We start from the raw sequence: 115,343 nt of genomic DNA on the forward strand, positions 1-115,343 counted from the left end.
CTCTTTATCATATTTCATCTTGTTGATGCCAGACAAAGGGAAGGTTTGGCCATCGTTCAGTGCCACACTGCCTGTAAAGCGGTACTGATCAATGGTTGGAGTTCCACTCTTCGTCACCGCAAAAGCATACATGCCCGTCAGCTCCGCTGGACTTGTAATCATGACTCCTTCAGAAATAGAACCTCCCATCGGTACTTGATCGGATCCCATCATCCAATAATCTCCGTTTACACCCGCAACAGCGCCCGTTTCCTTCGTCATTTTCGTGACGGGGTTACCAGTAGCTGTCTTGCCGTTCTTTCCAGTCATCACATCCAGCTTAATATAAGGATTGCGCAAGTCTGCTTCTATCATATTTATCCGGGTCTTATATGTCTTCGAGCCTCGCTGTAAGGTATATTGATAGGTAACCAATCTAGCGCCTGAGGTAAGAACCTCTTCACTGATTTTTTGCAAAGAATTAACTGGTGCAACATCCCCGCTAGAAGACTCAATCGGTGCATCCGCATAGACATAGCTTCCCCAACCGAGTGCAGGCTGTATGAACAGTGCGCCGGACAGTACGACTGCAGCAGCCTTAGTCCCGAATCGTCTGGTGTGCTTGTGACGAACGGAGTAATTTGATTTCCCCATGTTTTTCTCTCCCATTTCAACCTGTTATGTATGATTATCGATATGTTCGTACCAAAACTCTACTATATATAGACTACCAAAAACGACAAAAAGTTGCGATTTTGTTACGTATTTGGTCAATTTCCCGGGTCATAGTTTTACAAATTATAGATATAATTGAAGCAAAAAAAGCCCTGTCTTCGGCCTCTTCGCCGCTCAAAGACAGAGCTTTCTTGCAATTCTATTAATAATCCAATGTTATATATCCTACCTTCTTCAGCAGTCGGTTCAAGAGAATAGCTGCCTGCGCGCGGGTTGCTGATCCTTTTGGATCAAAACGATTGGCGCTGACCCCTTGAATCAATCCATCCTGAACGGCCTGTGCTACGATTGTTGCACCAGCACGAGTAAAATCCTTGTAGTCCTTGTATGGCTTCAGCACATCTGTATGTGCTGCAGACATGCGATATCCTGAAGCCTGTGCTGCACGCACCATCATAAGCGTAATTTGTTCACGCGTTATAAATTGCTTCGGCTTAAATGTCCCATCCGGGAATCCCGAAATGATACCTGCACGGATCGCCGCGCCAATATAAGCTCCGGTAATATCTCCTTGATTCACATCTCGGAAGCGCTTGGCGGCTTCATTGTCTGGAGTAAGTCCTAATGCACGAGCAATCGAAACGGCAAACTCCTCACGAGTAATTGGCTTATTCGGCTCGAACTTTGTTGTGCTGCGACTGTTCATAATCATTTTCGATACGAGGGCCATCACATCAGATTGCGCCCAATGTCCTTGTACATCGGCGTACGATTGTTTGCCCATCGTAAATAGGATAATTTTGGAACCTGACATATTCGTAGTCGCTACAGTGTCTAATCCTGCACGAGACAGCTTCGTTGGCAAATAGCCGAATTTGGAGTAACTCTTGATCCATTCGACCAATGCAGCACGACTTGCGGTTACAGACTGCGCTGTCTTCATTTTTACAGCCGAATCGATATCCAGTACAGTCCCTGACCCGTTGCCAATCAAATTGAACAGACTGAATTGATAAGCTTTCACCATCGCTGTCGCTTGGGAGCTTGAAAGCTCATTTGTAATGGTCACAGTCTCATTTACGGGCTCAATCTCAAAAAGAAGCGAAGAGTTCGTAATAGATCCTTGTGTACGCTGAATGATCTTGCTCATCGTATCTCGATTGAGTGATATCCCGTAGACAACATCTTTATACTTAACCGTGAACCAAATGACATCCGTTCGTGAATATGCCTTTTCAAAAGCTGCTAACGGCACAACAACCCGTGCGCCTGCTTCAGAGGACGGCACCTCGAATCTCAGCTGTTTATCTGAATCCATGGATTGTCCAGCAAATTCGAACGCTGTCTTCACTTTATTCGTATCAAGTGTGTAACGATTAACCGTTATTCCACTGTTTGTCCGGTCGGAAGTGATTTGAGCCGTGTTCGCCAATAGTACGTAGGCGTAGTCGCCGAAGGAGCTATCTTTATCACTTTTCACAAAATAGCTGTCCAACGATCCTGTTGTTCCACCTGTGCTAGTTCCCGTGCCGTTCACTTTCATGTTCGAGAATGTCTTGATCTCAATTCCCGATTCCGACTTCAGTGCTTTTGAACCTGTATTGTAGGTCACACTTAAATTACTTCCATCAGTTGGTGGGTACATCAGCTCAATTGTCACTTGTGTTCCACTGGCAGATACCTGTTTAATACTCATTGCCTGATTGCCGGAAGTAACCAGGAACTGTGGATAGTAAGTCGACGACATCGATTCCAGCCGCTTGTTGAACGTCAAGATGATCGATGGTGACTTCCATGTTAATGATTGAACAATCGGTGCTTCACTGTCTGTAGAATTGGAAACAGAGACAAGGTTCAGGTTGGATGCATAGTTATAATTCCAATCGCGAAGCGGCGGATTCCCTCGAACATAAGACACGGTTACAGTGTCTGTCTTGAGCACCGCTGACTGCAATGTCAGTTCAACCCGATTATCCTTAATCTCAACCTTTGTAACATAACGAGGCTTTTCATTCACGAGCACCGAGAAATGACTCTTCATCGGAATATTGTTCTTATCCATCGGTTTGTTGTACTTCAAAATCATTTTTGTTCCCAGCGCTGTTGCTTCTTTTAACTCTGGCGGTTTGTTGTCATAACTATTCCGTACGAAAAATTCATCGATCGTTCCTACTTTGCTGCCACGGGTATCCTCTAGTGGATAATTGCCTGGCGTGTAACTGACCTTGACAACATCTCCGTTCGATACCGAACGATTTAATGACAAGGTAACTGTAGACGAGCCGCTGTTATGTGATAGTTTATCAATTCCTACAGAGGAATCATTGTATGTGACCGTAAATTGACCGTCTGCATAGGAAGAGACACTTTTCAAAGAATCTGTAAAATATAGATATAACGTAGAACCTGAAATATACCCATCACGCAGCTTTGTTAATGTCGTGTCTACCTTGTTCTCTACTGCACGCGTGCTGAAGCTGGAAGCTGCATTGCCTACTGTATCGCGTACCATGCGGAAACGTGCTGCATAGCTAATCTTAACGTCCTGACCAACTGCAACACCGCTTTCTAGCGATACATAGACAAAGTTGCTAGAGGTATAAGCACTGCTGACACGCCGCCCTTCATTATTCACCGTTACCGTGAACTCGTTGGCAGGCGGATTCACATTGCTGTCGAGCGTCTTATTATAACGAATTTGGATTAGCGAGTTGTTGTACATCGTCACATCTTCAACTGTTGGCGGATTACGGTCGGTAATCGCCGTAGAAAAGGCCCATTCCGATAAACCTGCAAACTCATTGCCGGCCTCATCCTTGACCGCTCCCCTTGCAATGCTGACTGCATACACGGTATTTTCCTGCAAATTAGAGGCCGGGTAGATCCACAACTCCTTCGAATTGCGTACGTTTACGCTGGCCGATTCTGAGTAGGAACTTGATTTACGTCGTAATTCGACACCTTTTCCGGTGTACACGATTGGTTTACTAAAGGTCACGATCAACGTCTTGTTCGATGGCACAGACACACTGCCTGATGATGGATCGAAGCTGACAATCGTAGGCGCCGTTGTATCCGTTGATTGCGTGCGGAACGACCATTCTGCAGCCTCCATCAGATTTCCAGCCGCATCCCGGAAAGCCCCCTTCGGTATGGAGACGACATATGTACGATTTGCCTCTAGGGATAGTACATTGGTAGACTGGATAATCGCAGATCCTCCACCCGTTATCGCTGAGGTAACTGGAAGTACAATATCTTGGCGACCGTCTGACTTAATCACGATATTCCCTGTTACTTGATAAACAGACTTATCAAATGTTAGCTCTAAGCGCGTCTGTGGCGGCACAGCTGTTCCGTCTAGCGAGCGCTTAGTTATTTTCGGGGGATTCGTATCTACACCTGGATTTGTTGTAAAATTCCAGTATGTCTTTCCTGAAAAACCTGCCACTGGCGTTCCATCATCCAGATCCAGAAATGCGCCTGCATCCATGGTGACGTAATACGCCGTTCCCGCTTCCAAACCATCCAGTTTTGTCGTTGCTGTGAGTCCGTTAACTGTGAAATCCTTCGCAGCTAATGTCTTCACTACGCTGTTGTCGCTGAACTTATTGATCTTGATACTGCCTTGGCCTGCTTGGACAGGACGGTTAAACGTAATTTGTGCATCCGCAGGCAAAGTAATTCCTTGGCCTTGTGGCGAGAAGGACGCCGCTTCCTGCTGAGATTTGGTTGAAAATGCCCATTCTGTAGGTGTGGACAATTCCTTAGAGTCTTCTCCCAAAAAAAGCTTTCCATCTACTTTGATAACATATCTTGTGCCAGCTTCAAAAGGCTGCAGCCCTTCCAACTGGAACGTTAGATTATCGGTTGTTGCTATTTTCCCGATTCCATTCGCACTTGTTTCAGCGAAACGCTGCTGTGCTCCTGTTTTTTCGTTCGTTACCGTAATGTACCCATTTGTCATGGATACTTTCTCGTTGAACGTAAATTGTATGCTTGATGGATTGATCGATACTCCCTGTGCTCCGTTAGCTGGCATAGTGCTAACTATCACAGGAGGGGTAGCTGCGTGCACTTCAGGCACTCCTCCCCATCCGAACACTCCTAAAAAAAGGACGAAGGCCATTGTAGCCGCAATCCATTTCTTCATTCTATATGCTCCTTTCATTCCGAAGACAGTTGTACTTTATTTGTCGGTAAAAAGAAGGAAATAGTTTAGATTCATCATTACTAGTACGCAAAAAAGACCTCTTTCCGAGCCTGTAAGCTTAGAAAGAGGTCTTGTATAAGCGCTGAAATAATAAAGGTTAGGTTACAAACCTGCTTGCTCACGCAGAGCATCTGCTTTGTCTGTACGTTCCCAAGGCAAATCCAAATCTGTACGCCCAAAGTGCCCGTAAGCAGCAGTCTGCTTGTAGATTGGTTTGCGCAGATCAAGCATTTTAATAATGCCTGCAGGACGAAGATCAAAATGAGATTGAATCAGTTCAACAATTTTCTCTTCATTTACTTTGCCTGTTCCGTAAGTGTCCACGTTAATGGATACTGGAGTTGCTACACCAATGGCATAAGCCAATTGGATTTCGCATTTGTCAGCTAAGCCAGCTGCTACGATATTTTTCGCAACATAACGCGCTGCATAAGCTGCAGAACGGTCAACCTTCGTTGGATCCTTCCCGGAGAACGCTCCGCCGCCATGGCGTGCATATCCGCCGTACGTATCCACAATGATTTTACGGCCAGTCAGGCCAGCATCACCTTGTGGTCCGCCGATTACGAAGCGGCCAGTTGGGTTGATGTAGTACTTCGTCTTGTCATCGAGCCATTCGCTAGGAACGACCGGAGTAATAACCAGCTCTCTGATATCACGTTGGATTTGCTCCAATGTTGTATCTTCAGCATGCTGTGTCGACACGACAATCGTATCTACACGAACTGGCTTATCTCCATCATATTCAATCGTCACTTGTGTCTTACCGTCTGGACGAAGGTAAGGCAGTGTGCCGTCTTTTCGTACTTCGGACAAACGACGAGCAATGCGGTGAGACAATGCAATCGGAAGCGGCATGAGTTCTGGCGTTTCGTTCGTTGCAAAGCCGAACATCAAGCCTTGATCGCCTGCGCCGATATTCTCTGTTTCTTGCTTGGCATCTTCAGTACGTGTTTCAATGCCAGCGTTAACCCCCTGAGCGATGTCTGGAGATTGTTCGTTAAGCGAGGTCAATACTGCACAGGTGTTATAATCAAAACCATACTTCGCGCGCGTATACCCGATATCCTTAATCGTGTTGCGTACGATAGATGGAATGTCAACATAATCTGCCTTTGTGCTGATTTCTCCTATGACGAGAACTAATCCCGTGGCTACGGATACTTCACATGCAACCCGAGCATTCGGGTCGTTCGCCAAAAAGGCGTCCAATACCGCGTCCGAAATTTGGTCGCATATTTTATCCGGGTGTCCTTCAGTAACGGACTCGGACGTGAACAAGTGGCGTCCTTTCAATGACATAGGACTCGACCTCCTAACCTTTAATATGGCTCTCCCATGAGCAGCCTAAACAAAAAATGAACCTTTCCCGGAATGGAAAAGGTTGTTATAGCAGCCTTCGAAAAATCATATTACTGTATTTGTCCGGTCCTGTCAATGAAAGCGACGAAAGTTGGATTTCCTATTTTTTCTGTAATGCCGTCGCGATGAGACGCTTGGTAATTTCGCCACCTACCGAACCGGCATCACGTGAAGAAAGGGTACCCCAATCTGCGTGGCTTGTCGTATGTTGAACCGGAACGCTGCCGAGTTCAGAAGCGAACTCTGTATCCATTCCAATATGTGCTCCATGATGAGCAACAGGAAGCCCGAACTCAGCTGCAATCTCATATTTCATACGGTACAAGACATCTCTGCTGGCTGGCACTAACGTTTTTTTGCTCACGGTATATCCTCCCTCGTTATATATGCATCTGTGACACTTATTGTGCCTCATTCGGAAAGATACACCCACAGGAAATGTTGCCCGTCTTGCCAGCTCATGTTAATTATTCAGCTTTTTGTATCGTGTAGCCGCCACGCACCATCACAATCAATCCATTTTCCTGCTGCGGATCCGGCATAACGCCGCGTCCATCACGAGGGAACAACAACAAGTGGTTCGTAGCAACCGCTTGTCCACTCTTAATGTCTGTCCCTGATGTTACATCTGGCACACCATTTTCATCTGGGCTTGTAATGACGGCTTTCCCGTTGCGAACAATAACCTCTGTCCCAGCCTTAGCAACAAGCTTTTGACCACTTTTAATCGTAACGACTTTAAGTTCAGTGCTGCTTGCATCTGTTTCTGGCTGTTTCACATTGTCTTTATCTTTGCTAGCGTCGTTGCCTGTACTACCTTTCTTCAATTCAGCTTGAATGAGTGCTTTAACCTGTTGTTCTACATAGCTCTTCGTGACAAGAGGATCTGAAGATGTTCCTGGTGCTGTATCTGCCGCGAATGCGTTCACGCCCAAAATAGAACCTGCTACGATCCCCCCAGCTATTAATGTAGTTGATAAAATAACCTTCGTTAATTTGTTCATTTTTTCCTCCTCACTCCTATTAGTGAAAATCCCCTCATTCAGAGGGGATTTTCTTGATTTCTATTAGTCGCCAGTTTTCAGGTTTTTGATATTATATCTGCTTCCATAACTAGCAATTTTGATTCTCTCGTCTTGGAATGAATCATAAAGGGATACTTGGAAGGCTCCATTCTCAACTTGTTCAAAGAATGTATCCGAAATGGAAGTAGAAAATGACTTTCTTTTTGCTTCTTCTAAATCTTTCTTGCCAATTTCTAGAGCCTTTTCGAATTTACGCCCACTAGTATCTGTTATTTCAATAATTAACTTATGTTCGTACTCCCCGATATTGTAATCTTGCTGCCTAATTAAATCGTAAGTGAACTCGAGTGACAAATTCGAAGACTTGTTCGCAGTAGCAGTAAAATTATTAATCGACAACTTATATGGGAAGAAATCAAGATCTTTAAAGTCACGTTTGAAAGAAGGCTGAACAATATCCAAATTCATTGCAACCGCGTTGACGTAACCATCAGATTCTCCTTTTGGTGCAGTCAGTTTATTTTCGGTAATTCCTTCACCGATAACAAATTGCAACTTTTTAGGATCGATCGAACTTGGAACCTTAGCCCAAGCAGTAAGTATATTTTGTCCTTGTGGGTTAGTAGGCCCCTGAATTTGTGTAATATTTGCCTTGTAGTAACGCCCATCATCCGTACGATAATATCCAACCATTTGTGATAAGATAGATTGGCGTTCTTCCTGGCTCTTCATAATTAGGTCTGTGTAAATAACTTGATTTGCTGCACCTGGATATACCTTACTATTTGATGCTGTAATATCTGCTTTACGACCTTGTGTTTTCAAACTATGAATGGATCCATATTTAACCACTGGCAATTCACTTAATTTACCGCCATTTGTAAATTGAATCATTGGCGACAGATCTGACTCCCCTAATTTTTCCATCAATGCCACTTGAATTTGTGAAAAATCTAAATAACTAGGGAGTTTTGTAACAATGTATATATCTACTTCTTCTTTTGGTCCAATAATGAGTGCGCCATTAGAGCTTACAACTTGCGTTTTGCCTGTAATATCAGCTGTGTCTAATTTATATACACCTTCAAGAGCAGGCAATTGAATGGTTTTAAACTCTTTGTTTTTAATTTTCATTTTGGCTGACAGGATATCCCCATCTACCCACGGAAGCCGTTGCAACGATTCAATGGTTACTCCCAAATTACCTTTACTATGCTGAACATTGTATTCGATTCCTGTCTGATTTTTCATGGACTGGAGTTCAGGTAATCCATAAATACCTTCTGGATATTTAAATTTTGTATCCTTTTGTGTATCTTTTTGTGCATCCTTTTGTTCAGGATCAGAAGGTCTATTCATTTGCAGCTTAAGTTTGCTAACATCTATGTCATATTTCACATTAGCGGTTAAGGTTACTGGGCGTTTTTCCAATGGCTTAAGAACAAGACTATCAAGCGATTTCGTTTGAATCGGAACAGATAACCCATTCGGACCATTAATCTCAAATTCGTATTTAGGTATGTTGACAGGGCTATTCGTCAGGTTCTCAAACTGGAATGTCAATGTAATTTCATTTTGGTCAAAGCTTTGATTTGACCAACCAGTTACAATTTTCGTACTCACTTTTGAATCATTTATTTTGATAATTTTTTCCTTGTTTGGTGCTATGCTAGAATTACCAGCGTTCGATTGCGGCAAAGATAAGGTTGCAATCGGTAAGTTCATTTTTAATGTTTCATCTTCAGTTAATACCTGCATCTCCAATTTATTAAGGATTATGTTCTTCGGAACTGCAGTCATAAAGTTTAACGTCTTCTTCTCACTTGGCTGAAGCTTATATTCCTTGCTTATGTTATCTGGAACAAGTGGGTAATTACTGCCACTTGCCGTCTTCAACACATATTTATAAGTAGGATTCTCCAATGGTTTAAAACCAGCATTCTCAATGTTGACAGCCACATTCACGTAATTAGAATCACCTGACGGGAATACGATAACACTACCGATGCTCGTTTTGATCGGAATATCATTCATTCGAACTGTGCTTTGTTTTCCAGCTATTGTAGATGTCATCATCCAAGTTGGGATACTAAATGATCCTAATCTATTTTCAAAATTTGATTTGCTGAAATCCCATTTAATAATGTCAAAGTTCAAGTCATTAACTGTTAAGTGTTTTGCTATCTTCGTATAGTACGTGACATTCATTTGTGAAAGAGCCGGTACATTTTTCTTTTCTTTATCCTTAGTTGTTAAGTTGCTTGAGTATACTGTTCCACTTTTCGTACGAACCTTAGTCCAATAATCAATGAGCGGAATGCTCCGTTGCTCATTATTGTAATAAGTAAGCGTATAAGTCAGAATAGTTCCGTCATCCTGCTTATTGAGATTAACATCTGTTAGCTTAACAGAGCTTTTTGCTGTTAATTGAATTGGCTTCAGTTCATTCAAAGTATGTACTGGGGTTGGTTTGGTAACCTTTGTTTGCTTCTTATTTGCAGGTTGTTGTTTATTGCTGGCTGGATTATTTGCAGCGTATGCAGTCGTAAATGTTATTGAAAAAGTACCGAGTACAAGAGACAGAGATAGCATCGTCGCAATGGCCGTTGTTCTTTTCAATCTAGTTCCTCCTATTTGTTCATTCTCTTATATGTATTATAACGCGAATAGATAGGAGTTGGTTGCGGTTTTGAAATAAGTTTGAGGGTTACATTGTTGTAAGGAAACGAGATTATTGTATTCAATCATTAAAACTTAATATTTATAAAAAAAGAAAGCCCCTTATGGGGCTTTCTTTTTAAGGATTACTTACCGGAGTATGTTCCAGGAAGGTAAAAGTCTTGAATAACATTACCTTGTCTGTCTCGAACTACTGAAGTACCCTTGTCTTGAAGCTCAACACGGAATCTAGTGTCAGACTTCACTTCTTTTACGCTAGTTGGAAGGTTGAACAGAATCTTGAAGGATTTTTGCTCAGCTTTTCCATCTGTCGCAGCTTCGATTTTCACGATGTCTGCTTTTTGTGAATCAACTTCTACACCGAAGAACTTGATGAATTGAGCAGTATCAGCAAAATCAGTATATACAACCGAGTTCACACTAACTACAGCTTCATAAGTAGCACCAGTTACAGTCGCTTTATTAACTACAACAGAAGTTGCTTCCGGTCTAAGTTCACCGTTCACATCAACAGTGAATTTTTGGATACGATTTCCAAATGTATCTGTAGAATTGTCGTTTACTGCTACCAATTGAGCACCAAACAGGTCTACTGGAAGTTTGTTGCTGTCATTGAATTTCAATGTCAATGTGTTTCCATCCTGTTGATAGCTGTTTGGAACTTTTGGTCCATCTACAGTAGTAACTTTGAAGTCACTTACATCAACATTATTCAACTTACCTGTCAATTTCACTTTCAACTCATTGCGATCTTTAACAGTAGCTTTTTCAGCCCATGTCACTTTAGCATCGCCAAGCTCTTTTACTTCAACTTTGTAGTTTTCGCCATCTTTGAACCAGTCGCCATCGATGTCTTTAATCAAGGTAGCTACAACAGCTGGTGAATATGGATTTTTAACTTTGCCATCTGTAGTCAAGAAAGTACCACGTTTAGCATCGATACGGATTGTATCTGGTTGTACAAGTACTGGAGTCTCATAATCATCATTCAAAGACTTACCGAATACTGTGTACTTCGCTTTAATAGTTGCATCACCGTCTCCATCCGTTTTCACCGCTTTAGGGAATTGGATGTAGATATAGTCTTGGTTAGCGTCGTAGTTAGTCCATGCGCGAGCAGAACCACTCTTTGCATCAGCAGTGATTTTCTTAGAGAATGGAAGCATTGTGTTGCTCACATATGCGTTGTCTTTAACACCATTCACTTCTAAGATGTAGTCACCCTCATCCAAAGGTTTGATCAAGTCAATAGTAACGGTTTTCTTGTCTTTTTTGTAAGTAGGTGTTGTCAAGATTTTACCGTCATTTTTGTTGACAGCATCATGCTTGAAGAATTTACCGTCTTTGTCTTTCAAGATATAGTTGTCACGGTTAGTTGCGGAAGCCGCATCCAACTCTTTGTTGAATGTCAATATGATCTGATGATCGCTGTTTTTCAATTCAACTTTTTCTACTTCTGGACGTTCAGCATCCAAAGAAGGGTTAACTTTAACTTCACGGTTAGCTTTGTTATTGCTGTAATCCGTTGCACCTTCAATGTAAACTGTGTTTTCGCCCAAGTACAAAGCCTTAGATTTTTCGAATTTCACAGTTACGATGTTGTCTTTAATTTCTACCTCACCAGTGTTGCTGGAGTTTCCATGGTAGATTTTGCTGATCGATTTAACAGTTTCGTTAAATTCGATTTCCAATTCCATTGGATCTTTTGCTTTTGCAGATACAACTTCTGGAGCAGTAGTATCTTCAGCAATTGTGAATGTTTTTTCAACTGGAGCAATTTTCAAACCAGAGAAGTCTTCAACATTGCTGACTGTCAATTTGTGTTCGCCTACAGACAAGTCAGTGCTTACGATTGCAATGTTTGGATAAACATATTTAACGGATGCACTAACTGTTTTGCCGTCAACTTTATAGTTGCTTGTAGTGAATACGCCTGATTTCTTAACTGGCTCGGAGAATACAACTTTGAATGCTTTTGTACCCAAGCCTACAACTTCTTTAGCTTCAGGAGTTTTCACGTCCATTGGCGTGAACTTCACTTTTTCATCGAAAGTTTTGGACTTATCTTCGTTTTGAACGCCTTTAACTTTCAACTCGATTTCTTTTTGGTTCTTCATTGTAGAAGAATCTTCTTCCTTAAGGAGAACGTAAACAGTGTTTTTGTCAATCAATTTAGCACTGTCAACTTTAGCATCCTTAACTTCGTAGTTGTCAGCTTTTTCAGCGGATTTCTTATCAAGAGAACCGTCGAATTTAACAACTACTTCTTTCAAGTTTTCAGCCGTAACAGACTCGATTTTTTGAGCTGCTGTGATAGTGTAAGTCACTTTAGTAGTGATCTTGAACTCTTTGCCTTCTTTGTTCTTGTAAGTGAATGTCACTTCAGTTTCTTTGTTAGGCTCAAGAGCTTTATCCAAAGTTACCTTTTGAACTTCTTTGTCGGACATAGTGAATTCAACTGTTTTGGAGTCGATCACTTTGTAGGACGTTACTTTAGGACCTTTAGACATTTCGTCAGCTGCAAATGCTGCTTCTACCAATTGAGCGCGAGTTGCATTTGCTTTAGGGTTTGCATCTTTGGAGAACAAACCAGCGTTAACTGCTGCTTCGAAGTATCCTTTTGCCCAATCAGTAGCTTTGTTTTGAGCATCTTTAACTGGCTCAAGTTTCAAAGCAGTAACCAAAGTTTTGGATGCTTCTTCAACTGTGATTTTACCGTTGAAGTCAAAGATTTTCTTAGTCAAATCTTTACCTTGCATCAAGCCTTCAGCTGTTACAGCTTCGATGAATGGAGCTGCCCAGTTTTTAGCATCATAGTTTTTATCTTTGTAAGAATATTGTCCATGGATTTCTTTCAAACCGAACAATTTAACAAGAACTTTAGCGAACTCAGCACGAGTCATATCTTGACCAAGTTTCGCGTCAGTAGTTCCTGGATAGCCGGAGAATACACCAGCTTCTTTCAAAGCATCAAATTTCTCTTGAGTTGTTTTTGCTGCGTCAGCACCGAAAGCTACGTTTGCGAACATAGAGAACGCCATAGCAACGGAAAGCAGAAGGGCCAATCTTTTCTTCATAACCTTTTTTTCTCCTCCTCTAAATTGCTTCGTTTGTTGAGTTTGTTGCGTTTGTTGCGTAGAAGTTTGATAGTTCATTTCCCTCATTCGCCGATTCACCCCCTTCCTAGAGTGAGCGAAATGTAATCTAAAAAGAAGTCTGCAACATAAGGACATGCCACAGAAACTAGTAATCGATTAGGAACAAATGAAAATAAATAGAAATACTCATACCACTCTAGACATTATACAATGTCAATTGCCTAGCGTAAAGTATATTTTTGTGAAATACAGGGAACACTTATGAATTTAACCACTGTATTCGAGCTTCATCATATTAAACGCACAGGTTTCAAAAAAGTTGCGCTCTGCGTGAAATTATTTAAATATTTTTTCGCAGATTTCAAACATTTACTTGCTTATTACAATCATCAACTGCATATACACGGATATGCTATACATATTGCAATACTTGAATTCATTTATATGTATGCATTAACGAATACATGTCCTAGTATAGCGCCTTCATAGCGATGAGTCACTCGTCAATGTTTTCCACTGAATGACAGATCACCCATGAATATGATCATAGGTAGATTCGTTACATTATTTCCAGATCCATGATCCTGATGCTACGTATCTCTTCTATATATAAAGGAAGAGAGCCGAGCATTCGACTCTCCCCTTTATTACCCGTGAATGTACTTAATGAATCCGTGTTACATCTTAGGCAGTTTCTTCAAATCAATCATAGCGCGCGCCATGATTAGGGCAGCATCGCCACGGAGCATATTCGCAGATGGCTGGAATACATACCCTTTCTTCGGATCAGAAGGATCGATTGGAACTCCCGAAATAAAGCCTTTCTTCGCTATCGCAAGTACAGACGGCTGTGCATAGTAATCAATCTTGTCTGCATCTTGGAAGTACTTCAATAGATCCTTGCGAACCTTGTCGCGATTCGTATCCAGCTTCAAGTTCAATGCTTTCGCAAGCATGACTGCTGCATCCTGACGAACAATAGAATAGTCGCCGCCAAATTCATTCGGCGATACACCACGGACGATACCTTCACGTGCGGCAGTTTCAACATAACGGAAGTCCCACAGCTGATTCACATTGATTGTATTCATCTTATCTGCTTGTGGCACTACAACATCATTGAAATGCTTCTTGCCGTCATAGTTCAACGGAATTTCCTTCGCACGAACGATCATGCGAGTGAATTCGCCACGAGATACATACATATCTGTACCAAACATGGAGAACGGATCAAATGGATTCATGACACCTTTTGCAAAAATCGTTTCAATGAAGTCACGTGCGTAAGGATGCTGTACCACATCATGATAAGAGTAAGACATCTTACCAACTACATAGTATCCAAAGCGCGTAAATGGAACTGTAACGGTATGCTTTTTCGCATCAACGACTCCACCGATGTTTTCCCATTGCTGCAATTCCGAATCAAAGCGGAACACACTCACTGTGCGACCACCGTCATCTGTTACATTTTTATCATAGCTCAAAATCAATTTACCTGGTTTAGACAAGATCAGCTCATTGCGCAGGTCACGCTTATAGAACATCTCAATTGGTGAACCTGGATATTGATATGGCTCAGCGCCATATTTAATTGGATCATAAACAGAGTCTGTCTTGATGTCATCCGCTTGACCTGGATCCATCCAAATGACCGGACCGGCCTTAATAAAGCGCTCTGGGAAGCTCGCCTCAAAAATGTTCTTTGCTTCAATTTTCGCCAAATCATAGTTTGCAGGCTGGTACTCAAATTCGCGACGGTCTACTTCTCCATCGAACGAGTTCGCAATTGCAAACAGAAGATTATGGCCGCTAAATACTTGGTTTTTAAAGTTCTGCGGCACATTATAGTCACGTCTTACAAGATTCGCACCTTTTTCGAACGTTAAGTTTACGATGCCTTCAAAAACTTTATGTGATTTTTTCATCGGCTCCATATACTGAGCACCTGGAATCGACGTAGGTACGTACTTCACCGTAATGGTATTTTTGAATGTATCTTTGCCTCTTGAAATAGCTATTTCGATCTTATTGTCTTTATTTGCCTTAAGGCCAACGACAAATGCACGATACGCATTTTCGTACGGTTTTTGTGTCTTGTCATAGCTTGGGTAGTAAATCATTTTTTCTGCTGGAATTTTATTAATAACTACCTTTTCTGCACCTGGCGAGTCAATAATGACTTCAACAAAGTTTTGGTTAACCACTCGCTTTTCAAGCGCTGGCTTCAAAATTGTGTAAGGTACATCTACCGGTACAACTTCTAGGCGATATGTTGCACGAGGACCACCTTCGCCACTGTTAAATACAGTCATGTTCATTGCGACAGGAGTTCCATCACCAGGAAGATTTATGCCCTTAATAATAAAGCTAAAGAATTGTTTATCATTATCGTAGTAAACAGAGATTCCGTTAACCACAGCACCTGAATTGTACGTATCTCCATTTTTGTCCGTGAACATATTTTCCAATGTCCACTCAACTTTCCCTAATGGGTTTTTATCGTTTTTCAAAACAGGAGATTGGATCACTAACTTGTAATTCTGAAGCTCGTTAGCCGTACCGCTTCCTCGCAGAGTTGTAAGTTTTCCTTCGATTTCAGCTTTGTTTTTTCCGAGATCAATAAAGTCGAACGTACCGTATACATTCATTTGCGCTTCACGAGTCAAATAAACGCTGCCTTTTTTCTCAAAGCGAGGATCATTTGGCTTCGGATCCGGATACGTTGTGCTGTATGGATAAATTCCGTCTGTCTCAGGTGCTGGAATAACCGGCAAGTTCGTCGGAATAAGCGTTACCGTAATGGTGTTCTCGTAATGCGATTTTTGGGAACGGAATACAAATTTGATTTTGTTGTCTCCCATATACAACGCATCAAAAGCCTTTTGCTGGCTTACTATTTTAAACTGACTTTTTGTTGTGCCTTCAGCCAGTTCCAAAGTTGTATTATTGACACTGAAAAATACCGTTTGTTTTGTCCCTGAGTATACAATTTCATCTTCGTTCGCAATATTATAGATTTGACCCGCCAAGTCCTGTAATTCCTTCATGACTTGAGCTTGACGATTAGAATTTGTTGTATCCGTATAAATCTTTTGTCCGTCAAATGCACCATCGTATTTCACATATGGTCCATATAAAAGAGTAACCGTTGCCGTATATGTTTCATTAGAGCCATCCAAACGAAACACAATCGTCTGTTTCCCTGTGCTTGGCAGCTTGTCAATCAGGTATACAACCCGACTCATGGATGTCGGCACCCCATTGATATTTTCAACTGTAACATCCTCGGCAACAATCGTAGGATTTAAATGGTAAGTATTGGCATTTTGCTTTTTGCCTAATGCGTCGGTTACAGATTCAATCGAAATTTTAGGACTGCTTCCATTAGGCACTAAAAATTGGATTGCAGCCGGCATGGAAAATAACTGCGCACCGTCAAGCTTTCCGCCTTGCAGCGCCACAACTTCCCCAGGCGTCATTGTGTTGTTATATCCACTCAAATAATTCGCTGCGTAAATATATGGTTTGCCTGCATCCTTCAACAATACGGAAAATCCGGACATACTCTGCAATGAAGGAGTAGACAAAGCATAGTTCGTTGAAGTCAAAGTAATGTTAGTACGAACATCTTGCTTGACAGCGCCTGGTATTTCAAATGAGTACTCCACAAATTTTGGATTCGAGGAAACCTCAACCACATTCGTTGCATTTCCGTTTGTTTTATTACCGCTGCCCGTTTCAATCATTTCATATGCGACACCCACGCTAGTCGGCTTCGCTTTGGTTGAATCGTAAGGGATAAGAACACGACCATAGATTACACCATTAGTATTGGCAGTAATCGTAGGACTTTGCGATAAATCATATTTTGTTGTTCCGCCATTTTCCTTCATGTGAACATCATGGAACGTTACATCACCATTGAAAAATGCCACTTCTCTTGTTGTTTCAACCGATTGTGTACCGTTAAATACTTTAATTTTAACTAAGTTCCGGCCTTGCTCAATGGCAATTGGAGAAGCAAAGAACGTCCAGTCATTGCTCTTAGACACACCAAAGGACCAGCTTCGTCCGTTCACGTCAATTTGGACTTTATCCGCATTCGGTGCTTTACCGGAGATGCTGACGTTTACCGATTTTTTACCTTGAGAAGCATCCGAGTAAACAATTGTCGACTCATCTTCTTTCAAGTTATAGACATTCCCATCCAAAGATACGGACATGTCGTACATCGTTGGACCATTGCGGTACTCGATAAAGATGGAGTCATACACATCCGACATGCCTTGCAAGCCTTTGAATGTAATTTGGTTCAATCCAGGGTACAACTGTAAATTATACAATTGAATTTTCGAACCATTGATCATAATGTTAGCCGTTTGGCCTTCACGTTTATCGTTTTGATCCACTAAATATTTATCCGTCGCGTTTGGATCAGGATTTTTATTCAGCTTGTACACGCTATAAGATATCGAATTTCCGTTAACGCCATTCAATGTACCTTCTAACGTCACACGTTCACTGTTCGTTATACGTGCAGACGTAGGTGAATACTGTTCATTCGGAAATACGAAATGGTTGGCGCTTGCTGCGAATGCCGTTGATACTGCTGTACCGAGCGAAGCCGGGATGAGCGTAACGACGAGCGCGAGCGTCAACAGTATGGATACCAGTTTCTTCAACGCTATTAGCCTCCTTGTTTTAGAACCGTATTTGAGTTGCCCCTATCGGCTCGACACTTCCTTGTACTTCTGTTATCGGCTAATCTCGTCCTAAATTTTAGTCAATCCTCCGAAGTTTGTATCGCATATCGAACTGTAAGACAATTAAAAATAGTCTGTTATAGCAAAGAGCGGTATCAAGTGAAAGGAAAAGGTATCCATAGAAATAAAAAACGAAAAAGGGCATAACAAAAAACCTTTGCCCCAAGCAGTTCAGGCTAAATGCCTGACTCCGCTAAGAGAGCAAAGGTTATGCGTGCAACATACAATATAATAGCGAGCTTACTTCATCAAAGTCCGCATGTAATACTTGTAGTAATCGTTATTTCGAACGCGATTCGGCATGCACCTTCATGCGCAAGCGATGCAATACGTTCAGCATCGGTTTTCTCGTCTTGCTTACGATACCAATCACTTCAGCCCCAAGCTGGAGCGATACGAGCAGGACGCAGATGACGACCAAAGTTACCCAGTTCGCATCATTCGATGCGGCAACAGATTGGATTACAGCTAGCAATCCGAAGAATGCAGCGATACCGTAGATGATGAGCACTGTCTTCCGATGGCTGAAGCCCAATTCGCGCAGGCAATGGTGCAAATGCCCTTTGTCTGGTGCGAATATCGGCTTCTTTTGCAGCCAGCGGCGTACAATCGCAAAGAATGTATCCGACAGCGGCACACCAATAATAAGCAATGGTGTAATGAACGACATAATCGCAATTTGCTTAAAGCCCAGCATAGATAGAACTGCCAAGCTAAAGCCTAAGAACAAGGAACCAGAGTCACCCATAAAGATCTTCGCCGGATGGAAGTTAAAGAACAAAAATCCAATAATGCTTCCAAGCAAGACGGCGCAGAGCAAAATAATTACGGGGTTGCCCATAAAAATGGCCATGACCAGTATCGTGGCAATGGCAATGCCGGATACCCCAGCTGCCAGTCCGTCCAAGCCATCAATCAAGTTAATGGCGTTCGTTACACCAACGATCCAAAAGATCGTAAGCGGAATTGCAATCCATGTTTCAATAAATAAATATTTATCGCCAAACGGCACATTTACAAAATCTACAGTTAAATCAAATCCGAATACCACGACACACGCAGCAACAATCTGACCGAGCAGCTTTGCTTTCGCAGACAGTTCAACACGATCATCCAGCGCACCAATCAGAATAATGATGGAACCTCCGGCAAGCAGCGCCTTCACAAGATTCGCATCTCGCGATGAACCAAGCAGTGTATCAGGGATAAAAAGCATAAGTCCAAGCAGCGTAATTACAAACGCCGCAAAAATAGCCAAACCACCCATGCGGGGCATGATGCGCGTATGCACTTTCCGCGCATTCGGTACGTCAACCGCACCTACTTTGATCGCAAACTTCTTCACTAAAGGCGTTAATCCAGTGGCAAGCAGCAGTGCTGCCAAGCAGCCACCAATTGCGTATACGGTCATCATCGGTAGTTTCAACCCCCATTTATGTTACCGGATCGAATTATACTCCGTTCAAAATGGAAACACCAATGCCGGATTCATGTGAAAACTTACGAAAATGAAAGATTATACGTCATTTTACTGCACTTTTGTGGGCTTATCTTTATCCCACATCACTTTCCATGCAAATTTAGGCAGTGCCAGCATTCGCATGAAGCGCTTTGGCTCCTTGGCTAGACGATACAGCCATTCAATACGCAGCTTCTGTACCCACATTGGCGCTCGCTTAGCCTTTCCTGATATGACATCGAAGCTGCCCCCGACACCCATCATAAAAGGAACTTGAAGCTGATGACGATATTTTGCAATCCAAGGCTCCTGCGTATCAGCTCCACGAGCAACGAACAGCAAGTCAGGATTCGCCTCACGGATCTGTGCAACAACCTTTTCATCCTCATCGCTCTTAAAAAATCCATCTCGATATCCGACAATGGAGATGGACGGATACTGCTCTTGTAACCGTTCCGCAGCTGCCTGAACTACATCAGGGGCAGCACCAAGCAAATATACCTTCCACTTGCGAAGCTCTCCCATCTTCATCAGCTCATGCAGAAGATCGAAACCGGTAACTCGTTCAACTACTGGATCGCCGAATTTATTAGCTGCCCAGACAATGCCTGTTCCATCCGGAACGATCAGGTCTGCTTGCTTCATGACGGCCATATTCTTATCATTCTCCAAGGCCGCCATCACCATGATGGGATTCGCTGTAATCACTTGAACCGAGCGGCCATTGTCAATATGATCAACAAGAAGCTTTACGGTATCTTCCATATTCAGCTTGGAAAATGGAATGCCATAAATCGAAACTTTAGGTACATCCTTCATTTCTAACATATCACAAACCACCTTACGCCTTATGACGCAGCCATTTCACAATTTGTTGCGCTGGCTGTTCTGCTTCTTGCTTCAATACAGTTATTGCTTCCTTATGATCCTTGCGCCAGCCATCTACATTATTGAGCAACTCACACATATAGGATGCAGCTCGAACCGCATCCAGCTTAGCTGTCGTCCCAATCGCCTTTTCATGGAGACGATGCAGAAACTGATCAATCTTCGGATCATAAGAAATCCCTGCAAGCGGCACCTCTTGGGAGGCCGCATAAATGAGGGAATGCAATCGCATTCCAACCAGCACCCGGCATTGACTTACTTCCCGCAGCATCGTTTGAGGGTGCTCAAGCGGAGCGCATAAGCTCATCACCGAGCCAGCCTCTGTAGCATTTGCAGATTGGCCGCCGCACAATCCATCTGCCTCCGGCACCATAGTCTCCAGCTTCTTCATGACATAACGGGAAGCTTCTTGATCACTTGCGCCGTGGAAAGGCAAGAACCGAAGATGGACATTCTGCATTTGACTTAACTGAAGCAGCATATCGACAATCGAATCCATATCAGAGCGATCCTGATTCCAAAACCGGAGGGACACGCCCACATAAGGTCGTCCTGCCTCATCAAATCCTTTTCCGTCATCAAGTTCGGATTTCTCACCTTGAGATGCCGGCAACCGAAGGCCCATCACTGGATCAGGTACGACGTGGATATTATCTTGCCCTATTCCCATTCGCATTAACAGTTCTGCAGACTCACGATCACGTACCGAAACATACGCTGCACGGCTAAATACATGGCGAATGTACGGATAGAAGGACTCGCGATTGACAGGCCCAACTCCTTGCGAATAAATGAATGTCGGCTTGCGGAACCACTGTGCAAGTTTCAATACGCCCAAGTAATAAGGAATCGTCTTTGAACTGGTGGCATCCTGAAGCAGGCTGCCACCGCCGCTAATCAAGGCATCGCTGCTGCGAATCGCACCGAGCAGGGCCCCGGGCTTCATTCGATGAACAGCTTGTACCCCATATAACCGAGATGTCGTTTCTGGATCACCCGATAATACAACTGGCTCGATTGCCGTGCCGGCTTCGTTACCAGCGCGTTCCAAGGCAGTCAAAATTGACAATAGAACCGCCTCGTCACCACTATTATTGAATCCGTAATATCCGGAAAGTACTATTCTTGTAGCTTTGGACGCCATGCATCCCAACACCTTTCAATGATAGTCCACACGAAAATGCCAATGATTCCGATAACGAGCCCCAGACCAAGTCCAAGAAGCGTACGAATCAACGAAATCATGACTGGCGTATGGATATGCGCGAATGTATCTACCATAGACAATTGGCCGATAACCGCAATGATGAACGCATACAAAGCAATCCGATAACGGTAAGCTGCAAATGCTGCAACCAAGAATAAAGGATGCGCCATCAAAAATTCTTTATTTCGAGGTCGAACCCCTAACGTATTCTCAAGCAGAGAGCGGAACGATTTTTCAAAGGAAGAAACAGTTCCCGCATTCCCCGTACGGGATAGGTAGTACAACCCCACTACGCCCGCGACGCCTGCCGCAATGACCCACAACACCGTAATCGGCATTTTGAGCCAGCGATTGGCTTCCTTCACTACGGAATCTCCACGGTAGAGGAAGATATACAAAGCAGTAAGGCCAATTGGAACGAAGTGCAGCAAGCTGACTCCGCGGAATTGATTCAATACAAGACTGTACGAAATATTGTTAAGCAATGCAATCACGAATGGGATAGCCATCAACGACAATAACGTCGTACGTAAGAACAGACCAACCGATTTGCTGAATCGTACCTTAAAGTTGACGATCGAAGGGCTCATATCTACTCTCCGAACGGCAAGCACCATAGCGATCGTCGGCGCGCTTATGGCAACCATAAGTGCAAGCAATTGCTCAAACAAGGCAGGTTTCAACACATACATTCCTGCGCTTCCGATTAAGCCAAGCACGAAAGCTGGAAGCATGACATACGGTACAAAATAAGAGATCATCAGCGCGATCAACGCTACACTGCCAATAACGACAATGATTTTCGCAATTCTCTGCCAGGAAGCATCGTAAACCGTAAATGGCTCCGCAGTGCCCAATGTAAATCCATTCTTTTCAATCGATGCAACTGCATCCCCAGGTGCCTTCAAGGTGTGAATCAAATTATCTATCGAAGTCACAATTTCAGACTTCTTTACATCTTTCTTAACAGCTGAGTTCAAATAAATCATACGAATATTGCGATCCTTCGTCGCAAGTGAGAAACGATCAGCCAACACATCAATATCATTGAACGATTCCTGATCATTAATCGAATGCAAACGTACCACATTATATTTCGTCAAATAAGCCAGCTTGTTCATGCCCTGCTGCGGCTTTTTCAAGCCTTCAATGGCAGCAATCCCAATGTTGTGCTTATTCAACAGATCAGCAAATCCCGCCAAACTATTTTTCTCTGGATCATCATTAAAGCCTTTAACCGCATCCCCATCGAACAAAATGCGAGTCACACCTAAAGAATTATAATATTGCAGCAGTTCATCCATTTGCTCCTGATCATACTCCGAGCTGTCGGACAAACGCGGCATAATGGCAAATCCTTTATCCACCAGCATCTGAATCGTGATTGGATCCTGCGGCATCGATTTCATCACTGCGGATTCAACTGGAGTTTCCAAAATCAATCCATTGCGTCCCTCGAACTGCCACGCGCGAACCTCTACACCCAAACGAAGAAAAGTCTTCTCAATCATCGGAGAAAGCTTCTGTTCATTCTCAGCTGATGTGAACAAAAGATATGTATAATTCTCATTTAATGGCGGGAGCTTCTTTTGCAAAGTTGCCGCATCGTTGGAATTATAAATCAACACTTTGCGTGCTGACTTCAAGTCCGACAAATTACTCTCGAACAGCGCCATCGTGTGCACGCCAGCATCTTTTAGCCGTCCCAACTGCTCATCGATAAACTCATTTGGCTTAGCCATTAGCCCAGACATATCAACCAAATTACGATAATTGAATACAATTTCAACCTTGTTCGCCGACTGCTCTGTCTGTACCCGCTGCACGGCTACTGGAATAGCGGCTACTAATCCGACAATAGCTACGAGCCATAGCCATTTTTTCATATGTCGGTTCCATTTCTCTACCTGTTGAAACACTTGTTTCCCTCCTTAAACCATTCCGAATACGTTGTACGCGAGTCACCGCAATATTGTGGCATGCTTCGATTGTTCGATGAGTTCCGAGTCTATTCGACACGGCCGACACGCATCTGATCATCAGCTGCAGCTATCCTTAGAATAACCGAACTGCGCTTCATTCATTGCAACAAAACCCGCGTAATTTGTATTCTATTCTCGATCCGACAATGCAAACATCAATTCACCTTCAGCTACGACCTTATCTCCTACCTTTGCTGTTGCCTGTCCTTTCCCAATCGTACCCTTCAATCGTGTGATTTCTACTGTTAGTGTCAGTGTGTCACCCGGCACGACTTGACCACGAAAACGGAAATTATCAATTCCAGCAAAAAAGGCAAGCTTCCCTTGATTCTGCTCCATTTTCAACATAGCAACCGCACCTACCTGTGCAAGCGCTTCAACAATCAGAACTCCCGGCATAACCGGATAACCTGGAAAGTGGCCTGCAAAATGCGGTTCGTTCATCGTTACATTCTTAATTCCGACGGCACGTTTACCTTCTTCTACTTCAAGAATGCGATCAACGAGCAGGAATGGATAACGATGCGGAATAATTTCCTGAATTTGTTCAATGGATAACATGGTGACTTACTCCTCTCTTCCTATACGTATATTACGGCAGCTATACGTCAATAACTAAGATCATCCTTCATGACTGCAGGCTTGAAGGTTGAGATAAGGGGCTCCTCTTACAGCTATTGCTGTCAGAGGGGCTCTCTTCTTAAAATCAGAATGTACAACTTCTATCAATGTCATTCTGCTGCAACATAAGTTGCCCTCCTTACATGACCCCATAGCACATCATAACAAGCCGTAGCCAATGTAAAGATTTTCAACCCTTCACAGTCAACAAACCTATTCCCCTCACAAACGATTTGAGATCTCATTTTCGACTTCTATCTTACGATTAATTCGAATAAACAAGAGCGCGTACATAAACGATGTGATAAATGAAAATAGGATTACCGCCCATAACAGTTGGACTGCATAATTCCATTGGAAGTAGACGAATAGAATCGCGATATAATAGAAGACTGTCGTCAATTTCCCCATCCAATTAGCTGGAACTGTTTTCTTTCCTTTAAAATGAAATAAAGCTGAGCACGCAATCATTCCTGCATCCCGAATCAGCATCGCTACCGCAGCCGTCCAGGGCATATCTCCAGACCACAGCAAAGAAAACATGACGGTCAACATCATTAGCTTATCTGCCAATGGATCCAGCATCATGCCGATATTCGTTACTAAATTATACTTGCGTGCGATATACCCGTCCATAATATCAGTCAGTCCGGCCAGCAGCCAGACACCGAATGCAGCGTATCGCTCACCGATGAAGAACAAAGCCATATAAACGGGGATGAGAACGAATCGAAACATCGTTAACATATTCGGTAAATTCAACCTCAAAACCCCCAGTTCCCCCCATTTTCAATGTTCCTCCAACTCATTATACATGCCCCAAAACAAAAATGAAACTTTATAGCCTGGTACAGGAGGTCAAAAGCCCCTCAAGAAATAATCGATCACTGCCTTCTTCTTTTCCTTCGCCTTACGCACAAAAAAATCCCCACAAAGTGGGGATTCCCTTAACCGAACACAAGTTGGAACAAATGTGTCCATGTATTGACGTTCAGTGCATCTGCAACAGAACCCTTGCCTAGCACGACAAATCCGGCTACCATTCCGCCGAACGTAGCTAGCACGCATAATAGTGGGACAATGGCCAGTCGAAAAATCCACTTGCCTGCCTTAGAATGGCGAACCGGTTCCTGCTTAGGTTCCGGCTCTTGCTCAGAGGCTGTCTGAGCAGCCTCCTTGCCCTTGCGCAGACGCTGCTTGCGCCGCTCTTCGAATACAGGCTGCTGAGCAGGCTTGCCAGCTACCGGCAACTCTAAATGATCGTCGGTTTCGGTCTTCACCTTCGTCTCCCCGTCCTCGTGTTCGGAGCTGGAATGAGGACGATGCAGACGCGCTAACGATATATCCTGTTGCAGCGGCTCATACTCATAATCGAGCAGCTTCTTGTTTTTCTCTTCTTGGTCACTCATTATCTCACCCGCTTCGTTTACGCGCGAAGGTTATTCGCCAGCCCCCACATCGCGTCTCCGGAAGTCAATGCACGAGCGGACATCTGATACGCACGCTGCGCTTGAATTAAATCGTTCATCTCATCGATCAGCGATACATTCGATTGCTCAATCATACCTTGTCGAACGTGAACCGTTTGATTTTCCGTCAGATCAAGATCCTCAACGACTGCATTTCGGTTCATGTTAGGGGCCATTACGTAATAATTGTTCTCTGTCTGTGTCAGGAGCTCTGGGCTGATTGGCTTCACAACCTTCAGCGTAGCAATCGGATTTGGAATCGCCACTATGCCATTCTTCGTCACGAATACTTGCCCCTTGTCATTCACCTGTATCTCTTGATCCGGAGCAATTCGAATCTCTGCACCGTCTTTATCTAATACCTTATCGCCTTGGGCCGTTACCAGCACCTTTTCATTCGAAGCCGGATCTATCGTATAATGGAAGGCTCCTTCTCGTATCCAAGCAGACTGGCCATTCGTCAGTCCGATCTCGAATAGCGCATTGCCTTCAAGCGCAAAGTCAGTGCTCACACCCGTCTGCTTTAGTGAACCTTGTGAGAAATCACGGCCCATTGCAGTCAATCGTGCCCCGTAGCCAAGCGTGTATCCCATTGGAGTTGCTCTTCCTGGCTGACGGTAATCTTTATCATGTTGTCTTACATTTGTAAGTACATCGGCAAATGTAGCGGACTTGCGCTTATAACCATTTGTATTCAAATTCGCCATATTGTCTGCGACGATATCCAGCTTACGCTGAATGCCATTCATGGACGTAGCTGCAGAAATCATAGACTGGTTCATATCGTTCCTCCTATTCTAAGCGCTTAGACGCGCCCTACCTCATTGACCGTCTTGTCCAGCGTCTTATCATAGAATTGTACGACTTTCTGATTCGCCTCATAGGCACGGAAGGCCGTCATCATGTCCGCCATCGATTGGGTCGGATCTACATTGGAACGTTCTAGATAACCTTGCTGTACTTGCACCTGCTTCTGATCTTCCGCTGTCCATGCGATCGCGGTTGCTTGGCCAGCGCCCGCTGCATCTAGGCGGAAACGCCCATTACCTGTTCGAATCAACATATTCGGGTTCTCAATGCGAGAAACGAGCAGATCTGCTCCCACTATCGGAGTTCCTGTATGTACATTGTACATTCTCCCTGCATCATTAACCTTTACATCATCCAGAGATACATTGGCTGGCAATACAATAGGCGCCTGATTCCGGTTCAACACAAGCGCTCCGTCTGCCGTCGTCAGCTCATGACGCTCGTTTAATCGAAAATGGCCATCCCGCGTAAAACGCACCTCGTTGCCTTCCCGCACTGTAAAGAAGGCTTCTGGCTTATACACAACATTGCCTTGCCCATCTCTTCCTTTGCCTGAAGCGTCAAAAGCAACGCCCGGAACACTTAAATCTGCAAGCAGCGCAAAATCACCGGATTGGTTCGTCTGCATCAGATCCCCTTGATTGAACAGCATGCGGCTCTCTTCCGCAAAAACACCGGTATTCAAACGGCCAATGGTTCGTCCTGATCCTTGATCGCCACCCATTAAGGACAGCATCATTTCAGGAAATGAATGTACAGCTCCTGTTACCGACTTGTATCCAGGAGTATTGATATTGGTCATATTATTCGTAACCGTATCATGTCTCCGCTGCTGGGTCATCATGCCCGATGCAGCCGTATATAACCCTCTAATCATGTCGCTTCCTCCCGATCTATCAAAGCATATACTTTGTATATCGGATTACACGAATGATTTCTTAACGACCTTATCCAAATTGTCCAGCATAATTCCTGTACCCTTCACGACACAATGCATCGGATCTTCGGCTATAAGCACTGGTACCTTCAGTTCATCTGCCATTAGCTCGTCCAATCCGTCAAGAAGTGCTCCGCCGCCAGTCAAAATGACGCCGCGATCGATAATATCCGCCGACAGTTCCGGCGGTGTCCGTTCCAATACCGATTTCGCAGCCGCGATAATCGACGAGATTGGATCCCACAAGGCTTCACGAACTTCATCGGATGTGATTGTAACCGTGTATGGAAGGCCAGATACCATGTCACGCCCACGGATATCCATTTCCCGTTGTCCACCTTCGCGCACCGTTCCAATGTTGATCTTAATATCTTCAGATGTACGCTCCCCAATCAACAACTTATACTTAGACTTAATATATTTCATGATGGAGCTGTCGAACTTGTCCCCAGCAATTTTAATAGAAGAGGCGGTAACGATGTCTCCCATGGACAATACCGCCACGTCTGTCGTTCCGCCGCCGATGTCAACAACCATATTGCCGCTTGGTTGGAAAATATCCATCCCTGCGCCAATTGCCGCCGCCTTCGGTTCTTCTTCCAAGAAAACATCCTTGGCACCGCTCTTCTCAGCCGCTTCACGAATTGCCTTCTGTTCAACAGAAGTAATGTTCGTCGGCGCGCAAATTAGAATTCGTGGATGCGAGTACCATTTGCGACCGCCGACACGTGAAATAAAGTGCTTCAGCATTGCTTCCGTTACCTCGAAGTCAGCAATGACTCCGTCTCTAAGCGGGCGTATAGGGACAATATTACCCGGTGTCCGTCCAACCATTCTGTGGGCTTCTTCACCCACGGCGAGGACTCGCTTTGAATCGCTTTCGATTGCTACAACCGAAGGCTCGTTCAAGACGACCCCCTTCCCCTTGACATGGATGAGAACGTTCGCCGTTCCCAAGTCGATTCCAATATCCTTGCTAAGCATAAGTTCGAGAGCCTCCACATTCATTTTTCATGTCCAAATCGAGAAATTACGACCGTTTTCTGCAAAATATTTACTCATCGTTTACCATATCATACTTTCTCTGCTACGTTCAATGACAGATTGGAAGGCAGCTCACATTTTAAAAAGTTATTGGAATGGGGTGGGGGGTTAGGATTTACCGGCCGTCATCACCTCACGTTTTTTTGAAGTGGTTTTCTTATATTTTATCTTCGTTGCTTCCCCACCACGCAAGTGACGAACGGACTTATGATATTCGAGAATGTGCTTCACCTGATCAGCCAAATCGGGGTTGATCTCAGGCAGCCGTTCGGTCAAATCTTTGTGCACCGTGCTTTTGGACACGCCGAACTCTTTGGCGATAGTACGAACCGTATGCTTCGTTTCGACGATGCAGCGGCCGATTTTGATGGTCCGTTCTTTGATGTAGTCGTGCACGTTCCCGCCTCCCTACTCGGTTTAATTGGTACATTATATGAGGGGGTCGCACACTTATGCGTTATAACCAAGCCTGACAAGCTTGGCTTAGCCAATATTTTTGCCAAGGCTGACAGTGGACAAGATGGATAACGGAATCACCTATCCGAAGAAAAGGCAGGAAAAAAAGCTTAGTCAAAGCGGTATTTCTGATGCTTTCAAAATTGTGGACGAGATGGTTCATATCCAAATTCAAACGAGCAAAAAATTTTTTTCGAAAAGCGATCATTTCTGATGCGATTTCCTCCCCGACCAAAAATATAAAAACGGGCAAATGTCCTAAAGACATTCGCCCGTTGTTACCAGTTCAACCGTATTAGTTTTTAACCAGAACCGATGTCGGGTTGACTGGCTTGTTCTCATTGTACACTTCAAAGTGAACATGAACGCCCAGTTCCTTCTCTAGTTCGCTGCGGCCTGCAGAGGCAAGCGCGTCACCCTTCTTCACGGTATCGCCAAGCTTCACTTTCACATCAGCCAAGCTTTGATAGACCGTTTTCATGCCATTGCCATGATCCAGCTCTACGACAAATCCATTCGTTGAATGCTGCTCGGCACGTGTTACTTTACCACTCATAGCTGCCAGCACATCAAATGTCTGCTTGTCCTTGCGTGCCAAGTCGATACCTACATTCGGCGTAAACGTTTGCTTGTACTGCACCATTGCCGCGGCCTGTTCTTCCTTGGAAGCCTTCTCGTCATAGTACGGCATAACGACATCTACATCCCCAGCGTTCGCCACCGGCCAACCGAGTGTTTCGTTTGTTGCCACAACTTCGACTGCTTCTTCCTTGGCTCCTGTTGCCGTTCCTGCTGTTGTGTTGCCTTGCTTCATCGTCTGCTCTGCTTGCGTCGCATCCTTGTTTGGGTCGAGCGGTTTGTGGTTCAAGTCTTGATAGACCCAGACTAGAGTTAGGATAATTGCTGCTGCGGCCATGTACAAAGCGGGGAATACCCATTTCTTCGACAACAGCTTTCTCCATGAGGATGTGTGAACCGCTTGCGTCCCATGCATTGATTTGGAGGCTTCAGACGGATTTGCTGTGCTTGTCGTAGATGTATTCATCGTTGATTTGTTTTTTGAGTTTTGATTTTGGTTTTGTTCACTCATTTGTGATCACCTCAGTAACCATTGTTACCGAGGCTAGTACTTTTATACGTAGAAATGCTAATTTTTAAGATATGAAGCTAGCAGGGCTAGAAAGCCTAGTCTAGCTCCCTTCTGAGAATGGCTCGTATCGCCTCTGCCCAGCGGCGAATCCCTGTAATGCAGCTCAGTTTCTCAGCCGGCCTGCTGCTAACTTCGAAGCTTTGTCCAGTTTCACATCATTATAATAGTAGGTTACAATTTGCTCGGCTGTCGCGCCTTCCTTGGCCATCCCCTGCGCCCCATACTGGCTCATGCCTACGCCATGCCCGAATCCATATGTGGTAATGACCAACTTGTCATTGTCTACACTCCAATCGAATGCGCTTGATCGCAGTCCAAGCTTCTCTCGAATCTCTCGTCCTGTAAAATGTTCTGATCCAATCTGAACCTGACGCACCCGCTTGCCAACCGTTCGAGATACAATGCGAAGCTGATTCCCAATCCCTTGAATGGAAGCTGTCTTGCCAGTTGTTCCACCATCTGATTTCAGCTTCAATGCTTGTGCCGATACCCCAAGCTCTGACAGCAGGTTATTCATTTGAAAAGTAGTGCGTTCCGCATATTTCGGAGCGACCCGCTCGTCCCAAGGACTCGGCACACTTTTTAAGTATGGGATCGGGCTCCCCCAGTAATCCTCTGCATTTTCGGTATATCCATTGCTTGTCGAGAAAAAGGCAGCCATAATCGGTTTACCCTCATACGTAATAATGAGATCCTTCGTCTCTTCCACGGCGCGGCTCAGCTTCGCCGCGGCATCCTTCGGTAGCCGCTTCATCTCCGCGAGCGGTTTGTAAGCCTGATGGGCGACGGTGTTTGTCACGTCGGCCCCCTCTGGTGCGCCGCTTGCATCCTTCGCCAGCAAGCGGCGCATGATGTACGTGCGGGCGGCTATCGCTTGCGCCTTGAGCGCTTCGAGCTCAAAGCTGCTCGGCATCTCTGCCGCCAGGACGCCGCGCACGTACTGCTCCAGCGCGATGCTCTCAATTTGGCGCGTGCCGCTCAGGTACACGCGCACCATGGGCTGCGCCGCCGCTATGCCTGGCGACTCCTTTTGCGCCTGCGGCGCCGTGCGCTCGCTGCGCACGCTCGTGTCCTTCTCCTGCTGGTGCTCTTGCACCAGCAGGAGCGGCACGAGCAGCGCGAGCGCGATAAGCGCGCCAGCCCATAGGGCGGTGCGCGCTAGCAGCGGCAGGGGGCGCCTGCGCATGCCCCATCGCCCCCTGCCGCGAAAGCCCAGGCGCGGCTTCAGCCAGCGGGCGAGCCGTCGCGCCTGCGCGTTCAACATCGGCTGCATTGCCATCCGACTCTCTCCTCCTCTCCCACGGAAGAACCCTCTCTTCATTTCTAGCATTTCACAAATAGAGCAGAGTCAATCCTCTTTCTTCTACCCTATGCTTTTTTGAGAGAGGACAGAACCGGATAACCATTTATCTATCGTTTGCATTTAGAAAGGATCCCAGACTTTAGAATTATGTATCCTATATGCAAAAAAGCCTCCTCTTTATGAGGCGGCTTTTTGTCTAGTCGGTACACCATTTGTATCGATGCTATTGTCTATATATAATCCAGATGGAGGCTCCTTCTCTAGCCTTCTCGACATAGGCTTACGCCCAAGTTGGCTGAGTTTGGAAAACACCTTCTACCTTCTCTTCTTTCGTTTCTTGTGGCTTTTCCGTCATATTCACACGATAGATGTCCGCTCCAAGCGCAGACAATTTCTCCGCCAAGTGCACATAACCGCGATCAATATGATGAACGCCCCCAACTTCTGTCGTGCCTTCAGCGATCAAGCCTGCACAGATCAGCGCTGCACCAGCACGTAGGTCAGTTGCCGTTACCTTAGCGCCTTTCAGCTTCGCTGGTCCTGTTACCACAGAAGTACGTCCTTCAACCTTAATATTGGCATTCATCAGGTTGAACTCATCCACATGCATGAAGCGGTTTTCGAATACCGTTTCCGTAACAACAGATGTTCCTTCCGCTGCAAGCAGCAATGCCATCATCTGCGACTGCATGTCTGTTGGAAATCCAGGGTATGGAAGCGTCTTGACATCTACAGCCTTCAGCGGCTGTTCCGCGCGTACGCGAATGCCATTCTCATCCGGCTCGATTGTAATGCCCATCTCTTCCATCTTCGCAATAACGGGGCCAAGGTGATCCGCAATTGCACCTTCCACATACACATCTCCGCCTGTCATCGCAGCAGCAACCATATAAGTTCCCGCTTCGACACGATCAGGGATTACTGTATGCTCAGCACCTTGCAGATGATCCACACCTTCAATGCGAATAACGCCTGTTCCTGCTCCGCGAACGACTGCTCCCATCTTGTTCAGATAGTTCGCCAAGTCGACGATTTCCGGCTCACGAGCTGCATTTTCAATAATTGTCGTACCTTCGGCCAATGTAGCCGCCATCATAATATTTTCCGTCGCACCGACACTCGCAACATCCAAGTAAATCTTAGCGCCCTTCAGTCGGCCGTCCACTTTCGCTTCAATATATCCTTGTCCGAGACCAATAACCGCACCCATGGCTTCAAAGCCTTTCAAATGCTGATCGATCGGACGAGTTCCAATAGCGCATCCGCCAGGCAAAGAAATACGCGCCTGTCCTGCGCGAGCCAGCAACGGGCCCATGACGAGGAACGATGCTCGCATCTTACGCACCAACTCATATGGAGCTTCATAGGAATGAAGGTTCTCCGCATTCACATGAATAGTTTCGTTGGAATATGTAAGGCTTGCACCTAATTTTTCCAGTACATTGTGTATCGTTTTCACATCGTCAAGTGGAGGTGCATCGCAAATAACGCTAACGCCTTTTTCTCCCAGTAACGAAGCAGCGATGATCGGAAGCACAGAATTCTTCGCGCCACTAACACGCACTGTACCCATCAATCGGTTGCCTCCGCGGACGATAAATTTGCTCATCATGTTTCCCTCCGCGCTTTATTTCGCCCCATTATCCATATTTCTGTAAAAAATGGTACGTTCTTTTGATTTCCAAACTACATCATACCACTGCATCACAGCTATGGACAAGCGATATTTTTCGATAGACCCTTCCACATTTTCCTTGGGGCTATCATCCAGTGTTGACATCTTCATTCGATGTTATTCGACAAGTGCTTAAACCCTTGTCGGACGGGGCCTCATCATATAAACATAACGGTTTGAACCCCGTCGGTGTACCGCCGTCCATTTCCTCTTAACCATTCCTGAATGATTCAAAACAAAAAACGTAATGATTGTGTCCAACTCCAATAATCGACAAAAAAATGAGCCACTGCTCGGCCGACTATAATGGCTAATAGTAAATGAACCATTTTGCCTTGTGGGCTTTGCGGGTGCCGAATGAACAAATCAATTTTTACGTTTTGCAGTGCCCACCATGCAAGTGCAATGCACAGCAATGTAATTATCATTTGAACAGCACCGCTCCAACCTACAGACGAGGTGACCTGTGTCCATGTTTCATTTCCGCCCACTTTAACCCCTCCTTACGTTTTCTTGTCTATGGCAACGAGGAGCATCGCTGCAAACTCAGCCCGTGTTGCTTCGCGATTTGGCTCGAACGTATTCCCTTTATAACCGCGAACATATCCCTTGCGTTTCATCTCAGCCAGCATAGGAGCTGCCCAATGCCCTACAGAGACATCTGCAAATGGAGGAGCACTAATCACCCCTGCCTTGAGGTGCAAGGCATTCCCTATCATCACCGCCATCTCTGAGCGTTTCACCTTTTGATCCGGTGCAAAGCGCTGGCCGCCGACGCCTCCAGCAATGCCTGCACTCGTAACCCGCGAAACTGCTGAATAAGCCCAATGCTTTGAAGTCACGTCCTTAAAAGATGGCGACTGCTTCCCCTTAGAGCTGAGCTTGAACGCATTTGCCATGATCGAAGCCGCCTCCGCTCGTGTGATAGGACGATCCGGTCCAAACTCCGCTTCAGGATAGCCGTTAATCCAGCCTGCCTTGACCGCACGAACGATCGAATCCTTAGCCCAATGTTGACCAATATCACGGAAGCCAGCTACTAGCGGCTCAGCCTTTACAGACAAGGAATAGAATTGCGTATCAAACTTATCACTGGTCGTCAATCGTACGTAGTACGTACTTGGTTCTAACTGAGTGCCTATCTCAAGAGAGGTCTCACCCAATCGATTGCGTGCGGAGGCAATCACCTTCTGTTCCCTTGAAAGAACAGACATTGTCACCACACGGTTAGAAGGTACATTCACTACTCGGAAACGGCCGTACGTCTGCTCCTTCACATTCCATTGGAACCAATCAACATCAGTATCCTCATGAAAGACCCCTTTATATTCCGTTCCTTCACTCATGGTGATAGCCTCATACACCTTATCATTCGGTTCATTTGAATCCGTAAATTGCGTCACATAATCGATATGCAGCTTATATTCTCCTGCTACGGCTTCCGGTCGTGCGGTTACCGCATTCTGTACCAAAATATAATACTTGCCCGCAGGTAAATCAGGAAGAACAACCGACTCAGCCTGACCTTCTTTCTGTTCATCTACCCAGCGTGTATCCATATGCGAGCCACGAATCTCCATTGCTGGATCAATACGAACAGTGTCCGTATCCAGTTTCAACCGAAGTGTTGCCTTCGTCGGCAGTTGAATCGAGTACCAATCGAAGTCAGATGCATGACTGAATGTGCCTACAATATCCTGTGTCCGAGCAGGAAGTGCAAAGGCTTGAAACTGCTTATCATTCGGCTCGAACGGATCCTCATAAATAAGGAAACGTGACGATAATTTGTATGCGACCGCAGCACCCGCATCCTCTGCGTAAAATCGGAAGACATTCTTTCCCTTCTTCACGGGAACAGCTAGCGGCTTATTGCTAGAGTAGCTATAAGCCTTACCTGTACGGTTATTGCCAGCAAAATGTGTAATTCCGATTTTGCTTGATCCTTGAATTCGCTGCAGATTCAGCTCTAGAGTTCCATCATAGGGAGCATCAACAACGAACCAATTATCCTTCTTCTTTCCGTTTATTTCTGCCGCCAGCGAAGTGTCTATCGGGAACACTCTCGCCTTTTCGCGACTCGTATTCGTTCCGAATGGATCTTGCTCTATTGGCGTTAATAACGCTTGGTCTGCACGAAGCATTCCATAGCCGCTAAGCTCGTCCCAGCCTTTCGCCTCGATATCCTTCGCTGTTTTCCGCAAATGCTGGCGAATTTGATATGGTTTCAGCTCAGGGTATTGGCTCCACAGCAATGCCGCTACTCCTGCCACTTGAGGAGCAGCCATCGAGGTTCCTTCTTCAGCAGCATAGCCCCCGCCTAATGCGGTCGTAAACACATGCCACGGCGCAACAAGATCTACCTCCGGACCAGTGTTTGAACGCGGCTCCACCCGCTGGTGATTGTTATTGCCGCCGATGGCGAGCACCGTAGGATAAGCGGCTGGATATTTAACCGCAATTTTCTCTCCATAGCGAGTACCGTCGTTACCAGTAGCTGCAATGAGCAGAACCCCCTTCTGCTCAGCATAATTCACAATTTCCTCCATGTATTTCGAATAGCGGTAGAGTCCGACTGACATGACCACGATTTTGGCGCCATGATCAACAGCATATAAAATCCCGGCCCCTAATTTATCCTCATCGCCATATCCCCTAGCATCGAGTGCTTTGATCGGCATTATTTTAGCTGACCATACAATTCCGGTTGTACCTTTACTATTATTGCCGATAGCCGCAATAACCCCGGCAACACTGGTGCCATGACCGTTATCATCTTGAGGGATGCCCGAATCCAGCAGGTTAATCCCCTTCACTAAGTTTGGCTTCAAATCCGGGTGGTTAAAGTCGACCCCCGTGTCGACAAGCGCAATTGTCGTAGACAGATTGCTCCGTGTCCGTCCCCACGCCGCTTCGATCCCTATCTGCTGCAAATAATGCTGCTGGCTATATAAGGTATCATTCGGCTTTACAACTGACTGCAGCGTATGAACCGTGTGATTCGGTTCGATGTATTCAATATCATTCGATCGCTTCGCATCGCGCAGCCAAGCATCCGGCTGCTCTGATTCCTTAGGACGAACGACCATGATCCCTACTGATTTCTGCTCTGACTCCACAATACTACGACGCAAAATTGCGTCATCCTGTGATCCTTGCTTCCACTTCATAATCCATGAGACGGCTTTCTCGTCACGCTGTTCATTGATGACAAGATTCGCAGTTGGTACAAGTGCCGCAGCTTCCCAACTGTGCTGTGCTGCCTCATTCAATCCACTTACCTCGTACATCGGCGAGATCGCTTGACGCATGCCTGACGATTCTAGCAGCAGCATGCTGGAAAGTACTATGATGGTGCCGGTCACGACGACGCGAGGCAATCGTTTCATAATGAATCCCATCCTCTTCTTGTTCCGAAGGCCTGTGCTAGAGGTTTATGAACGTACGATTCACTGGAAGAAAGAAAATTGGAATCATTCCGCGATCATATCTCCTGACCTCTATCCTTGCTCTTTATTTACGACTATGAATGAGATAAAGACAGACATCGTTTGGCGTTGTCTCCATCCATACAGACACAATATAACTTTACACGTTAAACGTTATAAAGTTTCGCCGTGGGGGCATTCTTTCCTTTTCAGATCGGTCAATTTGAGTCCGTAGTCCTACATGTAATAAAAAAGAATCGAAGCCTCTTCATAAACAGAGGCTTCGATTCTTCAATAACATGGAAAGTCGCTTTGCCATCAACCCAATGAATCGTTGTTCCTGATCACATACGGATCAGCAAGTCTGCTCCAATGGAGAAGACTTGTTGAATCGCCTTAACTACAAAACCTGGGAACACGCCGAGCAGCAGCACGAAAAGTACGCACAATGCGATGACAACTCGTTGTGTCATTGAAATTCGTACCTCATCCTCATTCCCTGCCCGCATGTACATCTGGCGGATAAAGCCGAAGTAGAAGTAGAAAGAGATAACACCTGTAACCATCATCAATATAGCGAGCCATACCGTATGACCGGCGGCTGCGCCGAATATGATGTACAGCTTACCCATGAAACCAGCCGTAATTGGAATCCCTGCAAGGGACAGCACGAGCACTGTCATCGCTACGGCAAGCCATGGTGAACGATAATACAAGCCAGCATATCCCTTCATCTCGTCATGTCCTGCTGAACGTTCGATCACCGTATGGACTGCGAAGGCACCAATCGTCGTGAATAAGTATGCCAGTAAGTAGAATAGGAACTCCGAGAAATTCGACGAATGCCACGAACCATCCAGCATATCCAATCCGATTGGTACAAGCAAGTAACCTGCATTCGCAATACCAGACAAGGCAAGAAGCCGCTTTACATTCGACTGTTTGAGCGCCATTGTCGTTCCGATAACCATCGACACTGCTGCCAGAACTAAGAGAATAGTGGCAAAGTCGTGATAGATGATCATATCCTTGTTGACGCCCAAACCAAAGTACAGACTGTAGAAGATGCGGAATAGAATTGCCAAGCTGGCACCTTTGGAGACAACCGCCAAGAAGGCTGCAACCGGTGTTGGCGCACCTGCATATACATCCGGTGACCAGGCATGGAATGGAGCTGCTGCCACCTTAAACCCGAAGCCTACCAGCATAAGCAGAAAGCTCACATAAATAAGTGGCTCAAAGGCATGCACATGATCCGACAGCCCTCTGGCAATCGCTCCAAGCTGCGTGCTTCCGGTTATGCCATAAACGAATGACATGCCGTATAAAATAAATGCGGACGCAACACTTCCCAATACCGCATATTTGAATGCACCCTCTGATGACTTGCGGTCATTTTTCTTAATTCCAACAAGAATGTAGGATGTGATGCTTATGAGTTCAAGACCAACATAGAGCGTGATGAGATCCCCTGAAGAAGCCATCATCATCGCCCCAAGTGTAGCTGGCAGCAGCAAATAGTAATATTCGCCGCGATTTGAGATTTCATTTTCCCGTATATTTCCGATACTCATCAGCAGGATGAGTCCCGTTGCAGTAAGGAATACGATTTTAAGCAATAATGCAAAATCGTCTATGCGATAGCTTTGATTGAGCAGCTGCACAGCCCGGGTCGCTTCCTCTGAGAGATATACCCGTTGATACAGCTTCCATATAACTAAGCCGAGCGAAATCAGAACGCCCAGCAGGGACAGCCCCCCGATAATATCCCGATTTACACGACGGGGCAGCGCCAAATCAATGAGCGAGATCACAATCGCTGCAATAACAAGCGTCAGCTCAGGTGCAAGCAGTGCGAGATCGCCCAATTGCAGCAGTTTAACTGTAGTCGCATCCATGGGCCTACCCCCTCACCTTGAATAATTCGATGACGTGCTCGACGCCACTATCAATCGGTGCCGTAACGAACGACGGGAACAATCCGATTAAGATAATGCACGCTGTCAGTACCATAATCGGCACGGCTTCGACAAGCCTTGCATCCTTTAAGCCTGCATAGCGCTCATCTCTCGGACCATAAGAGATAGCCAGTACCCCGCGAAGCACATATACACTACTTAAAATAATGCCAAGCGCTGCGAGTATGGCAGCCCACTTCATCGTTTCGAACAGCCCAAGCAAGGAGAGAAGCTCCGCTACGAATCCGGACAAGCCTGGCAAACCAAGCGAAGCCAAGCCTGACAACAGAAGAATACCGCATAAGAACGGCATGCTCTTTGCTAAGCCACCCAACTCGTCGATTCTCGTAGTTCCCGTTCTTTCTAACAATGCACCAACAAGCAGGAAGAACAGCGCCGAGATGAATCCATGCGATACCATCTGTACTACAGCACCCTGCAGCCCGATATCATTCATTGCCGCAATACCAAGCAGGACGAAGCCCATATGGCTAATACTCGAGTAAGCCAAAATTAATCTAAATTCCTTTTGTACAAAGGCGAGTATAGCCCCATATAGCACGTTGATAACGCCTAGCACAGCCAGAAGCACTGACCATGTTGCAGTCTCATGCGGAAGCAAGGCAGTTCCGAACTGTACAAGCCCGTATGCCCCCATCTTCAGCAATATTCCGGAGTGCAGCATGACAACTGGTGCCGGAGCTTCTGCGTGCACACGCAGCATCCAGGTATGGAATGGAAATATCGGGAGCTTTACGCCAAAAGCAACAATAAGTAAGAAAAAGACAAAGGTTCGCATACTTTCGGACAAGTATACCCCGCTCTGCTCCTGATTGATAAATGATGCTGCATCGTTAATGTTTTTCAAAATGACATCAAGATTGCCGGAATACACGTAATGGCCATTGATAGCCATATCCGGGTTAGGTGCAAAGCCTGCAGTCACCGTCAATATAATGAAAGCCACCAAGAGAAGCGCGGATCCGAGACCATTGTACAGCAGGAATTGGTTTGCGGCCTTCTCGCGATGCATATAGCCCCAAATTCCAATAAGGAAATAAGTCGGCACCAGTGTCCATTCAAAGAACATGAAAAATAAGAACAGATCGCGTGCCATAAAGACGCCAAGCATACCGACTTCAAGCAGCAGGAATAGAATAAAATACGACTTCCAGCGCTTCTTCACGTATAGGGATGCAAATGCTGCCATTGAAGCTACGATCGTTGTCATTACAACGAGTGGAAGCGATAGCGAATCAATTGATAAATGATACTGTATCGTGAATGCCCATGAGCTCAGTCCCTCAATCAATTCGGAATTGAGCGGGATGGAAATCCATGAATGTTGCTCCACCAAGCTCTTGCCTTGTTCCAGCGCATCATAATTGCCATAAATGACAAGCGCCAGCAAAAGCGGCACGAATGTCGTCACAATGCCCGTTACTTGAATCGAACGTGTTCGTTCTTGGGGAATGCACAATAATACGATTACCCCAAGCAAAGGCGAGAAGGTCAGCAGCGTTAGCAGCGGCATCGAAGAAAGAACATTCAGCATCTACCAGAACCTCCTTCCAAGTGCCAGTACGAGCAGAATCATTCCGACAAAGCCAAACAGGGACACTAATCCATAGGTTTGAAGCTGGCCACTTTGCAATCGCAGCGACGTTCTGCCGATACCGACCGTAAACCATGTGACCAAGCGAACCAAGCCATCAATGATCCATTTATCAATCGCCTTTAGGAATAGCCCTATGCCAGTAAGAGAACGTACAAATACAATGTGATACAGTTCATCCACATAATATTTGTTGGCAAGCAAACGATAGAGCGGTGCTGCCGTTTGCTCGAGCGTATCTTGACGCTTGCGGCCAGGGCCGTACATAACATAACCAAGTCCAATACCCAATACACCGATAAGCGCCGATACTATCATCACCATCACATTCGCGTGTTCAGCCGCTTCCTCCCCAGTCAACCATGAGCCGAAACTGCCGCCAAACGGAGTGTTAATGAAACCAGCAACGATAGCCAGTATACTGAGCACGATCAAAGGCATCGTCATGGATAATGGTGATTCATGAACCTTGGATGCATCGCTATCTGCCGATGTCTCACCTGTAAATACAAGGAAAAACAAACGTGCCATATAAAATGCAGTAAAGAATGCAGCTATTACACCAACAATAAATAATAGCCAATTATTTTGCTCCCAAGCTGCTGTCAAGATCGCATCCTTGGACCAAAAGCCGGACAATGGAGGAATACCGGACAGAGCCAGTGCTCCAATACCGAATGTCCAAGCGGTAACCTTCATGTTGCGGCCAATGCCGCCCATCTTGAAAATATCCTGTGTATGTACAGCATGAATGACGCTACCCGCTCCAAGGAACAGAAGCGCCTTGAAAAAGGCGTGCGTAAACAAGTGGAACATACCTGCCGTTACCGCTCCGAGACCGAGCGCCATCATCATGTAGCCAAGCTGGCTAACCGTCGAGTATGCCAGAATACGCTTCAAGTCTCGCTGCGCGATTGCAATCGTTGCTGCGAAGATCGCTGTAAAGCCCCCCACACTTGCAACAATCGTCATCGCCGTAGGAGACATGTGGAAAATATCAAATGTCCGTGCAACCAGATACACACCTGCTGCTACCATCGTAGCCGCATGGATAAGAGCTGAGATCGGTGTCGGCCCTTCCATCGCATCCGGAAGCCATGTATGCAGCGGGAACTGACCCGACTTACCTACCGCCCCAACAAATATGAGAGACGCAATCCAAGTCGTCAGGCCGGCAGAAATGCCGCTCTGTGCTAGCGAATCTGCATTGCTGAACACATTGCTTATGGATGTAAAATCAAGCGCGTGGTTTGGCATATGCCAGAACAGAAGCAGCAGCGCAATGAATAAACCAACATCCCCTATCCGTGTGACGATAAACGCCTTCTTTGCGGCCGCACGTGCAGCCGGGCGCTCATACCAGAACCCAACGAGCAGGAATGAGCACACACCAACAAGCTCCCAAAAGATATAGAGCTGCAGCAGATTTGGAGACAGTACAAGCCCCAACATCGAGCTGGTAAAAAGCGCAATGTACGCATAGAACACCGTTTGCCGCTCATCACCATGCATATACCCTTTGGAATATATATTTACTAGCAAACTGACCAGCGTCACAATGACGAGCATAAGTGCGTTCAAGTTCGTTACATCGAATCCAAACTCTAGACGAAAGTCACCAAAGCGAATCCAATCGAAGCTTCGGGTGTAGTCTTCCATCGTGCTGGACACCCGCTCCCATAAGAGGAGCGCAGACAGTACGAACGCAGCAAGAGAGCTGATGACGCCGAGCAGAACGGCTGCGCCTTTCATCTGACGGCCAAATGCCGTCAGCATGAGGAACGCGAGCAGCGGAATGACCGGGATAGCCCATGCGAATTGCGAAAAGACGGATTCCATTGTCGTATCCTCCCTACCGATTATCTCTTCAAGTCGTCAAATTCGTCCACGTTGGCCGTTCCGCGATTCCGGTACAACGCGATAAGGATGGCGACACCGATTGCCGCTTCCGCAGCTGCAATCGCAATTGTAAAGAGAGAGAAAATTTGCCCCTTCAGGCTCGGTACGACCCCGTATTTCGAAAAGGCAATCAAATTCAGGTTCGCTGCATTAAGCATTAGCTCAATGGATAACAGTACGATAACCGCGTTGCGCTTGGTAAGTACCCCATATAAACCGATGCAGAACAAAATAGCGGCAAGTGTCAGAAAGGAAGCAAGCATCGTGCTCAAGATTCATCCGCCTCCTTTTTAGCTAGCACGATCGCCCCGATAAAGGCGACCGTCAGCAGAACCGACAGCAGCTCGAACGGAATGACATGCTCCGTAAACATCTGTTTCCCGATATTCAGCGTATTGTCCTGTGCAAGTTCAGCATCTTGGTGCACTGGGAATTCAGAGCTGCGAATGGAGAAGAACAACACTCCGAACAATGCAATACAGCCGATTGCTGCCAGCGTTTCCTTCCACGGCTTAACAAATGCCTCATCCTGCTTATCGTGCCGGGTCATCATAATACCAAATATCATTAGAATTGATATGGCGCCCGTATAGACGAGCACCTGCACGAAAGCAACAAACTCGGCATCAAGCAAAATATACATTCCTGCCAGTCCTAAGAAGGAAAAGGCAATGGATATCACCATATGTACAACCTTTGAAAAATTGAGCATCAACACAGCACCAGAAATAATGCAGATAGCCAGCACGAAGAAGACAACTGTCTCCCCTGTCCATTCCAAGGAAAAGTTAAACACTTTTCTTCGCGCCCCCCTTCGGCATGGCGGAGTTGTTCTCTTGACGAATGTTGACATTGTTGTCGTTCAGCCAATTCAAATTTTTGAACAGATCATCACGGCTGTATGTCGCCAATTCAAAATTGTTCGTCATGACTATCGCTTCAGTCGGACATACTTCCGTGCATAGATCACACAAAATGCAAATTTCAAAGTTAATATCGTATGTGTCGATCACTTTGCCCTTCTTCTCCGGATCCGGATTCGGTTTACCTATCAACGAAATGCATTCCGTTGGACAGATACGGGCACATTGATTGCATACGATACACTTATCAGGATCGAAATGCTGTATGCCGCGAAACCGATCGGGCATCTCTAGCGGAACATCCGGGTATTTGTAGGTGACCTTCTTCGACGTCATCGCCTTCCAAGTAACCCCCAGACCCTTCAACAGTCCTTTCACGGATCTCACCCCTAGCCTATTTGTTGAAAATTTCGATGTATATCGCCGTCAAGAAGACGTTAAGCAGGGCAAGCGGCAGCAGCACCTTCCACCCAAAGCCCATCAATTGATCCACGCGTATGCGAGGCATCGTTGCACGTAGCCAGAATAGGAAGAAGACGCAGAACGAGAATTTCAGGATGAACCACAGCAGCCCCGGTATGAAGTCGAGGAACGGGAGCGGTGGATGCCAGCCGCCTAAAAACAAGACCGTCGTCAGTGCTGAAAGTGCGAATACATACACATATTCCGCCAACATGAAGAAGGCGAATCGGAAACCGCTATATTCAACGTGGTAACCCGCAACAAGCTCTGATTCTGCCTCAGGCAAATCAAATGGGGTACGATTCAACTCAGATACCCCAGCGATAATAAAGACAATGAATCCGATGATTTGCGGGATAAAGTTCCATTCCCAAAAATAGTTGCCTTGCCCTTCTACTATGGTACGCAAGCTGAGCGATCCGTTCAACATGATAATACCAGCTACTGAAATAACGAGAGGTATTTCATAGCTTATCATTTGCGCCGCTGAGCGCATACCGCCGAGCAGAGAGTATTTGTTGTTGGACGCCCATCCTCCTAAAATAATACCAATCGTAGAGATGCTGGACAATGCAGCATAATATAACAATCCGACATTCAGATCGGCAAAGCCTAAGTTAGCGGCATAAGGAATTGTCGCTATAACGGCAAATGCCGGTACATACGTGATGACTGGAGCCATGATGAATAGTGCTTTATCAGCCTTGCGAGGTATTGTGTCTTCCTTAAGCAGTAGTTTCAAAATATCAGCAACCGTCTGCAGCAATCCAAGCGGACCTACTCGTGTAGGGCCATGACGCAGCTGCATCCAGCCTATGACTTTGCGTTCGAAGTAAATCGCATAGGTTACGAAGCCTAGGACAACGAGTAGAAGAACAACTCCCCATGCGATGAAAATTAGTCCATTCTGCCACGTGAGTGTTTGATTCAACAAGTCCCCCACTAGCAATCCACCTCCCCGACGACGATGTCAATCCCGCCCAATATGGTAATCAGGTTCGTCATCGTTTCGCCTACGAGCAGCTTCGGCAGTATTTGCAAATTCACAAAAGACGGACGGCGGAACTTCAGCCGGAATGGCTCCGCCTTGCCCTTAGATACGATGTAGCAGCCAATTTCTCCGCGCGGCGATTCGATCCGTGCATATACCTCACCCGCAGGCGGCCGTATGACACGAGGGACTTTGCCCATTGTTTCTCCTTCGCTCGGAAATTGCTCTACAGCCTGCTCCAGAATACGCAAGCTCTGCTTCAGCTCTTCCAGACGGATGACATAGCGATCATAGCAATCTCCTACTTTGCCCAGCGGGACATCGAATTCAAAGCGATCATACAGGCTGTAAGGCTCATTTTTGCGCAAATCCCAGTTTACGCCCGTACAGCGCAGATTGGCGCCGCTAAGCCCATAGGCGATCGCGGTCTCTGCATCGTAAGTGCCGACTCCCTTAATACGGGATAAAAATATTTCATTGCCACTTACGAGCCGATCGTATTCATCCATGCGCTTTTTCATATAAGGCAGAAACTCACGTACTTTATCGATCCAGCCCGGAGGAGCATCCCACTTCACCCCGCCGACACGCATATAGTTGTACGTAAGTCTAGCACCGCACAATTCATTGAATAGATCGATGATGATCTCACGATCACGGAATGCGTACAGGAATGGGCTCATCGCACCGATATCAAGCAAATACGTGCCCCACCACACAAGATGACTGGCTACACGCTGAAGCTCCATCACGATAAGACGCATAAATTCGGCCTTTTCAGGAATCTCCAATTGCATCATCTTCTCTACCGCATGAACCAGTACATAATTGTTCGTCATGGCAGAGACATAATCCATACGGTCTGTATAAGGAATAATCTGTGTATAATTCAAGCTTTCCGCAAGCTTCTCCGTACCGCGATGCAGGTAACCCATTACTGGAGTTGCTTCCGTAATGACCTCACCGTCCAGCTTGACGACGATGCGGAATACACCGTGCGTACTCGGGTGCTGCGGCCCAACATTAAGCAGCAATTCTTCTGTGCGAATCACGGGTGGTTACACCTCCGAATCTAACGGCACATAATCTTTGCGCAGCGGGTGTCCAACCCAATCATCCGGCATCATGATGCGGCGCAAGTCGGGATGTCCCGGAAAATCAATGCCCAGCAAATCGTATACTTCACGCTCATTCCAGTCCGCTGTTGGCCATATTGGCGTTACCGATGCGATGGAAGGCGCCTCGCGATCTGTCTTAACACGAACAGCAACCTCTGCTCTCGTGTTCAAATTAATGAGGTGATAGATGACTTCTAAATGTGACTCCTGGTCGGTGCCGGATAAATTACGCAAATAGTCACATGACCAATCTCTGTGCTTACGAAGGAGATCGGCAGCCGCTAACCAATGTTCATTTTTTACCGTTACCGTAGGCAAATGATCGTTCATCTCATTGATAAAGGCTTCCTCAACCGCTTCTTCTGCGATTTCCGTCTTCAGCAAGGCAACGAGCTGATCAAGGACAGGCTGCTTGGGTGAAGGCTCTTTCGGCTTAGGCGGTTCTTCATCTGCCTTTACCCGAGGAGCGCGTGCAGGCCGTTCTGGTTTCTCAGCGGCATCACCAGCACCTTCTTCTCTCACGCGCGCTCGTGGTGGACGCGCTGCTGCAGGTTCTGCTCCTGTAGAAGCTTCTCCGCCGCCTTCTGCCGACTTCGCTCGCGCTGCTCGCGCCTCAGCAGCCGCCTGCATTCGTGCTGCCTTCTCTCCTTCCGTCAATGGCGCACGCTTCGGCTTCTCTGTTTCCGCTGTGACGGAAACCTCCTTCGTAGCGTCGGTATGGCCTTCGGTTTCAGCAGCCGTAGGAACGGGCTTCGATTCCAGTTGTATGTCTTGTTCCTTCTGGACTTCTTTTTTCTCATCAGTCTTTTCAGTCTCCAGCTTCTGCTCTGGTGCTGTAGGATCAGGCTTCACACCCGAAGCAGCCTGATCTGGCGATTGAGATTCTTGAATCTGCTCACTAGCCTGCTTTTCTAACTTTTCTTCAAATACAGAATCTTTTGCATCCGGGTTGGATTCATGGCCTGTTGCTGTACTCGAGATTGAGTCTGTATCCGACACTTGCTTCTCATGTTGTTCAGAGGGTAGTTCTCCTGCAGTCTTGTCCTTCTCTTGCTCCTCACTCATCGATTTGTCACCCGCTTTCCGGTTTTCGCCTCATAGCGGATCTTTTCTTGAAGCTTGTTGATTCCATAAATTAGTGCTGCAGGATTTGGCGGACAGCCCGGGATATAGACATCCACCGGTACAATCTGATCCACACCCTTCACCACAGCATAAGACTTGACATATGGCCCTCCGGCAGTAGCGCAGGAACCCATCGCTATAACCCATTTCGGCTCCGGCATTTGATCGTAAAGTCTGCGAAGCAATGGTCCCATCTTCTTCGTAACGGTACCTGCTACAATCATTACGTCTGATTGACGGGGCGAAGTGCGAAAAATAACGCCGAAGCGATCCAGATCGTAATGGGAAGCCCCAGTGCCCATCATTTCGATTGCGCAGCAGGCAAGACCGAACGTAAGCGGCCACAATGAATTGCTTCGGGCCCATGCCTTCAATTGTTCAAGCGTGCCAAAGAACACATTGCGTTCCAACTCTTGCCGTTCTTCCGGCGTAATTGATTCTAAAGTGAGTCCCATTGAAGCACCTTCTTTTTCCAGGCATAAATTAGTCCAACCAACAGCAATCCGACGAAAATTAACATTTCGACAAGTGCAAACAACCCTAGCTGATTGTATGCAACCGCCCATGGGTACAAGAAAACGGTTTCGACATCAAAAATGACAAACATGAGTGCAAACAAATAGTACCGTACGTTGAATCGGACTTGTCCGACACCAACAGGCTCGTTACCGCTTTCATAAGTCGTTTGCTTCATGTCTGTCGGCTTCTTCGGCCTAAGCCATCTCCCTACCGTCAGTGCGACAACCGGCAATAAAATACCGAGTGCAATAAAAATGGCCACAATGACGTAATTGTTGATGTACTGTTCCAAAGGTCATCCCCCTCCGCCGCAGCATCTGCCATTTTGCAAAAAAATAGAGAATTTTGTAATAAACCCGCCACAATTATAACAAAACCTACCAACCCCGTCTATGCAATTCCTGCCACCTTTTGTACATCTTTTCGAAAGTTGTTCGGTTTTGGTTATATACATATTCACATAAGGAGGACGATAGAAGATGACTAGTGAATGTTTTATGAACATCAGGAATGGATAAAAAGAGAGGAATATCGCACTGGAGGCCAAAAAAGGACAAAAAAAGAGAGCTGCGATCCGGTCACAGCTCACGGAGGATGAGGAAACTACCTACAATTAACCAACCTACTGAAAATCAAAAGAACCAAGAAGAAGGATATTTCACTTGGTGTGAATGTTCAAGAAGTAGCCTTCCCGAACGTACACTTGATGAGGTTAACTTGATAACCTCCACCTGAGAATGATTATCAATATTAACTGTCTTTATTATAAACAGACCCCTTACATGCGTCAAGCAATAAAATGATATTTTCTAAAATATTTTGTGGTTTCATTGCGATGTGTGAAAAATGGTTTTGAACTCTGCAGCCTGTTCAGTTTACAATATCCATACATCGGATCATACAACAAGGGGTTGAACGACTTATGACACAACCGATGATTTGGATCGTCGGCGCCGGTTGCGGCATCGGACTTGGCATTGCCAAGTCATTTGGACAGCGTGGTTACCTTCCGATTCTCATTACAAGAGATACGGAGACGCTTGAACAAATGAAAGACATTCTGCACGACATGAATATCGAAGCGACTGGCACTGTCGCACTTACTAGCGACGAAACTGCCCTTCGTAAAGCACTGATAGCACTAGAATCCGAACACGGTACACCCGAGGTCGTCATATATAACGCATCTGCTCATGCACCTGGGCTTCCATCTGAAGTGCAGCCTTCTGATATGATTGAAGACTTCAAGGTGAATGTTGTCGGGGCGCTTACGACTGCTCAGTGCGTTCTCCCGGGCATGAAGACTCGAGGCACAGGCTCTTACCTACTGACTGGCGGGGGACAAGCACTGCACCCTACAGCAGCACTAGCATCGCTTGGCATTGGAAAGTCTGGTCTGCGCAGTCTAGCTTACAGCCTGCATGATGAGTTTAAGCAGTGCGGTTTATACGCCGGTACATTGACCGTCTGCGGCTTTGTTCAGCCTAATACCTCCTTTGACCCGCAATTGGTCGGTGAAGCCTTCTACAGCATGCATACGAAGCGTTCTGAAGCTGAGGTTATGTTAAAGCCATAATTTATATTCTTATGAAAAAAAGAGCTGTTCCACCAACCCGAGAGGTTCTGGAACAGCTCTTCTTCTATTTATATTACCATTCTTTTTGTGAGACTTTAATCCGCGTCACGGCGCGTTGGAGCGACAATTCCGCACGACGGAAGTCCAGGGAATCCTGCTTGCTCCGTGCAGCCATCGCCAGACGTTGCTCCGCCCGGGCCTTGGCTGCCTTGGCACGTTCCACATCGATGTCTTCCGGCATTTCCGCGCTTTCTGCCAGTACAACGACTTTGTCTTTACGTACTTCGACAAATCCGCCATGTACCGCAATCCAATGCTCCTTGCCGCCTTCCTTGATCTTCATCGGACCAATACGAAGCGGCGTAACCATTGGAATATGGTTCGCCAAAATACCGAGATCTCCTTCGACGCCCTTGACGCTAATCATGTCCACCTGCTGTTCGAACACTTTGTGCTCCGGTGTAACGATTTCCAACAAAAAGGTGCTCAACTGAGGTTTCCTCCTTCCGTTCTGTCCTTGCCTTAGCAACAGACAGCCCGTTTCACGTCAAGCCGCTTACAGCGTCTTTGCTTTTTCCACAGCTTCTTCGATCGTACCAACGTACAAGAAAGCTGCTTCTGGAAGGTCGTCATGCTTGCCGTCCAGGATTTCCTTGAAGCTGCGTACTGTTTCTTTAACAGGCACGTACTTACCGCTAATGCCTGTAAATTGTTCCGCAACGTGGAACGGTTGGGACAAGAAGCGTTGAATTTTGCGCGCACGCGCAACCGTCAACTTATCTTCTTCGGATAACTCGTCCATACCAAGGATTGCGATAATATCTTGAAGTTCTTTATAGCGCTGCAAGAGGCGTTTAACGCCTTGTGCGACATGATAGTGCTCTTCGCCTACAATATCTGGTGCCAAGATTCGGGATGAGGATGCAAGCGGATCAACCGCAGGGAAGATACCCATCTCGGAAATTTTACGCTCCAAGTTCGTCGTTGCATCCAAGTGTGCAAACGTCGTAGCTGGAGCCGGGTCTGTGTAGTCATCCGCAGGAACGTAGATTGCCTGGATGGATGTAACAGAACCTTTTTTCGTAGAAGTAATCCGTTCTTGCAACTGACCCATTTCTGTAGCCAATGTAGGTTGGTAACCTACCGCGGAAGGCATGCGGCCGAGCAAGGCGGATACTTCGGAACCCGCTTGTGTAAAGCGGAAAATGTTATCGATGAACAAGAGAACGTCCTTGCCTTCTTCATCACGGAAATGTTCAGCCATAGTCAGACCCGTCAAAGCAACACGCAAACGTGCTCCTGGAGGCTCGTTCATCTGACCGAAAACCATCGCCGTTTTGCTGATAACGCCGGATTCTCTCATTTCATGGTACAAGTCATTACCTTCGCGCGTACGCTCGCCGACACCCGCAAATACGGAAATACCGCCGTGCTCCTGCGCGATGTTGTTGATCAGCTCTTGGATCGTTACCGTCTTACCTACGCCGGCACCGCCGAACAGTCCGATCTTACCGCCCTTCACATACGGAGCCAGCAAGTCGATAACTTTGATCCCTGTTTCGAGAATTTCCGCTTGCGTGGAAAGTTCGTCGAATTTAGGAGCTTCTTTATGAATCGGGCTAACTGTTTCTTTTACAACGTCGCCCGCATTATCAATTGCTTCTCCAAGCACGTTGAATACACGACCCAACGTCGCTTCGCCTACCGGTACTGTAATTGGAGCGCCAAGATCTGTCGCTTCCATGCCGCGAATCAAGCCGTCTGTAGAAGACATCGCAACGCAGCGAACTACGTTGTCACCCAAGTGAACCGATGCTTCCAACGTCAAGTTGATGTCAGGCGCGCCGGCAGTTGTCGACTTCTGCTCAATCTTGATCGCGTTCAAAATTTCAGGCAGTTGTCCACGTTCGAACTCAATGTCGACAACCGGACCCATTACGCTAATCACGCGTCCTTTACTCATCTCGTTCCCTCCTACTGTCAAACATGCATTTCCGATTAAGCCTGAGCGTTTGCCCCTGCTACGATTTCCGAAATTTCCTGCGTAATCGCCGCTTGGCGTGCACGGTTGTACACAAGCGTCAGCGAGCTGATCATCTTCGTTGCGTTCTTCGTCGCATTACCCATCGCGGTCATCTGCGCACCGAACTCACTTGCCTTCGCATCGAGGAGCGCACTGTAAATGAGTGTCTCTGCATACTTCGGCAACAATTGCCCGAGCACTTCTTCAGCAGAAGGCTCATATTCATACGATGTTACTGGTCCGTTAAACGCTTCATCATCAAGCGGCAAGAGTTTTTTCTCTACCGGCACCTGTGTGATTGCGTTCACGAATTCGTTATAAAACAGAATCAGTTCATCATACTTGTGCTCTTCGAAATATTTCACGGCGTTGTATGCGATAGACTTAATATCTGCAAATGTAGGCGTATCCGGCAACTCCGTAACAGCCTCCACGATATTAAATCCTCTCCTGCGGAAGTAATCACGACCCTTGCGTCCGATGACGAATAATACGATATCATCCTTCGTCAGCTTGTTTTCCTGCATCGTCACCATGACCTTACGAAGCACGTTGGCATTGTAGCCGCCCTTCAAGCCACCGTCGGACGTGATAACAAGATATCCTGTCTTCTTCACAGGACGCTTCTCTAGCATCGGGTGGGAAATCCCTTGCGTACCAGCCGCAATGCTGGAGACGACCTCCTTCAGCTTATCCGCATAAGGACGAGCTGCCTCAGCCTTCGATTGTGCGCGGCGAAGCTTCGCCGCACCAACCATCTCCATTGCCTTCGTGATCTGCTTCGTGCTCTGCACGCTCTTGATCTGGCGCTTAATCTCGAGAATTCCTTTAGCCACTTCCATCTCACCTGCCTTTAGCGCTTTGCGCAGGGCAAAGCGGACTTCTTCGAATGCGCACCGGGAGCCCTGAGGCTTCCGGGCTGCAGTCAACTTCTATCTATTACACTGACACGGCGAAGCTCTTTTTGAATTTCGTTACCGCTTCAACCAGTGCGTCTTCGTTTTCTTTTACCAGATCTTTCGTATCGCGGATCGATTGGTAGATGCTGTCTTGGTTACTTGCCAAGTAAGCATGGAATTCATTCTCGAAGCGTTGAATATCTTGCACCGGAATATCATCCAGGTGCCCCCTCGTCGCTATATACAAGCTGACAACTTGCTTCTCTACCGGAAGCGGCTGGTTGACACCTTGCTTCAGAATTTCCATCAAGCGCTCACCACGGTTCAAGCGAGCAAGCGTTGATTTATCCAAATCGGATCCGAATTGGGAGAAGGCTTGCAATTCACGATATTGTGCCAAATCGAGACGAAGTGTACCTGCTACCTTCTTCATCGCCTTGATCTGTGCGGAACCACCGACACGAGATACGGAAATACCTACGTTAATCGCTGGACGTTGACCGGAATAGAACAAGTCAGCTTCCAAGAAAATTTGACCGTCGGTAATCGAGATTACGTTAGTCGGAATATAAGCCGATACGTCAGATGCTTGAGTTTCGATAAATGGCAATGCGGTCAAGGAACCGCCGCCTTTCTCGTCGCTCAGCTTCGCAGCGCGCTCCAGCAAGCGGGAGTGCAAGTAGAATACGTCACCAGGATATGCCTCACGGCCTGGAGGACGGCGAAGGAGCAAGGACAATTCGCGGTAAGCCGCGGCTTGCTTCGACAAGTCATCATAGATCACGAGCACGTGCTCGCCTTTGTACATGAAGTACTCACCCATGGAGACGCCTGCATATGGAGCCAAGAACAGAAGCGGTGCTGGCTCAGATGCCGATGCTGTTACCACGATTGTGTACTCCAATGCGCCATGACGACGAAGTGTTTCTACAACTTGTGCAACTGTAGATTGCTTTTGACCGATTGCGACGTAAATACATTTCACGCCGTTGCCTTTTTGGTTAATGATCGTATCGATCGCGATCGTTGTCTTACCTGTTTGACGGTCGCCGATGATCAGCTCGCGCTGACCGCGGCCGATTGGTACCATCGAGTCAATCGCTTTAATACCTGTTTGCATTGGCTCATGTACCGATTTACGGTCGATAACGCCTGGTGCATTGGATTCGACTGGACGGAACTCCGTCGTAGCGATTGGACCTTTGCCGTCTACTGGCTGGCCGAGTGGATTGACAACGCGGCCAAGCAGCGCTTCACCGACAGGAACTTCCATGATGCGTCCTGTGCGTTTCACTTGGTCACCTTCGCGAATGTCTTTGTAAGGTCCAAGAATTACGATACCGACGTTATTCTCCTCCAAGTTGAGGGCCATACCCATAACGCCGTTAGAGAATTCGAGCAACTCGCCGGACATACATTGCTCTAGTCCGTGTACACGGGCAATACCGTCACCAACATTAATGACCGTACCGACTTCCGCCACTTCGATTTCCGATTTATATTGTTCGATTTGACTTTTAATCAGTGTACTGATTTCATCAGGTCTGATGCTCAACTCGCTTCACCCCATTCTTCCGTGCTAAATAGTTGATGAGTGTTCAAAAACGGACTTCTTGAACATTCTCGATAAGAATTACTGCGCTTGCAATTTCAATGATCTATTTAGGCGTTCCAACTTGCCGGACAAGCTGCCGTCATACAGGTGATCCCGAATGCGGACTTGCAAGCCTCCGATTACGGATGCGTCAACAACGTTATGAACGCGAATCGTCTTGCCTAGTTTCTGACCGAATTCAGCAGCAACAGCTTCCTTCTCCGATTCATCAAGCGGATAAGCGGATGTCACTGTTGCATCCAGGATGCCGAGCGCTTCACCAGCAATGCGTACATAGCTGTCTGCTATCTCGCGCAGTGCGTCAATACGTCCACGTTCGATAAGCAGCTGAACCATGTTGAGCAAAATATCAGACACATGACCGTCCAGTACTTTGCCAAGTACAGCGGACTTCTCGGCATGACCGATATTCGGCGACGTCAGAATAAGGTACAATTCATGATTGGCTTTCACCAATTCCGCAGTTTCCTTCAACTGCTGTTCCGTTTCCGAGACCAGTTGACGCTCCTGAGCAAGTTCGAACAACGCTTTGGCATAACGCTTGGCGATTACGATGTTCTGGCTCATTGTTTGCCTCCTACCTCTTTCAGGTATTGGCCGACCAATTGCTCTTGATCTTTCTCGTCAACTTGCTTCTCCAAGATCTTCGATGCGATTGCTACGGACATGTTGCCCACTTCTTCGCGAAGAGCTGCAACTGCCTTGTTCTTCTCGCTCTCGATATCGCGAGCTGCTTCTTCCTTCAGACGAACAGCCTCGCTCTTCGCGCCGCCGATAATCTCGTCTGCTTGACGAACGCTCGTTTGTTTCGCTTGCTCGATGATGTCGTACGCATCTTTGCGCGCTGTAGCAAGAGCTTCCTTCTGTTCTTCTACGTATACTTGTGCCTGTGAACGGCTATTCGCCGCTTCATCCAATTGCTGCTGCACGAGCTCGCGGCGTTTCTCCATCACGTCGAACAATGGTCCGAACGCGTACTTTTGAAGTAAGAAATATAGGATTAAGAAAGCAAGGATCGCCCACACGAAATTTTCCCAAACAAAACTCACTACAGTCACTCCTTTCCGTTAACATGACGTGCTAACAAAACGAAGGCGCGGATGGCATCGGCCTTCCCCGCCAAACCGTTTGTCTATTCATTAAGAGAACATTGCCAAGAACGCGATAACTGTAGCTGCGAGTGGAATAACCTCGACGATACCAACACCGATAAACATTGTCGTTTGCAACATGTTACGAGCTTCTGGTTGACGTGCAATCGACTCAACTGTGCGGCTAACGATCATACCGTTACCAAGACCTGCGCCCAAAGCGCCCAAACCTACTGCAATTGCTGCTGCTAACATACCCATTAGAAAAGTCCTCCTCAAAATTCATGTATTTATTGAATTGCTTTGTTTATATGTCTCACCCGAAGTTGCCCATAATCAGTATGGGACTCGGCAGAGTTTGTTAATGTTCTTCATGTACAGATGCCTGCGCGATGTATACCATTGTCAACATCGTAAAGATGAAGGCTTGGAGCGCGCCGATAAATATACTGAAGCCTTGCCATGCCGCGAGGAACGGTAGACCGAATACCCCTGCTCCAATGAGTGTGGATATCAGTACCTCACCCGCGAAAATGTTCGCGTACAACCGGATACCAAGCGCAATTGGCTTCGCCAAGTTCTCCACGATGTTCAGTGGAAGAAAGATTGGGAATGGCTCAACGTAGTGCTTCAAGTAGTGCTTCCGATTGTTCTTGAGGCCTAGGAAGTTCACGATAACGAAGACCATGAACGCCAGACCGAATGTTACGGATACGTCAGCCGTTGGCGACTTATACCACAACAAATGGACGTGTTCAGGTTTACCCTTAGCTGCAAGTTCGTCAAATGCCGCCTGACTAGTTGCTACAATCTCGTGACCGAAGATAGACACCGGATGATGCGCTTCGGTAATGATTGCGAATGGCAAACCTAGTACGTTGGATACGAAAATAAACAAGATAAGCGTCATCCCTAATGAGATGAATGCCTTGCCCTTCTTCAGCGGCATCGCACTACCGATAATGCCTTGTACGAACTCCACAACCCACTCCAAGAAATTCTGCATCTTGGAAGGCTTTTCAACCGAAAGATTGCGAACAGCGAGCCGGGCAATAATAAAGGTAATGATTCCGCTAAGGAGTAGCGTGAAGATGATGGACAAATCCAAGTGCAGTCCCATAACCTCGATAATCGGTGCTGAGTGCATAAATGTGTTCACCCCTTTCCAATAGACTGCTTACGCTTTCTTTCTGCTTGCCCAAATTATACTTACGAAAATCGACAATAACTGAGTAATAAAAAATCCGACAATTGTCGCCACAAGGGATATGTGCTGTTCGAACTTAATGGCGAACATGACTGCCAAGAGTACAATGCACATACGAGTTACAAATCCAAAGCTGTACCGTCTCTTCTCCTGGCTAGCAGCCATCTCTGCAATCTGTCTAACTTTGATAGACAAATAGTGAGCATAGACAAGCCCTGCCGTTGTTCCTAATATCAATCCGGCAGTGTATGGCCGATATTCCGGCGCTGCTGCCCAACCAAGTAGGAACGCCGACAGCAAGAGGAACGTCACTCTCGTAACGGCACGAACCATGGAAGTCATATCATTCATTTTGTTCCCCCATGAACTTCTTTACTAAGTAGATGATGTTGACGATGCCAAGGCACAGCCCGACAATACTTCCGACTCCCATCCAGAGCTTGGACCCATCCAAAGCATTGGCAATCCACTTCCCCGCGTAAAAGCCTAAGAGTATATACAAGGCAAGCAAGACACCCGCTCCACTGATGGAGAGGGCAACCAGCCATAGGCGATCGTTACGATTCGACATTTTCATAGCCTATAATTCCCATTCATTTTACTTAAATTTACGAGTCTTTGTCAATTGATAAAAACCGCGTAACAACAAGGATGAAAACGATACACATTCGCTTTCAAAGCTCCGAAAATCCGCGTAAACCGTACAGTATCACTGTATGCTGGTGCCTTCCCTCATAGAAGAGTGCCATCTATCAATTTGTGAACTTTGTGTGAAAAGGTTCAGGACGTTCTTCCAGAACTCCAAAACTGTGAAGAATCGCACTGACGATCCGCTGCGACGCTTTGCCATCGCCGTATGGATTTGCAGCCTTGCTCATCCGTGCATACGTCGTTTCATCCGACAGGAGCGCCTTCGCTCGCGCATATACTTTCTCCTCATCCGTGCCGACCAATTCCAGCGTGCCTGCGTCGATTCCTTCCGGTCGTTCGGTAGTTTCGCGGAGGACGAGCACAGGTATGCCAAATGACGGCGCTTCCTCCTGAAGACCGCCTGAATCGGTAAGGATGAGGTGCGTGTGTGGATAGAAATTGTGAAGGTCTACCACGTCAAGCGGGTCAATCAGCTTAATGCGCGGATGATCTCCCAGCATCTCATGAGCCGGTTCACGTACAGCCGGACTTGGATGAACCGGATATACGATCGCAATATCTTCGAATTCGTCCGCAATGCGGCGAACGGCACGGAAAATGTTACGGTGCGGCTCTCCCTGTGATTCGCGGCGATGTGCAGTCATCAATACAAGCCGCTTGCCTTGCGCCCAATCGAGCACCTCATGCTTGTAATCGGATCGTACTGTATATTGAAACACATCTGTAACCGTGTTGCCTGTGACAAATATCGATGCATCTTGCTTATTTTCTTTACGCAAATTGCTAGCCGACCAATCGGTAGGCGCAAAGTGCAAATCAGCCAAAACGCCTGTCAATTGACGGTTCATTTCTTCTGGAAACGGAGAAAGCTTGTTCCATGTACGAAGTCCCGCCTCCACGTGCCCTACCTTAATCTGCTGCATGAATGCCGCGTAGCTGGCAAGGAACGTCGTCAATGTGTCACCATGTACAAGTACAATATCTGGCTTCGCTTCTTGCAAAACAGGCTCCAGTCCCTGAAGGACACGCACAGAAATATCATTTAGCGTCTGGCGAGCCTGCATAATATCCAGATCATAATCTGGTTTAATATTGAACACATCGAGCACCTGGTCCAACATCTGACGATGTTGGGCCGTGACGCATACGATGGATTCGATGTGTTCCGGATGCTTCTGTAATTCCAAAATGAGCGGCGCCATCTTGATTGCTTCTGGACGTACACCGAACACCGTCATTACTTTCACTTTGGACATAGTCTTATCCTCCGTCTTTCTTCTTGCATAATAGTCAATACATTGTTTGCTCTAAAATCATTTTTTTGACTTCAAAAAGATACTTTTCAGCACCGAGAAGGTTGCAAGAACTCGAAGCCGAGCTTCCGAAGCGAGTTTTGCTGAACAAAACTTGTAAGGAGCAGCAGAGTGCAGACAAAGACTACATGAGCAGCTAAAATGTTTCCGCAGGAAACATACTTCGTAAGCATAAGCTCTTCGAGAGTGAATACAAGATTCGATGCCGAATTGCCTCTTGAAAAGCGAATTCTTCTACTTCGTGCCGAACAAACGGTCGCCGGCATCGCCCAATCCTGGAACAATATAGCCGTGATCGTCCAGACGCTCGTCCAATGCTGCCAGATAAATGTCGATGTCAGGATGTGCTTCCTGAACGGCCTTCACACCTTCCGGCGCTGCAATCAAGCACATCAATTTAATTTGCGTGCAGCTGCGCTTCTTCAATACATCGATAGCCGCAATCGCGGAACCGCCAGTAGCAAGCATTGGATCAATGACAATCAGTTGACGTTCTGTTACATCGGTAGGAAGCTTCGTATAGTATTCAACGGGTTGAAGTGTCTCAGGATCACGGAACAGCCCTACGTGCCCAATTTTCGCACCTGGAATCAGCTTAACAACGCCTTCTACCATTCCAAGCCCTGCACGCAGTATTGGAATCAAGCCCAGCATGCGTCCAGCGATCATTTTGCTCTCTGTTTCTGCAACAGGCGTTTCCACTGTCACTGTTTGCAAAGGCAATTCACGAGTAATCTCGTACGCCATCAAGGTTGCTACTTCGTCCACGAGCTCGCGGAAGTCTTTCGTTGTTGTCTTCTTGTCTCGAATCAATGTCAATTTGTGTTGAATCAAAGGATGATCGCAAATGACCAATTTACCCATATTTCGTGTCCCTCCGCCTTTTACTCTCTCGTTGCTGTCGATCTCATACGTGATGAATTGAACTGATATTCCTGCTTTCAACAGCCGTGTCGCTCTAGCATCTCCGGCTTCATCAACGCTAAACAGGCTTTATTATAACATTCCGCGCTTATCCCTGCACGTATTGTGGGCACTTTTGAGGTATTTTTCACATTTCCGACGAACTCGGCACAAAAGAGCACACTGTACTATTTCTAAGCATGTTGGGGTCTGCTTATACATGTTCATCCCGCCGAACATTGGAAATTGTCGATTATCCGCCCTGAAGTTCCTCGATCCATGGCCCGAATAATGTATCGTAAGCACCTGAGCTTCTCCCCCATTCTACACCTACAAAAAAAGAGCAGGTCATCTACAACGAGAGATTACCTGCTCCGTCCTTCTTATGATCAAAGAAAAGGCCCATTAACCACGAGACTAATCTTAGTATTTCAAAGTTGAGTACAGCGGGAATTGAGCTGTCAAATCGCTGACCATTCCACGCGCCTTGCTCAATACAGCTTCATCTTGAGGCTGCTTCAATGTCATGGCAATGACTTGGCCGATGACACGCATTGCTGCTTCATCCATGCCTCTGGACGTTGCGGCTGGTGTTCCGATACGAATGCCGCTTGTAATGAACGGGCTAGTCGGGTCGAATGGTATTGCATTCTTGTTGACGGTAATGCCTACAGAATCCAGCACCTTCTCCGCATCCTTGCCTGTGATATTGATATTGCGCGTATCAATCAGCATCAGATGGTTGTCTGTACCGCCAGATACAATCGTCAAACCTTCTTCAACCAACGTAGATGCCAATACCTGTGCGTTCTTGATCACTTGCTCTGCATACTGCTTAAAGGACGGCTGCAATGCTTCGCCAAGGGCAACAGCCTTGGAGGCAATAACGTGCATGAGAGGGCCGCCTTGCGTACCTGGGAATACAGCCTTATCGATCGCTTGAGCCCAGGCTTGACGGCACATGATCATACCACCACGCGGACCGCGCAATGTTTTGTGCGTTGTCGTCGTAACGAAATGGGCATGAGGCACTGGACTTGGATGAAGTCCTGCTGCAACCAAGCCAGCAATATGCGCCATATCTACCATGAACAGAGCGCCTACATCGTTAGCGATTTGGCCAAGTGCTTCAAAATCAATGATGCGTGGATAAGCGCTCGCGCCAGCCACGATCATCTTTGGACGATGCTTGAAAGCAGCTTTGCGTACTTTATCATAATCGATGCGGAAAGTGTCTTCTTCTACACCGTATGCCACGAAGTTGTACAACAAGCCTGATGCGTTCACGGGGCTTCCATGAGTTAAATGTCCGCCATGCGCCAAGTCCATGCCAAGCACAGTGTCCCCAGGCTTCAACGCTGCCAAATACACAGCCATGTTCGCCTGCGCACCAGAGTGAGGCTGTACGTTGACGTGTTCAGCACCAAACAGCTCCTTCGCACGATTGCGCGCGATGTCTTCCACAATATCGACATGCTCACAGCCGCCATAGTAACGTTTGCCTGGATAGCCTTCCGCATATTTGTTCGTCAGAACCGTTCCCATCGCTTCCATAACCGCCTCACTGACGATATTTTCAGAAGCAATCAGTTCGATATTGTTGCGCTGACGCTGCAACTCCAAGTCCATTGCTTTCAACACTTCAGGATCTGCTTGTCGTAAATGATCTACCATTGGCATAGCCCTCCCACATTTTAATTCCCTTATTGCAATGTATGACAAACGCATCTGCGTTAAGGTTCAATCGTAACCGTGATTCAACATAAAGCGACGAGTTCCCCAATTCGCCGCCACACCTAGCAAGCAAGCTATTAAGCAGTTCTGCGACTATTCACAAGAAGACAATCCTTCTTCTGCTGGAAGCTGGTATACAGCACGTTCGCCGCCTATAAGCTTCGGCCGCGTCTTCGCCATATTGACTCGGGCCTTGCCGATATAACGAACCTCTGTCCGCAAGGGTACAGCCACTCGTCTCAAATGCATGCCGATCAAGGTCTCGCCGATATCGATGCCGGCATGAGCCTCTAGTTCCTCTGCCAAACATGCATCCGGCAAATGACGGTAAGCATACGCCGCCATTGAGCCCCCCGCTTTCCGCACAGGCACCGCAGACACTTCCAGCAACCCGAATCTCTCCAGCGTACGACGCTCAACAACAAGCGCACGGTTCAAATGTTCACAGCATTGAATAGCAACCTCGAGGCCATAGCTTGATCGGAGTACACTGAGTCCGGCAAATATCGCCTGAGCGGTATCCGACGCACCAGATGTCCCAATGCGCGCGCCTGCTACCTCACTCGTACTGCAGCCAATCACGACGATCTGACCTGGCTTCAGCCCTGCCTCCCGAACGAGAGCATGTGCAGCAGCTTCCGCTTGCTCGCAAACCTGCTCCATTTTCAAGAATGACGTTGCCGGGCCTTGATGTTCGTTCTTCTCGATCTCAATCATACTGCCCATTCACCTCCACCCATTACGCTTGCGGGTGATATTTATGTTCTACGTCTGCAACTTTGCGAAGACGTCCAATATGGCGTTCCCCTTGACTGAACTCCGTACCCAGCCATACGCGTACAATCTCTTCAGCCAATCCGGGCCCAATAACGCGCTCACCCATAGCAAGCACATTCGTATCATTATGCTCTCTTGTTGCCTTGGCTGAGAATAAATCATGAACAAGCGCGCAGCGGACGCCTGGAACCTTATTTGCTGCGATGGACATGCCAATTCCAGTACCGCATATGAGCACGCCGCGATCTGCCTCGCCTGAAGCAACCATTTCCGCAACCGGTACCGCATAATCCGGATAATCTACTGATGTTGTGCAATCGCACCCTACATCAACGACTTCATGACCCAGTTCCTTTATGACTCGAACAATTCCTTCCTTCAGTCGTACGCCAGCATGGTCTGCACCAATGGCAATTTTCATCGTCGTACCCTCCATCCGTTGTCTACAAATGTAACTTCCGTCCATGTTACCATGCTCGGTATGCTACAGGTTTATTATAACGAATTTCCCGCAGCTTGGACGAGCCATTTGCACGCTGCCTCCAGTGTAACATGTCTCCATCATTGAAAAAAAGAGCATAGCACGGCTGTTCTTCCGCACACTGCTCTTCTGCCCAGGCGACCGGCCGTATTCTCCGATGCTCCACCGTGGTTCCCCACTTCCGTCGCCAGTTACATCGGATCTGCTATATCTAGTTCGATCATAATGGATGTCACAACCGATTGCAACCGTTATTTTCCTGCAGCATCCGTTCCTTGCCTATCTGCTATGCATACCTTCATCCTTGCCTGACCTTCTATCTGCACATCATTGTAGCTTGTCCAGCAATCTTGCAAGGGCAGCTTGAATTTCTGCCGCTGTTATTCGGTACTGCTCCAAAGAACCGCCATAAGGATCGGCTACATCCATAGTCGGCACACGGCTCTGCAGCTCAGCAAGCTGCACAAGCTCCTCCTCGGTAGGAGCTTGTCCCATAGCAAGCTTTAACTGGATATCCGCGGCCAAGGATTGAAGCTGTTGATATTGTTCCTGATCTTGTTCCGGATCACTCACATACTCCTTCAAAGCGAATGTCTTGTTGTGCGCACTTGGGAACTGCTGAAGGACATGGCGCTTATGGCTCGTCGTCAATGTCAATATTAAATCTGCCCACTGCACGCGTTTTTCGTCCAATACAGCGGAACGGAACTCATGGTGATTGCCAATATCCTGTTCCTCCAGCACAGCAGCAGCGTGCTGTGACATTGGCGTACCGTCCCATGCGGCAACACCCGCTGACTGAACATGCATTTCCAAGCCTCGTTCCTCCGCCATATGCTTCAGCATCGCTTCTGCAATGGGACTCCGGCATGTGTTGCCTGTACATACAAATAAAATGCGCATCACCCAACACCCCTCCCTTTAAGACCTATCTATAGGGTCGTGCATCTCCATCATTCTCATTCCTGCCTCTTGCTATATTTTCTACCCGCTAAAAGGGAAGCAAAAACAGAATGCCAAATGTCAGCAGAACTGCTCCGCCTGCAGCCTCCCCATACTCACCAAATTGTTTCCCAGCATGGTGGCCCAGCAGCAGACCTATAATGGACATCGCCCCACCGAATAAACCGAAGGCTACTATCGTCATGAACAAATCAGATCCGAACATACCTAACGAAATGCCAACAGAGAAGGAATCTACACTAACACTAAGTGCAAACAGCAGCATTCCCCATACTGTCGATGTATTTATCATTTGTGAGGATTCGCCTTTCAGCGAGCTATAAATCATGTGTCCGCCCAGCATAATCAGGAGACCTCCCGCCGCCCAAGTCGTCACTTCACCAAGCAGCATGCTCATATACATGCCTGTAGCGACACCAGCCAGCGGCATTAATACATGGAACAATGCGATAACCCCGCTAATACGAACCGCATCTCTCCGGCGAACCCCTCTCATACCAATGCCTAGACATAGTGAAAAGGCATCTGAGCCTAAAGCTGCCGCCATCAAAAAAATAGTGATCCATTGGCCGATTGGCGCTGCTGTATCCCACATCGCCCCCACTCCTCGTCCCATAGCGTCTGTTCCAGCGTATGCGGACAAGGAGAGATTCATGCCTAGCAGCTAGTTGTACGAAATCGCTTATAGCCTGCTGCACAATCAAGCTTCATTACCAAACATTATGGAAATATCAAGCAAGAGAAACCTTGTTCCTCCTAACCTGCAATTCAGACATCAGAAATACTAGGCATACACCTATTCACACCACATGACCCGATGACCCGCCGCCTTCATCATGCGGTTCATCACTGCAAGACCGATACCTTCTGTGCTGCAAGCTTCTGCCAGCATATAAGTCGCACCTGCTTCATCGAAATGCCGCAGCGCGTCATACAACAGAGAAGCTGCCTCTTCCAAGGCATGAACACTGCCGATCGATGCGACAACATCAGCCCGATACTGCGCCGCATGCTCCTTGAAGGCGAGCACCCCCGTCGTCTCTCCACGCTGCTTTGCTTCATCAAGCTTGCGTTGAATACAGTCGATGACCCGCTCCTCAGAAGTACCCTGCACAATTTGCAGCTGCCCTTTGGGCGCGTAATGAGTATATTTCATACCAGGTGAACGCGGTGCATTCACTTGATCAGCATTCGCCTGAAGTTTATGCTTCGCTGTATCTTGAGAAACAAGCGTCTTATCATGACTCAAATCTGCTCTAGCTTTGGCAGAACTCGTATTCTGATTCAACAAAGACGTTCTCTGCGACTCTTCATCTGCTTGAGCAGATGCTGGAGATTGCGGAACCTTCGACTTGATCATTCCTCCGTTAGGATCGACAGCTGGATCAATGGTTACTTCTGACGCAACCTCCTGCAGCATCGCCGTTGTAATCCCACCTGGACGGAGTACATGTACACGGCTGCCGATTAATTCAACCACGGTCGACTCTACTCCTACACCTGTAGCCCCGCCATCGACAATTGCGTCGATACGTCCATCCAAATCCTCGTGCACATGCTCTGCTCGAGTCGGACTTGGGCGTCCTGAGCGATTGGCGCTTGGAGCAGCCACCGGGCATCCAGAAGCCCGAATAAGGGCCAATGCCGTATCATGGCCGGGCATCCGTACACCTACCGTGTCCAGTCCCGCAGTCACACGGGGTGATACTGCTCCAGGCCGTACAGGCAGCACAATCGTAAGCGGCCCCGGCCAAAATTGATCCATAAGGCGCGCTGCGGTATCACTGTATGGCAGAACTAGTTCCTCAAGCTGTGACAGGTCTGCAATATGAACGATTAACGGATTGTCAGACGGACGCCCCTTTGCAGTAAATATACATTCTACAGCCTTCGTATCGCGGGCATCTGCCCCTAGCCCATATACCGTTTCCGTCGGAAAGGCAACAGTACCTCCAGCAGCTAGTATGGCCGCACCATCTGTTATTCCTTCTTGCTGTTCGAGCGGCATATCATCTGATATCAACCACCACTTCGTATGCAGTTGATGAGCGCAACCTTTTTCCGAGGTAGCTGCTCTTCGATTCTTTTCCCGTTCATGTCGAATATTCATCGCGTACATTCCTTACCTCATATAAAGTAAAGCATCACTCTCCCTCTCCCATCTTGCTCGATATGGCCGACGGGGAGCAACGCAAGAAAGATGCCAAAGGAGCTTCGGCATCTTCGTAATTTAAGATTTCACACGTATTCAAGCGTATTCGCATCTATTCGATCTTTTCTATTTTCCACATAGAACTGTATTCATTATTCTTTAGTTGTACCATAATGGCGCCGACACGTCCAGAAGAGCGGCATCCAAAAGACCGTCCGTATTTCTCCCCACTTCTCTAATCGCTTGTCAAACAACCATTTATCATCCGAAAATTGCGCCGAATATGGAGCCTATGAAATGAAATAATGACTCCAGTGCTTCCCATAGAAAGAATTTAACTTCTGTCCCGCCCGTTTCACCAGTGGATTGAGATTGTGCGCCTGTGGAATTCTTAGCATCAACCGTAACCGATTCCCCAACCGAAGATGATGAAGACTTGTCTTTCTCTCCACCCTTGGTTGAGGCAGTCTCATCAGAGTTCCTTTTATTCACTTGGGCCTGAGCTGTATTTCCATCAACGAAGCAAAGCGGCGGGAACAAAACACACCACCAATTTTGTCCGCTTCCCTCTCCAAGAGTAACGAGCAGTGCTTCATACAGGCCAGCAGGATATACCTCGCCACCATACCACTTTGCCGGGAATGATACTTCACCAAGCTTCACCTTGGCTCCGTATGCCAGCCCTTCTTCGCCCAGCACTCGTTCTGCCGTCTGCTTCAGATCATCGATATGGGCAGCAATGAGCTTGCGGGCTTCCTCACGAGTAGATGGCTTTTCCTCCGTCTTCAGCCAGCCATTCATTTGCTCCACGATCCGATCACGAACTGTGCGCTTCACGCGTTGATCATTGTCCGAATCCGAGTTCGCCAATATACGCAGCCGAATCGCATCCTCGGGGATATGATCCTGTTTCTCTATCATTTGCTTCTGAATTGTTTCATTTCCACCATCAACAGCCGCCGCACGGCCATTATCCCAACGCATCAAAGCTCCCGTTGCCAATACAGCAATCGCGAGACCGAGTACGAACACGCGTACATTCATGTTCATCCTGCTCCTTGTGAGGTTGGGCGCGCCTCTTGTCTATCAGTATGTCCGTGAGCAGGATCCTTAAACCTAGCAAAGATACATTTTTTGATAGATATATAGATTTGTTCCGTTCTTTCCCTCCGAAAATAAAAAAGACCGCCCTATCACAGACAGATTCTCTCTGCAAGATAGAACGGCTCTAACGGATTTTCTCTTCTTGTAATGAATGAGGGTACAATCCAAATTGCTAACCAGATCTATGGCTGACTACGCATGCATCCCCCACTCACTACTCCATAGTCCGAATTCCAATTACATGACGCTCGATGCCAGCCAGATCAGGTACAATGATCAGCTTCTCATTATAACCTGCATGTGCAAGCAGGGCAGCTACATCTCTCGCTTGTCCTTGGCCGACCTCGAACCCAATTAGACGAGGCGCCTTGCCAAGCGTAGTCAGCATTCCAACAAGACGACGATACGGGTCAAGTCCATCCGCACCGCCATCAAGCGCCGTATGCGGCTCATAGTCACGAACCTCACGCATAAGTCCCGCAATATCATCCGCTGGAATGTAAGGCGGATTGGACACTAGGATGTCCATTTCGCATCCAGTGAACGGATTCAACAAATCCCCTTGATGCCACAACATGCGCTCCGCAACACCTAACCGCTCTGCGTTGCTCTTCGCAACCGCAAGCGCTGCTGGCGAGATATCCCCTGCACTTACGCGCCAATGAGGCCGTTCATGTGCAAGTGCACAGGCAATTGCGCCGCTGCCTGTGCCGATATCCACAACACGAAGCTGTGCTTCTAACGGCCACAGTCGATCAGCCTCAGCAAGCACAGCTTCAACGAGAAGCTCAGTCTCTGGACGTGGGATAAGCACGTCCGATGTCACTTCAAACGACAGCCCATAGAAATAGGCCTCCCCCATAATATATTGGGTCGGCTCGCCCGTTGACCGACGCGATATTGCCTCTTCGAATACAGAAACTGCGTCTTCAGGCAGCTGTTCCGTTAGTGCAACCAAATAAGCCGTGCGTTCCATGCCCAGTACATGACGAAGCAGAAGCTCGGCATGATGACCAGCATCATCGACCCCATTTTCCGCTAAAAAAGAAGAAGCCTGCACCCAGGCTTCTCTTATCGTTGCCGGCCATGCGAGGCGATATGAAGCGTTGTTCGCCGCATTGTTCAGCTGAACACGCTCCCCATTTCGTTCGCAAGACTCACTCATGCTTGATTCTCCCTCTCCAGCAACTCCGCTTGTTCTGTCAGCGTAAGCGCTTGGATAAGCTCTTCCACATCACCGTTCATAATTTGATCAAGCTTATGAAGAGTTAAGCCGATGCGGTGATCCGTCACACGGCTTTGCGGATAGTTATACGTCCGAATCCGTTCACTGCGATCTCCTGTCCCTACCTTGCTCTTACGCTCGCCAGCATACTTGGCTTCTTCCTCTTGACGCTTAATTTCATAGATGCGGGCACGCAACACCTGCAATGCCTTCGCCTTATTATCGTTCTGAGACTTGCCATCCTGACACGTAGCCATGATTCCCGTCGGAATATGCGTTACACGCACTGCCGACTTCGTCGTGTTGACGGACTGACCGCCAGCACCAGAGGAACAGAAAGTATCGACACGAATATCTTTATCGAAAATTTCAACTTCCACTTCATCTACCTCTGGCATTACAGCTACCGTAGAAGTAGAAGTATGAATACGTCCGCCAGACTCGGTTGCCGGAATACGCTGAACACGATGGGCGCCGCTCTCATACTTCAGCTTGCTATAAGCTCCCTTACCGGATACGGAGAAGATAACCTCCTTGAATCCGCCCAAGTCGCTAATATTGGCTTCCATCAGCTCTGTGCGCCAGCCCTGCGAATCCGCATAACGCGTGTACATGCGGTACAAATCAGAAGCGAAGAGCGCTGCTTCATCGCCGCCTGCCGCCCCGCGAATTTCCACGATAACGTTCTTGTCGTCATTCGGATCCTTCGGCAGCAGCAAAATGCGAATTCGCTCCTCAAGCTCTGTTTGACGCGCGCTTAGCTCCTCGATTTCCATCTTCACCATTTCGCGCATTTCATCGTCAAGTTTCTCTTGCATCATCGTTTTCGCAGCATCAAGCTCGCTAAGGACATTTTTATATTCCATAAATGCTTCATAAGCTGGCTGTAGATCGGATTGCTCCTTCGAATATTCGCGAAGCTTCTTCGGGTCATTCGCCACATCCGGGTCACACAGCAGCTCACTCAGCTTCTCATAACGATCCGCAAGGGATTGCAGTCTATCCAACATCATACACGCTCACCTCTCTTCTCTGATTCAATACTACCACGTATATTCATGAACCTTGATTTGCGCAATCGCAGTTCGTGCTTTCTCGTAGGGATGATCGCGCTCATCGCGCAACCATTTTTATGCTTCGCCCTGCTTTGAGCTGGGCAAATGATCTTCACGTCCATTCGTGCAGGAATCCTACACGTTGAAACGGAAATGCATAACGTCTCCGTCTTGAACAACGTACTCCTTGCCTTCCAATCTTAGCTTGCCTTGCTCCTTCACCGCATTCATCGAGCCGCCAGCAACCAGATCATCATAGGATACAACTTCTGCACGGATAAATCCACGCTCGAAGTCGGAGTGAATAACACCTGCCGCTTGTGGCGCCTTCATGCCTTTGCGAATCGTCCATGCACGCACTTCCTGAACACCTGCTGTAAAGTAAGTGTACAGTCCAAGCAAGCGATACGCAGCCTTAATCAAGCGATTCAAGCCGGATTCATCCAACCCAAGCTCCTCAAGGAACATTTCCTTGTCTTCACCTTCAAGTTCAGCAATCTCAGCTTCTACCTTCGCGCTAATTGGCACTACCTCCGCATTTTCAGCTGCGGCAAAGTCGCGTACCTGCTGGACATACGGATTGCTGTCCGCATCCTTCACACCGTCTTCGCTTACGTTGGCCGCGTACAAGACCGGCTTCATCGTGAGCAAGTGCATATCGCGAACGAGTACCTTCTCTTCATCACTCAGTTCCAAACTGCGAGCAGGCTTATCATCGTACAAAGCCTCTTTAAGGCGTTCCAATACTGCTGCCTCTGCCGCATATTTCTTGTCGCCGCTCTTCATGTTCTTCTTCGTACGGTCAAGACGCTTCTCAACCGATTCTAAATCAGCTAGAACTAGCTCTAAATTAATCGTTTGAATATCGCTAACCGGATCTACTTTCCCGTCAACGTGTGTAATATTCTCATCCTCAAAGCAGCGGACCACGTGTACGATCGCATCTACTTCACGAATGTGGGCCAAGAACTTGTTCCCAAGTCCTTCCCCCTTGCTCGCACCGCGAACCAATCCAGCAATATCAACGAATTCAAATGCCGTTGGAACTGTACGGTTCGGAACAACCAGCTCTGTCAACTTCACTAAACGCTCATCTGGAACCTCAACCACACCAACGTTAGGATCAATCGTACAGAACGGATAGTTCGCCGACTCTGCCCCCGCTTGCGTAATCGCATTGAACAACGTCGATTTGCCGACGTTAGGCAACCCAACAATACCAGCTTTTAATGCCATTTATAAGTACAACTCCCTTAGAACATATATTTGAATAACCATTGTTTCGAATATCACCTTCGTACTTACCCTTGATCTATCAATTGAACATACTGCACAACTTCACTCGCAATAAAAAAATGCAAAAATTCCTTAACCATTATAACCAACAACGCAAAAAAAACCTAGTCATCGACTAGATTTTTTCCGTATTGTCAACATTTGCTCTCTTCAAGAGGCAGAATGGTTCCCTTTCTCCCCTTTCCTTCTCGGATAAGGAGACTATCCACCGAACATACTACTGTTGTAACCTTATCCAACATCCAACTGGAAGTAATGATTATAAGCAAAGTGAGGGACATTTACATGGAGAACAAGTCACATCGCGGCAATTATAAGGGAACAACAGCAATGAAAGCGAAAAATCAAGATATGGCCTTCGTCAACGATACAATTGAAGACGCCAAATCAGTGACACCTTTCTCAGAAAAAAAGAAAAAGACGGACTAGTTCCGTCTTGCCAGTTCAATGATCCCATTCCCTATTCATAGATTAGGCGCCCAATTGCCTTGCAACCAATACGATGTTATACGGAAGCAAGCTAGCCCGGCAAGCATTCTTCTATGGTTGCTTATGTGACGAATCGATAAAGAGAACGAATCGTCATTCCCGCTCCATAACGTTCTGCGTTTGGCATTTCAACTTGATTTTGCAAGCATATTTTGATCACACGAGCAGCTGCAGGATGGATCGACATCGTTCCATCTTCCTGCTTCTGCATAATGGCTGTCCCCTGTTCTGATGTCTGGAACAATGAGTACAGCATTCCATCTGCAACCAGCATCGGGCTGTTCCAATTCCATTGCAGCCATTCCTCATCCCACTGCACAGTGGACTCGCCAATCTCCCACACCACCTGACGTGAGCGCCGCTGATGAGCCGATATCGTCTTCTCCAGCGCTTCCTTCCAAAAAGCAGCACGTTCATCCAGCGTAGCACCCGCACTCAATGAGAGACAAGCTGCTTGCGCACATACCGCCGCTATAGCCCCATCTGCCCAAGGGAATTGAATACGATCAAGTCGCGGCAGTGTACACCCGGAAATAAGTCTGCTCATCTCCAGATGTCCGATTGACTCAGGAGCTGTTACAGCAATGCATACGGCGCGAATTGCTTCATGAAGCTCATCGTCTTGATGCTGTCCAAACGCAATGGAGGGGTTGAATGGCTTACCGATACGACGCCGATAGTCTGCCAACGCGAGCAAACCATTAAGACGCACACGCGCTGTACTTCCGTGAAGAGCAGCTTCCTGGAGCGTATTTTCAACAGCTTCATCCGTCCATTGCAGCAAATGCAGGACATAAACCGCCTGGACTGCAGCCATCTCATCTTCTTTTACCAGAGACGTCCAATCTTCATACCGTTGGCGAAGCATCTGGATCCAGTGTTGCTTTACCTGATAGGCAATCTCTCTTGACTCGCAATCACCAGCATGACGATAGTGGTATGGCGTTACTCCAAACGGAAGATGGTTGTCCATTACCGAGCGCAGCACCTGCGCAATCCCATTCAATATGGATGCCTTCGCAACCGACTTATAACGAACCGTCAAAATATCCAGAAGCGGCTCAATCAACGCACAAACTTCCGCATGAACGCCATTCTCCAAGCACAGCTCCTCGAATAAGGCTTGAGCTGCCTCCGCCGACTGCTCCATCGATCCGTTCTCCATGACACAGAGCAATTCCGGCACATTGTCTTCTGAGCCGAATGCATATACCAATCCTGCCCCATTGGCCATGCCCATATTCTCTACGCCTCCATAAGCCGCCTGACATAGGGGCCCCGTGGTTTTAATTTCCATTATAGCACCAGATGTCAACTTTGGAACGGATTTATCGAAAAATGTCGAAAAATGAACACAGAAGCGACAAACGAACCTTACATACAAGTGTATGTAAGACAGCATATTCATAAGTGTTTCAAATCATCACTGATTGGTGAATGAATATATAGCATGACATTCTCCCCCATTAGATGAATAGGCATTAAAAGACAACGCCCCAGAAGGCACAGCCAGCCATCTGGGGCGTTGTTCGGCACATAAGCCTTCTTTTAAGTAACGAGCAAAATTCCCGCATTGATCAAAAGTAATACTGTTACACTAAGCCGATCGACGACAAGAAAATCAAAATAATGAGCACGGGAGCAATAATGCGCATTGTGAACATCCAAACACTTCTCCACGCAGGCGAAAGGCCCGTTTCCTCGCCTGATTGCTTCCATGCGTAGCCAACCAGCAGTGTCACGAACAAGCCCCCGAGCGGCAGCATCACATTAGAAGTGAGGAAATCGATCCACTGGAAGAAGTTGCGGCCTCCCAGCATCGCCTCTTCCCATACGCCTCCAGCTGACAGCGTACATGGAAGTCCAATGACATACATTGCAGCAATCACGTAGGTGGTTGCCTTGCCGCGTCCAAGATTGTATCGACGCATAATATAGGCAACTGGCACTTCGGTCAAAGCCAAGCACGATGTCACAGCCGCAATCGCAAGCAGCAAGAAGAACAAGCCGCCAAACAAGGAACCGTAAGGCATCGAGGCAAACGCTGCAGGCAAAGCAACGAATACAAGCCCTGGCCCTGAATCCGGCTCAATTCCAAATGTAAATATCGTAGGAAAAATAATTAATCCTGCAATCAGCGCGTACACCAGGTCGCCCGCCCCGACTGCGGCAGTGGCGAGCGGCAGCGATTGATGCTTGTCCACATAAGCGCCATATGTCAGCATGGCTCCCATGCCAAGCGACAAGGAGAAGAAAGCAAGTCCCAATGCCATCAGTGCCGAATGGAAGGTCAACTGTGAAAAGTCCGGTTTCAGGAAGTAAGAGATCCCTTCTGCAGCGCCATCCAGCGTTAACGTTCGCACCATCATAATTAATAGAATGATGAGCAGGCCCGGTATAACAATCTTGTTAAATTTCTCGATGCCTCCAGATATTCCACGAGCAATAACGAATCCACTCAAGGCCAGCACGACGATCTGCCAAATGATCGGCATGGTTCCTCCCGTAAAGCTCTTGAAGTGCTCTGCATAATCATTGCTTTGGAACAGCACTCCAGTTACCGACTCCATTGCATACTGAAGCGTCCATCCAGCAATGGTGCTGTAATACGTCATTATCAGGAATGCTGCCAATACGGCGATGAAGCCAAGCACTCCCCACCCTCTTTTTCCTGATAATGTGGTAAAGGCTGAAACGGCATCACCGCGTCCGCCACGTCCAACAGCTAACTCCCCCAAAAGAACGGGCAGGCCCACGATCAAGAGACAGGCGATGAATAGCAGGAAGAATGCCCCGCCGCCATTTTGCCCGGTAACGTAAGGGAACTTCCACATGTTGCCGAGTCCAACTGAGCTGCCGATAGCAGCCAAAATGAATCCTGCTGAGCTGAATTGCTCTGACTTATTTACCTTTTGAGGAACCTTCTGAGAATGTTTTTTTGACATCTAACGTATGCCACTCCTTCTTTCCTGCTGTATTTACTAGGGTGCCCCAAGGACTGAGATAAACTCCATTTTATTCAATAATGCGCTCCGAATCGAATGTAATATTTCTCAATTCTTCAATCTGCTAACATGAACAGACATCCTCACCGTATGATTGAACGAAAAAAGGCGCTCTCTGCACTGTATAAAAAGTGCAAAAGAACGCCTTTGAACATCGTATCAATTCACAGCTCAGATTAAAAAGTACCTTACTTAATTCCCGAGTGCATAAAGCTGCTAATAAATTTGCGCTGAAACAATAAAAATCCGATAATAAGCGGCCCTACGACAAGCAAAGTCGCTGCGCTTACCTCCGCCCATTGCGCACCCGTCTCGAACGATTGGGCGAACATCGCAAGTCCGACAGTAAGCGGTCGATTTTCTACAGAGTTCGTAACGATAAGCGGCCAAAGGAAGTTGTTCCACTGGTAGCTGACCGACACGACCGCGAATGAGATATATACAGGGGCCGACAAAGGTACGAAGATACGCCACAAAATACCCAAGCGAGAGCAGCCTTCCACCATCGCTGCTTCCTCCAGCTCAAGCGGCAGCTGCTTGAACGTCTGGCGCAGCAGGAATATTCCGAACGCAGAGGCGAAGTAAGGCAGCATAATGCCCAGCTTCGTATCCAGCAAGCCAAATTCTTTTAATACATTATAGTTAGAGAAGATAAGGACATCTGCTGGTACCATCAACTGTACCAAGAACAGCATAAACACGGCATCCTTCCCGAAGAAGCGAATCCGTGCGAATGCATAGGCAGCCAGCGTTAGGCTGAGAAGCTGTACAAGCAGCACACCGCCTGCAATGGTGAAGGTGTTCAAGTAATATTGGGCAAATGGAGCCCCTTCCCATACCTTGGCAAAGTTAGCAAGTGTCCAGTCCCATGACCAGAAAGAATTCATACCTGCATCCTTGGGACGGAAAGCCGTCCATAACATCCATATGAGCGGCACAAGCCATACGATGCTGACCACAAGCATAATCGCATGCCACAGCCATTGCTTCATTCGGCGCTTCATCTTTTCAATTTTCAAGGCTCGATCCGATATAGGCAGCCTACGGGCAGCGTGTGTTCCAACTGAATTTTCCATTAGGCGCCTCCTTTATTGATAATGGATCTTGCGATCCCAACCGAAAAATTGTAAGGATGACAGCACAAGCAGCAGGGCGATCATAATTACAGTCATGGTCGCGGCCATGCCCTGATCGTAGAAGCTGAATGCCGTGTCATAGATATGGTACAGAAGTAGGCTGCTAGCATTGTCCGGCCCGCCCTTTGTCATAATCCACAAATGATCCACAAGCTTGAACGCATTTGTTAAAGCAACGACTGCCACGAACAACGTGGTCGGCATCGTAAGCGGAATCGTAATCCGTGTGGTCACCTTCCACGTGCCAATACCGTCTACAGAAGCCGATTCATACAAATCCTTCGGAATATTCTGTAATCCAGCCAAGTAGAAAATCATGAAGTATCCGGCTTCCTTCCAGATCATCATCACAATCATTGCCCACATGACTGTATCAGGCTGACCGAGCACATTCATTTCCGTCGTCTGTCCGACCCACTTCGCAAGCTGCGCCAGCAGACCATATTGAGGTGTATATATAAACAGCCAAATGTTCGCTACCGCGATCATTGGAATCATATTCGGATAGAAGAATGCCACGCGGGAGAAGAAACGTCCCGCAATTGCCTTATCAGCGAAAAGAGCCATGATGAATGCGAGCGCCATGGAAGTAGGCACCGTGCCGATAGCGAACCAGATATTATTGCTGAATACTTTTTGGAATACGGGATCTTGAAACAATGCAGTAAAGTTATCAAGTCCCACAAAGATCGGCACCGGTGTAGCCAGGTCGGATTGATATAAGCTGAGCCAGGCTGTCTTCAGCATCGGATAATAGGTAAAGAGCATAAGGAACAACAGCGATGGGAGCAGTAGCGCCCAAGCCAATGCATTGCGTGATAGGCGTTCTTTCCATTTGGCGGTCATCCTCCTGACCTCCTTCTCAAATAAATTAACGTAAACTCATGATGCATAAATCTATAAATCGGCAGGACATAAGCCCTGCCGATACAGTACACTCGTAAGGCATACAATTGCAGCTTGCGCGTGTATTACTTATTGAACGGCTTCAATGCGCGATCTGCTTCTTCCTGTGCCTTCTTCAGAGCGGATGCTGGATCTGTCGTCCCCGTCAGCACCGCCTGAACCTGATCCGTCAACGCCTTGGATACTTTGCCGTTATTGTGCGTAGACAATTTCGCATAGGCATGCTCCAATTGATCGCGTGCAACAACTGCCTGCGGGAATTCGGCAGCGTACTTCTTCATGACATCCGTATCATAAGCCGACTTGCGAACCCCAACATAACCCGTATCGATGCTCCATTGCGCCGCTTGCTCCGGCTCTGTCATGAACTTAATGAATTCCCATGCCGCTGCTTGTTTCTTCGGATCGATGTCCTTAAAGATATATAAGTTCCCGCCGCCTGTTGGAGAACCGTATTGTTTGTTCATTGGCAGGAAAGCAACACCGAAGTCGAACTTGGCATTATTTTTTACATTTGTCAGGTTGCCTGTCGTATGAATCATCATAGCTGTCTTTTGCTCTAAGAAGTCTGTAGGAACCGTTGCCCATTCCACTATGCCCTCCGGCATAACCTTATGTTTCTTGGACAGGTCTTGCCAGTATTGAAGTGCTTCCACGTTCTGTGGTGTATCGAAGAAGACTTTTTTTCCGTCTTGGGACATGAGGTTTCCTTTTGAATCTGCCATGTTCTGCAAAGAGAACAGTTGGAACATCCAATAGGCGAAGCCGGAACCCGGTACCTCAATACCTTGGCGACCGTCTTTTTTCAGCTTTGTTGCATACTCTGTAAGCTCGGCCCATGTTTTCGGCGGCTGATCCGGGTTCAGACCGGCTTCCTTAAAAGCATCCTTGTTGTAATAAAGAACGATAGTACTGCGTTGGAAAGGGATGCTGTACGTCTTGCCTTCCACTTGTGAGTTCGCCAGGAATGCTGGATAAAAATCATCAAGAAAGCCCTTGCCTTCCTTCGCAATGAAATCATTAAGCGGAATAATTGCATTCGTATCCAGCATACTGAACAGTTCAGTAGACAGCATCACCGCTACGTCCGGCGGTTGCTTCGCTTGAATGCCTGCTTGAATTTTTGTTGTCGTATCAGCATAGCTTCCTGTATATACGGGTTTCACGGTAATGTTCGGGTGCTTCTCTGTGAACTTCTTCGTCATCTCCTCAACCACCTTGGTCAGTGGCCCGCCAACTGCGATTGGATAATAGAATGTTAATTCAACATTCTCATCCTTATTTGAAGATGCATGATCAGTCGGAGCTGTTGCCGCCCCCTCCTGCGTCGTTCCTTTTTGAGGCGTCTGTGTTTCTCCTGCTGTTCCAGACTGGCCGCAGCCGACCAGCAGCGTAAAGCACATAAACAGAAGCAGCATCCACTTCGCGCGCATTTGCATATTCCGTGTTCTCCCCTTTTCTAATATCGTCCTTATTCAGATGGTATGTCTCACACCACCCTTTCATACCTTAACCTTGCTCTAGCAAGAGAGTGTTAATTCCATATAAAGATTTCGTTAATGATAGATTTCCAGCTGCCAGCAGCAATAAAAAAAACACCCTCCAGGTACTCAAGTAGATAGCACGCATCTTCATGCATGATATCTATCCTAAATACCCAAGAGGGTGTCTATTTCATTTTCATGTATTCATAGCTTATTTAAAATGGATACCAAAACGTCCCAAACCCCTGCATCCGCCATACAATAGCGGCTACAAGCACCAATACACTAACGAAGACTACAATATAATCCTCACGCTGCCACTCTGTAGCGGAGAACCATGTTCGCTTCGAATGCTTTCCGAAGCCACGCAAATCCATCGCATTTGATATCGTCTCAATACGTTGCAAGGAAGATAGGACAAGCGGTGTCGTAATCGATACAAAGTGCTTGAGCCGCTGTATGATTGTACCCTCACCTTTGCCAAATCCAAGTCCACGTGCCTGCATCGCATTCGATATATGACGGAATTCCGCCTGCAGATCTGGAATATAGCGGAACGCAATGCTGAACGCGTAGGCAATCTTATACGGAACACCAATCCGATTCAAACTGCTGGCCAATCGTGTCGGATGAGTCGTATAGATGAATAGTACGGTTATCGGCATAAGAGACATGTACTTCATGGATAACGTAAATACATAAATCAACGTTTCAAGCGTCAAAACATTATACCCCAAGTCCAGCAGCACGGTTGTCGTGCCTGTTACCTTGCTGCCATAAGCCGGTGTTATTACCAAGCTGAATAAGGAATTAAATATATTAAATAAGATCATGAGCCAGACAAGCAGCCGAATTCGCTTCCACGGCAGCTGCGCATTAATTAATAGGACAAGTCCAATTCCAAACAAGGGTACGAAAATACGCAAATCTTGAAATAAAAATACGATCACTGTCCACACAGCCAACACGAGCATCTTCGCTGCTCCGTCCATACGATGGAACAGCGTATCTCGTTCAATATAGAGCATGCCAGACTTACTCATGTCGCTTCACCTGCTTCTCATGATCGATGAATTTGCGTACGAGCACCTCTGGCTCGCCCACCCCGGTCATACGCGCAAGTGTGCTTAGAGAAGTTTCTTTCACATTGGCGCGCGCAATGGCCTCCATGTGGGTCAATACATGCGCCGTATCCCCAACAGCAATCAGTTCTCCATTGCATAGAACTGCTGCACGCTCCGTATACTCTAAAGCCAAATGCATATCATGGGTAATGAACAGGAACGACATGCCGCTGTCTGCGAGCTCTGAAATAAAGCTCATGAATTCCGTATAATGCTTATAATCCTGACCTGCCGTCGGCTCGTCCAAGATCATCAGCTGCGGCTTCATCGCCAATATCGACGCAATAGTTACCCGCTTCTTTTGCCCATAGCTAAGCGCAGATATCGGCCATTCCCGATATCCATACAGGCCGCATATACGCAGCGTCTCCTCTACACGCTCCATAACCTCATTTTCCTTCATGCCGCGCATGCGGAGTCCGAAAGCCACTTCTTCACGGATCATCGGCTGTGTAATCATATGGTTTGGATTTTGCATCACATATCCGATATGCCCGCCTCGACGCCGTATCGACCACGATCGGATATCTTCCCCATTCAGCTTGATTGTGCCAGTCGTAGGCGCAGCTATCCCCGTTAACAAATGAGATAATGTCGATTTGCCCGCACCGTTGTTCCCGAGCAGCGCAACCCGCTCGCCAGCTCCAATCGTCAGCGAGACGCCCCGAATGACTTCTCGTTCTCCGTCGTAGGAGAAACGCACATTGTCCATTTCCAGCATGACAGGCCGCTCTCCACTGCGTGGAGCCTCACTGGCCGTACCTACCCAAGCGGACAGGCGCCCCTTCGCCTCTGTATTGGCGCTTATCGCCATAAGGGAAGAGGGCTTGTCCTCTGGCTTGCATTCATATCCGGCATATTTCAACGCAGAGACGTATAAGGGCTCCCTTAACCCATGCTCATTCATGATTGAGGAAGCTAGTATCTCATCAGGCGTTCCAATCTTCACAATACGCCCCTCTGACATCAAGATAATGCGATCAACATGCTGTTCCAGCACATCCTCGACCCGATGCTCGATGATGATGATTGTTTTATTCGTTTCCTGATGAATTTGCTCCATTAGCTCGATCGCTTGCTTGCCACTGGCCGGATCCAGATTCGCAAGCGGCTCATCGAACAGCAAAATATCCGCATCCATCGACAGGACGCCAGCTAGCGATACGCGCTGCTTTTGCCCACCTGACAGCTCATGCGGACTATGATCGATATAGGGTAGCATGTCCACAACATCTAATGCTTTGGACACCTTGGGCTTCATATCAGAAGTTTTCATGCAATCATTTTCAAAGGCGAATGCTACGTCCTCCCCGACAGACAAGCCAATGAACTGGCCGTCTTGATCTTGCAGGATCGTTCCCACATTGCGGCTAATCTCAAAAATACTAAGCTCAGTAGGGCGCTTCCCCTTGAGTGTATAATCTCCGGTTATTGTCCCACTATACGTAAAAGGAATTAGCCCATTCATGCAATGGGCCAATGTCGATTTGCCGCAGCCGCTAGGGCCGGCAATTAGTATTTTTTCTCCCGGATAAATATCCAGGTTCACATTACGCAATGTCGGCTCAGACAAGCTGCGGTATTGAAAGCTAAAATCTCGAAACGAGATAAGCGGTTCTTTCATTGAATCAATAGCTCCTGTCTTCAATCTTGGGCTTTGCATTATTTTTGCACTCGCAAATTCGAGTTGTGACGGTTCATTTGAAGCAACGCCAGCACAGCCAGTAAACCGAGCACCAAGTGAACGCCGATATTCGCCAGCGTAGAAGCCGTGAACTGCACCCACATTTTATCTGCCGGCTCTCCGAATAAATACACGTCCAATAGGCTGGACACGCCAAAGCCTACAGCCAATGCGAGTGACCCGATAATCGCCAAGGATGCGATGCTTCCCTTCGAGGAGCGTCCTTCCTTGATGTTGAACGATGAGTTCAAGTAGACAATCCCCATGCCGAAGCCCGAAATGGCAGATCCAAGCACCCATGTCCACCAGATTGTACCGCCGCCCCAAGTCAAATCAGTAATGATATGCCCAATGGCTCCACTCAAAAATCCAACAATCGGTCCAAACATGGCCCCGAAAATGGTCAGAATGGCAATAGCCGGGCGTAATCCCGTCTGCGGCACTACTGGAATTGTGACTGTGCTTAGCAAGCCGTACAGTGCTGCCCCGATGCCGATGGCGACTACCGTTTTGGTGTTAAAGTCGAAAATTGATTGCTTCATCCTTATGCAACCCTTCCTTCTCACTCAAATAGGTATCGACGCTCGCCCGTTCGAGAGGTGGCCTCATCACGATTTATTAAATCCGAACGTTAGATTGTGATTCCAATCATAATATAAAGTATTTTCCATAGTATGGATACAGGTTTTATTTTCCAAAACCGAGTTTTTCTAGCCTTTTCTATCGAAAACTAGAGATTTCAGGGAGAAACCATATGTTTTAACTATAAAAGCAATAGATATAACGATTTTATTCTGTTTATCCCGATTTATGCCGATCCGGTAGTGATTCAATGAGATGATTACGGCTTGCGAACCAAACGATCCGTCTGCCGCAATTCATCGATTGTTCGCGCCCCGATGCCGAACATCGTAATTCGCAGCTCAGCCTCTACTTGAGCAAGCACTTCGTCCACCGCTTCCTCGGAATCTGCTGCTGCAGCTAGCAACGACCGTCCGAAGCCCGCCAATTGAGCGCCAAGCGCAATCGATTTCGCCGCATCAACCCCCGTATGTAATCCACCGCTGGCGATAATCGGTTGATTCGGCAGCACCTTGTGCACCTGCTGCAGGCTGTCTGCTGTCGGAATCCCCCAATCCGCGAAGGCTTCTGCGGCGCGCTGCATGACCACATTGCGGGTTCGCTGCTTCTCAACCTGACTCCATGACGTTCCGCCTGCACCTGCAACGTCTATGAAGGCAACCCCGACATCTGCTAACTGCTTCGCTGTATCCGGCGCAATGCCCCAACCGACTTCTTTCACGCCGACTGGTACGTCCAACTCATGGCATAGCTGCTCGATACGGCGAAGCAGACCAGAGAAATTGACATCCCCCTCAGGCTGGAACACCTCTTGCATCGCATTCAAATGCAAAATAAGCCCGTCCGCCTCGACGAGCTCCACCGCACGGCGGCACTGCTCAACCCCCATACCCACATTAAGCTGAACGGCACCGATATTGGAGTATAACGGTATCGTCGGTGCGAGGTCGCGGATTCGGAACGTGCTCACGACCTCGGGATTCTCTACCGCCGCTCGTACAGAGCCAACCCCCATTGCCCAGCCCCGAGCTTCCGCAACTGCAGCTAGTCTGCGATTGATTGGCGCCGCATGGCTGCTTCCTCCCGTCATCGAGCTGATGAGCAGCGGCGTACGAACCTCCTTGCCAAGCCATTCCGTTCTGAGCTCGATCTCCCGAAAGTCAACTTCGGGCAGTGCCTGATGGATGAAACGATATCTCTCCAGCCCTGTCGTTATTCCTACTCCGCTCACTGGCTGTTCAAGGCATATTCGAATATGTTCTGTCTTGCGCTGCTCGGTCAACGATGCCGCATCTGGCTGACGTTCCCGCATGGGCGCACCTCCTTACCGAATCGTATGTGCGATCTATGGCCGTTGATACTCGTTCCATCTTTCAGTTTCTTTCCTGCCGCTAAGCGCGGCAGCAATACTGTGTCTATCATTTATGCTTGCTTATTTAGACTCTTCGCCAAAAATCTGTCGCTTCAATCGTTCTCCTGTAGGGGTAACAGCCAGTCCTCCGCGTGCTGTTTCCCTCATCGTGGACGGCATCGTCTGCCCAATGCGGAACATCGCTTCGATGACCTCATCGCAAGGGATTACACTTTCAACCCCCGCCAACGCCATATCTGCTGCAACCATCGCGATCGCAGCTCCCATAGCATTGCGCTTTACGCATGGCACTTCTACAAGCCCGGCTACTGGATCGCAGACAAGCCCGAGCATATTCTTCAGCGCGATTGCCATCGCATGCGCCGATTGGTTAGGAGTTCCTCCGGCCAGTTCGGCAATCGCCGCCGCAGCCATGCCAGCTGCAGAACCAACCTCAGCCTGACAGCCGCCTGCCGCACCGCTGATCGATGCATTGTTCGCGACAACGAGACCGAATGCACCAGATGTGAACAAGTATTCTACCATCTGTTCACGAGAAGGATTGAGCTTATCCTTTAAGGCAAATAACGTCCCTGGAACAACCCCCGCTGAACCTGCAGTCGGTGTTGCACAAATAAGCCCCATCGCGGCATTAACTTCATTCGTTGCCACTGCTTTACTAACAGCATCCAGTAATGTATCTCCACAGAGAGACTTGCCGGATTGGATATACTGCTGCAGCTTCACTGCATCTCCACCCGTAAGCCCGGAATGGGAACGAACACCAGCGAGACCACGCTCTACAGCCTGCTCCATCACATCCAAGTTGCGCATCATTTGCTCAATCACCTTTTCGCGCGAGCATTGGCGCACTTCCATTTCCTGCTCAATCATCACATCGGCGATTTTGCACTGCCGTTCTTCAGTTATTGCGATTAATTCCGCCACATTGCGAAACATAATTTACCCTCCTTCCTTACGATAAGCTTTAGTCTTCCATTCGAAGCACACGATTTACTCCAGGAAGTTCTCGAATCTGCTGCAGGATAGATTCTGCAATCGCCTCATCTGTCTCTATGACCATGAGCGCCATCTTGCCCTTCTCCTTGCGGCTTACTTCCATATGCCCGATATTGACCTGCTCCCCGCTCAAAATATTAGTGACACCTGCAATGACTCCATACCGATCATGGTTCATGACGAGAATCGCAGGACACTGGCCCGACAGCTTCAATTTGAAACCGTCCAGCTCCGTAATTTCTACCTTCCCACCGCCAATCGAGATGCCGACTACCTCCATCTCATCGTGCTCATCAGACATCCGAATTTTAGCGGTATTCGGGTGCTCCGGCACGGCATCTTCTGGTGTAATGATGACTTCTATGCTTGCTTCTTCCGCATATTTCAACGAATCCGGCAGTCTTGCATCATTCGTATCATAATCGAGTACACCAGCAACAATCGCTACATCTGTTGCATGCCCCCGATAAGTTTCAGCGAATGAACCGTATAGGGAAATGTGAACCCGCTTCGGCGGTCTGCCGAAAATACTGCGGGCCAATCGTCCAATCTTCGCCGCTCCCGCTGTATGCGAGCTGGATGGCCCCACCATGATTGGACCAATAATGTCAAAAACACTGCGATATTTCATCGCGCTTCCCCCTTTGTCGACATCCCCTTCTCATTGTGCACACGCTTGGTCACGATATATCTGTACATACTCTCAGCGCATGAGCAGCAGGTTCGGAGACTTTTGGTAAGTTCTCTGATACTTCCCACCCGGCTGCTATGCGCTTCGATAACTGTCGTATCTATTCGTGTCAGGATTCGATTATACTTTTATATTGTACGCAATCGCAATCGCTTTCTCTACGGCTAAAGTCGTCCAACACGTTTTTGTGCAATCCCATCCTAGCAGGGCTTGAGCAGGATGACAACCCTGCAGCAATATTATTTTCCTGTAATATGATGTAAGCTACTATTCATTATTCATTCAAATCTTCTTACGATGATTGAATATAAGCAAAATGGAGCTTCAAAATGCTTTTGAATCCATTGAGCTGAAACTATAGGATACGATCCCCGAGCAATGTTCCGATCAGATCGAGTGCAAGTCTTGCCGTGCGGTTATCCGTATCCAGCGAAGGATTCACCTCCACGAACTCTGCAGATGTTACGATGCCGGATTCATGAAGCAACTCTAACGCAAGATGGGCTTCCCGATAGCTGACTCCGCCTCGCACAGGCGTACCTGTACCAGGCGCCTCAATCGGATCAAGACTGTCTACGTCAAAACTTAAATGAACACCATCTGTGCCGTCGCTTGCTATTCGGATAGCCTCCTGCATCACATGAAGCATCCCATAGCGATCGATATCGTGCATTGTGAAACAGGCGATCCCCTGCTCACGAATATAAGAACGCTCTCCAGGATCTAAATCGCGAGAGCCTACTAGCACAACATTTTTCGGATCTAAATGATTGCCCGGCCATTTCCATTGGCCTTCGGTCAAGCTTCCACGGCCTAAAGCAACAGCTAATGACATTCCGTGCACATTTCCTGACGGACTTGTATCTTCCGTGTTCAAATCAGCGTGTGCGTCGAACCAGATCACGCCAAGCTTGTGATATTGCTGTGTAAGTCCCCCTAAAGTTCCAATCGCAATTGCATGATCCCCGCCCAACACAAGCGGAAAGCGCCCTGATTCTACAACTGCCTGAACCTGCTCAGCAAGAGCGTCACTCATGGCAATGACCTCTGGCACATACTTCGCCTTCCCTGCAGTGACGGACAACGCTGGCGCCTCTGCTTTGGCAGCAGCTATACAGTTCACTTCCCGCTCCTCGTCTACTGCAAGTCCTAATTGATTAAGATGCCGAACAAGCCCAGACTGCATCAGGCATTCAGGGCCACGCTCCGCGCCTCGTCTTCCAGCTCCTAGACCAAATGGTACTTGAATAATAGATAATGGTACATTCATCTGTCTCTCTTGTGATGTCATACTGATCGCTCCCTTCGATATGACAATTCCGACAAATTCACCTGCTCCTCTATCTATGCTGCTGTATACCCTAGTCGATTGCCTTCAATTTTTAAATTTATAGGGGTGACTACATCTCTACATTACGCTTATATATCCGGCTTTCAAATACCTCATCTGTAAAATGTCACGTAGTTGTCGCTCTAACAGTCAACACGCTGCGGATTCGTTCAATCGCCCAATCCAACTGCTCCTCCGTAATAACTAACGGTGGAGCGAAACGAATTACTGTTCCGTGAGTTTCCTTACATAGCAGTCCTAGGCGCATGAGGGCTTCACAATACAAGCGAGCGTCCTCTGTCAGCTCCATCCCAATGAGCAAGCCACGGCCGCGGATCTCCTTCACGATTGAACTGGAGATACCAGTCAGCTTCTTCTGGAAGTAAGCTCCCATCCGATCAGCTCGCTCTGCCATTTCCTCCTCTTCAAGCACGGTAAGTGCAGCAGAAGCAACCGCGCAGGCAAGTGGATTGCCGCCGAAGGTGGAGCCGTGCGAACCGGGCTCGAACACAGATAAAATCGGTTCATCTGCCGCGACAGCCGATATCGGAAGCACTCCGCCGCCAAGCGCTTTGCCCATAATGTACATATCCGGCACTACCTGCTCCCAATCGCAAGCGAACCGTCTTCCCGTGCGGCCGAATCCGGTTTGAATCTCATCTGCAATGAACAGCACATTATGGCGAGTACAAATTTCACGGACTTTGCGCAAATAGCCCACGGGCGGCATGACAATTCCATTCTCCCCCTGAATCGGTTCCACAAGGAATGCAGCCGTATTGGCTGTTATGGCACCCTCCAACGCTTCGGCATCGCCGTATGGGATAATCGTGAAGCCTGGTGTGAATGGTCCGAAGTCGTCTTTGTATTCTTCACTAGAGGAGAACGAAGTGACTGTAATCGTTCGACCATGGAAGTTGCCTTCACATACGATAATATTCGCTTGATCATGCGGTACGCCCTTTTGTCTATACGCCCAGCGCCGAGCTGCCTTAAGAGCAGTTTCAACAGCCTCTGCCCCTGTGTTCATCGGCAGTATCTTGGACTTGCCCGTATATGCAGCAAGCTGCTCGCTTAATCGTGACAACGGCTCGCTGTGAAAGGCACGCGAGCAGAGCGTCAATTGATTGGCTTGATCCACAAGTGCTTCTATCAGCTTCGGGTGGCGATGTCCATGGTTCAAGGCCGAGTAAGCGCTTAACATATCCATATAGCGGCGCCCCTCCGGATCCTCAACCCATACTCCCTCCGCCTTCGAAATGACGACAGGAAGCGGATGATAGTTCCTCGCTCCGAATCGTTCCGCTGTCTGAATAATTTCCTCTGACCGTTTCATGTTCCGTCCTCCTCTGTCCTCAATTACGTTACTTCCCTACATCCTATTCCACAAGGGGTGTACACTCTCCTTTTCTTTAGCAGAAAAAATTCCCATGATATTCCTTCTACCGGAACAGCTGGGAACCCTTCTGCATAAGACTTATTTACGATAATTTATCACGATGCCAACGTCTCAGTGTCTTGCTTGTGCTTGGCTGCCGAGTCAAATGAATGAAACACGCCATAGAAAAGAATAAATAGCGACAGCCCGCTGAATATAAGCACCATGTAAGGCAAGCCGATTGTATCTAAACTAAACCCTGCAGCGAGAAGCACAACTTGGAACAGGACTCTGTCCAGCATTGTGCGGAATGAGAAAAATCGACCGTGCAGTTCCTTCGGAATCGACTTTTGGAAATAGGTTGACAGCAGCGGGAAGAAGAATCCTGCAGCCAAACCAAATAGAGCAAACGCCACAATCGTCATCCACTTCACATGAGCAAAGAACAACAGCGCTTGTGCGCCTGCGATAATGAATGAGAGGGTAAATAATTGCTTGAGCAAATCACGCTGCCCGGAAATGCGCTTCACGAAGAATGCGGCCAATATAAAGGCAATGCCTTCTGCGGCATAGAGCCAGCCCTTAATTTGCGAATCTTGATGCATTTCACTAATATTGATGACCATCAAGTTGAAGCTTCCAATGAAGAACCCCGGAATAATAGACAAGCCTAGCGCCGTAAGGGCAACCGGCATCCCCTTCAGCATAGGAACAATCTCCTTGAACCCACCGCCTTGCTTCTCCTTGCGATTTAGATTGCGTTTCTGTTCTCCCCCTTCATCGATATCGAGGAAGTAAGTGGAGACAAGGAGAAGTCCATAAGCAACCAATGAAGCGGTATATAAGGCAGACAAGCTCATAACAGACAGCATCATGCCAGCTGCAACCGTTCCGATGATGCGGGCAATTGTAGAGGCGTTCATATGAATCCCGTTCAATGCGATCAGATCTTTGTCCTGTACGATTAACGGGATGACCGACTGCAGGGCCGGGAAGTAAAAAGCAGCCGATATTTGCAAGCAAATCGCAAATAAAATCATCCACCATACCGAGCTTTGCGCAATGGCGAGAAACATAAAGCATACACTCACCATCCGTCCAATACCCGCCCATATGAGGACATTCTTTTTCCGATGTGAATCAATTACCTTGCCTGCATAGGGGCCGATAAGCACACCTGCCAGCAGACCTGTAAATAAGATCAAAGACTTCATGAAATCTGACGGCACATGATGCTGCATAAATTCCAGATTCGCGATAATGGATGTCCAAAGTCCAAGCCCAGCAACAAATTCGCCGCAGAGCACGATCCATACGTTACGATTGCTCCACAAAAGAGATTCCCTCCGATAACCATATGTCATAATTGGTAGAGTAAATATAGAAATTGGAAAATGAAGGGGGAATAAGCGGGCAAAAAAAGCTGCTTGGCAAAGCCAAACAGCTCCTATTATGATTCCCGTTCACTTCATAGTGGGTTATATTAGCTTCTTTACACAGCATTCGATTGCAGCAGTGTGTTCGCTACACATTCATCCTTGCGCTCGCACCGTTCACCACAAACGCGCCCCTTGCCGCGCGGCACGCACATTGGCGTTCCAAACAGCGGGTCATCGCACACGATACATTCCATACAGAATACGTCTCTTACCATGTCAACCGTAAGCACATCTTCCGGAGCCCCTTGCGAATGGATCCCCTTATTGCGCACCGCTATAATATGATCAGCATAACGGCATGCGAGATTCAAGTCATGAAGAACCATCACGATGGTACGGCCTTCATTCCGATTCAAATCGTACAGCAAGTCGAGTATCTCAATTTGATGACTCAAGTCCAAATACGTCGTCGGTTCATCCAACAGGACAATGTCCGTATTTTGCGCAAGCGTCATTGCGATCCAAGCTCGTTGTCGCTGACCGCCAGACAAGGCATCTACTGGCCGATCAGCCAAATTCTCAAGACCTGTCACCTTCAATGCATGGCGCACAAGCCGTTCATCCTCTTCTGACCACTGCTTCAGCCACGTCTGATACGGATAACGTCCCTGCTTCACAAGCTGATGCACTGTCAGGCCTTCCGGAGCTGATGGTCCTTGGGGCAAGATCGCCATCTTACGCGCAACTTCCCTCGTTCCGGTACGATGAATATCCTTGCCATCCAGCAGGACTGTTCCACGATTCGGCTTCAGCAAACGGGCGAGCGAGCGGAGCAGTGTCGACTTGCCGCATCCGTTGCTGCCAATCAGCACCGTAATCTTTCCTTCAGGTATACTAACCGTTAAATCTTCTATTATAGAGGTTTCCCCATACGATAACGTAAGAGATCGTGTGTTCAATACAGACATGATCGTTCCTCCTGCATTCCATGGATAATGAAAATCGTTCTCAAAAGGAGTTCTCCCTAATCATGCCACAAACCAGACATAGAGTCAATCTATTCCATCCGCTACTGTAAAGCCAATATGGCTTACAGTAGCGGTGAAAATAAGCGTGCTGCTGACTCAAGGAAGCGTGTTAACACTTTTTTGCGAGCGAACTGTTCCTCCACGATAGGAGCAGCGGACTGAAGATCCAGCTCGAACTCCTCTACGAGTTGATGAACACTCTCTGTACGCAGCAGCAGTGCATTGACCTCAAAGTTCAAATGAAAGCTGCGCATATCCATATTTGCAGTTCCGATCGTTGCCATCTTTCCATCTACAATAATAAGCTTCGAATGAAGAAATCCCTTTTCATACTCGTAAATGCGTACTCCCGCTTCCATAAGTCCAGGGAAGTAGGAATGCGACGCAAGAAATGGCAGCCACTTATCCGGCTTTGCCGGGAACAGGAGCTTAACGTCGACGCCAGACAACGCTGCAACACGGAGCGCTGTAAAAATATCCTCATCCGGGATAAAGTAAGGCGTCGCGATCCAAATTGATTTTTTCGCCGAGGTCACCATGGAAAAGAATACATTCTTCATCGTCTTGAATTCTTGATCCGGGCCGCTTGCAATCATCTGCACAGCTCCTGAGGCTGACTCAGTTGGCTTCGGCATCAAATATTCCGGATCATACAGCTTGCGCCCTGTCGTATGTGCCCAATCCTGCAGAAATATGATCTGAAGTGTCTTGACGGCTTCTCCCCGTACAATCATATGGGTATCGCGCCAGAAGCCATAGGTCTTGCTGCGGCTTAAATACTCATCTCCTACATTCAGACCGCCAATGAAAGCTACATTGCCATCAACAACTACGATTTTGCGGTGGTTCCGATAATTCACTCGATTCGAGAACAATGGAAATTTCACACCGCCGAATACAGCGACTTCAACCCCTGCGCTGCGCAAATCAGCCAGAAACATCTTCGGCAGATGCATACTTCCAACTGCATCTACCATGAAGCGCACCTTGACTCCCGCAGCCGCCTTGTCAATCAAGACCCGCTTAATCGTTCTTCCAATCTCGTCATCCCGGTATATGTAATATTCCATATGAATATGATGTCTTGCTTTATTCAATTCCGTAAGCAGTGCAGAGAATGTCTCTTCTCCGTTATTCAAAATCCGCGTATCGGTGCCGAATGAGATTGGGCTCTTGCTCAGACGGCTCGTCAGCCGCAGCAGCTGGCGTTCATCAGGATTAAAGGTGGAAAAGACCTGCTCCCTGCGTGTCAGCGATTCATTATCAATGAATGCATACGCCTGTCGGTCTTGAACAGCCTTGCGGGCATAGCGGCGGCGTTTGCGATAGTTTTGGCCGAATAGCATATAAAAAATAAATCCGACAACTGGAACGAGTGCCAGCACGAGTATCCAGGCAACCGTACTGGAAGGATGCCGATTCTCCATAAAAATAATGACGGCAAGCGTAATGACCGCGAATGTCGTCATAATGCTTAGCGATGTCGCAATGGTATGACCGAACGTATCGTTCACATACAGCCCAAGCGTCATCAATAAGATAATAAATAACCCAACCTGCAGCGCTCTCCTCATCCGCACTTTCCCCCATTTTCTATATTTCTGTATCTTCACACTTCGTTTCTATATATTCACTACGTACTTGCCGACCGTATGTATCATCTGTAAGCTTTTTTATGCAATTTGTTCGATAGGAAGAACGATCCATATTGAAATACTATACCCGAAATCCCCCTATTCAAATATGTCATTGACAACGATTTCAACCCTGTGACATAATTTGTCGAACGAACGATAGGTAGTTATGGAACAGCGAAGAATGGAGGGTTTCCCTTTGACTGCCAACCGCATTCAACTTATCGCTCTATCCCATTTTGCCAAATATGGCTATGCCGGAACGTCCATGTCCCATATTGCTGAGGAAGTCGGCATTAAGAAACCATCCATCTATGCGCATTATAAGAGCAAGGAGGATCTGTTCCTGCACGTTCTGCAATCTGTATTTGTCGACGAGCTGAACTGGATTACAGACTTCTTCCATAAGCACGAGCAACTGCCGTTGTATGACCAATTGAAGCTGCTGCTCAAATCATACCGTCATCGCTATAACCAGTATGATGTACTCAAGTTCATGCTTCGAGTCGCCTTTTTCCCGCCGCCATCGCTTCGAGAGCCTGTTCTTGAACGCATGCATGCCTTTGTCGAGAAGCTGGAAAAAGGACTCGTCCCCCGTATGGCACAAGCGCTTCGCTCGCAAGAAATTTGCGGCGTACATCCTGAACAGGCGGCCAAGGCGTTCATTTCCATATTGGACGGGCTTTTCGTACAGTTGCTGTATGGCGGAATTGATCGGTTTGAAAGTAATTTGGAGGCCGCGTGGACGATTTATTGGCGGGGCATTACATGTAGGCCCATATAGAGAAGAAAGGGACCTTTGTATAGAAAGGTCCCTTGTCATGTACATTGCATCGCGTTTTCGTTCTATTTTACTGCACCGGTTCGAGTACAGAATGTACAATTATGCAATCTCCATCTGTTCTGCCCATGCGGCTTCTTTGGCGATGAACTCGCTTAGCAGCAGTCCAATTGCCTTATAGATTGGATGTTCGGCATGCTGTGCTAAGTCCTCTGCAAAGCGTGGCGCCCAGTTCTTCAGATGGTCCAGCACAAATGTGCGCTGGCCATTCATATAGCGCTCGTAACGCTCCTTCGAGGCTACATTGTTCATCATCTTCTCGATAAGAACAGCCATGAATTCCAATTCGATCGCAATATGGTCGTCAGGCTCTCCGTTCATCTTTTTGAAATATAAGCTGAATTCAGCATACATTTGCCGCACATCATGAGCGTAAGACCTTGGCAGCATTTGCTCGCTCGCACGATACATCGTCTCGCAAGGCGCTACAGGCAGCTGGCCTGAAGAGCCAAACAAGCGCAAATATTCATCTCGCAGCGATGAGTATACGGCGTACATTTCGTTAATCGACATGTTCTTGAGCAAACTGCACAGCTTTTGGGCTCCTTCGGAAGCGGATGACAGCACCTTGAGCTTCTGTCCGTTCCGCCATGCCATAATGACATCTAGTGTTGGAACCTCGCCCAGGAAATCAGCCAGCAATTGATAAGCCGTCTTGCGTGTCTCCATTCGTTCCACGGTATCACCACTCCACTGTTCCAGCTGTTCTGCCGTTAACAACATCGTCCGTCCCCTCCATATGTTGATTTCCAGCCTTCATCCATATTGTCCCATAACCGGACGATCAATTGCTGTGACGAATTGTGAACAACATAGGGATGAAAGCGCTATATGTGACACTTATGTGAATTCGAACTCAATTGCCCGGCAAATTGATACGATTCAACTGCATACATACCGTATTCGTAACACCATTTATTTAAACACTAAAATACTGGTAAATTTTATTCTAACAAAGGCGCTAGTAAAGAGACAGCTCCAATTGTTGCCTGACTTTACAATCAAATTGTGATGAAAATGACAAAGAACATAAAGAGGATATTCGATAAAAAAGCATTATAGGCATCTAGAAAAGGGCTTCATTATCGCTCGTATTGTCACATCCTTCCTATGTTTTACTCATCTTCCTGCTGGGGTTCGATATCGAAAGAGAAGCACATAGCCTGAATACGCAGCTGGAAAATACAAAGCCCAAAATGAGGATCAATTTAACCATATACAGGTTGGCCTACATACGAATGGTACACAAGGAGTACACATAATGATTAATAATCCTACGGCATACAAAAAAGCAAATCATTCGCTCAATATATACGCCTCACAGATTGACTGCGGTCCAGTGCGCTATCGTGTCCATTACTGGGGCTTCATGCCTCACCATTACCATAACGCGATGCACCGGCATTCTTTCTTTGAGGTGTGTTACGTCATGGAGGGTATTGGCGAATATATCGATGACGGCAAGCATTACTCGCTAGCAGCAGGTTCAGCATTCTGCTCTCGCCCAGGAATCTGGCATCAGATTCGCAGCGACGAAGGTCTTGCCCTCTGCTTCGTTGCCTTCGACATTTTAGAATCCGAATCGACCGATGCATACGTTCACGCCTATCAAGTACTGGCACAGGAGGCAGTCCCGGTTATTTCTGAAGCTGCGGAATCTACAATGGCAGCGCTGTGGAGCGCTTTGCTGTACATGTTCGACCATGGGAATGGGCAAGGACAAGCTGCATATCCCCCAGCGGTACTGCAAGCTGCGGCAGGTACACTGCTGTACTCGATGCTGCCACTGTTCACGCCAAATCCAGACCAGCTCCCGTCAGCGTCCGAAGCAACCAAGAACCCTCCTGTCGGTCACAATGATCTGTTCCGCAGGGCCAGTCTGTACTTGGAGGATAACCTTAGCGAACCGCTGTCGCTTGACATTGTCGCACAGCATTTGCACATCTCCCCCAGGCATCTGACCCGGCTGTTCATGCAGCATTGCGGCCAGACATTCGTTCAATATATACAAGAGCGCCGCATCCAATTAGCAAAGGAACTGCTGCTCGGCAGCGATGCAGCCATTAAACATATTGCCGGGCAGTGTGGTTTTGAGTCTGTGCATTATTTTACAAGAGTGTTCACTCGCCATCTCGGTGTATCGCCAGCGCGCTTCCGTCGTGATGAACTCCATCGTCCGCGTTCAAACGTTGATCCAAGTCATCCTCCTATTTCATAAAGATGTCCTTTTTGTACAAAAACAAAGCCGACTAGTCCAAATACAGCCTTCCCTTCATTTCCTACAATGAGGGCAATACATGGTGAAAGTGAGAGAACACCTCTCTATCCGGCATGTTACTGTCTTTTTTGCAGCGATATGGAGCCGGAAGGTTTTATTCGTTATTCAAAACTCGTTCCTTGAACTGAAATGGAATTGGAGGCTACACCTAATGAGAATGGAACAGCATCTAGCCCGTGCAAAGACCCCTACCCCAAATCGAGCTTGGACCATTTATGCAATACATCACTCCCATACCGACATCGGATATACAGAGCGTCAAGAAAAAATTGAACGTTATCACGCTGAATTTATTCGCCAAGCACTGAGCATCTTGCAGCAATCTGAGAATGGCGCTAAGCCTGATTGGCAGGGGTTTCGCTGGAACTGCGAAACGTTCTGGGCGGTGGAGCGCTTTTTGGATCAAGCTTCAGAGAAGGAACGCGAGCAATTTGCAGCAGCGGTGCGCAACGGCAGCATCGAACTATCGGGTACGTACTTGAATATGACGGAGCTTCCGGACTATTCCTTATTGCAATGCATTCACAGCAAAGCGCAGGCTTACGCCAAATCGATCGGACATCAAATCGATTCCGCGATGACCGCCGACATTAACGGCTATGGATGGGGCTATGCCCAGAGCCTGCTCGACAATGGAATCAAGCATTTATTCAGCTGTATTCATACTCACCACGGGATGTTCGCTCTTGGCCGCAAGCAGACACCGTTTTGGTGGCAGGCACCGAATGGCGACAGATTGCTCGTCTGGAACGGAGAGCACTACATGTTCGGGAACGAGCTCGGCCTGTGTCCGGGTGCGCTCGGCCAATATATGATTCAGGACGAGTTCGACAATCAGCTTATCGATACCCGTCATAATGATATTGCCCGAATTCGGATGCATCGCTACGTATGCCGACTTGAAGAGGAAGGCTATCCCTATGACTTTGTGCCGATCATGCTGTCCGGTCTTGGTACAGACAATGCCTCGCCTAATGGTCGGATTATGGAATTCATCCGTGATTGGAACGCCCAATACGGAGAAACGATTCGCATCGAGATGACGACGCTTAGTGGATTCTTCGCCAGACTGAAGCAGGAAGATATGGAGCAACTGCCTGTCTATGCAGGTGATTGGCCAGATTGGTGGTCAGATGGCGTCAGCTCGACAGCTATGCATACTCAGCTATACCGTGACGCGCAGCGGACGCTAAGAAAGGTTAAGTATCTCGATCCAAAACAAGAGCTTGTAGATGTGCAGCAAATTAGCGAAGCAGAACAAGCCTTGGTCATGTATGCAGAACATACGTGGGGTTATCACTCTTCCATTTATGAGCCGTGGCATCCGAACGTGCAACTCTTAGAGGTTCGCAAGCAGGCCTATGCCGCCGACGCAAGCCGTTTGGCGCACCAAGCTTTGGATCAGGTGCTGTTCGCCCAAGGCGCGGCACCGTTATACCCGGAACGGCCGATCCGCTATCGTATCGTCAACACAGAGAACGCATCCGCGAATAAGCTGGTAACGCTGCCCTTGGATGGCTGGGAGCCTGCTTTATTTGAGGATGGGATGGAGGTCGTACACGAAGGTACTGGAGCCGTGCTTCCGCACCAGTCCCCACACCCGCAATCCATTGTCATCCAAGCCTCGCTTGATGCGGGCGAGGAGTGTTTCCTGAAGTTGCGTAAGACGCAAGCTCTGCCTATTAACCGAACAACATCCAATACCCGCCTCATGGGTAGTGACCGCGTCTATGATATGGACGATCTGCAAATAGAACACGCTGCTCACGGGCCAATCCGGATTGCGCAGCACATGATTGAATCACCCTTTGTCCGCATAGAATGGAAGGAGCATGACGGCATCATTTCTTGGCTAGATAAACAATCCGGCGCAGAACTGCTGGCAGCCAATCGCGAGTATGGGGCATTTACACCGATATATGAGGTTACTCCAGCGGCTGATTCGAGCGATCCAAGCCAAGTATGGGCCGTCCGCAGCCGGATGGGGCGGAATCGCAAGGGTATTAACGTAGAACGAAGCGCTGGATGTCTCATTCGTGTTCGTCCGATAGAAAACGGCCCGCTATATGCTACTGTTGAGCTTACTTACACAATTGAAGGCATGAGCTATTACGCGTTGTTCCTGAAGGTATACGCAACTTCGAATCGAGTAGAGGTATCGGTTCGACTTCATAAAGATAGCGTATGGCTTCCTGAAAACGTATATGTGGCGTTACCGTTTACAACAGGCGAATATAGCAAGGATACGTTATATGTAGAAAAGGCAGGAGCCATCGTCCGGCCATGGATCGATCAACTGCCGGGCACTTGCCTGGACTATACGTGCATTCAGGAGGGCTTGGCATGGAGCAGCCATACTGGGGCAGGGCTAGCCAATTCTACGATCGGATCCGAAGGTTCTCGGACAGTTATGGACGAGCTCGAACAAGCTACGGAGCGTACACTGCTTCTGGCCATGCCCGATACGCCGCTGCTCCAGTTGGGCTCGCTTGACCATGGACGCAGGATTGTCCATACGCAGCAGGCGCAGGATACTAAGCCTTCTGCCTATGCATGGCTGATGACCAACTATTGGGAAACAAACTTCAAGGCTACACTCGGCGGATTTTACGAGTTCCGTTATGCATTGGAATTGCGTCATGATGTAATTCCAACAGAACAATTGCCAGATGAAATCCCTGCGCTAGCTGCTGAGTTTATTGTTGCACGCATGAATTAATGAAAGCATGATCGTTTCAGTCTTCGTCCCCGATGCCGCTTGCTCCTCGTCAGGCATCGGGGTTCTGTTATCTTCTACATCTCCACCATAGCCGCCCCATCTTCACGAGTCCATCTTATAAAAAAGACCCAAACGGGCTCCTTGCTCTCCCATTCAGGCCTTCTTGGCATATTTTAGACTTCCTTTATTACCACTGAGATTGATACTTGCACTACGTGTGCATACAACGCATGTATTACTTGTGCATGCTTCACGAGCACGTTTGGAACTTAGATCAGCCTTCAGCCTTCGCAATTTCCGCATCAAGATCGCGGCTCGTCAGATCGGCATTCATGAAGGCTTCTGTTTCGGGGAAGTGCATATGCACTTCTGACGGCTTGCCAATCTGGATGACGCCGGACTTGAACTGAAGATCAAGTACATGTCCGCCGCCTGTACGCGCATCATCGACAAAGTGATGATGGTAGCCGGCCACGGCTATCCCTTGAGCGAAGGCCGGCATACGAAACGCTGCCACCGTACCGCGCTTTTTCTCCAGCGTGAAGATAGGCTGCGATTCGATTGCCTCCAAGAAGGGACGGAATGGCGGCTTCTGCTTCGCAACAGTACGTGTTACAACACGTTCGAATTCTCCGTCAATACGAATCGCGTAGAACAGGTTTAGGCTCGGGAGCAAGCTGTCAATCAGCTGCTCCAGCTCGCTGCGGCTCATCGGCTGATTCACCCGAAATGTCTTCTCCGCTTGAAAGAAGGTAACGGACGCGAACGGCGTTCCCTCCTCCGGCTTTACAGGCGTTACACTGCTGTCGGAGCGCAGGCGGTAGTAGTTCCCATCAAAGGCGATTAATTCACCATCCAATTCATTGAACGTGCCTATACCGAAGTCGCCATGCTGCTTCAGCTCAGCCATTGTCATGTTTCCCTCGAACACACCGTCGAGCAGGGCGCTCATAGTAGATGTCTGGAAAATGGTGCTTGGCTGCTCTGAGCGGTGTTCCGTTTCTCGTTCTGTTGTTGTATATGAGTCCGATGGACGTAATGTTGTGTTGACCGGATGTTCCAATACGGCATTCATCTTCTCTGTTCCTCCTTGTTGCGTGCTGTATTTTTCCCTTGCTTCCAGTTCGTTCTTAATGGAACTGGTCTGGAAGTAGAGTATCTCCAAGTGCGATATTGTCACTGTAATCGACAGGAATATCAATGACGACAGGCCCTTCTGCTTCAAGCGCCTTCTTCAGTGTTGGCACCAGTTCAGCAGGATCCGTGACACGGTAGCCCGTAGCTCCATAGCTTTCTGCGAACTGCACCATATCCGGCTGACCGAATTCGATGCCTGCGGTACGGCCGTATTTCATTTGCTGCTGGAATGCGACCATATCGTATGTGCCGTCATTCCAAACGAGGTGAACAATCGGCAGCTTCAAGCGCACAGCCGTTTCAAGCTCCATCGCAGAGAACAAAAACCCTCCATCTCCTGATACGGAAACGACCTTCTCATTTGGACGAACCAGTGCGGCCGCAATGGCCCAAGGCAAGGCAACGCCAAGCGTCTGCATTCCGTTGCTGAACAGCAGTCGGCGCGGCTCATACGAGCGGAAATAACGCGCCATCCATATATAATGAGAACCTACGTCACAAGTGACGGTCACGTTATCGTTGATGACGCTGCGCAGGCCATGAATAATTTGCAGCGGATGAACAGTGCCCGGCTTGACTTTCTGCGGCGGTTCACAGGCTTCCACCAGCTTTGCCAGCAAGGAGTCGCACAGCACATTCGCTTCTGGCGTCCGCTGCAAGCCGGACAAATGCTTCGTTAATTCCTGCACCGTACGGTCGATGCTGCCGAGCAACTCCATGTCAGGCTGATAATCATGATCAATATCTGCTTGTACGTCATCCAAATGAATAATGCGGCGCTGGCCGTCATGATTCCAGAACTTCGGATCGTACTCTACTGGGTCATACCCTATCGTCAATACCGCATCGGCCTGTGCCAGCAGTTCATCTCCCGGCTGGTTGCGGAACAATCCGATACGGCCGAAGAAGTGAGCCTCCAATTCACGGGAAATGGCACCTGCCGCTTGGAATGTCTCTACAACTGGAATATTCGTATAAGCGACAAGCTGCCGAATCGCATATACCGCTTCCGGCGAGCTTGCCCGCATTCCAAGGAGAATGACCGGGATGCGTGCGCTGCGCAGTGCCTTTGCCGCTTCGGCAATATCTTCAGAAGGAGCTGCTCCAAGCCGTGGCGAAGGCAGCGGGCCAATTGCTGACACCTCTACCGGACTTGTGATTACATCCTGCGGCAGGCTGACAAAAGCTGCGCCTTGACGCGGCGAAGTCGCTGCACGGAAGGCGTTCGTCAGTACCTCCGGCAGGTTGTCAGGATGCTGTACTTCTGCGCTGTACTTCGTAACTGGCTGGAACAGTGCTGCATTGTCCATTGATTGATGCGTCCGCTTCAAGCGATCTGCGCGTGATACAGCCCCACCTAAGGCAACCACCGGATCACCTTCTGCCGTTGCAGTAACAAGACCTGTCGCCAAGTTGGAGGCCCCTGGTCCAGATGTCACCAGGCATACCCCCGGTTTTCCTGTTAATCTGCCAACTGCGGCTGCCATGAACGCGGCGTTCTGCTCATGCCGGCACACAATTAAAGAGGGGCCTCGATCAACAAGTGCGTCAAAAACGCTGTCAACCTTAGCCCCCGGAATTCCAAAAATATGAGTGACGCCTTGACGATTCAGGCAGTCCACGACAATGTCTGCTCCACGCATCGCGGATAATTGTTGATGGCGATCCTGATCGACACAATGAATCTCAACGCGTTGGCTGGCTTTCTCATTCATGCGAGTCTTCGTAGTGTTCATGATATTCATCCCTTTCCTCGTGGTGATATTACCCAATGTATTAATACAGTATAAGACACATACTATGAAAACATATGAAAATAATCAGTCTGTATTATATATAATACTCCTTTTTTTTATTTTGTCTATTCGCAATTTTCAATCGGTCATGGTACATTCGAGAATAGAAGCCTGACTTACGATCCTAGATCACCTTACTCTACCGAATGAAAGGATAGATTTTCGATGAATGATAAATGGAACAAGCTCCGTTCCGCCATGGAGGAAAGCAGCATTGATGTCATGCTGATTACAGATCCGAAGCATGTCTATTACTTAACTGGCTTTGCTTGCGATCCGCATGAACGGTTTCTTGGCATCATTGCCCCTCTGCAAGGAGAGCCGACACTGATTGTGCCTGCGCTTGATGGAGATAAGGCAGCCGCTGTGTCTGTCGTAAAGGACATTGTTACTCATACCGATACCGACAATCCCTATGACATCCTGAAGCAGCATCTGCCGCAGCAGCCCGCTCGCTTCGCGATCGAGAAGGGACATATGTCCGTACAGCGTTATGAAGCATTAACAAGTGCCACAGCAGCGAAAAGCTTTGTAGATGCAGGTCCTATCCTGCAGGCGATGCGTGTCATTAAGTCGGAAGAAGAAGTCGTTCGCATGAAGGAAGCGATTCGTCTTGTTGAAGCCGTTCTGCTGGAGGGCGTAAGCCGAGTTAAAGTAGGCATGAGTGAAATCGAAGTGGTGGCGGAGCTTGAGTATTTGATGAAGAAGCTTGGCTCAGACGGCCCATCCTTCAGCACGATGGTGCTGGCAGGCGAAAATGCCGCACTCCCGCACGGCGTACCGGGCTCGCGCACCATTAAGGAGGGCGAGCTGCTCTTGTTCGATATGGGCGTATATGCGAATGGCTACGCCTCTGACATTACGCGCACCTTTGCCGTAGGTGAAGTGAATGATACTTGCAAGGAAATCTACAATACGGTGCTCGCCGCGAACATGGCAGCCATCGAGGCTGTGAAGCCAGGCGTTACATTTGGCAGCCTTGATCGCACGGCACGCAAAGTCATTGCGGACAAAGGCTACGGGGATTATTTCACACATCGTCTCGGTCATGGCCTCGGCATCGATGTCCATGAGTACCCATCCGTACATGAGCGCAACGAGGATGTGCTTCAGCCGGGCATGCTGTTCACGATTGAACCGGGCATCTACGTGCCGAAGGTAGCTGGCGTACGCATCGAGGATGATGTCATCGTAACCGCAGACGGCGTTGAGGTGTTGACTTCTTATCCGAAGGAACTGACGATCATCGGTGTGTAACGCCTCTCCGTTCTAACCGATTCCATACACAACTTGGAGGCGCATTGTATGTTCCGTACAACCCTTCAAAAACAAACACCCACCCTCATGCTCATCTCAAGCATGGAGGGTGGGTGTCTTTGCCTATTCGACTAACCTCAACTTATTCCCAAATTGGAACAAAGGCTTCCGTCAATCGTCCATCATTCATTCTCGTTACTATCGACAGATTCACGGTTCGGAACATCTTTCATGCGGTAGCTGAGCATAACGAACACGTATTCATCCTTGGTCGTCTGCTCTCGCAATTGTTTATCATTAGCAATCACGGATTCGTCTGGATTGAAAGGCGGCGGTGCATAGTTGGATGAGATTGCTTGCTGTACATAATACGCCTTCTCCGCCCATCCCATCGGTGTCATTGATGTATAGGCAATCTTCGCTTCCGCAAGCAAGTCCTCTCCATACTGTCCTTTTCGCATTCCGTCCTCGATTACATCCATACCTTGATGGGTAATGCGAAGAAGCTCCTGCACGATCAGACTGGAATGCTCCTGTGATATTTCCTTCCCCAACGTATAGCTGCGCTGCTCTTGATTCGCACGATAATACTTTTCGATCAGATTCCCCTGCTGCTTCGTCTCGACAAGCTCCAGCAGTTGGGCCTCTTCCAGCTTTTTTACATGGTAATACAGTCTGGATGGCTTCTCATCCATGATCTCTGCCATCTGTTTCACCGTAATCGGCTCATCTTGCGCAAGCCGCAATATTTGCATCCGGCGTGGATCTAGCATTATCTTCAACAGCTCGACATCGTTAATTACTCGCTGCTCTTGCAAGCTGTCCCCTCCCTTAGTCTGAAGAAGACATCGCCAGGTCTCCTCCCGTCATTCTCGCTTCATTCGTAGTTCGAAGTGCTTGATTATATTTTAACAGAGGGAAAATGACAACGACAATAATAAGCAGCAATCCGGCAAGCGCGGTGGCAAGCAATACGCCGAACATGGAAGCGAATAACCCGCCTATGCCTATGCCAAGAACTGTGCCGGCTTGCGACACAGAATCGAATACGCCTGATCCACGGCCTCTCATTTCATCTGGCATAATCGTAATAAACAGACTGCTGAGCGGTACGTTCGTGCAAGCAAGTGATACACCAAGACCAATCGACCATACATATACACTGAGAACCCCGCTCGTTTGATATAGCGAGTGCAGCGGAATAATGAGCAAGCAGAACAAGCCGATAACCCCAACTGCCCCGAGCAGCAGAACATTGGAAGCCACACGCTTCATGAGATAAGGTGCAGCGAGCGCCCCTAATATGCTGCCTACGGCCACCATACTGGAAATGAAGCCAAAATGCTCGGCAGGAATACGGAAGGTTTGCAGCAAGGCCGCATTCAAGTTCGTATTAATAACACCTACGACAAGCATGATCGGCACAAGCAGCAGAAGAAGTGCAAATAATCCATCGTGACGGTAAATCGTGCGTATCCCTGCCTTCAAGGACTTCCAGTACGGTTCCTTCGCAGCAGCCGACTGCCCCGGTAACCCGCGTTCATTTTGGATTTCTTCACGAGTCCGATCAGGTACGGGCTTTGCTTTGGTCATCGCGTAAATAAACAAAGCAGAAAGCATAAACGTAAGTCCATTAAAAAGGAATAGACGGTTAAAATGACCCAGTGGAATTAGCAGCCCCGCAATCGATGGCCCCACTAGCCGCATAGCCATAAAAGTAGCCTGCGAGAAGGAAACGGCCTGCGAGATGTTCTCTTTCCCAATAAGACTTGGCACAATGGCAGCACGTGCGGGTTCAAAAAACACGGTGCCGATGTTTTGCAACAATATCAACGCATAAATACCGTATAGATTGTGCTGAAATGCGATAAGCAGCACGACAATGACCGCACGGTAGATATCAGCGGCCATCATGATGTGGCTGCGCTGAAAGCGATCGGCGATTGGGCCTACAAATGTGCCGAGCAGCATGCTTGGCAGTACATTTGCCAGTACGACAAGGCTGATAGCCAGCGGATCGCTCGATAAATGGGCGACAAGAAAGATAACAACGAGCCGTGTAATGCCGTCGCCAAGCTCAGAAATGGTTTGGGCAAGCCATAAAAAACGGAATGCGCGGTTGTTCATGAGCAGCTTCATAGGGAATCCTCCACTAAGATGATTTTTATCGTTAAAATTTATTTTAGCGATAAAAATCATTTTGTAAAGGGGTTATTTTCCTGATCCCAAAACAAATATAAATTGCTATTCATGTTCATTCGCCGAAAAAAAGACGCTTGCGAGTCTTCGCAAGCGTCTTTCCTATGATGATACGTATTATTTTTGGATACCGAGCGAGAAGATCTCCGCACTGCTCAAGGCAACAGTTACTTCACGGTTATTCGTGGAAGCAATGTTCTCTTGAACTTCTTCCATGATGTTGCTGCGGTAGAAGCCCTTCGCTGCTTCTGGAAGCGATACATTCAGAGCAGCTTCTTCATGCTTGAAGTTGAACCAGCGACCGACCATGTCGCCTGTCTCTTCTGCCATCTTCAAGGAGGAGAACGCTACGCCTTCACCGTTCCATGCCAGGAATGCATGGTTCACTGGGAACTTGCCTTCCTGCACTTCCACTTGGCGTACAACCCAAGGTACTTGGAATGCATGAGCTTCTGCATAAGCACCGGATTCTACAACATCGCCTTCATGCGGGATAATCGCATATTCAGCCGTATGAACGCCGATGCACTGCGCTTCTGGAGTCGGGAAGTAGCCCCAGTCGCCGAGCTCGCCGGAGGAGCGAAGCAGCGTAACTGCAATCGTGTTCTTGTTGTCTTGCGATACCTCGTATTCGAACAAGCCCTTGTTCGCCACCGTCAAGCCCAGCTTGCCGTCACTTACGCTGACGAATGTGTGCTGATGCTGATCGTTGCTTGGGTTCTCCCATTCCTTCGCTGGAATGTTGTTGCGGCGAGCCGCTTCGAAGATCGATTCCGCCAAGTGTGTTTCGGATTCGAAGCCGCTTGGGAACAATGCTCTTACGCGGTGATCCTTGGACTTATTGTCCATCGTTACATGAACATCAACGCGCTTCGCACCACGATCGAGCGTATAGCGAGTGATGATGCGGAATGTAGCCAATTCAGTCGAACGCTGCGCCTTCCGAATATTGAAGTCCACAATGTCGCGGCGCTCTTCTTCCAATTTATCGTCTGCGGATACTGGAATGTTCCAGTTATGCGCCACTTCAATTACCGCGCGGAACGGCGTATTTTCTACAACCTTGCGCTCTGCCTTCAGCCCTGCCGTCGTAAGCGGCTTGGAACCTGCCGGCATGCGGAACATGTACTCGTTCCCGATATCTCCTGCATCTTCGTAGACGTTCAAACCAGCATGCGTATGACCAGTGGACTTGTCTGTCAACGTAAGCGATCCGTCTTCGGCAACGACTGCTTTCAAACGGTCGTTCTCCAGCGTGAACTCGCCTGTCACAAGGCTAGCCCCTTGTTCCTTCGATGCGCCTGTCACCCAAGCAAGCGTCTTATAACCGAATGCAGGGATATCTTGTACTTGCAAGCGCACCTTCACTGCACGCGCCATATATGGCTGACGGAACTTATCCTTCGGCAAGTCATAGCCGAAGACTACGCCCGCATCTTCCCATTGGCAATCAAGCACACTGCCGTCCGCATCGATAACTGCGCCAGCTTCGATTGGCTCCTTCTTCATTTCCGCTGCCAGCTTCATTGGATGAGCTTCACGGAAATAACGGCGGTACAGTTCAAGCGTCACTTCAACAACGCCATCGCGTCCATATCCTGTGGAGTTGAATACCGTAAACGGTACAGCTTCCTTGCCGCCGTATACAGATGTGTCGATTTGCTTAATCAGGCTATCTGCTGTTTCGTTAATAATCATTTCTGTCATATGCTTCGACTTCTCAAAGCGTGTAACCATCTCGCGATGTACTTCGTCCACGCTGCAGCCGCAAATGCTATCGTGAGGGTGGTTCTGCATCAATGTCTTCCACGCGTACACGAACAGGTGGTGCGGGTATGGCTTGCCTGCTTGGTGTGCAATTGCCGCAAGCGGCTCTGCTACCTTCTCAAGCAGCGTTTGGTTCTCTGCGTTCATTTGCTTCAAATACACGCGGGAGGATGCTGTATTAACAAGTGTATACCAGCCGTCTGTACGTTGGCTGCGCAATTCACCGTGAACCGTCTGCAGGTTCTCAGGCAGCTCCTTGCGAAGCTCGTCTACATAATCATTGAAGTTGGAATGTACGAAATCCACATCCGGGAACAGCTTCTTCGCCACTTCAATCGCTTTAGACAGATCCGTTTGAATCGGCTGGTGGTCACACCCGTTCATAAACAGCAAGTGGCGTGTGGATGCGAATTTTTCCGCATTCGGAATTTGTTTGTCCCAATAAGCTACTGCCTGCGGCTCATCAACAGGTACTTCCATTCCGTTACAGTACCAGTTCGCGAACAAAATGCCGATGACGCGCGAGCCGTCTGGGGATTCCCAGATCATCTCGGAGAACGGCGATTCATATGCTGCATCTTCCGATACTTGGTTGTTGAATCCAGTCGGCTTAACACCGCGGCCGAATACCGCTACATCAATGCCGGATTGCTTTAAGATTTGCGGCGCTTGGCCCATATTACCGAATGAATCCGGGAAATAACCGACCTTGGAAATGTTGCCGCCATACTGCTTCGCATCGCGATGTCCGATTTGCATATTGCGCACGTTCGCTTCGCTGCTTGTCAAGAACTCATCCTGCAGGATGTACCAAGGGCCGATATGAATGCGGCCTTCTTGAATGTACTTCGTCAGCTTCTCCTTCATTTCAGGGCGAACCTGCAAGTAATCCTCCAGCATAATCGTCTGTCCGTCCAGGTGGAAGCTCTTGAAGCCTGGATCATTGTCGAGCGTTTCGAGCAGCGTATCCATCAATTCAATCAAAAGTGCATGATGATATTCATAAGGCATATACCATTCGCGATCCCAGTGCGTATGAGAAATAATGTGGGCAGTCTTTTTAGTCATGTTGTTTCCCTCACTTTCATGGTGTGTGTAATAGAGATATAAGAGATATATCTACTTCAACCAATGTTCGCGGTAGATCAACTCAGAGAACAAGCTGTTCGACCAAGCGAACCATTCGCGTGTGAACTGTGCAGGATCGTCCACGTGGAAGCCTTCATGCATGTATCCTGTGCCTGCATCTGTAGTCGTGAGCAGCTCGATAAGGGATGCAATCTCTTCCTGGGAGCTTGCTGTCAAGCCTTGCATTGACAAGGCAATATGCCAAATATATTGATTCGGCGTATGCGGACTGCCGATACCCTTAGCTGCTTTACCGGAGTAGAAGTAAGGATTCTCTTCACTCAGAATGAAGCGGCGTGTATTTTGATAGATTGGATCGTCTGCCGTTGTATAACCAAGGTACGGAATCGCGAGCAAGCTAGGCACGTTCGCATCGTCCATCAGGTTATAGTTGCCGAAGCCGTCTGTTTCATAAGCATAGATTTTGCCGTATTTCGGGTGGTGGAAGATGCCGTATGCTTGAATGCCTTCGTCGATTTCTTCCATCAGTGCGTGAGCCTTCGCTGCAAATGGCGCATCTTCATAGACTGCAGTTGCGATTTCTTCCAAGTAGCGCAGCACTACAACCGCGAACATGTTGGAAGGAACCAAATAGCCGAATGTGCATGCATCGTCACTTGGACGGAATGCAGACCATGTCATGCCTGTATAGTTGACCGGCATACCCATGCCATTATTCTTCAACGTATCTGTCTTGCGGCAATCCATCCGCTCGAAGCGGTATGGCGATTGCGCAAAGTGACGCTGTTCCGTCGTCCACAGATCCATAATGATATGAGCAACCGTTTTGTATTCACCATCAAAGAGGGAAGTGTCCCCCGTCTCTTTCCAATACAAATAGGACAATTGAAGCGGATAGCATAGAGAGTCAATTTCATACTTGCGTTCCCATACCCAGCCATTCAGCTTCGTTTGGTCACGGTGATGAATTTCATCCAATGCTACTTCTTGTTCATTAAATGCATTCGCATAAGGGTCAATTTGAATATATTTCAGCTGCTTGCGCACCAGCCCGGCAATGACGCGTCTTACATCCGCATCGTCCTTCGCAAGCGGCATGTATTGGCGTACCTGTGCGCTGGAATCGCGCAGCCACATTGCAGGGATATCCCCTGTAAAGACGTAGGATGTACCGTCTTCATGCAGCTTTGTTGTCGTTTGCAACGTATTCGGGAAGCAGTTCAAAAACTGCTCCATCAATTTCGGGTTATGGGCCAATTTAGTCTTTGCTTCTTCCATCACGCGAAGCACAGCTTGCGGTAGACGTTCCATGTCGGCTCTCTCCTTTTCACTTTTGATCACGACGCATTTCGGGAAGCGATTCGACATCGAATCTTGCATTCAACCTCGAAGAATTAATGCTTTCGGCGTATGTTTCCTTCAGAAACATTTCAGTTGCTCATATAGTCTCGCCTACATCCGCTATTCCTTACAAGTTTTGCAGAGTAAAATTCCGCTGCGAAAGCATGCACTTTAGGGTCTTGCAACCTTCCCGGTGCTGAAAAGTGAATTATTTGTATTATAGCAAATAAGATGATTAATATATCAATTATATTGTAATGATTAGGATGTGAAAAAACAACCAATTGTTTGTCTAAAATAGAACACAATCAGGTGAAGCGAAGCGCTTCACCTGATTTGGATACAAAGGGCTATTCATTTCGCTTTGCACGTTGTCGTCATGCTCTAGTTGTCAAGTCTGCTGCTGGACGAAACTCATTTACGCCCGATATGGATTACTTCTTGGATGCTTTCCAAGCATCCAATTGAGCTTGCATTTCAGCCATTACTTTGTCCAAGCCAGCTTGCTTGAATTTCTCAATCGCTTTTGGAACGTAGACTTTAGGATCCACGGAACCAGTAAACAAAGATGCATAGAATTCTTCTTTTACGTTTGTCAAAGCCGTAACTTCTGATTTCACATTATCAGCATTGAAGTGGAAGCCGAGAAGCGGCGCATTTTTCGCAGCATCGTTGAACTTCGCGAATTGTTCCCATTTATCTTTAGGGTCAGTAGGCAACTTATCCAAGATAAAGAAGTTACCAAGTGTAAATGCTGGCATATCGTAGCCCTCTGTCTTAGCAGGTAAGTATTCTACTGTGCTATCATCGATACGTTTGTAGTGAACGTCTTCGATACCGTTGTTCACCAGGTTGCGCAAGTACTTGTCAGAGTTAAGCAAGTTCAAGAATTGCATTGCTTTCTCTGGGTACTTGGAGTTCGCGGAAATACCGTGCATGGAACCCATTACAGACCAGTTGTATACATATGGCTCAGTGTAAGGTGTAGATACAACTGGGTAGCCCAGCGTTTGAGACCATTGGTTGTCTGCGAACGGTTGAGTGTCCGGCATATCAACGAACCATTTGCCTGTTTTCATTTCATCGCCGTTAGATGCTGTAGCTGCATCTTTCTTCAAATAACCTTTTTTGTAGTAGTCATGCATGGTTTCGAAGCTCTTCATCATATCTGGTTGTTCCAAAATATTAACTAGCTTCAAGTCATTCGTATCTGTCAGCGCCACGCCGATTGGCAAGTTTTCGTTCACCAAGTCGTAAGGAATGCCGAATTTGAATTGCTTATCAGCAGACACTGGATACAATCCAGGCTCGCCTGCTTTCACTTTTGCAAGTACTGGCTCCAAATCTTCCAACGTCTTGATGGATTTGATGTCGATATTGTACTTATCTACATATTGCTTGTTGAAGCGGAATACTTTTTGAGCCGGAAGCTCTTTATTTACAGGAATCGCGTATGTTTTACCTTCAATTTTTGCACCTTCCAAGAAGGATGGGTGAACGTTTTTCTTAATATCTTGGCCATACTTGTCAAGCAGTTCATCCAGTTCGTAGAACGCGCCTTTTTTAGCGTTTGTTACATAATCAAATGCCCAGGAACACGTGAAAGCGATATCAAAAGGTTCCCCAGAAGCGGCGATTACTTGCATCTTTTGGTTGTAATCGCCCCAGTCGAACATTTTCATTTTGATTGTTGCACCGATTTTTTCTTTCGTGTACTCGCTGACTTTTTCCATTACTTTGTCAACGTCTTTTTGCGGAGTACCGATCGTGTACCAGATCAGTTCTACTGGCTTTTCGTCTTTTTTGTCTCCTGATGTGCCAGCCGCTTCTTCTTTTTTACTTCCGCAACCTGCGAGAACCAAAGATGCGACCATGATGAGGCAGAATGTCATCATCAGCATTTTTTTTGCCTTAGCCATTTTGTTACCTCCCCTTTTTGAACCACGCTGGATGTTTATATTATTTCCAGAGGCGGCAAGATCATTTGCCGCCGTCCGGGAATAAACGTTATGGTAGTAAGAATTATTCTTTTACTGCACCAATCGTCAAGCCTTGAACGAAGTAGCGTTGGAAGAATGGGTAAGCACATGCGATTGGCAATGTTGCCAGTACGACGAGTGCCATCCGTGTTGCTTCCTGCGGCAACGTTCTGAGCATTTCGAGCGATTGACCGGATGAGTTCAACTGAGCGTTTGACAGCAAGAACTGCATACTGTTCTCGATGCGCATCAGCATGGACTGCAATGGAACGAGTGACGGATTGTCGATATAGAGCAAAGCGTTGAACCAGTCGTTCCAGAAGCCCAATGTCGCGAACAAACCAATTGTCGCAATCCCCGGCAAGGAGATTGGAAGTACAATCGTAATGAATGCCCGCAATTCGCCAGCACCATCGATCTTCGCGGATTCGATAATCGCATCCGGTACTGTCGTGTTATAGAACGTACGCATGATGAGTACGTAGAACGCGTTCATAATAAGGGGCAAGATAAGCGCCCAAATCGAATCCTTCAAGCCCAATACTTGCGTGATAACCATGTACGTCGGTACGAGACCGCCGTTGAACAGCATCGTAAAGAATGCGATGAAAGAGAAAAATCCACGGTACGAGAAATTCTTGCGTGATATCGCATAAGCATACAAGCTAATAACCACCAAGCTGATCAACGTACCAACTAATGTAATGAAGATCGTAATCCCGTAGGAATTGAGCAGCTGATCTCCTGCCTTGAAAATGTACTCATAAGCAGAGAAGCTCCATTTTTCAGGAAACAGTGTGTAACCCTTGCGTGCCAATGATTCTTCATCCGTTAACGAGATGACGATAACGAAGAGGAATGGGTAGACACACATAAGAGCGAATGCACCGGCGATAATATTGAACAACAGGTTCGTACCTCTGGACAACTCATGAACGTCACGATGTTTAGTCTTACGCAAAGTCATTCCCCCCTAACCTAGAACAACGCATTGTCTTTGTTGAATTTTCGAACGATCCAGTTCGAGGTCATGACAAGAATGAATCCGACTAATGATTGATACAAGCCAGCTGCCGTACTCATTGCAATTTCCCCTGTCGCCTTCAAACCGCGATATACGTAGGTATCGATTACGTTCGTTACCGCATACAACGGACCAGAATCACGCGGGATTTGATAGAACAAACCGAAGTCTGCGTAGAAGATCCGTCCCACAGCGAGCAGCGTCAAGATTGTAATAAGCGGAGTAATGGCCGGTAATGTAATGTGGCGAATTTGCTGCCACTTGTTCGCTCCGTCAATCATCGCTGCTTCATAGTACGTCTTGTCAATGCCGACAATCGCCGCCAAGTATACGACACTGGAATAACCTACGCCCTTCCAAATATTCAGGAATACAAGGATGTAAGGCCAGTACGTCGTATCGGAGTACCAGGACACCGGGTCTTTGCCCATCCAAGTCAGAAATTGGTTCAATACGCCTTTATCTACGCTCAAGAAGCTGAATGTAAAGTAACCGACGATAACCCAAGACAAGAAGTGAGGCAGGAACATCCCGGTTTGATACAATTTTGCCAACCGTTTATTCACAATTTCGCTCAAGATGATTGCCATGGCTACGGCACATACGAGACCGAGAACAATGAAGACCAAGTTGTATAGTATCGTGTTTCTTGTAATGACGTAAGCGTCATTCGTTTTGAAAAGGTATTCAAAATTTTTAAACCCTACCCATTCGCTCTGCTGCAAGCTAGCAAGGAAGCCGTCTCGGCTGAAACGATAGTCCTTGAAAGCGATCACAGTTCCGAACATTGGCAGGTAGGAGAAGAACAAAAACCACAAGGCTCCCGGAAGAACCATTAGTAGAAAGATCCGATTGCGGTTTAAGCTCCGAAAGGCGTTCTTGATGAATTGCATCCGATCATCCCCCGTTGCTGTGTTGTACTTATAGGGTAACTCAACTGATGCGCTTCCAATAGTCAATAAACTTTAGATTTGGTGTACAAAATAAAGAAAGGGCTTACACGGCGTCACTTCACCATGGATGCCCTTTCCAATGCTGGTTATTATGACAATTCTTTCGCTGCACTATGAATCTCTCGGTACTCCTTCGGAGAGATGCCAACGTACTTTTTGAACTGCTTGTAGAAGTAGCTCTTATCCCAATATCCAACCTTGGCTGCAATATCCGTCATTCGATAATTGGTTCCCGTCAACATTTCCTTTGCCTTGTTGATCCGTGTCTTATTCAAATAATCAGAGAACGTGGATTGAACCTCCTTCTGGAACAACTGTCCCAAATAGACCGGGTTAATATTGTACACCTGACTGAGCGTCTTAAGCGACAGCTCCTCGGCATAACGCTCTTGAATATCATGCAGCACCTGTCTGACAACAGGGCTCATATCCTCCGGTTCGTTCATCAGCTCAATGACATGGGCAGCAACTTGCAAGACATGATCCTTCAAGGCTTCCAGTGTCTGAATATGATACACATCATCGAACCAGTCCCTCTCATCGTTCAGTTGCAATACCGATGACCCCTTCACAGACTGCTTCCAAGCGATGAGCAGTTCCACGGCAAAGTTCCGCATATCGCGCGGAGTGACGCCATCTGTATCAGACAATCGTTCAAAGTCCGCTTCAAGCTGCGTATTCAACCCGTCCTTATCTCTCGCGTACAGAAGCTTCACATACGGCTCCGTCTCTGGCTGAACCGATGCCGGTCGCGACGAACGATAGCTTTCGATTTCATCGCAATCTATAAGACTGTCATCCACTCTAACAAGATGGTACGGCTGTACCTGCTTTGCATGATCGAAGCTGACAGAAGCCTTGGCGTATCCCTCCTGCACGCTGCCCACGGTCACTTCAAGCACGGATTGCAGCTTTTGCTCTGTCTCTGCCTTCCATCGCAGCAGCACCTCGATTGCTTCCTGCTTGTCCTCTCGCTTATACAATCCAAGGACAATTGCCGTTTCTCCATCCCACTCGCGAACGCAAAATCCGCCAAACTTCTCTTCCAATAGATGCTTCGCCTGAGTAGCAACCTCATCCTGCTTCATATAGTCCATTTCATTGTCCTTCCGCACCTCTGGCCGAACAAGTACAACCATATAATAAGGATGAACGAAATGGAGATCCAACAAATCTGCCCGCTGCTGCAGTTCTTCCATATGAATCCGGTCACGCAGCCAGCGGAATAATACGTTATCCCGCAAGATGTCGCGGTTATGAAGCTCCACCATATGGTGCATGCGCGATTGATCCAGCTTCTGTACCGTGTTCTCTAGTGTAGAGCGGAATTCATCGATGTTGATCGGCTTCAGCAGATAGTTCTCGACTCCGTGCTTAATCCCTTCCTTTACGTACACAAACTCATTATATCCACTCAATATGATGAAGCGCGTATGCGGATGAACCTGCTTCACCTTCTCAATCAACTGCAGTCCTGTCATCTTGGGCATCATAATATCCGTCACAACCAAGTCGACCGGGTGATCCTTCAGAAGATCCCAAGCGGCCTCCCCATTTTCCGCTTGCCCAACAATGCGGAGTCCATAGTCATTCCACTCTAATATAGATTGCAATCCTTCAATAATAAACGGTTCATCATCGACTAAGAATACATCGTACATCTATATCCCCCCAACTCTAGTCACACGAAGTTTGCTTTTCATGATGAAGTAGTGGTACTAGAAGTGTTCATCCACGCTATTATTGCAGCGGCACCCGGACGGTCGCCGTTGTACCTACGTGCAAGGTACTGTCTATCGTCAATCCATATTGTTCACCGTACAGAATGCGGAGACGTTCCTGCACATTCTTTAATCCGAGTGAGCCATGATCCTGAATGTTCGGCTGCTCCAAATCCCTCTGAATCTCCTGCAATCGTTCTGGTTCAATCCCTTTTCCATTATCCGCCACCCGAATAATAAGTTCACCCTCATCCTGAGCAACCTCAATGCGGATATGATTATCATTTCGATCCAATACAATGCCATGGACAAGATAATTTTCAATTAGTGGCTGAACCGACAGCTTCATCGTATTATAGCCGCCAAGCCGTTCATCCATTTGAATGGTAAATTGCAGCTTGTCGCGGTAACGAATTCGAGTGAGCTCTAAATACCGGCGGCAGTTTTCAATTTCTTCATTTACCGTGATGATTGTCTTGTCCTTCACCATATGGCGGAACATCGCTGCCAAACTGTAGATCATTTCCCCAACATCATGAGCGCCTTTGGATACGGCCCGCATACGGATTACTTCTAATGTGTTATATAGGAAGTGTGGCTTGATTTGCGCCTGCAAGGCAATCAATTCCGCATGCTTTTGCTTTAGTTCAGACTTATAGACCTTATTAATGTACTGTTTCAAGTCCTCACACATCTGATTAAAGCTTCCCGCGATAAGTCCCAGTTCATCTTCGCGTGTAACCGGAAGCCGTACATTCAGATTGCCTTCCTGTACCTTCTTCATCGCCATTACAATCGTCTGTGTACGGCGGGATAAATGGAGCACGGAAAGGTACGTCACCATCAGAACAGCAAAGATACAGAGAGTCGTGACGATGCCAATCGTGTTCTTTAATCCTGACAAATGATCAGTAATAGCCGCCTCCGGGAGTGCGCCTACGACATACAACCCCAGCTTGTTCGTCTGGGAGACGGTTACATAGGAGGACTTCCCATTCAGTTCAATCGACTGCGGCTTATTCCGTTCAAGCTTGGACAGCTCATCCACATTGGCCCATTTCACCGCATCCTGGTCTTGCGAGGAGGGGTATATTACATCCCCCTTCTGATTCAGCACGAGCCATTGCTCGCCTCGAAGTGAGTATCCGATCTGACGTCCAATTCCGTTCGTATTGAAATCAATCGTAATGTGCCCTGCTGTCAGCAGGGATTCCGGGCTGCTCACACGATTCGTGACACTAATGAGCGGCAGCTTCTCGGATTCCGACTGAATCACATTTTCCTTCATGGGAATTGGGCCTTGCCCCTGCTGCCCCTGTTGCCCTAGCCGCTTCGTCTCCTCCTGTTCCATCATATCGACCAAGCGATCAGAGGGGCGAAACACAGGCATATCCTGTATATCGGCCGAATTATCTTCCTTTTTACTTTGCTTCATATAAGAAGTAACTCGCTGTCCGAAACGATCCATTTTCCACTGCATATTCACCTGCGGATCCTGACTCCAGTCATAGAGACCGCCCTTCGCTCCATCGCCAGTATACATATAAGCGAACTGCTTTGTAGGACTGATAAGATTAATATTTTGCAGGTCAGGATCCTTCCAGAATTGGAGCATAAAAAATTCCTGCATTTTGCGCACATAGAACACATTGCTGGAACTGTAAGCATCCAAACGATAGCGGATATACTGCTCATACCCTTCATTCAGCAAGTAGACTGTGTCCTGAATGAGCAGATTATCCTGGTACACCTGCTGTACAATCGCCTGAGCAAGGTCGTTCTTCTGATCTATATAGCGGTTAATGGTATCCACCGTACGCTGCTGCTCCATCAATGCATTGCTGACATCTTTACGCGCAAAAAATTCATAGGCGAATACGGATACCGTTACTAATGAAGCAACCGCAATCAGTGAGTACATCGCAATTAATTTATTAAACAGCTTCTTTTTAAAGTGCTTCTGATACATTTGGTGAAACGGTTTCAACAAGGCTTATACCCCCATCCCTTGTCGGCACACGAGCTCGATAGCGGTTCGGTACCGCTTTCTTTTTCTTGTTTAGCACATCCACACCTGAAAGATTGCCATTCAAACCAGATGCGTCTTACTCAAGCTTTATAATATCATAATCAATATATTGAACATAACTCTAAGTGTAAATCTATTGTTGCTGGTAGTTCTGTATCTTGATCCTACTTCTATGATTACATATATACAACACAAACGATATCTTTTAAAATTATCAATATATTCCAATTAGGGATACATAACGAAACCCAGCCTCCCTAAGGAAAGCTAGGTTTTATTGCGGCATCATTCAGCCATTCGCAAGCTGATCGGAGAAGTAGATTTCAATTTCCTTATTTATAAGGCGGAGCAATGTACAGCGATTCCGTACCGCGCCGAATAACTCGTCGCGCTCTCCCTGATGAAGCCCATCTGCGTGAATGAGGAACGTAATATATAGAAGCTTGCCCTCGCCACTCCGTTCATCCACCGCGTCTACATGAAGAGACTCCAAATTCCAAGCCTTCTCCGTCACATAGGCACGAATCGATTCTGCTACTGCAAATGCTAGGCTCATCATCCATAGGTCAAAAGGCCCAGCTACCACACCTGCTTCCGAAGTCTCTCCTGCCCCTTTCAAGAGGATTTGAGCATCGCCACAGCTTCCTGCCCATTCATTCGGTTTCATTTCCTTTACATGAACTCGCACAACTGTCACCTCTCCTCTACCCAATTCCATTAGCACAGTCATCTCCGCGCCCAGCTTGGGTTTGCTTAAACTGTTTCCAGCAAAACTTCAATCCTATTGCGACACAATTTTTTGTCTACTTACATTTCCATCTCATTTTTTTGCATTCTCCATCCGTCTCTTTATCCTCATTTCCCTCGCTGCAAAAGGGTTAACACTTCGGTTACAGTTTAGTTACAGTTTTGTCATTTTCAATACTTCCAGACTATTGCCAGCTTTTTTAAAATTATGTTAGTCTGGTTTTGTCGATTTTTTAGTAATCAATTTACATTTTTAACAGCTGAGGAGGAGATGTAGTGAAGACCGCCATACGGACTGCCCTTGCTGCAAGTGCAGTCATCGGATGCTTGCTGTTTGCAGATAGCTCACTAGGCACAAAAGCCTTTGCTGCTAGCGAAACGAAGCAAGCCACGATCCACGTCAACGGAAATGCCTTACAATTTACCGATATTATACCCATTATTGATGAAAATCAAAATATGTATGTCCCAGTCCGCAGCTTTGCGGAGCAAATGGGTTACTCCCTGTCGTGGTCCGCTGTCAACTCCAGCGTGAACAATATTGAAATTTCGAATGGCACAACGACTGTCCGTTTTCGTTCAGACAGCGCTTCTGCCGATGTGAATGGCGATACAATTAACATGGGCGGGAATCCTTGGGTATACAAAGATAATACATATATTCCGTTTCGCTTTTTGATGAACTCATTTGATTTGGATTTTGTGTGGACACCTGATTATTTAAATAGCATCCCTCGCATCGATCGCAGCCCGCAAAAAAAGGTTGCTGCTACGTCATCTGCACAAAGTGTGGCTTCCCGCATCATTAATACCGGACGCAGTTACTTAGGCGTTCCTTACGTATGGGGCGGAACATCACCAAGCGGCTTCGACTGCTCTGGATATATTCAATACATCTACCGCAAGCACGGGGTATCTTTGCCGCGAACATCTCGCGAGATGTATAGCGCAGGGTATCGGGTGAGCAATCCAATACCAGGCGATCTCGTATTCTTCGCGAGCAACGGAAGCACAATCTCTCATGTTGGTGTCTATATTGGCAACAACCAATACTTGAATGCTTCTTCAGGCAAAGCTTATCAAGTCGTTGTGACCAGCATGTCGTCCGCATGGTCCAAGCGCACTTATGTAGGTGCCAAACGCGTTCTGTAATAATCATACGACTTTTTTAGCCCGCATTAAATGCGGGCTTTTTATTGTCTCCCTACCTTTATAAATACAAGAGATACAAACAAATATGATCAAGACTACACAACCGTTGTGTTTCATCATGTATCCCTTATGCAGTCTTCCAATACTCTCCTATGCTCATGATAGTAACAATCGCCCTGAACTAAAATTTACAAACGTCCGTATTCTGAAGGTACAGAGCGCTCAAGTATAAATTTGGCATGAAAACGGTGTCAT

Annotated in this window: 93 protein-coding genes and 1 riboswitch (1 of these 94 cut by a window edge); of the genes, 7 read left to right on the forward strand and 86 right to left on the reverse strand. The window is 47.4% G+C overall.

Annotated features, from left to right (window positions below; translation table 11 throughout):
• From ACQ5BJ_RS17245 to ACQ5BJ_RS17415, 35 genes are all read right to left on the reverse strand, one after another.
• Window positions 1–633 carry the 5' end (the start) of a stalk domain-containing protein gene (locus ACQ5BJ_RS17245; RefSeq protein ID WP_005544752.1) on the reverse strand. The gene continues 2,094 nt to the left of window position 1, outside the view, so the window shows 633 of its 2,727 coding nt (coding positions 1–633); the start codon lies at window positions 631–633; its stop codon lies off the left edge, out of view.
• A gap of 223 nt (window positions 634–856) precedes the next feature.
• The gene (locus ACQ5BJ_RS17250; protein ID WP_262866482.1) at window positions 857–4,807 is read right to left on the reverse strand and encodes an Ig-like domain-containing protein; all 3,951 of its coding nucleotides are present in this window, start codon (window positions 4,805–4,807) and stop codon (window positions 857–859) included.
• Window positions 4,808–4,969: 162 nt separating this feature from the next.
• Window positions 4,970–6,169 carry a methionine adenosyltransferase gene (gene metK / locus ACQ5BJ_RS17255; protein WP_005544758.1) on the reverse strand — a complete coding sequence of 400 codons (1,200 nt, stop codon included), beginning with the start codon at window positions 6,167–6,169 and terminating at the stop codon, window positions 4,970–4,972.
• 160 nt (window positions 6,170–6,329) lie between these two features.
• A complete protein-coding gene (locus ACQ5BJ_RS17260; protein ID WP_430111693.1) occupies window positions 6,330–6,593 on the reverse strand; it encodes a small, acid-soluble spore protein, alpha/beta type in 264 nt (87 codons plus the stop codon).
• Between the two features lie 103 nt (window positions 6,594–6,696).
• On the reverse strand, window positions 6,697–7,233 hold the full coding sequence (locus ACQ5BJ_RS17265) for a hypothetical protein (protein ID WP_430111695.1): 537 nt from the start codon (window positions 7,231–7,233) through the stop codon (window positions 6,697–6,699).
• Between the two features lie 63 nt (window positions 7,234–7,296).
• On the reverse strand, window positions 7,297–9,873 hold the full coding sequence (locus ACQ5BJ_RS17270; protein WP_005544764.1) for a hypothetical protein: 2,577 nt from the start codon (window positions 9,871–9,873) through the stop codon (window positions 7,297–7,299).
• Between the two features lie 185 nt (window positions 9,874–10,058).
• Entirely contained in the window at window positions 10,059–13,097 is a 3,039-nt protein-coding gene (locus tag ACQ5BJ_RS17275; protein WP_262866483.1) for an S-layer glycoprotein, read from the reverse strand.
• A 611-nt stretch (window positions 13,098–13,708) separates the two neighbouring features.
• Window positions 13,709–17,716, reverse strand: a complete 4,008-nt coding sequence (locus ACQ5BJ_RS17280; protein ID WP_430111699.1) for an S-layer homology domain-containing protein — start codon at window positions 17,714–17,716, stop codon at window positions 13,709–13,711.
• A gap of 361 nt (window positions 17,717–18,077) precedes the next feature.
• Window positions 18,078–19,211, reverse strand: a complete 1,134-nt coding sequence (locus ACQ5BJ_RS17285) for an MraY family glycosyltransferase (RefSeq protein ID WP_005544775.1) — start codon at window positions 19,209–19,211, stop codon at window positions 18,078–18,080.
• 114 nt (window positions 19,212–19,325) lie between these two features.
• Window positions 19,326–20,084: a WecB/TagA/CpsF family glycosyltransferase gene (locus ACQ5BJ_RS17290; RefSeq protein WP_430111701.1), complete on the reverse strand. Its 759-nt coding sequence runs from the start codon at window positions 20,082–20,084 to the stop codon at window positions 19,326–19,328.
• 13 nt (window positions 20,085–20,097) lie between these two features.
• Entirely contained in the window at window positions 20,098–21,288 is a 1,191-nt protein-coding gene (gene csaB / locus ACQ5BJ_RS17295; RefSeq protein WP_430111703.1) for a polysaccharide pyruvyl transferase CsaB, read from the reverse strand.
• Window positions 21,264–23,270: a DUF5693 family protein gene (locus ACQ5BJ_RS17300; RefSeq protein WP_268620991.1), complete on the reverse strand. Its 2,007-nt coding sequence runs from the start codon at window positions 23,268–23,270 to the stop codon at window positions 21,264–21,266. The genes csaB and ACQ5BJ_RS17300 overlap by 25 nt, the downstream gene beginning before the upstream one ends.
• 192 nt (window positions 23,271–23,462) lie before the next feature.
• Complete coding sequence (gene fabZ / locus ACQ5BJ_RS17305; RefSeq protein ID WP_005544783.1) at window positions 23,463–23,894, reverse strand: 3-hydroxyacyl-ACP dehydratase FabZ; 432 nt, start codon at window positions 23,892–23,894, stop codon at window positions 23,463–23,465.
• Window positions 23,895–24,176: 282 nt separating this feature from the next.
• A complete protein-coding gene (locus ACQ5BJ_RS17310) occupies window positions 24,177–24,716 on the reverse strand; it encodes a CDP-alcohol phosphatidyltransferase family protein (protein WP_005544785.1) in 540 nt (179 codons plus the stop codon).
• A 185-nt stretch (window positions 24,717–24,901) separates the two neighbouring features.
• On the reverse strand, window positions 24,902–25,363 hold the full coding sequence (locus ACQ5BJ_RS17315; protein ID WP_005544787.1) for a DNA-directed RNA polymerase subunit beta: 462 nt from the start codon (window positions 25,361–25,363) through the stop codon (window positions 24,902–24,904).
• A gap of 17 nt (window positions 25,364–25,380) precedes the next feature.
• Window positions 25,381–26,205, reverse strand: coding sequence for a flagellar hook-basal body protein (locus ACQ5BJ_RS17320; protein WP_005544788.1), 825 nt, complete (start codon window positions 26,203–26,205; stop codon window positions 25,381–25,383).
• Window positions 26,206–26,228: 23 nt separating this feature from the next.
• Window positions 26,229–27,110, reverse strand: coding sequence for a flagellar hook-basal body protein (locus ACQ5BJ_RS17325; RefSeq protein ID WP_163978476.1), 882 nt, complete (start codon window positions 27,108–27,110; stop codon window positions 26,229–26,231).
• Window positions 27,111–27,155: 45 nt separating this feature from the next.
• Entirely contained in the window at window positions 27,156–28,154 is a 999-nt protein-coding gene (locus ACQ5BJ_RS17330) for a rod shape-determining protein (protein ID WP_005544792.1), read from the reverse strand.
• Window positions 28,155–28,322: 168 nt separating this feature from the next.
• Window positions 28,323–28,610, reverse strand: coding sequence for a sporulation transcriptional regulator SpoIIID (gene spoIIID / locus ACQ5BJ_RS17335; RefSeq protein WP_021257153.1), 288 nt, complete (start codon window positions 28,608–28,610; stop codon window positions 28,323–28,325).
• Between the two features lie 355 nt (window positions 28,611–28,965).
• Entirely contained in the window at window positions 28,966–29,664 is a 699-nt protein-coding gene (locus ACQ5BJ_RS17340) for a peptidoglycan DD-metalloendopeptidase family protein (RefSeq protein WP_412071032.1), read from the reverse strand.
• 259 nt (window positions 29,665–29,923) lie between these two features.
• Complete coding sequence (gene spoIID, locus ACQ5BJ_RS17345) at window positions 29,924–31,099, reverse strand: stage II sporulation protein D (protein ID WP_268620987.1); 1,176 nt, start codon at window positions 31,097–31,099, stop codon at window positions 29,924–29,926.
• Between the two features lie 304 nt (window positions 31,100–31,403).
• Window positions 31,404–32,732: a UDP-N-acetylglucosamine 1-carboxyvinyltransferase gene (gene murA / locus ACQ5BJ_RS17350; protein ID WP_193372987.1), complete on the reverse strand. Its 1,329-nt coding sequence runs from the start codon at window positions 32,730–32,732 to the stop codon at window positions 31,404–31,406.
• 296 nt (window positions 32,733–33,028) lie between these two features.
• The gene (locus ACQ5BJ_RS17355) at window positions 33,029–33,289 is read right to left on the reverse strand and encodes a DUF1146 family protein (RefSeq protein ID WP_005544798.1); all 261 of its coding nucleotides are present in this window, start codon (window positions 33,287–33,289) and stop codon (window positions 33,029–33,031) included.
• A gap of 12 nt (window positions 33,290–33,301) precedes the next feature.
• Window positions 33,302–36,184 (reverse strand): S8 family serine peptidase, encoded by a 2,883-nt coding sequence (locus ACQ5BJ_RS17360; protein WP_268620986.1) that lies wholly within the window; start codon window positions 36,182–36,184, stop codon window positions 33,302–33,304.
• A gap of 383 nt (window positions 36,185–36,567) precedes the next feature.
• Window positions 36,568–38,121, reverse strand: a complete 1,554-nt coding sequence (locus ACQ5BJ_RS17365) for an NADH-quinone oxidoreductase subunit N (RefSeq protein ID WP_005544800.1) — start codon at window positions 38,119–38,121, stop codon at window positions 36,568–36,570.
• 4 nt (window positions 38,122–38,125) lie between these two features.
• A complete protein-coding gene (locus ACQ5BJ_RS17370; RefSeq protein WP_005544801.1) occupies window positions 38,126–39,736 on the reverse strand; it encodes a complex I subunit 4 family protein in 1,611 nt (536 codons plus the stop codon).
• On the reverse strand, window positions 39,737–41,635 hold the full coding sequence (nuoL, locus tag ACQ5BJ_RS17375; RefSeq protein ID WP_262866485.1) for an NADH-quinone oxidoreductase subunit L: 1,899 nt from the start codon (window positions 41,633–41,635) through the stop codon (window positions 39,737–39,739). It lies immediately after the preceding gene.
• Between the two features lie 20 nt (window positions 41,636–41,655).
• Complete coding sequence (nuoK, locus tag ACQ5BJ_RS17380) at window positions 41,656–41,967, reverse strand: NADH-quinone oxidoreductase subunit NuoK (RefSeq protein ID WP_021257164.1); 312 nt, start codon at window positions 41,965–41,967, stop codon at window positions 41,656–41,658.
• Window positions 41,964–42,491 (reverse strand): NADH-quinone oxidoreductase subunit J, encoded by a 528-nt coding sequence (locus ACQ5BJ_RS17385; RefSeq protein WP_005544805.1) that lies wholly within the window; start codon window positions 42,489–42,491, stop codon window positions 41,964–41,966. Before ACQ5BJ_RS17385 ends, nuoK begins: the two co-directional genes overlap by 4 nt.
• On the reverse strand, window positions 42,484–42,936 hold the full coding sequence (gene nuoI / locus ACQ5BJ_RS17390; protein WP_005544806.1) for an NADH-quinone oxidoreductase subunit NuoI: 453 nt from the start codon (window positions 42,934–42,936) through the stop codon (window positions 42,484–42,486). Before nuoI ends, ACQ5BJ_RS17385 begins: the two co-directional genes overlap by 8 nt.
• Before the next feature lie 16 nt (window positions 42,937–42,952).
• Window positions 42,953–43,963 carry an NADH-quinone oxidoreductase subunit NuoH gene (gene nuoH / locus ACQ5BJ_RS17395; RefSeq protein WP_005544807.1) on the reverse strand — a complete coding sequence of 337 codons (1,011 nt, stop codon included), beginning with the start codon at window positions 43,961–43,963 and terminating at the stop codon, window positions 42,953–42,955.
• Window positions 43,963–45,063 (reverse strand): NADH-quinone oxidoreductase subunit D, encoded by a 1,101-nt coding sequence (locus ACQ5BJ_RS17400; protein WP_005544808.1) that lies wholly within the window; start codon window positions 45,061–45,063, stop codon window positions 43,963–43,965. The genes nuoH and ACQ5BJ_RS17400 overlap by 1 nt, the downstream gene beginning before the upstream one ends.
• A gap of 6 nt (window positions 45,064–45,069) precedes the next feature.
• Window positions 45,070–46,194: an NADH-quinone oxidoreductase subunit C gene (locus ACQ5BJ_RS17405; RefSeq protein WP_430111712.1), complete on the reverse strand. Its 1,125-nt coding sequence runs from the start codon at window positions 46,192–46,194 to the stop codon at window positions 45,070–45,072.
• Window positions 46,191–46,709 (reverse strand): NuoB/complex I 20 kDa subunit family protein, encoded by a 519-nt coding sequence (locus ACQ5BJ_RS17410; protein WP_005544815.1) that lies wholly within the window; start codon window positions 46,707–46,709, stop codon window positions 46,191–46,193. Before ACQ5BJ_RS17410 ends, ACQ5BJ_RS17405 begins: the two co-directional genes overlap by 4 nt.
• Window positions 46,694–47,065 (reverse strand): NADH-quinone oxidoreductase subunit A, encoded by a 372-nt coding sequence (locus tag ACQ5BJ_RS17415; protein WP_005544817.1) that lies wholly within the window; start codon window positions 47,063–47,065, stop codon window positions 46,694–46,696. Before ACQ5BJ_RS17415 ends, ACQ5BJ_RS17410 begins: the two co-directional genes overlap by 16 nt.
• A 630-nt stretch (window positions 47,066–47,695) precedes the next feature.
• Between ACQ5BJ_RS17415 and ACQ5BJ_RS17420 the strand changes: the two genes are divergently transcribed.
• Window positions 47,696–48,349, forward strand: coding sequence for an SDR family NAD(P)-dependent oxidoreductase (locus ACQ5BJ_RS17420; RefSeq protein WP_430111715.1), 654 nt, complete (start codon window positions 47,696–47,698; stop codon window positions 48,347–48,349).
• 73 nt (window positions 48,350–48,422) lie between these two features.
• Here the strand turns inward: ACQ5BJ_RS17420 and ACQ5BJ_RS17425 are convergent, their stop codons facing one another.
• The 22 genes from ACQ5BJ_RS17425 to ychF all read right to left on the reverse strand — a co-directional run bounded on the left by ACQ5BJ_RS17425 (window position 48,423) and on the right by ychF (window position 68,778).
• On the reverse strand, window positions 48,423–48,839 hold the full coding sequence (locus ACQ5BJ_RS17425) for a F0F1 ATP synthase subunit epsilon (protein WP_005544821.1): 417 nt from the start codon (window positions 48,837–48,839) through the stop codon (window positions 48,423–48,425).
• Between the two features lie 66 nt (window positions 48,840–48,905).
• A complete protein-coding gene (atpD, locus tag ACQ5BJ_RS17430) occupies window positions 48,906–50,312 on the reverse strand; it encodes a F0F1 ATP synthase subunit beta (protein ID WP_163978466.1) in 1,407 nt (468 codons plus the stop codon).
• 35 nt (window positions 50,313–50,347) lie between these two features.
• Entirely contained in the window at window positions 50,348–51,208 is an 861-nt protein-coding gene (atpG, locus tag ACQ5BJ_RS17435; protein ID WP_040735686.1) for an ATP synthase F1 subunit gamma, read from the reverse strand.
• A gap of 103 nt (window positions 51,209–51,311) precedes the next feature.
• A complete protein-coding gene (gene atpA, locus ACQ5BJ_RS17440) occupies window positions 51,312–52,826 on the reverse strand; it encodes a F0F1 ATP synthase subunit alpha (RefSeq protein ID WP_005544827.1) in 1,515 nt (504 codons plus the stop codon).
• A gap of 78 nt (window positions 52,827–52,904) precedes the next feature.
• On the reverse strand, window positions 52,905–53,453 hold the full coding sequence (locus ACQ5BJ_RS17445) for a F0F1 ATP synthase subunit delta (RefSeq protein WP_005544829.1): 549 nt from the start codon (window positions 53,451–53,453) through the stop codon (window positions 52,905–52,907).
• On the reverse strand, window positions 53,450–53,935 hold the full coding sequence (atpF, locus tag ACQ5BJ_RS17450; RefSeq protein ID WP_005544831.1) for a F0F1 ATP synthase subunit B: 486 nt from the start codon (window positions 53,933–53,935) through the stop codon (window positions 53,450–53,452). Before atpF ends, ACQ5BJ_RS17445 begins: the two co-directional genes overlap by 4 nt.
• A 90-nt stretch (window positions 53,936–54,025) precedes the next feature.
• Window positions 54,026–54,238 (reverse strand): F0F1 ATP synthase subunit C, encoded by a 213-nt coding sequence (gene atpE, locus ACQ5BJ_RS17455; protein ID WP_005544835.1) that lies wholly within the window; start codon window positions 54,236–54,238, stop codon window positions 54,026–54,028.
• A 100-nt stretch (window positions 54,239–54,338) separates the two neighbouring features.
• Window positions 54,339–55,124, reverse strand: coding sequence for a F0F1 ATP synthase subunit A (atpB, locus tag ACQ5BJ_RS17460; protein ID WP_005544837.1), 786 nt, complete (start codon window positions 55,122–55,124; stop codon window positions 54,339–54,341).
• 30 nt (window positions 55,125–55,154) lie between these two features.
• Window positions 55,155–55,535 carry an ATP synthase subunit I gene (locus tag ACQ5BJ_RS17465; protein WP_005544840.1) on the reverse strand — a complete coding sequence of 127 codons (381 nt, stop codon included), beginning with the start codon at window positions 55,533–55,535 and terminating at the stop codon, window positions 55,155–55,157.
• A complete protein-coding gene (locus ACQ5BJ_RS17470) occupies window positions 55,528–55,761 on the reverse strand; it encodes an AtpZ/AtpI family protein (protein WP_005544842.1) in 234 nt (77 codons plus the stop codon). The genes ACQ5BJ_RS17465 and ACQ5BJ_RS17470 overlap by 8 nt, the downstream gene beginning before the upstream one ends.
• A 175-nt stretch (window positions 55,762–55,936) precedes the next feature.
• The gene (gene wecB / locus ACQ5BJ_RS17475; protein ID WP_005544844.1) at window positions 55,937–57,091 is read right to left on the reverse strand and encodes a non-hydrolyzing UDP-N-acetylglucosamine 2-epimerase; all 1,155 of its coding nucleotides are present in this window, start codon (window positions 57,089–57,091) and stop codon (window positions 55,937–55,939) included.
• 291 nt (window positions 57,092–57,382) lie between these two features.
• Window positions 57,383–58,012 carry a uracil phosphoribosyltransferase gene (gene upp / locus ACQ5BJ_RS17480; protein WP_005544846.1) on the reverse strand — a complete coding sequence of 210 codons (630 nt, stop codon included), beginning with the start codon at window positions 58,010–58,012 and terminating at the stop codon, window positions 57,383–57,385.
• Window positions 58,013–58,474: 462 nt separating this feature from the next.
• Window positions 58,475–59,725 (reverse strand): serine hydroxymethyltransferase, encoded by a 1,251-nt coding sequence (glyA, locus tag ACQ5BJ_RS17485; protein ID WP_005544848.1) that lies wholly within the window; start codon window positions 59,723–59,725, stop codon window positions 58,475–58,477.
• 153 nt (window positions 59,726–59,878) lie between these two features.
• Window positions 59,879–60,448 carry a TIGR01440 family protein gene (locus tag ACQ5BJ_RS17490; protein ID WP_430111984.1) on the reverse strand — a complete coding sequence of 190 codons (570 nt, stop codon included), beginning with the start codon at window positions 60,446–60,448 and terminating at the stop codon, window positions 59,879–59,881.
• A 76-nt stretch (window positions 60,449–60,524) separates the two neighbouring features.
• Window positions 60,525–60,983 (reverse strand): ribose 5-phosphate isomerase B, encoded by a 459-nt coding sequence (gene rpiB, locus ACQ5BJ_RS17495; RefSeq protein WP_005544851.1) that lies wholly within the window; start codon window positions 60,981–60,983, stop codon window positions 60,525–60,527.
• Window positions 60,984–61,167: 184 nt separating this feature from the next.
• Window positions 61,168–61,248, reverse strand: a riboswitch (ZMP/ZTP riboswitch).
• A 122-nt stretch (window positions 61,249–61,370) separates the two neighbouring features.
• Entirely contained in the window at window positions 61,371–61,946 is a 576-nt protein-coding gene (locus ACQ5BJ_RS17500; RefSeq protein ID WP_005544853.1) for a low molecular weight protein arginine phosphatase, read from the reverse strand.
• A gap of 88 nt (window positions 61,947–62,034) precedes the next feature.
• A complete protein-coding gene (locus ACQ5BJ_RS17505; protein ID WP_005544858.1) occupies window positions 62,035–62,601 on the reverse strand; it encodes a manganese efflux pump MntP family protein in 567 nt (188 codons plus the stop codon).
• A 201-nt stretch (window positions 62,602–62,802) separates the two neighbouring features.
• Window positions 62,803–64,125, reverse strand: coding sequence for an L-threonylcarbamoyladenylate synthase (locus ACQ5BJ_RS17510; protein WP_430111722.1), 1,323 nt, complete (start codon window positions 64,123–64,125; stop codon window positions 62,803–62,805).
• A gap of 294 nt (window positions 64,126–64,419) precedes the next feature.
• Window positions 64,420–65,202, reverse strand: coding sequence for a stage II sporulation protein R (gene spoIIR, locus ACQ5BJ_RS17515; protein ID WP_289356636.1), 783 nt, complete (start codon window positions 65,200–65,202; stop codon window positions 64,420–64,422).
• A 274-nt stretch (window positions 65,203–65,476) separates the two neighbouring features.
• A complete protein-coding gene (gene prmC / locus ACQ5BJ_RS17520; RefSeq protein WP_430111725.1) occupies window positions 65,477–66,427 on the reverse strand; it encodes a peptide chain release factor N(5)-glutamine methyltransferase in 951 nt (316 codons plus the stop codon).
• A complete protein-coding gene (prfA, locus tag ACQ5BJ_RS17525) occupies window positions 66,424–67,497 on the reverse strand; it encodes a peptide chain release factor 1 (RefSeq protein ID WP_040735690.1) in 1,074 nt (357 codons plus the stop codon). The genes prmC and prfA overlap by 4 nt, the downstream gene beginning before the upstream one ends.
• A 180-nt stretch (window positions 67,498–67,677) precedes the next feature.
• A complete protein-coding gene (ychF, locus tag ACQ5BJ_RS17530; RefSeq protein ID WP_005544868.1) occupies window positions 67,678–68,778 on the reverse strand; it encodes a redox-regulated ATPase YchF in 1,101 nt (366 codons plus the stop codon).
• Between the two features lie 345 nt (window positions 68,779–69,123).
• Here ychF and ACQ5BJ_RS17535 point away from each other — a divergent pair, with 345 nt between their 5' ends.
• Window positions 69,124–69,267 carry a hypothetical protein gene (locus ACQ5BJ_RS17535; protein ID WP_262866488.1) on the forward strand — a complete coding sequence of 48 codons (144 nt, stop codon included), beginning with the start codon at window positions 69,124–69,126 and terminating at the stop codon, window positions 69,265–69,267.
• A 121-nt stretch (window positions 69,268–69,388) separates the two neighbouring features.
• On the opposite strand, the gene ACQ5BJ_RS17540 is transcribed toward ACQ5BJ_RS17535, so the two are convergent.
• From ACQ5BJ_RS17540 to cls, 16 genes are all read right to left on the reverse strand, one after another.
• Entirely contained in the window at window positions 69,389–70,567 is a 1,179-nt protein-coding gene (locus ACQ5BJ_RS17540; protein ID WP_289356637.1) for a hypothetical protein, read from the reverse strand.
• 352 nt (window positions 70,568–70,919) lie between these two features.
• Window positions 70,920–72,272: a sodium-dependent transporter gene (locus ACQ5BJ_RS17545; protein WP_005544875.1), complete on the reverse strand. Its 1,353-nt coding sequence runs from the start codon at window positions 72,270–72,272 to the stop codon at window positions 70,920–70,922.
• Window positions 72,273–72,520: 248 nt separating this feature from the next.
• Window positions 72,521–73,336, reverse strand: coding sequence for a carbohydrate ABC transporter permease (locus ACQ5BJ_RS17550; RefSeq protein ID WP_430111986.1), 816 nt, complete (start codon window positions 73,334–73,336; stop codon window positions 72,521–72,523).
• A gap of 84 nt (window positions 73,337–73,420) precedes the next feature.
• Entirely contained in the window at window positions 73,421–74,314 is an 894-nt protein-coding gene (locus tag ACQ5BJ_RS17555; protein ID WP_430111728.1) for a carbohydrate ABC transporter permease, read from the reverse strand.
• Between the two features lie 125 nt (window positions 74,315–74,439).
• Entirely contained in the window at window positions 74,440–75,813 is a 1,374-nt protein-coding gene (locus ACQ5BJ_RS17560; RefSeq protein ID WP_430113410.1) for an ABC transporter substrate-binding protein, read from the reverse strand.
• A 260-nt stretch (window positions 75,814–76,073) separates the two neighbouring features.
• On the reverse strand, window positions 76,074–76,901 hold the full coding sequence (locus ACQ5BJ_RS17565) for an energy-coupling factor transporter transmembrane component T family protein (protein WP_005544886.1): 828 nt from the start codon (window positions 76,899–76,901) through the stop codon (window positions 76,074–76,076).
• A complete protein-coding gene (locus ACQ5BJ_RS17570) occupies window positions 76,894–78,606 on the reverse strand; it encodes an ABC transporter ATP-binding protein (protein ID WP_005544887.1) in 1,713 nt (570 codons plus the stop codon). Before ACQ5BJ_RS17570 ends, ACQ5BJ_RS17565 begins: the two co-directional genes overlap by 8 nt.
• 38 nt (window positions 78,607–78,644) lie before the next feature.
• Window positions 78,645–79,208 carry an ECF-type riboflavin transporter substrate-binding protein gene (locus ACQ5BJ_RS17575; RefSeq protein WP_005544889.1) on the reverse strand — a complete coding sequence of 188 codons (564 nt, stop codon included), beginning with the start codon at window positions 79,206–79,208 and terminating at the stop codon, window positions 78,645–78,647.
• Window positions 79,209–79,507: 299 nt separating this feature from the next.
• The gene (gene fni, locus ACQ5BJ_RS17580; protein ID WP_005544890.1) at window positions 79,508–80,560 is read right to left on the reverse strand and encodes a type 2 isopentenyl-diphosphate Delta-isomerase; all 1,053 of its coding nucleotides are present in this window, start codon (window positions 80,558–80,560) and stop codon (window positions 79,508–79,510) included.
• A gap of 120 nt (window positions 80,561–80,680) precedes the next feature.
• Window positions 80,681–81,559 (reverse strand): L-serine ammonia-lyase, iron-sulfur-dependent, subunit alpha, encoded by an 879-nt coding sequence (sdaAA, locus tag ACQ5BJ_RS17585; RefSeq protein WP_430111732.1) that lies wholly within the window; start codon window positions 81,557–81,559, stop codon window positions 80,681–80,683.
• A gap of 28 nt (window positions 81,560–81,587) precedes the next feature.
• Complete coding sequence (gene sdaAB, locus ACQ5BJ_RS17590) at window positions 81,588–82,250, reverse strand: L-serine ammonia-lyase, iron-sulfur-dependent subunit beta (RefSeq protein WP_005544894.1); 663 nt, start codon at window positions 82,248–82,250, stop codon at window positions 81,588–81,590.
• A 415-nt stretch (window positions 82,251–82,665) separates the two neighbouring features.
• Window positions 82,666–83,601 (reverse strand): arginase, encoded by a 936-nt coding sequence (gene rocF, locus ACQ5BJ_RS17595; protein ID WP_367667193.1) that lies wholly within the window; start codon window positions 83,599–83,601, stop codon window positions 82,666–82,668.
• A 166-nt stretch (window positions 83,602–83,767) separates the two neighbouring features.
• Window positions 83,768–84,976: an ornithine--oxo-acid transaminase gene (locus ACQ5BJ_RS17600; protein ID WP_268599079.1), complete on the reverse strand. Its 1,209-nt coding sequence runs from the start codon at window positions 84,974–84,976 to the stop codon at window positions 83,768–83,770.
• A gap of 158 nt (window positions 84,977–85,134) precedes the next feature.
• Window positions 85,135–86,352 carry an MFS transporter gene (locus ACQ5BJ_RS17605; RefSeq protein ID WP_430111735.1) on the reverse strand — a complete coding sequence of 406 codons (1,218 nt, stop codon included), beginning with the start codon at window positions 86,350–86,352 and terminating at the stop codon, window positions 85,135–85,137.
• A gap of 158 nt (window positions 86,353–86,510) precedes the next feature.
• Window positions 86,511–87,365 (reverse strand): ABC transporter ATP-binding protein, encoded by an 855-nt coding sequence (locus ACQ5BJ_RS17610; RefSeq protein WP_171416117.1) that lies wholly within the window; start codon window positions 87,363–87,365, stop codon window positions 86,511–86,513.
• 122 nt (window positions 87,366–87,487) lie between these two features.
• On the reverse strand, window positions 87,488–88,999 hold the full coding sequence (gene cls, locus ACQ5BJ_RS17615; RefSeq protein ID WP_268599077.1) for a cardiolipin synthase: 1,512 nt from the start codon (window positions 88,997–88,999) through the stop codon (window positions 87,488–87,490).
• A 259-nt stretch (window positions 89,000–89,258) separates the two neighbouring features.
• Between cls and ACQ5BJ_RS17620 the strand changes: the two genes are divergently transcribed.
• The gene (locus ACQ5BJ_RS17620; RefSeq protein WP_005544905.1) at window positions 89,259–89,843 is read left to right on the forward strand and encodes a TetR/AcrR family transcriptional regulator; all 585 of its coding nucleotides are present in this window, start codon (window positions 89,259–89,261) and stop codon (window positions 89,841–89,843) included.
• 99 nt (window positions 89,844–89,942) lie between these two features.
• Here the strand turns inward: ACQ5BJ_RS17620 and ACQ5BJ_RS17625 are convergent, their stop codons facing one another.
• Window positions 89,943–90,623 carry a TorD/DmsD family molecular chaperone gene (locus ACQ5BJ_RS17625; protein WP_430111738.1) on the reverse strand — a complete coding sequence of 227 codons (681 nt, stop codon included), beginning with the start codon at window positions 90,621–90,623 and terminating at the stop codon, window positions 89,943–89,945.
• Between the two features lie 538 nt (window positions 90,624–91,161).
• Here ACQ5BJ_RS17625 and ACQ5BJ_RS17630 point away from each other — a divergent pair.
• Window positions 91,162–92,118 carry an AraC family transcriptional regulator gene (locus ACQ5BJ_RS17630; RefSeq protein ID WP_268599076.1) on the forward strand — a complete coding sequence of 319 codons (957 nt, stop codon included), beginning with the start codon at window positions 91,162–91,164 and terminating at the stop codon, window positions 92,116–92,118.
• 211 nt (window positions 92,119–92,329) lie between these two features.
• Window positions 92,330–94,897: a glycoside hydrolase gene (locus tag ACQ5BJ_RS17635; protein ID WP_430111740.1), complete on the forward strand. Its 2,568-nt coding sequence runs from the start codon at window positions 92,330–92,332 to the stop codon at window positions 94,895–94,897.
• Between the two features lie 274 nt (window positions 94,898–95,171).
• On the opposite strand, the gene budA is transcribed toward ACQ5BJ_RS17635, so the two are convergent.
• Window positions 95,172–95,972: an acetolactate decarboxylase gene (gene budA / locus ACQ5BJ_RS17640; RefSeq protein ID WP_005544913.1), complete on the reverse strand. Its 801-nt coding sequence runs from the start codon at window positions 95,970–95,972 to the stop codon at window positions 95,172–95,174.
• A 55-nt stretch (window positions 95,973–96,027) separates the two neighbouring features.
• Entirely contained in the window at window positions 96,028–97,677 is a 1,650-nt protein-coding gene (gene alsS / locus ACQ5BJ_RS17645; RefSeq protein ID WP_430111988.1) for an acetolactate synthase AlsS, read from the reverse strand.
• Window positions 97,678–97,995: 318 nt separating this feature from the next.
• Here alsS and ACQ5BJ_RS17650 point away from each other — a divergent pair, with 318 nt between their 5' ends.
• Window positions 97,996–99,087 (forward strand): M24 family metallopeptidase, encoded by a 1,092-nt coding sequence (locus ACQ5BJ_RS17650; protein ID WP_005544917.1) that lies wholly within the window; start codon window positions 97,996–97,998, stop codon window positions 99,085–99,087.
• Between the two features lie 182 nt (window positions 99,088–99,269).
• Here ACQ5BJ_RS17650 and ACQ5BJ_RS17655 read toward each other — a convergent pair whose 3' ends face one another.
• From ACQ5BJ_RS17655 to ACQ5BJ_RS17700, 10 genes are all read right to left on the reverse strand, one after another.
• The gene (locus ACQ5BJ_RS17655; RefSeq protein ID WP_005544918.1) at window positions 99,270–99,905 is read right to left on the reverse strand and encodes an ArsR/SmtB family transcription factor; all 636 of its coding nucleotides are present in this window, start codon (window positions 99,903–99,905) and stop codon (window positions 99,270–99,272) included.
• A 13-nt stretch (window positions 99,906–99,918) separates the two neighbouring features.
• Entirely contained in the window at window positions 99,919–101,226 is a 1,308-nt protein-coding gene (locus ACQ5BJ_RS17660) for an MFS transporter (protein ID WP_430111743.1), read from the reverse strand.
• 177 nt (window positions 101,227–101,403) lie between these two features.
• Window positions 101,404–104,121 (reverse strand): alpha-mannosidase, encoded by a 2,718-nt coding sequence (locus ACQ5BJ_RS17665; RefSeq protein ID WP_430111745.1) that lies wholly within the window; start codon window positions 104,119–104,121, stop codon window positions 101,404–101,406.
• A gap of 51 nt (window positions 104,122–104,172) precedes the next feature.
• Window positions 104,173–105,453: a glycoside hydrolase family 125 protein gene (locus tag ACQ5BJ_RS17670; RefSeq protein ID WP_289356649.1), complete on the reverse strand. Its 1,281-nt coding sequence runs from the start codon at window positions 105,451–105,453 to the stop codon at window positions 104,173–104,175.
• 464 nt (window positions 105,454–105,917) lie between these two features.
• Window positions 105,918–107,402, reverse strand: a complete 1,485-nt coding sequence (locus ACQ5BJ_RS17675; RefSeq protein WP_262866490.1) for an ABC transporter substrate-binding protein — start codon at window positions 107,400–107,402, stop codon at window positions 105,918–105,920.
• A gap of 103 nt (window positions 107,403–107,505) precedes the next feature.
• Window positions 107,506–108,429, reverse strand: a complete 924-nt coding sequence (locus ACQ5BJ_RS17680; RefSeq protein WP_040735609.1) for a carbohydrate ABC transporter permease — start codon at window positions 108,427–108,429, stop codon at window positions 107,506–107,508.
• Between the two features lie 11 nt (window positions 108,430–108,440).
• Window positions 108,441–109,379, reverse strand: a complete 939-nt coding sequence (locus ACQ5BJ_RS17685; protein ID WP_163979942.1) for an ABC transporter permease — start codon at window positions 109,377–109,379, stop codon at window positions 108,441–108,443.
• A gap of 149 nt (window positions 109,380–109,528) precedes the next feature.
• Entirely contained in the window at window positions 109,529–111,100 is a 1,572-nt protein-coding gene (locus ACQ5BJ_RS17690) for a response regulator transcription factor (protein ID WP_171416101.1), read from the reverse strand.
• 79 nt (window positions 111,101–111,179) lie between these two features.
• Window positions 111,180–113,150, reverse strand: a complete 1,971-nt coding sequence (locus tag ACQ5BJ_RS17695; protein ID WP_268620964.1) for a sensor histidine kinase — start codon at window positions 113,148–113,150, stop codon at window positions 111,180–111,182.
• Window positions 113,151–113,478: 328 nt separating this feature from the next.
• A complete protein-coding gene (locus ACQ5BJ_RS17700; RefSeq protein WP_289356650.1) occupies window positions 113,479–113,907 on the reverse strand; it encodes a hypothetical protein in 429 nt (142 codons plus the stop codon).
• Window positions 113,908–114,212: 305 nt separating this feature from the next.
• Here ACQ5BJ_RS17700 and ACQ5BJ_RS17705 point away from each other — a divergent pair, with 305 nt between their 5' ends.
• Complete coding sequence (locus ACQ5BJ_RS17705) at window positions 114,213–115,088, forward strand: NlpC/P60 family protein (RefSeq protein WP_171416096.1); 876 nt, start codon at window positions 114,213–114,215, stop codon at window positions 115,086–115,088.
• Window positions 115,089–115,343 lie beyond the last annotated feature (255 nt).

Origin of the sequence: Paenibacillus sp. B1-35 (assembly GCF_050474385.1) — a bacterium.
GTDB classification, from domain to species: domain Bacteria; phylum Bacillota; class Bacilli; order Paenibacillales; family Paenibacillaceae; genus Paenibacillus_B; species Paenibacillus_B alvei.

Bases quoted from the DNA above. Each gene is read 5' to 3' on its own strand.
- ACQ5BJ_RS17405 (WP_430111712.1), bottom strand. From the start codon at position 46,194: ATGAGTGAGGAGCAAGAGAAGGACAAGACTGCAGGAGAACTACCCTCT.
- ACQ5BJ_RS17630 (WP_268599076.1), top strand. From the start codon at position 91,162: ATGATTAATAATCCTACGGCATACAAAAAAGCAAATCATTCGCTCAAT.
- ACQ5BJ_RS17490 (WP_430111984.1), bottom strand. From the start codon at position 60,448: ATGGAGCAGGTTTGCGAGCAAGCGGAAGCTGCTGCACATGCTCTCGTT.
- cls (WP_268599077.1), bottom strand. From the start codon at position 88,999: ATGAGGAGAGCGCTGCAGGTTGGGTTATTTATTATCTTATTGATGACG.
- upp (WP_005544846.1), bottom strand. From the start codon at position 58,012: ATGGGTAAATTGGTCATTTGCGATCATCCTTTGATTCAACACAAATTG.
- atpB (WP_005544837.1), bottom strand. From the start codon at position 55,124: ATGCACTCAGCACCGATTATCGAGGTTATGGGACTGCACTTGGATTTG.
- prmC (WP_430111725.1), bottom strand. From the start codon at position 66,427: ATGAGTGAGTCTTGCGAACGAAATGGGGAGCGTGTTCAGCTGAACAAT.
- ACQ5BJ_RS17565 (WP_005544886.1), bottom strand. From the start codon at position 76,901: ATGAGTAAGTCTGGCATGCTCTATATTGAACGAGATACGCTGTTCCAT.
- ACQ5BJ_RS17465 (WP_005544840.1), bottom strand. From the start codon at position 55,535: ATGAATGATATGACTTCCATGGTTCGTGCCGTTACGAGAGTGACGTTC.
- ACQ5BJ_RS17340 (WP_412071032.1), bottom strand. From the start codon at position 29,664: ATGCATGGGACGCAAGCGGTTCACACATCCTCATGGAGAAAGCTGTTG.
- glyA (WP_005544848.1), bottom strand. From the start codon at position 59,725: ATGGTAGATCATTTACGACAAGCAGATCCTGAAGTGTTGAAAGCAATG.
- atpD (WP_163978466.1), bottom strand. From the start codon at position 50,312: ATGAGTAAAGGACGCGTGATTAGCGTAATGGGTCCGGTTGTCGACATT.
- ACQ5BJ_RS17285 (WP_005544775.1), bottom strand. From the start codon at position 19,211: ATGATGACCGTATACGCAATTGGTGGCTGCTTGGCAGCACTGCTGCTT.
- ACQ5BJ_RS17500 (WP_005544853.1), bottom strand. From the start codon at position 61,946: ATGCGCATTTTATTTGTATGTACAGGCAACACATGCCGGAGTCCCATT.
- spoIIR (WP_289356636.1), bottom strand. From the start codon at position 65,202: ATGAATGTACGCGTGTTCGTACTCGGTCTCGCGATTGCTGTATTGGCA.
- ACQ5BJ_RS17670 (WP_289356649.1), bottom strand. From the start codon at position 105,453: ATGGAACGTCTACCGCAAGCTGTGCTTCGCGTGATGGAAGAAGCAAAG.
- sdaAB (WP_005544894.1), bottom strand. From the start codon at position 82,250: ATGAAATATCGCAGTGTTTTTGACATTATTGGTCCAATCATGGTGGGG.
- nuoL (WP_262866485.1), bottom strand. From the start codon at position 41,635: ATGGAATCCGTCTTTTCGCAATTCGCATGGGCTATCCCGGTCATTCCG.
- ACQ5BJ_RS17600 (WP_268599079.1), bottom strand. From the start codon at position 84,976: ATGAAACGGTCAGAGGAAATTATTCAGACAGCGGAACGATTCGGAGCG.
- ACQ5BJ_RS17625 (WP_430111738.1), bottom strand. From the start codon at position 90,623: ATGTTGTTAACGGCAGAACAGCTGGAACAGTGGAGTGGTGATACCGTG.
- rpiB (WP_005544851.1), bottom strand. From the start codon at position 60,983: ATGAAAATTGCCATTGGTGCAGACCATGCTGGCGTACGACTGAAGGAA.
- ACQ5BJ_RS17660 (WP_430111743.1), bottom strand. From the start codon at position 101,226: ATGAAGCTGCTCATGAACAACCGCGCATTCCGTTTTTTATGGCTTGCC.
- ACQ5BJ_RS17420 (WP_430111715.1), top strand. From the start codon at position 47,696: ATGACACAACCGATGATTTGGATCGTCGGCGCCGGTTGCGGCATCGGA.
- ACQ5BJ_RS17505 (WP_005544858.1), bottom strand. From the start codon at position 62,601: ATGTGGGATACAGCAGCGCCAATCGGCCAATGGATCACTATTTTTTTG.
- ACQ5BJ_RS17560 (WP_430113410.1), bottom strand. From the start codon at position 75,813: ATGCAAATGCGCGCGAAGTGGATGCTGCTTCTGTTTATGTGCTTTACG.
- atpE (WP_005544835.1), bottom strand. From the start codon at position 54,238: ATGGGTATGTTAGCAGCAGCAATTGCAGTAGGTTTGGGCGCTTTGGGC.
- ACQ5BJ_RS17365 (WP_005544800.1), bottom strand. From the start codon at position 38,121: ATGGATGCGACTACAGTTAAACTGCTGCAATTGGGCGATCTCGCACTG.
- alsS (WP_430111988.1), bottom strand. From the start codon at position 97,677: ATGCGTGGAGCAGACATTGTCGTGGACTGCCTGAATCGTCAAGGCGTC.
- spoIID (WP_268620987.1), bottom strand. From the start codon at position 31,099: ATGGCAATGCAGCCGATGTTGAACGCGCAGGCGCGACGGCTCGCCCGC.
- ACQ5BJ_RS17325 (WP_163978476.1), bottom strand. From the start codon at position 27,110: ATGATTAGAGGGTTATATACGGCTGCATCGGGCATGATGACCCAGCAG.
- wecB (WP_005544844.1), bottom strand. From the start codon at position 57,091: ATGTCCAAAGTGAAAGTAATGACGGTGTTCGGTGTACGTCCAGAAGCA.
- ACQ5BJ_RS17275 (WP_262866483.1), bottom strand. From the start codon at position 13,097: ATGAGGGAAATGAACTATCAAACTTCTACGCAACAAACGCAACAAACT.
- prfA (WP_040735690.1), bottom strand. From the start codon at position 67,497: ATGTTGGATAGACTGCAATCCCTTGCGGATCGTTATGAGAAGCTGAGT.
- ACQ5BJ_RS17680 (WP_040735609.1), bottom strand. From the start codon at position 108,429: ATGACTTTGCGTAAGACTAAACATCGTGACGTTCATGAGTTGTCCAGA.
- ACQ5BJ_RS17470 (WP_005544842.1), bottom strand. From the start codon at position 55,761: ATGAAAATGTCGAATCGTAACGATCGCCTATGGCTGGTTGCCCTCTCC.
- ACQ5BJ_RS17665 (WP_430111745.1), bottom strand. From the start codon at position 104,121: ATGACTAAAAAGACTGCCCACATTATTTCTCATACGCACTGGGATCGC.
- ACQ5BJ_RS17330 (WP_005544792.1), bottom strand. From the start codon at position 28,154: ATGCTTAGCAAGGATATTGGAATCGACTTGGGAACGGCGAACGTTCTC.
- ACQ5BJ_RS17700 (WP_289356650.1), bottom strand. From the start codon at position 113,907: ATGGAATTGGGTAGAGGAGAGGTGACAGTTGTGCGAGTTCATGTAAAG.
- ACQ5BJ_RS17315 (WP_005544787.1), bottom strand. From the start codon at position 25,363: ATGAGTGACCAAGAAGAGAAAAACAAGAAGCTGCTCGATTATGAGTAT.
- ACQ5BJ_RS17675 (WP_262866490.1), bottom strand. From the start codon at position 107,402: ATGGCTAAGGCAAAAAAAATGCTGATGATGACATTCTGCCTCATCATG.
- budA (WP_005544913.1), bottom strand. From the start codon at position 95,972: ATGAATGCCGTATTGGAACATCCGGTCAACACAACATTACGTCCATCG.
- ACQ5BJ_RS17290 (WP_430111701.1), bottom strand. From the start codon at position 20,084: ATGTTAGAAATGAAGGATGTACCTAAAGTTTCGATTTATGGCATTCCA.
- fni (WP_005544890.1), bottom strand. From the start codon at position 80,560: ATGCGGGAACGTCAGCCAGATGCGGCATCGTTGACCGAGCAGCGCAAG.
- ACQ5BJ_RS17320 (WP_005544788.1), bottom strand. From the start codon at position 26,205: ATGAACCAGTCTATGATTTCTGCAGCTACGTCCATGAATGGCATTCAG.
- metK (WP_005544758.1), bottom strand. From the start codon at position 6,169: ATGTCATTGAAAGGACGCCACTTGTTCACGTCCGAGTCCGTTACTGAA.
- ACQ5BJ_RS17545 (WP_005544875.1), bottom strand. From the start codon at position 72,272: ATGTCAAAAAAACATTCTCAGAAGGTTCCTCAAAAGGTAAATAAGTCA.
- ACQ5BJ_RS17610 (WP_171416117.1), bottom strand. From the start codon at position 87,365: ATGTCTGTATTGAACACACGATCTCTTACGTTATCGTATGGGGAAACC.
- ACQ5BJ_RS17575 (WP_005544889.1), bottom strand. From the start codon at position 79,208: ATGAAGCAATCAATTTTCGACTTTAACACCAAAACGGTAGTCGCCATC.
- csaB (WP_430111703.1), bottom strand. From the start codon at position 21,288: ATGGCGTCCAAAGCTACAAGAATAGTACTTTCCGGATATTACGGATTC.
- ACQ5BJ_RS17550 (WP_430111986.1), bottom strand. From the start codon at position 73,336: ATGAAGCGCCGAATGAAGCAATGGCTGTGGCATGCGATTATGCTTGTG.
- ACQ5BJ_RS17445 (WP_005544829.1), bottom strand. From the start codon at position 53,453: ATGAGCCAGAACATCGTAATCGCCAAGCGTTATGCCAAAGCGTTGTTC.
- ychF (WP_005544868.1), bottom strand. From the start codon at position 68,778: ATGGCATTAAAAGCTGGTATTGTTGGGTTGCCTAACGTCGGCAAATCG.
- ACQ5BJ_RS17410 (WP_005544815.1), bottom strand. From the start codon at position 46,709: ATGGGACTCACTTTAGAATCAATTACGCCGGAAGAACGGCAAGAGTTG.
- ACQ5BJ_RS17510 (WP_430111722.1), bottom strand. From the start codon at position 64,125: ATGTACGCGATGAATATTCGACATGAACGGGAAAAGAATCGAAGAGCA.
- ACQ5BJ_RS17540 (WP_289356637.1), bottom strand. From the start codon at position 70,567: ATGGGCATGGCCAATGGGGCAGGATTGGTATATGCATTCGGCTCAGAA.
- murA (WP_193372987.1), bottom strand. From the start codon at position 32,732: ATGAGCAAATTTATCGTCCGCGGAGGCAACCGATTGATGGGTACAGTG.
- ACQ5BJ_RS17555 (WP_430111728.1), bottom strand. From the start codon at position 74,314: ATGACCGCCAAATGGAAAGAACGCCTATCACGCAATGCATTGGCTTGG.
- ACQ5BJ_RS17535 (WP_262866488.1), top strand. From the start codon at position 69,124: ATGGAGAACAAGTCACATCGCGGCAATTATAAGGGAACAACAGCAATG.
- ACQ5BJ_RS17690 (WP_171416101.1), bottom strand. From the start codon at position 111,100: ATGTACGATGTATTCTTAGTCGATGATGAACCGTTTATTATTGAAGGA.
- ACQ5BJ_RS17250 (WP_262866482.1), bottom strand. From the start codon at position 4,807: ATGAAGAAATGGATTGCGGCTACAATGGCCTTCGTCCTTTTTTTAGGA.
- ACQ5BJ_RS17650 (WP_005544917.1), top strand. From the start codon at position 97,996: ATGAATGATAAATGGAACAAGCTCCGTTCCGCCATGGAGGAAAGCAGC.
- ACQ5BJ_RS17685 (WP_163979942.1), bottom strand. From the start codon at position 109,379: ATGCAATTCATCAAGAACGCCTTTCGGAGCTTAAACCGCAATCGGATC.
- ACQ5BJ_RS17635 (WP_430111740.1), top strand. From the start codon at position 92,330: ATGAGAATGGAACAGCATCTAGCCCGTGCAAAGACCCCTACCCCAAAT.
- rocF (WP_367667193.1), bottom strand. From the start codon at position 83,601: ATGACATCACAAGAGAGACAGATGAATGTACCATTATCTATTATTCAA.
- ACQ5BJ_RS17265 (WP_430111695.1), bottom strand. From the start codon at position 7,233: ATGAACAAATTAACGAAGGTTATTTTATCAACTACATTAATAGCTGGG.
- fabZ (WP_005544783.1), bottom strand. From the start codon at position 23,894: ATGTTATCCATTGAACAAATTCAGGAAATTATTCCGCATCGTTATCCA.
- ACQ5BJ_RS17370 (WP_005544801.1), bottom strand. From the start codon at position 39,736: ATGCTGAATGTTCTTTCTTCGATGCCGCTGCTAACGCTGCTGACCTTC.
- sdaAA (WP_430111732.1), bottom strand. From the start codon at position 81,559: ATGTTTCGCAATGTGGCGGAATTAATCGCAATAACTGAAGAACGGCAG.
- ACQ5BJ_RS17570 (WP_005544887.1), bottom strand. From the start codon at position 78,606: ATGAAAGAACCGCTTATCTCGTTTCGAGATTTTAGCTTTCAATACCGC.
- ACQ5BJ_RS17360 (WP_268620986.1), bottom strand. From the start codon at position 36,184: ATGAAACGATTGCCTCGCGTCGTCGTGACCGGCACCATCATAGTACTT.